We start from the raw sequence: 115,343 nt of genomic DNA, 5'->3' as shown, positions 1-115,343 counted from the left end.
AACAGTTAGTAATTTACGTTCGATGTAAGGTGTTAAGTCATCTACATATTTAATATGGTCTAACTCTTCGCCGTACCATGCGTCTTTTTCCACAACCCATTCAAAGAAAGGTTCAACCATCACGTCTAAGATGTTGTCATTCTTTTGAAGAGGAACGATACGATCGACTGCAGAGTTAGCGAAATGAATGTTGTCGCCTAATGGACCAGTGATATCTAAAATAGCTTCTTTTAGAGTATCCGTTGCCATAATCGCATTTTCACAAGCAACGATATTAACATGATTCTCTTTCTCTTTTAGATAAGGTGCAAATGATTTCGCAATAATTGGCAGGATGTTCACGCCTACTGCAGTAGTAATGATATCTGCTTCAAGAATCGCTTGTTTTAATTCTTCTGAATGTTGTCCACTGTTAATAGCACTGACGCCAGTAACGCGACTAGTTGTTTTTTCTTCATTAGCAAGAATAACGTTATACGCACCTTCGTTATCTAAAGCATCAATAATTTCCGCGTTTACATCTGCAAATGTGACATCGACATTGTTATCTGACAGAATATAGCCGATAAATCCACGGCCGATATTCCCAGCTCCGAAATGTACTGCTTTCATTATGCATCTGCCTCCTCGAAGACTTGTTTAATTTCTTCTGCGGATTTTGCGTTAACGATGCGGTCAACATTTTCTTCTTCACTGAAAGTAATCGCGATTTTAGATAATAAGTCTAAATGTTCGCCGTCTTTACCAGCAATACCTACTACGACTTTAACTGTTTCGCCGTTCCAATCAACGCCTTCAGGAATTTGAAGTAATGTTAAACCTGATGCTAAGACTTCACCTTTAGCTTCGTCTGTACCATGAGGAATTGCTAAACCGTTACCCATGAATGTTGAAACTACGTTCTCACGTTCTTTCATTGCTTGGATATAAGCTTCGTTTACTGAACCGCTGTCTACTAATGCGCGACCAGCTTTCTCGATTGCTTCGTCTTGGCTACCTACAGATACGTTTAAAAAGATATTGTCATTACTAAATAATTCAGTCATTTGATACACTCCTAAGTTAATTGATTTTGAATTCGTTTTATAAAGCTATCTCTCAATATGTGTTTAATTGCGTCGGGATTCTGCATAAAGTCATCAATTTGCTCGAGGTGATGACCCAGTTCTGCTGATAATTCCCCGACTAGTTGCGCCATTTCATCGTTATTTGGGATAAATAGGCTAATCATATATTTAATTTTGAAAAGGTCATTTTGAGTACTTTGCATGCCCAATTCTTGATTTAATATCGTAATTAAGATCAACGGGCGTTGAATCAAATCGTCTCTCATATGGGGAATAGCCACAGGGTAAGGGTGTAAGACCCAACCAGGATTCTGATTCAACTTGTCTTGCAACAGCTCAGCGAATGACGTCTGACTACCCGGCGCAATTACGCCGTTCTCCTCAAGATAGTCAGCTAAATATTTGTTCCAATTAGTTACGTCTTTATATTCAATTTGCATGGAATTCAATAATTCTAAGCCTTGTTCCATGCTATTAATGATGTTATCAGGGTTGTGAATGGTTGAATGTTTCACATCACTAGTATCTTGTCGCGTCGCACGATGCTCTTTCGTTTTTAAAAATGAGGCCACATATGTGACATCTGATTCTGGTAATAACGGGTTGACGGTAATGAATGGCGTTGTAATATCCAACTTGACGGTTGAGATAATGCCATCGTAGTCGTCTAAGTCCAACATTTTCAAATCACTCACAGATGCCTGTGTAATCTTCTCAATTTCACTAAACGATTGTTGCAAACGTGTGGCTAACAAGCGACTGGTTCCAATACCACTACTACACACAACTAAAACATGTAGCAGTTGGCTCGACTGACTTTTCAAAGAGCCACCAAAGTGCAAGACAATAAAGGCAATTTCATTATCCGGGAAGGCTAACTCCGGCCATGTCTGGTCGATTGCTTTATGCACGATGTCGAAGAGTCGCGGATATTTGTACTTAATCATTTCGGTAAGTGGATTATACGTCTCGATATTAGCTTCTAAACGATTAATCGCCGGATTGATATGCAAGGACAATCCTTGAAATAGCGTCGCATAATCTTCAAACTTTTGGCCTGATAAACGTTCCACGCGATTCACAAAAGCTTGAATCTTGCGGTCGTCGAACTCATTATTTTCAAACACTTGCGAGGTCGTTCGTCTGTTAGCGCCACGTAAATGAATGGTGATGAATGTCACTTCAGCTTGATTAAAGTCGATATCGTATAAACCTTCTAGCCGTTTCGCAATTTCTGTAGCGATTCGGTGTTCAAATGTATCTTTTACCGAGTCGTAAATCTCTTCATTAATCGACACGTATTCGCCGTTTTGAATGCGGGCGATACTTAGCACGATATGCACGGTTAACGTGAGATAGCTTGATTCGGTTAAGGTGTAGGGTAGTTCGCCCAAATAATCCATTAAGATACGTTCAATATTAAAGATACTGTCCAAGTCGACGAGCGCTTGTTGCGATTGGTTAAGTGATTGATAGACGAAGTGGTTCTCGATAACCGAGTAGACACTCGTACTATTTAAGTTATTGACCATCAGCTGACTTAGAAATTCACGTTTCTTCGATTCCGGGCCATCGAGATAGACGCCTTCGCCACGTTTGCGGTAAAGGGTTAATTGATAGCTTGCGAGATCGTGTTCTAAGTCGTCGAGTAGTTTGGTCAATGTTTGCACCGACACGCCAATTTCTTGCGATAAACTATATTGTTTCACTGCATGCTTCGATTGAATCAAGGCGTATAAGATAATGGCTTTCTGTTCTTCTACCGATAAATCAACCGTTTCATGTTGGGCCATTTCTTTTTTTAATTCTTGAAAATGAACATCCTCACCGGATAGCTTAATGCCTTTCTTATTTGCACGTTCGAGCGTGATATTAAATCCTTTAAGATAGGTTTCAATGTCCTTTAATTCACGATGAATAGTACGAGAGGATACGCCAAGTTGTTGAGCAATTTCGTAAATCGTGACATATTGACCGTAATATTTGATTAACAGTTCAATGATTTCTTTTTCACGTGTACTCATCAACATTGTCGTACCCTCCTAGCAAACTATAGTTCTATTTTTAGTGATAGTTTGTGATGGGAGAGAAGGGGAAACCTAAGTTACTTCAAAGGTTTCGTCGCCTTACTCTCTTACTCTTTATCTTGATCTTTTTTTAAGTTGTTTAATAATTCTTCATAACGTGGAGAATTTAAGAAGTTATCCACTGAGATATGAATAGCGTTTGGAACTTGCTTGATTGCACGGTCAGTTAATGTTTTTTGTGTAATAACAAGTTGTGCATCGTTTGGTAATTGGTTGATTGCAGTATTTGTAACGTTAACGTCTGAAATACCTGCTTTTTTGAATTTATTACGTAACATACTTGCACCCATTGCACTTGAACCCATACCCGCATCACATGCGAAAATAACATGGTCAACGTTGCTATAGTCGTGAGCGTCAACGTCTTCAGTGTTGTAGTCATCAAGTAAGTCTTCTGCATTTTCTTCAGATGATGCGTCTTTATCATCTTTATTAGCTGTATCGTCAGTTGCTTCTTTTGCTGCGCCAGTGCCTGTAGTAGCACCAGTTAATTTAGATGAGACGCTAGATTTTTTACCTTTGTTAGATTCCATTTTAGCTGTTGCAGCTTCTAAATCTTGTTTAGGTTCTTTAGTGAATTTCATGATTAATGCGGCAACTGCGAATGAAACGATTGTTGCTAAGATAACACCTAATAACATGTGTAAGAATTCGCCTCTAGGTGCGTTTAAGCAATACACGATGAATGAACCAGGTGAAGCTGGGCTCTTGAATCCAAAGCCTGTTGCTTGGTAAGTAGCAACGCCAGTCATACCACCTAAAATAACTGCTAAGAATAATAACGGACGCATTAATACATATGGGAAGTAGATTTCGTGAATACCACCTAAGAAGTGGATGATACCTGCACCATATGAAGTTGCTTTGGCTGTGCCTTTTCCGAAAATCATGTAAGCCAATAAGATACCTAAACCTGGACCAGGGTTAGATTCGATTGTGAATAAGATTGATTGACCAACTTGTGCTGCTTGGTCTGTACCAAGTGGTGTGAACACACCATGGTTGATTGCGTTGTTTAAGAACACGATTTTAGCTGGTTCTACGATGATACTTACTAATGGTAATAAGTGAAGGTGAACTAAGAATTCAACTGCCACTGATAAGATATGCATAATGAATTGCATGATTGGCGCCAAGATTTTGAAGCCAAGGATTGTCATAATAAATGCTAGAATACCTGCTGAGAAGTTGTTGAATAACATTTCAAAGCCTTGTGGTGTTCTAGGTTGTAGGAATTGGTCGATTTTCTTCATTAACCAACCTACTAAAGGACCCATAATCATTGCGCCAAGTAACATTGGTGTATCTGGTAATGCAACGATAACCCCCATAGTTGCTGTCGCGGCAACGATACCACCACGTAGGTCGTGGATTAAGCGGCCACCACTGAATGCGATAAGTAATGGAATTAAGTATGTGATCATTGGTCTTGCTAATTGAGAAAGTTCTTTATTAGGGAACCAACCATTATCTATGAAAATCGCAGCGATAAAGCCCCATGCGATGAACGCACCGATGTTTGGCATGATCATACTACTAAGGAATGAACCAAACGCTTGGACTTTACGGCCGAGACCTTTTTTCTCTTGTGTTTCTGTCTGAGCCATAACTACACCTCTTTTTTTATTATTATTGTGTGTCTTTATTGTAAGGGGGAGAGAAAGCGTCTACAACATAAAGAAAATGCGACTTTGTCACAATAAATGTGACAAGAGTATGTATAACTAGAAGTATTCTAAATTAATGTCTGTGTTGGTTATTTTTATTGAAAATGAGGATGGCGTAGGGAGCAAGAGGAGTGTAAAAATGGTGACGATGAAGGTGGTTATTGGATGGCAAGAGAAGGATGGCGTGGATGACAAGTGGTAGGTAGGGACTCACTTTCGTTGAGACGCGTTCCTGTGGGAAAGGCTCGTGCCTGTAGTCACTCGGCACTTTCTATTCCACTAGGAGTCGCTCAACTGCGTTCGTTGTGACGTGGGAGGTTATTCGAGTAATTCTCTATATTATTGTTGTGGTGTTTGAGTGATGCTATTTTTAGCAAAGTGGTAGGTAGGGACTCACTTTCGTTGAGACGCGTTCCTGTGGGAAAGGCTCGTGCCTGTGGTCACTCGGCACTTTCTATTCCACTAGGAGTCGCTCAACTACATTCGTTGTGGCGTGAGGTCATTATTTAAGAAATGAACGATTATTTAAAGGATAAATAGGTTAAATAATAAATAAGTAAATATTTAAGGAGTGAGGTATATGTCAGAGACACAAGATACAGGTTGTATTAAGTGTGGACATACTGAAGTTGAAGAAGGTACGTTATCAGCTACAGGTTCAGGAATCTCAAAATTATTAGATTTACAGCACAATAACTTTAAAACCATAACATGTAAAAATTGTGGTTATACTGAGTTCTATAAAGAAAGTGCAAATAGAAAAAGAGACTTCATCGATTTATTCTTTGGAGGATAAAAGATAAATACTTTTAAACAGTGGGGTAAGAGCCACTGTTTTTTTGTGTTTTCTTTAATTTAAGATCATATTTTGTAAAGAGGATAGTAACCAGTTGGAAATGTTATAGGTTAGGCTTCGGGTTGTGTGGCTGTATAGTGCAGGGTGTCTAAAATCAGGGAAATTCAGCTTAAAATAAACAAGAATTCTAATTTTGTAGGACTTACATGTATCCAATTGTTGTAACTATTGGTACGATAATCTTAATACTTTATTTCCATGGAAATACAATTGGGAGGTGTGGTTATGGATTCTAATACTGAATTTAAAAAAGGAGTCTTGTTTGCGTTAGGTGCGCATTTATTATGGGGAGTTCTTCCTATTTATTGGAAATTAATAGGGGGAATAAGTGCGTTTGAAATTCTTGCCTATCGTATCGTGTTATCAATGATTTTTATGGTGCTCATGATTTTCATTTTGAAGAAAACGAACACATTTAAGCGAGACATAACAAATTTAGTTTCACATCCGATACAACTTATCGTGATTATCATTGCGGGGTACGTTATTACGATAAACTGGGGAACATTCATATGGGCAGTGTCAAATGGACATGTGCTACAGGCAAGTTTAGGTTATTACATTAACCCATTAGTAAGTATTCTATTGGCGTTCATTTTCCTAAAAGAGAGATTTAATAAGTTTGAAACGTTGGCTATTATCTTTGCGATGGTGGGCGTAGTCTACATGACCATTCGTGTCGGCGAGTTTCCGTTTATTTCACTAATGCTAGCATTTTCATTTGGTATTTATGGTTTGCTTAAAAAATTAGTGCGAGTTGAAGCGATGAGTAGTATCGCAATAGAATGTATCGTTACTGCACCGACGGGTCTTATTTACATGGCTTACTTATGGCAAACGAGTCAAAGTTCAGTAGGTATAAATATGGATAGTTTCTGGCTTCTATTTTCAGGGATGATTACGGCAGTGCCACTGATCTTATTCTCAGCAGGTGCTAAACGTATCCCACTATCATTAACTGGCTTTATTCAATACGTCAGCCCAACGCTAATATTTATCCTAGGCATCTTCGCCTTTAAAGAACCATTCGATATTCATCAATTGATTACGTTTATATTCATTTGGGTTGGTATCGCGTTATATAGTATTTCTCAATACGTGAAAATGAAACGTAACGCTAGACCTCAATAATGTGAATTTAATACATCGTAAAGGAATTTCTATATAACGTAGGAATTCCTTTTTTAATTCAATTCTATGTAAAAAAATTCAATTTTTACCACAAGCTTTCAACTTAATATTACTTATTAGATTTATTATCAAAGATTAATTATAGATACAATTTTGAAACTACAAATACATAAATTAAATAAAAAATGTGCACAATTTGTTGTAGAAATAAAAATTTAATTAAAATATAATTATATAGTGTTTTTTAAAATAGAAGCTTTATAGGAGACGGTATATGGAATTTTTGGGATTTTTAATAATTATAGGGTTAAGTGCATTTTTTTATAAGAAAATTAAATTGTCTTTGGCACAATCAATAGGTTTAGCAATTGGAAGTATTATATTATTAAATATTTTATTTTATACTATTCTATTTCTCGGTTTTAAAGTATCAATAATTTTGGTTTTCATCGTTGTAGCTATACTTTTGTTTTTACAGAGAAAAAATATCTCTGATTGGAAAAAAGGGGATATAGTAGTAGATAATACTATTGAATTTAGTAGTGAGATTGAAAGTATGGCTATAGAGAGCGATATGATTGGTGAAAATATTCCTATAAACAGAGCAGAATATTTTAACATGGGGACTGAACAAAATATATCTGAAGATGTTTATCCTATTATATATAATGCGAAACCAGCAAAAAATGAAATGAAGTTTATGGAGTATGGATATTTAATAACTACAAACGAAATTGTATTAAATAGACAAATAAAAAATAAAAATAAAGAAGATAAGAAAGAAAAATACACAAATGAAAAAGTTAGCATTCCATTTCAAAATTTATATAAGCAATATAGATTTGGAAAAACATCTTATCTATTATATTACGAACGTCCTAATATGATAGTTAGAAATTTACCAGAGTCGTTAGCAAATAAAATAAATTTTGTTATTGAATCAGGGTGGTCTAAAATTGTAAATGAAGCGTTAAAAAATAAAGCATTTACAGAAACTGAAGTTGAAGAAAATAAACAAACTAAAGAATTAGAGAAAATATTTGAGAATATTAAAGATAACTTAGATATTAATAATATTTCAAATTCAATGAGTAATGCTCAGTTTGCAAATGTTAGTTTGCAAATGAATGAAGACTTGAATAGGTCTCAAATTAACGCTAGATTTAGTGAGAGAACTGATAAAACAACTGGTGAACGAGTAAAAGCCAAAGGTTATGGTGTGGCTGGAGAACATGCGGGAACGGCGTTTGATAAATTAAAAATGAAAAATGCTGAAGGTTTCGGTCATAAGAATAAAAAAAATGGTCCAGATAGAGCTGTAAACGGTAAATTCATTCAAACAAAATATTGTAAAAATGCTAAAGCTAGTGTGAATTCAGCGTTCCACACTGTAGATAAACATCAAACTGCTAAATACATATACAAGAAAAAAATGATGATTTTAGAGGTTCCAAAAGATCAATATTCGGAAGCAATAAAAGAAATGAAGAGAAAAATAGAAGGTGGGGCTGTCCCCCATGAAAATAATCCTAACAATGCACATAAATATATAAAAAAAGGTGCTTTAACTTACAATCAAGCACAAATTGCTCAAACAAGTATATTTGATAGTAAAAAACATTCAGTTTATATAGACTCACAAGGAAATAAAAAAACTGTAACGTTAGCACAAAAGATTAAATACTCTGCAGGTATTGATTTTATACACGGGGCAAGTACGGCAATTCCTGGATCGATAGTCTCAGGTGTATGGATGTATTGGACATGTAGAACCTCTGGCTTAGACTCTAAGGAATCTTTTAAAAAAGCTAGTATTTCATTCATAAAGCCTATTGCTTATAGCGGTTTTACTTTTATGATTGCTTCTCAATTTGCTGGTAGTCAGGCAGGAAAAAAATTAGGACAAGCGTTAATTAATACAAAAGTGGTTAATAAGTTTGCTAAAAATTCTTCTAAAAACGCTACAAAAATGGTGACCGGAGGAACTTTGATAGCTATAAATGTTGCTGTGACGTTTGGGCCAGATGTTTATAATATATTAAAAGGAAGAATTTCTTATAAACAGCTTGTAAAAAATACAGTAGCCACAAGCGCTGGATCTTTAGGTGGATTAGCTGGGGGAGCAGCTTTGGGAACCTCATTTTTACCAGGGATTGGTACAGTTATTGGGGCAACTATTGGAGGAGCTATTTCAACAATGGCAGTAAAAAAAATTATGGATAACTTTGTTGAAGATGATGCTGTTCAAATGATTAGAATTGCAAAAGAAGAGTTTATTGAGGTTGTAATAATGAGTAGTGTGAGTAAAGAAGAATTTGAGTATATAATTAATAAAACATTTTTAAATAAAGACTTCAATAAAATTTTAAAATTAATGTATGCTGCAAACTCACATAGAGACTTTATTAAAGAACTATATAATAATTTATTAATTGAGGTATATGAGCAAAGAAAAGGGCCTGATGATGCTGAAATTATTGCGTTTGTAGAAAGTGTTTATGATAAAAATCAAGGAATAGTTTAGTAATAAAAATAATTTCTTAATTAAAAAAAGTAATAGAATAACTATTAAGGCTCTCTTATGTAATATACTTACAAATTTTGTATTACAAAAGAGGGTCTTTTAAATTTAATATAAAGTATAGATTTATGAAAGTTAGGAATAGTTAATAGATGTGAACTACGTATTTATAATCAGTTAGACTTATTTAGAAATATTCGTGTTTAGTAGCTTTTAAATTTAAGTTAACTTATTTTGCATATTTATCTAAAAAATAAATCATATGACAATAAAATAAAGGATGATATAAAATCTTATTATTACTCTTTTTTGGTAATTATAATACTTAAAATGGTGATTGTAAGAGACGATTATAGTAAATTGTTATCAATCCTAATTAGGAGATAAAGTCAATAAAAAACGCTCGAAATACTAAAATAAAATTTTTAGATTATTTTAAGCCTGGAATAGCGCGACTTTGAAAGTTTTTACGAACTTTTGTCACTAAATAGTGGCTTTTAATTATTGTAAGATTTAAGTACAATTAAAGTAATTCATAGCCAGAGTAATCATTTCTTACTTATGTAGGAGGTGATTATTACTGTTTATTTGCATATTTAATATAAACTTTGAAGTTTTTATTACTTTAAATGTATTTTTATCTTTAGCAATGACTATATTTTTTGGAAAACTCAATAAAAAATAACCCTTTATTATTGGCAGTAATAAAAGGGTTAAATAAACTAGTAAGAAAAATAGAGATTTCATACTCTATATTCTAGCTATGGTGTATGATTCCAACTTGTAATTTACAAGTTGGTTTTTTTATTTATAATGCTAATTTAATACTAGGTTAAGTTTCAATGTCTGTCAAACTCAAAAAGTAATATTTAACTTATAAAATTATTTTATTCAATATAATATTAACATAATCATCACATATCAATCGTGTCTACTAAATAACAAACGGTTTGTAAAATAATCTTTTGGGTTGATAGTTTGTTGAATTTTTCCGGTTTCTTTTAGCCACAATTGTAGGTCGTTGTAGAAATCGTCGCTTATTGATAAATCATTTGTGAAGCATTTTGTTGTGGCTTCGATGGTATCTTTATTTAATTGGTTATTTATATCTGTTTGTGTGTATTGGGCATAGATGTTAATTGCGTCTTCAAGGTTTGTATTGATGTACTGAATTGCTTTTTGAATGACTTTGATAAATCGTTTGATTTTAGTACTTTCTGTATCTAATTTATTAGGCGTAGTAATAAAAATTAATTGGCAAAAGTCTGGTACGTTGTAATCTTTTAAAGCGAAATAATCTACGTTAAGGCCTTTACTTCTTGCTTCTAATATTTCAAAATTTTCAAAGATAAGTGTAGCAGCATCGGCTTTATCATTTAGTAAAGCGTCGGTGTGATAAAAGCTATTGTTAACTGGCGTAATATCACCGTCTTTATACTCTACGCCATCAGCTTCAATCATCGTTTTGGCGATAGCAATGCCACCTAAACCAGGTGCACCAGGATATTGGAGACGTTTGCCAACTAAATCTTTAGGTGTTGTAATGCCTTTATCTTTGTTGTACATTACGCCACCATTCGTATGTAAGTATCTAGCGAATCCTACTACATTTTGGTTGCTTGCTTTATCTTCTACTAAATGGATAGGTTCAGTAATGGCGATATCCATTGAACCATTTTCAATTTCTTCTAATGCATCAAAATGTTTTTCAGGTTCTATCATTTCAATCTCTAAGTCGTGTTCTTTAAACCAACCTTTTTCAATACCTAAAATTAATGGTAAATGATCAGGATTTAAAAACCATTCTAAACCGACTACTAATTTTTCCATAAAAAAATTCCTCCAATAAACAGTTTTCCGTAAAAAAGTGAATGTTGAAAGAAATGCATAAATATATTTTCACTTTCCTACGTTGGTACTAACCAACAGGTTCAAGGGTTGAAAGGTTTACTTTCTCTCAGCAATTAATATTGCCCCCCTAGTGACTTGTTTTACCTATTTATAACATAGCATAGATGAAACTGATATAGAAATTAAAGTTAAAAAGTATTAAAACAATAGCAATAACATTATTGGAAATAGAATGGCTAGATTAAAGAGATTTATAAAGAAACTGACTAAGAGCGTATTATTTTTGGCTGGAAAATAAATGATAAGTGAGCAGACTAATAGAATAAAACTAGCAATGAGAAAGTACACGCAAATGTCGAGACCAACTTGAGATAGGTTATGTAAGTTATAAAGTACGAGCGTTATTGCTATTAAATAGTTGAGCAAATTTAGTCCATATATTAGTAGCTTCATGATTCATCACCACTCCAATAATTAGTTATCGAACTCTCTTTTATCTTATCATGTATGTTTGTTGTAAATTTATTTGAAAAGTTAATAATTGAGACAAGCGATTGTACTATTTTCCCAAATAAAAAATACACTTATAGCATTGGGAGGACTATAAGTGTATTGGCCATAAAGCCTTTTTTGGGAATATACAAATGTTTGGGTTTTAATAAAATGTATGACAGGGTTACATTTTATTGTATGGAATGTTGGTGATTGATAAATGTACTCTAAATTTAAGGAAGTCTAAGTCTAGTACAAACTAATTTGAAAAAGAAAAGAGTATATATTCTCCGGCACATTATAAATAATGCCAAGTTATCCCAAATAGATACTTAATTTATGTATCTAGCTTGTTTTACCCGTTTGTTTTGTTTTAAAACTGTTTTTAACAATAAAATGTATAAATTTAATATCTTTTTGAAAATTATGTAGAAATGAACCTTTATTTCAAAATAATATAAATTAGTCCAAGAATCATGGTAATGCTAGCTGAAGCGTTATTAAGCATATGTACAAGAATACTATCTTTCAAGCTACCACGACGTTGATAGGCCATATACATGCCCATGCCCATTAACATATACATCAAGAAGCCGATAATATTTACTGAAGCATGATTAATAGAGAAGATGGCCGATGATAGAATGAATGGCAACACGAATGCGCCTCTTTTAAAGATAGTTTCTTTGAAAATGCCTCGGAAAGTGTGTTCTTCTAAATATGGTCCGACAAAAGTAATCGCTATAAAGAAAACGATTAAGGCGATAATAATTGATGGGGTTAGATGATCAATGCGTTCTAAATTCTTCATTAATGCTTTATCATTGGCAGACTGTGATTGACCGTATACAACTCCCATTAGTAGAGATAAACCAATTGCCATTACACGCAATAAGAAAAACCAAAGGATATCAATCCCAACATCTCGAGGTTGTAATTTCAAATGTATATTTTCATATGTATGACGACGATAATATGTTCTCACTGCCCAAATCACAAACATTGAGACGATAATGAAAACGACAGATAGACCAATGGTTAGACCTAAGCTATCTTTAGCCACTGTGAGTCCTAAAATTGATAGTGCTAATATTGCTGGAATTTGAACAAAAATCATAAAGAATATAAAAATTAAAACGTTAAGAAATCGATTGCCTTTCGGTTTAACTAACTTTTGATGATTAGGTTCTAGTGGTTCTTGATTCTGAGTTGCCTGAGTACTTGAAGTACGCGTTGAATCCATAGTTTGTTCCAAAGTGTTAACCTACTTTCTATATATTTAATGATGTTACCAATCGTACATGGTATATTTTCATCATACCATATATAGAATGAATCTCTAACACGTCTTAAAATGGTGTTTTATAGATTGGAATAGATAAATAAAGTGTGATGAGAGATAAGTAAGTTATCGCACTAAAGTTAATAATGATGTATAATTACACCGCAAATTGCAACATAATACCACACCAAACCCCTCGTTACCGCTATAACGAGGGGGGGTATAGGTGCCTGGTTAATGTCGTCGTTTTTGAACTATGCTTTTAAGCCAGAATGAAAACATAGTTACTAAGCATCCACTTAGAGTTGTTGCAAGTAAATAAATAAAGAATTGAATGTAATACCAATCTCCCTTCTACGTCAAGTAGACGTCTGAAGGTCAGACGACGCACTTATTATACCACCGTCTGATTCATTTGAATTAAAGACGATAAAGTATAGAAAAGTGCGTCGTTATATGTAATAAAGTTACGCATTTGATGAAACAGAGGCATAGGTTTTATAAAAATAGAATAACTGTATCGTTTTTACTTTCCGCTTAACAGTAATCTTTAAATTCAGAAGGTTATTGCTCTCATTTTATAATAAAAAAATTTCCCATTTAATTTTAATTTCTATTCAAACTATATTCTTTGAGAAAAGAAAATAATTAGAAAGCGTTTGCTTTTGTTTCTATAATTTCTATTTTTGTGTAATAATATAATTGTAGAAATACACCATATCACCTTTATTGTAGCACTATTGATTAAATAAAATTGCAAATATAGTGTAAGTGTAATTTTTTTGTCATTTTAACAATAATAATATAAGAATAAATTTTATATTCATTGTTTTAAAATTTGCAATCGCTTACAATAAACGTAAAATTAATCACAAAGGAGTTATGAGGGATGAAAAATTTAAGAAATAGAAGTTTTTTAACACTTTTAGACTTTTCACAACAGGAAGTTGAATTTTTACTTAACTTATCTGAGGACTTGAAACGAGCGAAATATGCGGGGATCGAACAACAGAAACTTAAAGGTAAAAACATTGCCTTAATTTTCGAAAAAGATTCTACGCGTACACGTTGTGCCTTTGAAACTGCAGCCTATGATCAAGGCGCACATGTCACATATCTTGGACCAACTGGTAGCCAAATGGGCAAAAAAGAATCTGCCAAAGATACTGGTCGTGTATTAGGTGGTATGTATGACGGTATTGAATATCGTGGCTACTCACAACGTGTAGTAGAAGAACTAGCTAAATATTCAGGTGTGCCTGTATGGAATGGCTTAACTGATGAAGATCATCCTACTCAAGTACTTGCTGACTTTTTAACAGCAAAAGAAGTATTGAAAAAACCATATCATGAGATTAATTTCACTTATGTTGGCGATGGACGTAATAATGTAGCCAATGCATTAATGCAGGGTGCAGCTATAATGGGAATGACGTTCCATCTTGTATGTCCTAAAGAGTTAAATCCTAAAGCCAATTTATTGCAACGTTGTAAAGAAACTGCAGCCCAACACGGTGGCGAAATATTAGTAACTGACAACATTGATGAAGGTGTAAAAGGTTCAGACGTTATCTATACGGACGTTTGGGTATCAATGGGTGAGCCTGACGAAGTTTGGGAAGAGCGTATTAAATTGTTAGAACCTTACCGTGTAACGAAAGAAATGATGGAAAAAACTGGCAACCCACACGCAATCTTTGAACATTGTTTGCCTGCATTCCATGACACTGAAACTACAATCGGTAAACAAATTCAAGAGAAATATGGTTTAACTGAAATGGAAGTTACTGATGAAGTGTTTGAAAGTGATCGCTCTGTTGTCTTCCAAGAAGCTGAAAATAGAGCACATACAATTAAAGCTGTGATGGTTGCAACTTTAGGAGAATAAATAAGGAGGACCTGCCTATGTCTAAAAAAATAGTAGTGGCTTTAGGTGGTAATGCCTTAGGACAATCACCTGAAGAGCAATTAGAGTTAGTTAAAGGAACAGCGAAATCACTCGTCAGCTTAATTGATAAGGGCTACGAAATTGTCATTAGTCATGGGAACGGGCCACAAGTCGGTAGTATTAATTTAGGATTAAATTATGCTGCTGAACATGAACAAGGTCCGCCATTCCCATTCCCAGAATGCGGTGCTATGAGCCAAGCATATATTGGCTATCAATTACAAGAAAGTTTATTAAATGAATTGCATTCTTTAGGTATTGATAAGCAAGTTGTGACGCTTGTCACACAAGTTGAAGTGGCAGGAGATGATCAAGCGTTCAACAACCCAACGAAACCAATTGGCTTATTCTACACAAAAGAACAAGCAGATAAAACAATTCAGGAAAAAGGGTACCAATTTGTGGAAGATTCTGGACGTGGTTATCGTCGCGTCGTGCCTTCTCCCCAACCAATAAGTATCGTTGAATTGGAAAGTATCGAAACACTTATCAAACATGGAACACTCGTTATTGCAGCAGGTGGGGGAGGCATCCCGGTTGTTAAAGAACAAGGCAACTACAAAGGCGTAGACGCCGTTATCGATAAAGATAAAACAAGTGCCTTATTAGCAGCTCATTTACAATCAGACCAGTTGATTATCTTAACAGCAGTGGATTATGTCTATATTAATTATGGAAAAGATAATCAAAAAGGTCTAGGCGAAGTGTCAGTGGCTGATATGAAACAATATATTGCTGATAATCAATTTGCGAAAGGCAGTATGCTTCCTAAAGTTGAAGCTGCGTTACAATTCATCGAGAAACATCCTGAAGGTAGTGTGCTTATCACATCATTAGCAGATTTGGGAGATGCGTTAGATGGTAAGATTGGTACATTAATTAAAAAATAAGTATTAGATAATTTAACTTTTGACACAATGATAATACCCCACTATATATTTAATAAATAAGTAAAACCTGAGCTTAACGTATGTGATTTACATAGTTAAACTCAGGTTTTTAAAATTAAAGGGAATAATTTGAGCGTAAATTTTACCGTTATAAGTCTTCTACTTATTTGATATAGTGTGACGGTTAGTCTTTGATGCGTGTTTTATATTTTAGATATGTGACAATACTCCAGTAAATCACTAAACCTATGAGTAATATTAGCCACACAACATCAAATTCTCCCTCTGTAAACTTTTTATAAAGGTTATAAATTAGTAATACAATAAAGAAATATACTGATGTCCATTTACTAGCGATATTAAACTGATTTTGTTCCATTTCATCTTGTTTTTTCCACATATTTACCACCCTTTATTTGTGTTAAGGATTAAAGAGGTCATCAACTGTAGTGTCAAACTGTTTAGCAAGTTTAAATGCGAGTAATAATGTTGGGTCGTATTTATTATTTTCAATCGCATTTATCGTTTGTCGTGAGACGTTAACATTTTTACTTAGTGTATCTTGAGACATTCCCATTTGCTTTCGGTATTCTCTTATTTTATTTTTCATTCGCATCAGTCCTAGGAGGTGAATTTCTTTTTAACTATAAAATAATTAGATATTAATAGTAAAGCAACGATTAAAAGATATATTAATTCTGGAAAATGGTTGAACGGATAAACGACATGTTTACCTTGATATAACGCAAAAGCTTTTAAAATCATGCCTATCAAGAAATAATAAATTAGTCCAACAAAGGTTTTAGCAAATATTTCTAAAAACATAGCACGTTGGCGTTCATCATAGCCGGTGTTATCTTTCGTCTTCTGATCATATGTTTCAACAGGGAGAAACTTAGTAGTGAAAATATACCAAAGTGATACAAAAATTAACGTTGCTAAAATTAATAACAAGTAAAACAATCCGGTCACCTCAAAATGTCAAAAGTATTTTACATTTATACCCTAACATTTCGAGATAAAATGTCAAATGAGTTTTACATTTTAAAATAAAAAAACCTCTCACTACGGCAATAGCGTGTGAATTGGTGTGTATATGCTAGGAATTTTGTTGATTTAAATATAACATCATAATAAAGTACGTGTATTTGAATATACACGGAATAAAATATTGAATAATCTCATCTTTTTTTAAAAACGAGCTCAAAATTAAGGTTATTAGAAAGTAAAGTTGTCTTACATTAAAGAAATTAAAAGGGGGGAGATAGATGAAACAAGTATATTTTCATCATGTAGAGCATAGTAAGGTGCAAAAGTAATCTAAATTGACTTTATGGGCAACACTTTTAATTACGTTGTTTTTTACAATTGTAGAGTTTGCAGGAGGATTATTATCAAATTCCTTAGCTTTATTATCTGATTCATTTCACATGTTAAGTGACGTACTTGCATTAGGCTTATCTATGTTAGCCATTTACTTTGCGAGTCGTAAGCCAACAGCACGATTCACTTATGGCTATTTGCGTTTTGAAGTGTTGCAGCTTTCTTGAATGGTTTAGCTTTATCAGTGATTTCTATTGGTATTTTTTATGAAGCTGTCATGCGTATCGTTTATCCTAAACAAGTTGAAAGTGGTTTAATGCTTGTTGTCGCTACGATTGGTTTAGTCGTAAATATCATACTAACTATTATTCTAATGCGCTCTTTAAAGAATGAACAAAACATAAATGTTCAAAGTGCTTTATGGCATTTTATTGGAGATTTATTAAATTCAGTTGGCGTGATTTTAGCAGTCTTATTAATACATTTCACAGGTATTCAGTTGTTCGATCCTATATTGAGTATGCTAATTTCAATCATTATCTTTAGAGGCGGCTATAAAATTGTGCGTAATGCTTGGATGATATTAATGGAGTCTGTGCCAGAAGATTTAGATACTGATGATGTTATAAAGACAATTAAGACTGTTCCTGGAGTTATAGATGTTCACGAATTTCACTTATGGGGCATTACCACAGATCAATACTCTCTAAGTGCACATATTGTCTTAGATAGTAGAAGTAGTAAAGAGGCGTTTGTTCATATCAACGCCATAGAAGCATTATTAAAAGAAAAGTATGGATTAGCACATACGACACTACAAATAGAACATTTGGATATTAATCATCTTGATGAACCTTATTTTGATAAGATTAAGCATAAGCAGGATTAATGATTTAGAATTATATTACATGAACTGCAGGTTAATTAGCTAGTGCTTATTACTAAAAATCCCCTCACTATTGCGAGTAGTGAGGGGATCGGTACATATATGCATATAACCTTCGTTAAGTGTATTATAACACTTTAATGGATAGGATACAAAATTATATTAAACTTTTTTTCGATTGATAACACTATTATTAAATTATTGTATTAACATAGTGTTACTTATCGGAAACCCTATACAACTAAGACATATAGGATAGTATAATATAAAAGTCGCCTATATCTCTCAGGCGTCAATTTCGACGTAGAGAGGGGGTGCATATCAAATGTTAGACTTTTTTGTTAACGTTATAACCACAATAATAAGTGGTTGCATTATTGCGTTATTTACGCATTGGCTACGTAATCGCAATAATAAATAGGTGATATAGCCAAACCTAAAAAATCCCCTTACTACAGCCATAGTAAGGGGATTTGGTGCATATATGCTAGACTTTTTTGTTAAATGTATTATAACATCATAGTATAGAGAAATGCAAAAGGAACATTGTAATAATATTTGTGATAAAAAATATATACTTGAAGGTGGAAAATGAAAGATAGCACATACATGAAATTAATTAATATCATTTTTTTAAGTGTGACTTTTATTAGTTATTTATATTTAATAGTAATATTTAACTTAACTAATTTCTTAAATGAAGAAAAAGTAAATACATTAATACCTATCATTATTACGTTCTTTTTAGGAGTAGGATTAAAATCCTTATATACATTTTTTACCTTTTCCCTAGTTAAATATAAAAAAGAATATGAAGACTCTCATGACTTTATAAAGAGTATTATTGACTTTGCAACAGCTTGTATATTTTTAAATTATATAGGAAATATTGTAGAAAATCATTATTTACGACCTATCATATATATAGTAAGTATAGGAGTAATATTAGGAATTATGTTAAGTCAATTTCAAGGATGCAAAGCTTTAAAAAGAAAAATAAATAAGTGAACTAAAATTGTTTAATTTAGGCTCCCCTATTCATGCTAAAGTAGCTTATATATGTTGGGTTTAGCAAGGCAATTCAAAATTTGAAAATATTTAAAATCAATTTTGTAAATCTATTGAAAATAGACCAATATTTTAAGTAGCACTTAAAGACCTTACACGAACTACTTTCTTTTATAGAAGCATCATATATTAGGCATAACCAAAAAATCCCCTCACTACTCGTAATAGTGAGGGGATTGGTGCATATAATGCACGAAGCTCTTGTCATATAGATTATAACTCTAAATAGTAGAGAAATGCAAAATAACATTTTAAATATAATTTTACGCCAAAGACTGGCACATCAATATGCCAAATCTCTTTTCTTTAAGTTTCTCTTACCACTACCTAAATTTCTATCGTCGCTTCTAAATAAAACTACATTGTTAACTTAAAATAAGGTCGACAAGTTCTTCGGCGGTAATATTGCCAAAGTAGAAGTTTAGGTTAATGCTGTTTAATCGTGCGAATAAATCTGCTTTAACCATACGTGTGCCGACTAAGTGTGCTTCGACATCACTTATGTTACCTTGGCCGAAGAAATCGCCAAAAATACTACAAGCGGCAATACGGTTATGTTCAATAGATAATGAAATATCTATCGTGCCACTATTAAAACGTTCATTACGGTTGTATTCATAACGTGGTGAACGTCCATAGTTCCATTCCCAATTATCATACTTTTCAGCGACTAATTGATCGATGCCAGCCCAATCTTCGTCGGTTAATTCATAGCGTTTAGCTTCTTTAATGTCATCGATTCCCATAATTTGAGTAATGATTAAATCTTTGAATTCATCGATAGTAATGTTCTGATATTTAGGGTCTAATGAATCTCTAATTTGACCGACACGGGCGCGTACGGATTTTATTCCTTTAGATTCAATTTTCTTACGGTTTGGTTTTAACACGTTAACCATCGCTTCATAATCGACATCGAGGAGTAGGGAATACCCGCCATAAATTCGATTATTTAATAATGTCATCGCTGCACCTGATATTTTTTTATCATTTAAAGCTAAGTCATTACGACCACTTTGAATCACTTCAGTGGCACCTAGATTATGCAATGCTTGAATAGCTGGACGATAGAAACGTTGAAAGTCACCATAAATAGAAGTATCTTGTTCTAAAATACAACATACATTTACGGCACCATCATCTACGTATACTGCGCCACCACCTGTATCACGACGCACGACTTTAATGTTATTGTTGTCTACATAATCTTGGTTGATTTCTACGGCAGTATTTTGAAAACGACCAATCTCTACTTTAGGTTGGCAGTAGTAAGGTAACAAAATATCTTCGCCTAAAAAGATATTGTTATTAATATAGACTTGCATTGCTAAGTTTACGGCACCATCATCGATATATTTTCCATTACGAATAGGTTCTATTAAATACATGATTCTGCTCTCCTAGATTGCTAATATTTTATGAACTTTTTTAATTAAGAATGAAATATCTTTATCTAAATGAATTGTTCCATCTTGGATCGCTTTTGGAACGTGGTAAGCTTTTTTATTTAAAGTTACAAATACGGCGTTAGGATTCTCACGCGTCATGCGATGGAAGGGGTGCTTAATGAATTGAGGCGTTGTATAGCCCACGCCAATTTCTAAATAAGCTACCTTATCGTTTTTATGCTCTTCGAGAAATTCATTATAACTATCTAATTGCTCATGAAATTCTTCATCCTCAACCATGCCCACTTCAGCTTTACGCTTATTGATTTCCATTGGGGCATCACATTTAGGACAACGTGGAATCAGCTCATATGGAACTTTCATATTTTCTTGTTTAGCGACCATTTCACGAATCGCATCTTCATCTCGATAGGTTTGTGCATGACAATGTTGGCTACATTGCCAAAGAATGTATTTACCTTGCATATGAAGGACTCTACTTTCATCAAAACATGCAAATTCAATACCATTATCTGCGTTAGTAGTAATGATAAAATAGTCATACATATATTTAAGCAAATCCCTAAGTCTAAGGTAAGAAGGACCCACGGGTTGCTCTAAAAAATTGAGTTTTACGAAACGACTTTGGAAAGCCCAATATTCTTGCCAGCTCTCAAAAGAATGCAAACTCGCTTGTAACATATCCAAGAAATTATATTTTTCAATAAAATCCGGAAAATTTTTCGTGAAACGGTCACCGACATAGGTATAACCGTCTGATGCTGACATACCAGCACCTATCCCAATAACCAAAGCATCGGATTCGGCAAAGACTTGAGCCAACACGTCGGCTTGAGAGGTTTTTTTATCGCGTGCTAGAGTAAGGGCAGTCCATTGTTCATTTGTCATATTGGTCGAAAGCCTCCTTGTAAAGTGTCCAATCTTTATCGCTAAACACGTTAAAGATAACGTTAATAGATGAGTCTGTTTCTCGTAAATACGTCATTGTAGTGTCAATCGCAATACGGCATGCTTCTTCTTGAGGGAAACCAAAGACGCCTGTTGAAATAGAACAGAAGGCGAGATGACGTAAGCCGTGTTCATCGGCTAGCTCTAAACAGCTACGATAACAACGCGCTAATAAATCTTTATTCATTTGGGACACGGGACGCTTACGAATTTGAGGCCCAACCGTATGCAATACATAGTTCGAAGGTAAGTTATAAGCCGAGGTGATTTTCGCTTTGCCAACACCTTCTTTACGACCTTGTTCTTCAATAATTTTTGCGCAATCTAAACGCAATTGCACGCCTGCTTTAGTATGAATAATGTTATCAATACAATCATGGTTCGCTTGCATGCAGCCTAAGAAACGACTGTTCGCTGCGTTCACAATACCATCTACTTCAATCGTCGTAATATCGCCTTGTCATAAATAAAGTTGCGTTCCTAAGATAGGGTTCAAATCATTTAAACGAGTTAAATCTTGTTGGTTATTAAGCGTAGATAAATATGCATCTTGAACATCGATATATTCAGCACTAACAGGTTCCGGTGGACGTACATTCGCTAGCCCACGATAACATTCCCATTGTGCTTCGGCAGTGTCAGGGAAGTCTAAAGGCTTATCTCCATAACGTTCTTCCCACATAGATTGAATGAGATAAGCAAGACGTTCTTGTTGAGTGTCTAACATTTAGTCTTCATCCGATTCCGGTAAAGCGTTATAAGCATCTTCATCTACATCTTCTAATTTCACTAACCAGTTTTCTTCTGCTTTTTCAGAATTTAAAATTGCAGGTTCATCTTCTGCTTTCGTATTACGTTCAACAATTTTACCAGCAAGTGGTGATTGCACATCTAAGACAGTTTTAGAGGCTTCAATACTCACAATTTCATCGTTCATACTGACTTCATCTGGTCCCATAAATTCTACATAACCCACTGTACCGATATCATCTTGTAATTCTGGTGTCATGCGATAAATATATTGGTTGCCTACTTTTTCAACAAATAAATAATTAGCTAATTTAGCCATTTCATAACTTCCTTTCTATATCTATAAATACGCGTGTGCTAGTAATTCAATAGTACGACAGCGTTGTTCAATGCCCGGTAATAACGGTACGACCAAGACCTCATCGGCTTCAAACGCTTCAATCATCGCATCCAACTGAGGCTTCACTTGTTCCAATGTACCCGCTAAGATACGTGCACGGTGTTGCGCGATGACACGTTCGTCACGCTCACTCAGTTTGTAACGTTGCGCAGTTTCAATAGATGGGAAACGCTCGAATTCCGCAAACTGACGCTTACCTAATAACCAAACGTCCAATGCATGTAATAGCTGTTGCGCCTCATCCTCATCATCCGTCACAATCACAAACGTCGTTAACATGACCTTAGGCGCCATGTTTAATGCTGTTTTTTGAAAATGATCGCGATACGTCGCAAGGCTGTTCTTGGCAGCATCTATTTTATCCTAACTAGGTAGTAAAAATGTACCTAACGTGTAGCCCATTCCTTGCATCGCAGCAAGCTTAGCAGAACGCTGACTTGTACTTAAGAGCCACATTTCCGGATGGCGAGAAAGTTGCGGTTGCGCAATCACCTTGCCAACACGTTGTTCCTCAGGTGGACTTGTTAAATAATGACGCAAGTCTTCAATACTTTGCGCGTAATCGAGATACGCACTTTTATCTTCATCCATAGCACGCTTAACCACAGTAGTTCCAGGATTATTCCCAATGCCTAAATCTACACGGCCAGGATGTAAAGCTTCTAACATTTTAAATTGTTCCGCTACTTTAAAGGGACTGTAATGTGGCAACATCACACCACCAGAACCTAGTTTGATAGATTCTGTATGGTTAAGTAAATGCAACATGAGTAGTTCAGGACTACTACCTGCAAAGGCAGGGACGTCATGATGTTCCGTTAACCAAAAGCGATGATAACCTAGTTGATCTGCCAACTTCGCCAGTCGCGTCGTATCTTGTAACGCTTGTTCTGCATCTTTGCCTTCATCAATTAAGGCGTAATCTAAAATACTTAACTTCATGTCGCGTTCATCTCCAAAACGTACTGTTTCCCTTTTATAATACCCACTACTATTTTAACGTGTTTAACAGAAATTTGTTAACTTTTGATTTCTATCACACACTTTTCCCGGGCAATAAAATACGAGCGAGCATACATCGTTCACAAACAAGTCGATTGAGTATTATGAGAACGCATGGTAATTTGAATTTAAGAGATAAAATACGAAAGAGGATGTCATCACATGTCAAACTACGCACCATTACTTCAACCTATCACGTTACCCAATGGTATAAAGCTATCAAATCGTTTTGTCTTATCGCCAATGACTACCAATTCATCGACCAAAGAAGGGCACATTACTGATGAAGATTTACGCTATGCGCAACGACGTGCAGATTCTGCGCCCTTACAAGTTACTGGCGCAGCGTATATAGAACCCTATGGCCAGTTATTCGAATATGGTTTTAATATTTCTGATGATGATTGTATTCCAGGTTTGAGAAAAGTGGCACAAGCCATGAAACACAATGGCAATAAAGTAATTATTCAACTCGCCCATGCGGGACGCTTTTCAACTACAGCAATTATGAACTATGGCAAAGTTTATGGGCCAAGCCCGATGACGTTACATTCACCGATTCAACATGAAGTAGAGGAAATGTCAGTCGCTAAGATTCATGAAGTTATTACGCAATATGCAGAGGCGACTTCACGTGCTATTCAAGCTGGATTTGATGGTGTTGAGATTTCGGTGGCACAACGTTTACTCATTCAAACTTTCTTTTCAACATTCTCAAACCAACGTCATGATGCGTATGGCGTAGATACATTGGAGAATAGGGCACGCTTTGGTTTAGAGGTAATGGCTGCAGTACAGAAAGTAATTGATGCGGAAGCGCCTGACGATTTCATTTTCGGATATAGAGCGACACCTGAGGAAACAAGAGGCAGTGATTTAGGATATACGGTTGATGAATTTAATCAACATTTAGATTGGGTGATGGACGTAGCCACTATCGATTATGTAGCAATTGCCAGTTGGGGCCGTAATATTTATCAGAATAAGACGCGTACGCCGGGCGAGTATTATGGACGTCGCGTTAATCAAGTGGTTTACGAGTATTTAGATGGACGTGTGCCGTTGATTGCGAGTGGAGGCATTAATTCGCCAGACACTGCGTTAGATGCTTTGGAAAATGCGGACATGGTAGGCATGTCATCTCCATTTGTCACGGAACCTGATTTCGTACACAAACTTGCAGAAGGCCGAGAACAAGACATCGATTTGCATATTCAACCTGAGGATTTAGATGAACTGGCAATTCCACATGCAGCCTTTAAAGATATTGTTCAAATGATGGATTATGGCCAAGGTCTTGAAAAGAAAACACGCGATGAATTACGTAAACTAGAACAAAACTATGATCATAAATAAGTAAACGAACGTGTTTGGGGTTTGAGCGAAACCGAACGATGCGCAAAAAAAGATATTATATTCTAGCCAACCTTGCCGGGGCGGGACGACGAAATCTTTGAAATTGCATTAGATTTCTGTCCCGGTCCCTAGATTTCTGTCACCGCTCCCTTTTTATTATATTATTTTTAATGTAAACTTATAAATATAAAAAGTTTACATTATGTAGTTTATCGAAGGCATTGGGCAATTTTAAAAGATAAGGAGTAAGAGACAGCATGACATTAAACTTAGCACAACGTATCTTAAATCAAGAGACGTTAACTAAAACAGAAGCGTTAGAATTATTCGAGAATCCAAACATCGACACATTCGACTTATTACATGAAGCTTATATTGTAAGAAAGCATTATTACGGCAAGAAAGTAAAATTAAATATGATTTTAAATGCGAAAAGTGGCATCTGTTCGGAAGACTGTGGGTATTGTGGTCAGTCCGTAAAAATGAAACAAAAACAGAGATACGCCTTAGTAGAACCAGAAAAGATTAAAGCTGGCGCTCAAGTCGCTTCGGATAATCATATTGGAACGTATTGTATCGTAATGAGCGGGCGCGGTCCTACAAATAAAGAAGTGAATCATATTTGTGATACTGTACAAGATATTAAAGAGCTACATCCTCAACTTAAAATATGTGCGTGCTTAGGATTAGTGGATGATGAGCAAGCAGATAAACTGAAAGAAGCGGGTGTTGATCGCTACAACCATAACTTAAACACTAGTGAACGTTATCATGAAGAAGTGGTGACGACGCATACATATCAGAATCGTGTAGATACAATTGAAATTATGAAAGAACATCATATTTCGCCATGTTCAGGCGTGATTTGTGGGATGGGGGAAACGCATGAAGATATTATAGACATGGCATTCGCCTTAAAAGCGATTGATGCCGATAGTATTCCAATCAACTTCTTGCACCCGATTAAAGGTACAAAATTTGGAGGCTTAGATTTACTATCACCGATGAAGTGTTTGCGAATTATCGCCATGTTTAGATTGATTAATCCAACAAAAGAAATTCGTATTGCTGGAGGACGCGAAGTGAATTTACGCTCATTACAACCGTTAGCACTACAAGCAGCTAACTCTATTTTTGTAGGAGATTATTTGATTACCGGAGGCCAACCAAACGAACTTGATTATCAAATGTTAGAAGATTTAGGCTTCGAAATTGATGGGTAAAGCATAGTGAATCATTTTTTTAAAGTGAGGTGTTAGAGGTGCTTCAAGACAAAGAAAGCACAAGATTGTTATATCAAGCAATTAGTGAATTGGCAGAAGAAATGGGTCAAAACCAAATTGATACGAAGTCTGTAAGTTTGTTGTTTTTAGATATGGACTTAGAACATGAAGTATTTGAAAGAGTATTTGGCGAATTTGTAAAATATTTGGCACATAGAAATGAAGAAGATATTGAATATAAAGACTTAATCGCATTAATCGACCAATCATTACCAGAAGATCGCGAACTAGCACCCATTATAAAGAATCGTATTATTATAGGATTTGCTAATAATTATCTACCTACACTTAAACCTCTTGCTAGTGATATTAAAATGGAAATGAGTACGAGCATCCAAGCGGATTTAGATATATAAGCAAAAATAAAGTCCTTAAACACTTGTCTGTTACAAGAATTTAAGGACTTTTGATATTATACCAACATGGAAACTGATTATAATTTACTGTTGATTTGATCGGCTTTGCGATTAGCCGCAGCTGCATCACGACTGGCGCTCGCTGCATAATCTCTAGCTGCAGCTGAATTATCTGATGCTTTTTTAGCCCAAACTGCTGATATTGCTGAATTGGTTGCAGCAATACTTGAGGCATATCTTGCAGCTCTGGCATCGACACTTGCTTGTGACACAGTAGATAGAATTTGTTGTTGTTTATTTTCTAAACGTGCTTGGTGTGCTTCTGTTTCATATAAGTTGATAGCTTCTTTTAACGTATCCGCACGCTGATTATAGAGATATTCAAACATTGATTGAAGTGCATGAAGATGAGCATATTTCTCTGGAATGCGATTATTAGCCCCAGAAGCATTCAATGTTTGGTTAACTTCATTGATTTCTTTTTTACCACCATTTATTGAAGAAACCATATCTTTACCCTCTGACGTTTCGCAAACTTCGTTTTGTGCTTTCTTATAGCTATCTGAGTGTAATAAATTTTGAGTTTTATTTTTGACTCTTTTATTTTGGAAGAACCATACTCCGAAAAGTATTAATCCAATAAAGAATAAAAGACCAGAATGAAAGATAGGAAAAGCTAAGAAAATAAGCGCTAAACTTGGTAAGAGAAAGTACAACATATTTTTTCGTTTAATATTTTTTAAAGTTAACTTTTGTATTTCATTTTGTTTATGATTAATTAATTGATTAAAAGCGAGAATTCGACTTTTTCCTTTAATCAATAGGGCGAGATCGGACATGAGTTGTTCTTTAGTATTATCCATAATTATAATTCTCCTTATTCTACATTTAAATCTGAAAACTTAATTTGTGTAACATCTTTATCTTTAGTAGGTAACTGAATTAATTTTTGGTCTTTATTGTCTAACTTAATTGTTGTAGAAATATAAGCGTCATTATCACTCTCTGATGATTCACTTTGTTTTAAAGAAGAAGGATTAAAAGTAAATTGACCAAGATAGTCTACATCCTGTTTCGGACTTTGCGATTGGCCGATATTGACATCGGTATAGAATAATGCACTGTCTTTACCATTTTCTAAAGTATCAAATACATTAGAGATATCCTTTTTAATTTCTTTTTCATCACTATCTTTTGTAGTAACAAACGTCATTAATGGATCACCGCTATTAGTAGTTACTTCGATATATGACTTAACATCTTTATAAGGTGTTTCGTAATATTTTATATCTTTCTTGTCTAAAGTCTTCTTAATTTCATCGGCATCTAATTTATAAAGTAATTCTGGCGATAGCTCTGGATCTTCATCAAACATTATCATTTTCATTTGACCATTTTTAGTCAAATAGAGACCTGATGTTTCAAGCCCTTCATCATCATTACTTGTAGATACATAAAGCATGTGTTCTTTTTTATCATTAATAATGTCTTTGATTGAGATTTCTTTTTTCTTCTCAATACTTTTACTACAGCCGGTCAATGCAACGATTAATAGCCCGATAATAATAAAGGAAAGAAGATATTTTATTTTTCGCATCTGTTTCGCTCCTCTGAAAATGATGATTAATATGTGAACAAGGGAAGTTAAGACACCGTTTATCAACTTTTCAAAGTCAAACTATTGATGTCTTGCTCCCTCTAATTCACATACAATTGTTAAACTTCGTGTCGTAGATAAATCATTTGTAATTTAATAAGCTCAGTCGTGAATTGATTGAGTAAGGTAGTAGGTGAGATAAGACGTAAAGACTTTCGATATCTGAAACATAATTCGATTGCTTCAGTTGAGGTTAATTCCAACTTGACCGTTAGTGACTTCGATGAACGATGAATCACTTTCATGTCATAACTATCTTTGAGTTTTTGATAGAGTTGAGGCTTTATTTCATATGTAACATGGATAATTTGTTCTTGTTCTCCTGAACGTTTATAGGCACTTTTAATGAAATAACTATTTTTGCCTTGGTTGAAACAAACCTCTTCTTCAATATCAGAACGTAAATTCATTTCATATAAAAAGTATCTGATATTATCGATGTCTCGTTGAATCGTTCTAGGGTTGACATCAAATTTCTTTGCTAACTGAGACTTATTCACCGTTTGTTTCGTTACTAATTTAGAATAAATATATAAAACTCTATATGCTTGTTCCATTGGCAGGTCTTCCCTTCACAAAACCTAGTTTTATTATAAGAAATGACCTTAGACATATAAGGTCATTTCAATAAAAAAATAAAATTAATAAATAACACGTAATATTTAATAGAAAGGTATATATTCAATTTATAAAAATATTGGTAAGTTAGTTAATACATACCCTAAATATTTCCTCTTACATACGATTGCAATACGTACCACTCTGCTAAGTCGCTAGCGTTCGTAGCTACGTAATTTAACTCGTGACGTGTGGCATCATTACTATTTAACTTTTGGAAAATTCTCTGAAAATAAGACATAAGTTTTGTTTCTTCATTATGATGAGCTTGACCGAATTCAATACGTTCATAAATTCTAATGACACATTGTGGCGTAGTTTGATAGCGTTTAAGTTCATTAGTTACTTGTTCATATAACATGTGTTTCACCCCCATTTCTTCATGATTGAAACTAGAGTCGCCTCGGAGGCGACTCCTTTTCTCACAAAGAGAATGGAATTTTGAACATCAGAACAAAGCATAAAAAGAATGCAAAAATGCCGCCATTACCGATTCGAGGTAATGGCGGCACAAACTCTCGGGGTCACATGATAAGCGACCCCGAGAGCCGTTTACATATAAAACAAAACATAAAACAAAGATAATTCAGCATCACATGTTAGACATCATACGTCACTCACCCTAGAAAAGTTGATAAATAAAGAAAAATGTTAAAGAAAGAGAATTAGCTTAGAAGTGTTTTAATGAGAAATGACATATAAATAACGTAGTATTGTTGGCGAGACTCTTGAGGGAGCAGGACTAGGCTAAGACCTTGGCTTAGCCAGGCCCCCTAAGAACGCGAGCCAAACAAAGTGTAGTAATGATAAAAAAATAGCCTTGAAGGTGATTTCTATTGAAATCATCTTCAAGACTATAACTGTATGATTAGTAATGCATACTTACATTAAACCAATAACTTTCATCCATAATGAACCGATACCAAGCCAGATAATGAAATAAACCACACCTAGCACTAAGTTCATAAGCCACCAACGTTTTTGACTTACATAACCTGCCGCATACAGAATAGGCGCTGGACCACTACTGTAATGTGTAGTGGAAGCCATTAAGTTACCGAAGAAACCAAGCATCAACGCACTAAATAATGGTGGCGCACCAGCAGCCACAGCTACGCCAAGTAACGCCGCATACATGGCACTTACGTGAGCAGTTGAGCTCGCGAATAAATAGTGTGAATAGAAGTAGAAAATAACTAGAATAACAAGCACAATTGACCAACTTAAGCCACCTAAACTATGCGCAATTGTACTACTTAACCATGGAATAAAGCCTAATTTATTCAATTGATCGGCCATCATAACGAGTACTGAGAACCATACTAATGTATTCCAAGCACCTGTTTCATTAAGGATATCTTTCCAATTTAACACGCCAGTAATAAGTAATAATGATAAAGCGATAAAGGCAGTTAATGTAGCTTCAATGCCAATAAAGCTACCGGCTATCCAGAGTAAAAGGGCGATAATAAAGATACCAATCATGAACTTTTCAGCCTTAGAAATAGTTCCCATTTCTGAAAGTTCATTCTCAGCCCATCGCTTAGCGTCAGGCGTTTCTTTAATAGTAGGTGGATACATTTTATAAATGATAAATGGCACCACGATAAGTGAAATCAAGCCAGGAACGAGTGCAGCTAAGAACCAATTCATCCATGTTAGATGAACGTTAGCTGTTTTTTCGGCTAAATTTTGAGCGAGAGGGTTACCTGCCATCGCTGTTAAGAACATCGCCGCAGTAATTAAATTACCTTGGAATTCTGTAAATATTAAAAATGCCCCCATCTTACGTTCAGTACCTTGTTTAGGGTCTGAATCGAAAGATTTTGATAATGATTGAATGATTGGGAACATAATACCACCTGCACGTGCGGTATTACTTGGAGTAGCAGGCGCTAGGATTAAATCTACTCCGACTAATGAGTAGGCTAGGCCGAGCGTCTTTTTCCCGAAAAGTTTCACGAACTGCAAGGCGATACGACGGCCAAGTCCTGTCTTTACGAAACCTCTAGAAATAAAGAATGCCATCGCAATAAGCCAGATACTAGGGTTGCCAAAACCTTGAACCGCTGTTTTAGTGTCTACTACACCAACAAGCACGGTTAATGTGAAACCAAGAATTGAAACGGCACCAATCGTCATAGGTTGCGTGATACAAGCTATAATTGTACCGACGAAAATCGCAAACATCATCCAAGCTTGTATGTTTAATGCTTCAGGTCTAAACGGTGCGAGTAAAGCAATAAGAATACCTACAACAAGTGGAAGTATAAATTTCTTATATTTTACTGAGTTCTCCATAGCTGAACCTTCTTTCTAAGATAATGAACATTTCATACAATAGAATAGACTTAATTTTAAACAATGTACAGAGGATGTAGGGAATTAATTGAGAATATTTCTCATTAATTTTAAGTATAGTTAATATAAAAAAGCAGGGCAGAAATCTCGATTCATTCCAAAGATTTCTTAGCCCCGCTTCGATAGTATTTAAGATACGCTAGATTGTATTTAATAATTTTAATTATTCAAATCACTGTCTTTAATATCAGTAATAAACATATGACCTGGTGAATGTGTAATCATCAATTTAGGTTTAGCATCAAGTGCTACGGATTGAGGTGTAACTCCACAACCCCAAAAGACAGGTATTTCTCCAGGTTTGATAGTGACTGCTTCACCATAATCTGGCGCATTAATATTTTCGATTCCAAGAGTTTCAGGTGAGCCGATATGAATCGGTGTGCCATGAACATTTTTAAAATGCGAGGTAATTTCTGTGGCTTTAATCGCTTGAGCCATCGTCATAAGACGCATACTCACAGTAATATTTCCTTTAAACTCGCCACTCGCTTCAGCAGGTATATTGGTTCTATACATTGGAACATTATGGCCTTCTTCAATATGACGAACCGGAATACCAGCTTCAAGTAGGGCATGTTCAAAGGTGAAACTACATCCAATAAGGAAAGACACCATATCATCAGTATAAAGGTGTGTAATATCATTTACTTCTTCGACAAGTTCCCCATGCTTGTAAATACGATATTTCGACACATCGGTACGTATGTCAGCATCTTTCCCATAATATGGAAAAGACGGTGAACCTATCTCAGACACATCTAATAATGGACAGGTCTTTGGGTTTCTAAAACAAAATTTTAAAAAATCATAAGCATATGAAGAAGGTAAGATGACGACATTAGCTTGAATATAGCCATCTGCCATACCACTCGTATGACCAGTAAGTGTCCCTTCGCGAATTAATTGACGTAATGCTTGCGGCGTTTGATGCTTAACCTCCATAGACATCCCCCTTATCCCCTTAATAACTATCAAGTTCTTATTACTATTATATTTTAAAATTACACCATTAACAATCTAGATATAAAAATATAAGAAATTGTGAATTACTTTCGATAGTTCTTAAATAAACGGAAAAATAGGGACTGACAACTAAATACGATTAAAGGTAATAAACAATAAAGACTTACAATCATCCAATTATCGTCTACTTTGTAAATAATGAAATATAAAATGAATAAGAATAGTGTCGCTAACAAACCGAATAAAGGTAACAGTTCATAGTATTTTTGAATGTTATTCTTGTTCTTTCTCATTATCTTCTTCCTTTTTATTTGAAGATTCTTTTTCACGTTGTTCTAAAGGAATGGAATAATCTTTATCATCATTAATATAAGACATTTGGAAATGTTTCGTATGTTCTCGACGTAAGGCCCGCATAATTGAAATGGTCATTAATAATAAAATAATTGAGAATGGTAAACCTGTGACGACTGAAGCTGTTTGTAAACTTGTTAAACCGCCTGCAATCGTCATCGCTACAGAAATAGCACCAATTAATAGTCCCCAGATAACTTTGTGTTTCACTTTCGGATTCTCACTACCGCCAGTCGCCATGCCTGCAACGATATGGGTCGTAGAATCGGCGCTTGTAACGATAAGTAAGAAGATTAAGACCACTGCTAATATACTTGTAATATCTGCTAGTGGGAATTTAGACAATAATTCAAAGAGTGCGACGGTATAATCTTTATCGACCAATTGAGCGATATTATCGCCACCCATCGCAACTTTTACCGCCATGCCACCGAAACCAGCAATCCAAACAAAGGAAATAAGTGGCGGTACGACTAAGACACAAATAATAAATTCACGAATTGTCCGTCCTCGAGAGACACGAGCTACGAAACCGCCAATAAATGGTGACCATGAAATAACCCAAGCCCAATAAAAGACGGTCCATTGTTGAAGCCATGCATTCTTACCGGTATAAGGATCAATACGTAAACTATATTCTATAAAGTGACGTAAATAGTCCCCAATAGCTAATGTATAAGATTCGAAAATAAATTTTAAATCGCCGAAAATCAACATAAATACAAGTAATAAGCCGCCTAGCATAATGTTGATATTGCTCAACCATTTAACACCTTTATTTAGACCAGTAATCGCCGAACCTAAGAATAAGCACACCATTAAGACGGTAATTGCGATCTTAGTGAAATTATTATTAGGTACGTGAAAGACATGATTTAAACCACCACTAATTTGCATAATACCTAAACCGATTGATGTAGCAATCCCCATTACTGTCGCAATAATTGCTAGAATATCGATAATATTACGGAATGGACGTTTGTATGCCTCGCCAAAGACAGGTTCCATGGCTGTAGAAATTAAACCATCACGCTTTTTACGAAATTGGAAGTAAGCAACGATAAGGCCAGCCATCGCAAAGATAGACCATTGTGAAATTCCCCAATGGAAGAACGTGTAACCCATGGCAACACGTGCAGATTCTGGTGATTGGTCAGGAACTTTTCCCGGAAAAGGGGAATGAACATAGTGGGTAAGTGGCTCAGCTACGCCCCAAAAGACAATTCCTACACCTAAACCGGCAGAAAATAACATACCGAGCCATGACATAAATGAAAATTCTGGTTTCTCGTCATCACTGCCGAGTTTAAAACGGCCATAACGAGAAATAGCTAAAGAAATTAAAAAGATATCTAAAACAAAAATAATAAGTAAGAATAACCACCCGAAAGAGTTAGAAATAAAATCATATACACTTTGTGCGTGGATGCCGAACGCTTTAGGAAAGAGACCAGCAATTGCAGTAATGATAATAATGATTGTTACAGAAATAATATAAACTAAATTGTTATGTTTCTTGCGCTTGTCATTCATTCTTCAATTGATTCTCCCTTTATATGTCGTTTGTTACGAGTATACCTATAATTTTGAAAATTTACAAAATGCCATTTTTTATAAATTTGAAACTATATATAAAATTCATTATGAAAACTTTTTCCAAAATTAGAATTACGATAAATTGAAGAATGTGAAATGCTATAATTGATTACATTAGAAGAATTATTTAGAAAAGAAGGTCAAACATGTCAAAGTATGTCATTACTAACGGGAAGATTTATACAGAAACACACGTCATTGAACAAGGATATCTTGTAGTAGAAGATGGCAAAATTAGTGAGATCCAAGAAGGTCAATATACTGGTGAATTAGAACAGATTGATACTAAGGGCCAAAATGTCTTACCAGGCTTTATTGATATTCATATCCATGGAGGCTACGGTGAAGATGCCATGGATGCATCATTTGAAGGTTTGAAACACTTATCTGAACAATTGTTATCAGAAGGTACGACTACATTTTTAGCCACAACCATGACACAGTCGGATGCCAACATCGAAAAAGCGTTGAAAAACATCGTTGATTATCAAGCACAACAACAAAGAGGCGAAGCTGCTGAAATTGGAGGTATTCATTTAGAAGGACCATTTATTTCAGAACATAAAGTTGGCGCGCAAAATCCAGAATTTGTGCAACGTCCCTCAGTAGATAAAATTCAACACTTCCAAGAAATCGCGCAAAATCAAATTAAAATCATCACATTTGCGCCCGAAGTTGATGGTGCACATGAGACATTAAATGCGTTACATGACGATATTATCTTTTCAATGGGGCATACCATAGCTACATTTGATGAAGCGAACGAAGCGGTTGAACGTGGGGCCAAACATATTACGCATTTATATAACGCTGCGACTCCATTTACACATCGTGATCCAGGTGTCTTCGGTGCAGCTTGGACGAATGAAGGATTGAACACAGAAATTATCGGTGATGGTATTCACTCACATCCAGCTTCTGTACAAATTGCCTATAAACAAAAAGGCAATGAACATATGTATTTAATTACAGACGCTATGCGTGCGAAAGGCATGCAAGATGGCGAATATGATTTAGGCGGGCAAAACGTGATTGTACGTGGCCAAGAAGCTCGTTTAGCAAGTGGTGCGCTAGCAGGAAGTATTTTAAAAATGAATGACGGCTTATATAATTTAATGAACTTTACTCATGACACGTTAGACAATCTATGGCGTGTAACAAGTTTAAACCAAGCTATTGCTTTAAATATCGATGCACATAAAGGTGGCTTAGCCGTAGGGAAAGATGCGGATATCGTCATTGTTGATGATACGATTAAGGTTAATACTACGATTAAAGCAGGCACAGTTCATAATTATTAAGACTACCCGCAGTGTGAAAATTTTTATTTTTGAAAGCAGACTATCGTCTTACGATATAACTTCTCAATCAACTTATTTTTCATAAAAATATATACAAATTGTATACACTTTTATTCTGATAGGTTTGAAATAATGCATAGAGGTGTATATAACTATTGAATATATAAACATGACAATATATAGAGAAAGAGGTGTGAGAAGATGCAACATGACTTGAGGTTTCCAAGCGCTAAAAAGTTTTTCTCATCATTAGCATGGCTAGCAATTATTGCTTTACTAGCAGTGGTAGTAGTTAATCTAATTGCGAATAGTAATTTAAAAGACTTTTCTAATATTGGTGTTAACTTTAATCAAAACGATATTATCTTCTTAAGCACATTTGCGATTATTGCAGTGGTAAGTTTAATTATTGCGCAAATTCTAAAATTATTTAAACATTCATAAAAAAGTGAGGCTAAGCCATTTCTATAGTGATGGTTTAGCCTCATTTGTATATTTATAGATGGTTATAAATTGTATCGTCAACGATTACTTCTACATTTGGGTGGTTGTGTAGGATTGAAGCGGGCAGATTTTCTGACACTTCTTCATTTAATAGTCGCTTAATCGCATCACGTTTACGTTCGCCAAATGCTAGTAAAATAATACGTTTAGCACGCATAATAGAGTTTAACCCCATAGATACAGCTTGTTTTGGTACGTCTTCGATATTGTCGAAATTGACGCTATTGGCTTTAATAGTGGATTCAGTTAAATCGACCACGCGTGTTTCACTATCGAACGATGTTCCAGGCTCGTTAAAACCGATATGGCCATTTTCCCCAATACCTAATAATTGAAGGTCTGGTTGGCCGATGCGTTTTAAATGGTCTTCATAACGTTGTGCTTCTGCTTCTAAATCATCCACATGGCCTTGAGGAATATGAATATTTGAAGTTTGCCAGCTCTCATTGTGATCAAATAAGCGTTGATGCATATATGTGTAATAACTTTGTGAATGCTCTGGTTCTAAGCCAACATATTCATCTAAATTGAATGTTTGAACCTGGCTTAAATCGGTATTGTTTGCGTTCAGTAATTCAGAAAGTCGGGGATAAACTTCTGTCATAGTGTTACCAGTAGCTAATCCTAAAATTGTCTTAGGTTGCGCTTGAATCAATTTTAAACATTCGATAGCGACATAATCACTCGCTAGCGATTTATCTTTCAAGTTGATTAGTTTCATAGCTTTAACGCCTCCATCATCATATTACATCATTCAGATTGAATAGCTTTAATAAAACGTTCAGTAATTTGTTTAGGACGCGTGATAGCTCCTCCCACAACGGTACAATGAACGCCAAGATTACTGATTTGCTTGAACATTTCAGGTGTGATGACATTTCCTTCTACAATCACTTTCGCATTCACTTTCTGTAAAATTTCTTTTTAAAAATTCAAAGTCATTCTCATAAAGAATGTGGCCCTTTGTATATGAAGTATACCCACGTAATGTTGTGCCAATGTAATCAAAGTTTAAATTATCAGCTTCTTTCAAGAGTTTCGTCAACAATACTTCGTATTGTCATAATACTTTACGTTCAATAATAGAAGGGGTTAGGAGTGTGTTTCCTAACCTCTTCATTTTTGTGTGAGGTGACTGTGCTAAGATAATGAATGAATACTATTTCAATTAAGTCGGGAGAATGACAATGAAACTTTTGAAAATTATAGGTATGTTGATGTTAGCTATCGTCATTATGGGACTAGCTAACGGAATTGCTTCGCTATTTGATGCGCTTATTCCATTTCTAGGAATAGGAGTTATAGTAATGGCCATCGTTTATATCGCTTTAGCCTTCGTGATCGTCCGCTTTTTTATTAAAAAAATATTGAAAGAGAATTTAATATCTTATCGTATTACACCCCCAAGAATTCAAACAAAATTCATCTTACTAGGCTTAGGGTTATCTGTCTTTGTGTATGCTATTTATTTAATTTTTGTACCTGGAGACTTTAAACTGCATCACTTTAATTCTATTCATGATACCTTACACATACTTTTTTGGCCGATTTTCGTACAAGCAATGGCTGGAGCGTTTGTGGAAGAACTCGTATGTAGAGGATTTTTAATGGGATATATCGAGAAGAAGACAAATATTAAAGTAGCTATCTTATCTACGGCAATATTCTTTGCGGTGATTCACTTGTTTAACGGTGGCTTAAATATAAGTAGCTTTTTCTTATTACTTATTAGCGGTTCATTAGTAGGGATTATGTTTGGTCTAGCAACCTACAAAGCAAATACAATATGGGCTAGCATCACGTTACATTTCTTTTGGAATATTTTCCAGGTTTTACATATTACTGAAAAGCAAAGCCATTACAATATTTGGGAATATGTGGTTCGTAACCATAATATGGCTATTACAGGTGGACAATTCGGTTATGAAGTCTCGTTGGTATCGATTATAGGTTATTTAATTGTGATATTTATTTTGCTAAAACAACCTAAAGTTACGACTACAAAGCGAGTTTTTAAATAACTAGAAAGTTCGATATACTCAAAGTGCAAGCTCTTAAAAAGATAAAAGGAGATTTGATATGAAAAAGCTAATTGTTTTATTATCAACATTTGCATTATCTGTAGCACTTGTAGGTTGTTCATCGTCAGAAAGTGAAAATAACACGAAAGATAACGCTTCTGACAGTAAGGATACTCAACAGAGTTCAAAACATAACACAAAAGTACCGAAACACATTTTCGACAAAACAACAACAAACCAAACGATTCCAGAAAGTACTATCAAAGAAGATATTAAGACATATTTAGATACTGATAGGAAGTTGAACGATGCGCAAGAACCTTATGAAGATAAACTTTATTCAGAGGAGAAACTTTCTAAAAAGCAACAACAAAAATATGATCATATTATGGATTTAAAGGATCAAAATAATGAAAATTTCGCGCAATACATAGAAAATAATAAGATGCCAGATAAAAAGTATGCGACGTATACTAAAAAAATAAGTAACTATACGATTGCAGCTACCAATACTGACAAAAGAGGCTTAGATGCTTCTAAGAAAGCACAAGAATCGGGCGATTTATCAGAGTTGAAAGATATTAACAAGGATAAAGATGTGGTGAATGGCCGTGAACAAGAAAAAATTGAAACGTTCTTAAAAGATAAAAATATTAAAACCATTGCTTACGATAAATAATACCTTAAATAAAAGTGGCTATTTCTATTTGAAATTAGATAGAAATACCACTTTTATATTGCACTAGTTTTTTAAGAAACCTTTAAGGTTGGATTGGACAAAAGTTTGTTAAGTTATTAATAGGAGGTGCGTTCATTTTAGCTATCCTATTATTAAACATTTTTAACTTAACTAAATAATAAAACAAAATAACTTACTAGCATAATGACGCCTGTCACACCGTTATGAATCATGTGAACCATCATGCTATCTCGTACATTACCACGACGATGATAAGCAAGGTAGAAAACCATACCCATAAGAGTGTACATAATAATTGCAACCCAGTTGGATAGACCGTGTTGAGATGCAAAAATTAATGAAGACAGAATAAACGGCAACCAGAAGCGGGAACGTTTAAATAAAGTTTCTTTAAAGATGCCACGATAAATAAGTTCTTCTAAATAAGGGGCAACGAAAATTATAACGATGACGAAGACAATAAATGGGAAAATTTGGCCTAATTGGTCAGGTGTTGGTTTATTCGCATTCATGTCGCCGAGTAGCAATTTATCATTTTGCGTTTGCATAGAACCTGTCGCAAACAACATTAAATAGCTCATCCCGATAACGATTAAACGGAGTAATACGGCCCAACCAATATTAGTCATAATATCTTTGCCTTTGAATTTTGAAGGATGCTCGTATGTATGACGTTTGTAATAGCTTCTTACAAACCATGTGATAACTGCTGTTAATATGAGAAAGATGAGAGTAGTAATCGTACCGGTTAATAGGTCCATGTAGAGAGAAAAGCTATAAATAAAGAGTATGGTAACTAAAGGTATTTGTGCGAGGAGTAGCCAACCGATAAAGATAAGTGCTCTGACAAATTTATTACCTTTTGGATAGCGCTCTTCATTATGTAAGTCATCTTCCTTAGCTTGGTGTTCATTGGAAGAAACGGGTGTAGCGGCGTGTGTATTCATATTTTCATGTTCTTTCATGTTAAACCCACCTTTATTTAATATTGTGAAACTTGAAAACGAATACTTCTCCTTAAATGTAACATATATTTTACATGTACTACAATGTTAGTTAAGGATTAAGTTATGAGTTATTTGAATTTTGAACAAATCTATTTATTACGCTATATCACAAAGGAGGAATATCATGTCGGAAAAGATTTCCGAAACACAAAATCATCAACAAGAATTTCAAATTTCACATAAATCTTATTGGAAGTTATTATTCCAATCTATATTTATGATTATTATTATGTTTATCGCCGAATCTTTTGATCTATTTTTAGCTGCAAAACCTCAGTATTACTGGATAGCTATTTTAGCTGTAATCATCGCTTTCTTATTATTATACGCTTTTAAGTTGAAATTATTTAATTTTAGTATGCTTACTAAAAAACAATGGCTCTTTATTCTTATTGCGTTTGTTTTACTTAATCTCATAGATTACGCTTATACTTCATTTATGCCTAACCCAGATAATCAAAAAGACTTAGAACAATCTTATGAGCATATACCACTTTATCTACAAATAATCTCTATAGGCATCATAGGTCCAATTATAGAAGAAGTGATATTTAGAGGATTATTAATTAAAGGAGTATTTAGAGGTGCACCTATCATCGGTGGTATCGTATCAGTAATTTTATTCGCAGGCAGTCATGGAGCATCTAACCTGGGCGAATGGTTGATTTATGGACTCCCGGGCGCAGTATTTGTAGTCGCATATTTAAAAACAAAACGACTCGAAGTTCCCATTATTATTCATATTTTAGGGAACATTTTAGCTACATTTCAATTTTATTTTGGATAATATAACAAAGCTCGAAGATTGTATTCTAGAACATCTTCGAGCTTTCGTTATAGTTTAAATTAATGTGATTGGCCAATAGTTAGCTTTTTACCCGGTAGGCTGTGTAATAAATAAGGATCATGCGTAATGATAATTAATTGAAGATCTTTCAATTCTCGTAACATTTGAATAATCATTTCTTCATTAATCACATCTAAGTTTGTTGTAGCTTCATCCAAAATAAGAATATCTGGATTGACTAGTAACGCTTTGGCAATCCATAAGCGCTGAAATTGACCACCACTTAACGTACTTACCTTTTTATTTAACAATTCTCTATCTAATTTACATTGCGACAACACATCATTTAATCTGGTCTCATGCTTATTAGAAGAAATGTTAAAGTTCTTTAATGGTTGTTGTAGGGTCCATTTTACCGTTTTTCGAGGGTCTAACGTCATCGCATTGTATTGAGGGACATATTGAATATGTTTCATCCATTCATAACGTGATACCTTGCCAAGTGTTAAATCATTGTAGCTCACAATTCCTTGGTAATCATCATCTAACCCTGCCATGATTTGAGCTAGGGTAGACTTACCGCTCCCACTTACACCACTAATAATTAAATTTTCATCCTTATTTACTTCTAAATTAAAGTTTTTAAAAATCTCTTTTTCTGAAAATGATTTATTCAACTGTTTAATCTGTAACATAACGATTTCTCCTATTCGCCAGTTCAATCAATTGTTGAGTGTAGGGATGCTGAGGAGACTCTAAAATCTCTTTAGCGTCTCCGCTTTCAATAATTTGTCCATTCTGCATGACGCTAATGTGTGTAGCGTAATCCATCGCTAAACTTAAGTCATGTGTAATAAAAAGAATGGTCATGTTATGTTCACGCACAACATGGTTTAAGAGCCACATTAAACCATTACGGTTCTCATAGTCTAATGCGCTAGTAGGTTCGTCAGCTATAAGAAACTTCGCTTCACGGACAATAGACATTACCAACGCAATCCGCTGCGCCATACCTCCACTCAATTGAAAAGGATAATAATGTAGTAATTCTTGCGGTTGTTCTAAGCCGAGATGTGTAAATTGACGTTTCACAAATTCATGTTGTTCTTTACGTGACAATGTTGAATTTAATGAATCAAATAGTGCGTCAAAGTGTTTATGAATTTTAACATTTTGGAAGAAATTACTATTGGTATCTTGAAACATGGCATCGGTATTATCTATGTCTATTTCGACTTGGCCGTCGTAGCGCAATTGAGGTTGACGCATGCCAAGTGCCGTACGTGTTAATAATGATTTACCGCTTCCACTTTCTCCTACTAAACAATGAAAGCTTCCTTCTAACACTTCTAAATTCACGTTATTTAATAATGCTGTTTCGCCGTCGTAGACTGAGACATTTTCAAAATGCAGTAACGACGTTAACGAATGTAGCGACGGTTGAGTAGTTGACATATGAGTGCGAAACCTCCTAACAACACACCTGGGAAGAAGAATAACCATGGTGCAGAATAGAAATAACTTTTGCCATCAAATAAAATGGCGCCTAGCTCAGGTAGTGGTGGCTTAACGCCTAATCCGATAAAGGCTAAGCCGGAAATACTAAGCATCAGTTTACCGAAATCCGCAGTAATCAGCGCCATTACGTTGCTTAATAGGTGCGGGATGATATGATAAATCGTTGTTTGTAATTTTGAAAAGCCACTCAATGATGCATATTTAACGAAAGGTTGTGTTTTAGCGTCACGTGCTAAATTTCTAAAGTAACGTAAATAGCGACCAAGCCATCCGATAATTAAAGCGAAACATAAGCCAAGCACAGAATTATTCATAAATCCTAAAATTACCAACGCAATAATAATTGCAGGTAAAGCGATTAACATATCGGCTAAGGCCATCATCACGGAATCAAGCCATTTACCGACAAGCGCCGATAGTAATCCGAGAATAAGTCCTAATACGACGGTGCCGACTAAAATTAAAGTCGTTAAGCCGAGTGTAACGATACTACCTACAAATAGACGTGTTAAAAAGTCACGTCCTAAGTGATCAGTACCTAGTAAATGTGTCAGACTAGGAGGTAAGAGTGCTTCAGATTGATGAATAGTGTTCGCTTTGTCGTATAACAAATAGGCGAGCAGCGCTAAAATGATGATGATAATAGGCCATATCCAATGTTTAATCTTCATAGGTCACACGGCCTCCTAACTTTTTAGACATTCTAAGACGTGGGTCACTCTTTTCAAGTAATAAGTCGCCGAAGAAATTCAGTACCATAATCATTAAAATAATAATCATAAGGATACCTTGAATTAATGGATAATCACGTAGATTGATACCGTTAATTAATAATTTTCCTAAACCGGAAATACTGAAGATGACTTCAAGGATAATGATACGGCTAAATAAATGAATGAAATTATTAATGGTAATTGTTAATAGTGGCGCTAGAATTTCTTTTACTTGAACGTAGATGCGATCTTTTAGTTTGAAATGGCGTAGTTGTGCTAATTGATATGGTTGGCTATGAAGTGTATTTTCAAAAAGATGACTGCTTAATAGAACCATGTGACTGCCTTCTACTAACACTAAAATGGTGATAGGGAGAACGAAGTATTGCCAACTGTTACTACCTACAAATGGGAAGAGATGCCATTTGACGCCAAAGTAGTAAATAAAGATAATCGCTAACCAATATTCAGGTAATGATGTAATTATTTGAGATATACGCGTGGTAATGATTGCCCACTTTTTACGTGGATGGTTCCCGCAAAGGTAACCAATAATATACCCGAGTGGGAATAAAATAATGGCTGAACCTAGAATAAGCTTAAGCGTTGGAACAATAGCTTGCGTAATACGGTCCGTAACAGGCTCACCATTACTAAAGCTTGTACCTAAGTCGCCGGTAAAGGCATGGCCGAGCCATTGCACATAACGAATAGGCATTGCCTGGCTAAGGCCTAATTTATCTTGCGCCATTTTGATGCGTTCAGGCGTAATTTGTGCGACACCATGTTCTTGTAAATACTGAATGGCTGGGTTACCGGTAGTATTTTCCAACAGAACAAATAGAATAAATGAAATGACAATTAAATAAATAATTAACTTTATGAAATGTTTTACGATACTAATCATGATCGGATACCTTCAATTTATCAAAGTTTATCGGTGCGTCAGTTTGTCCTGAAAATTGGAATTGCTTAATCTTCGGACTCGTCACAAACGTTTCATCCGGATAGGAGATAGGGACGACTAAGTATTGGCTATCAATATAATTGGATAGTCTATCGAACGCTTGTTGACGCTGATTCATATTTATAATAGATGAGAATTCTTTAATCATGCCGGTTAATTTCGCATCATCCGCAAAGGCGCCGGGTTGTTGATCGGCTTGTTTGAAGCGCGCATTGAGGAAGTTATACGGCATTAAAGCATTGGTATAGGTACGATAGTAAATAAGGTCAAAGTCCTTGCGTACCGTTAACGTTTCATAGTACGTTTGGGCGTCTAATACATTAACATCTAACTTAATGCCTACATTTTTCAATGCTTGTTGCACAATTACGGCTTTCGTCTTCCATTCTGGGAACTCATCTGTCTGAAGTGCTAGTTTTAATGAGAGTACTTTGCCATCCTTTTCAAAATAACCATTCGAATTCTTCTCATAACCTAACTCTTTAATCAATTTCTCTGATTCATTAGGTGCATAGTGATGGTCGTGTTGATTGTTAGCGTTCACATATTGCACGCCACTTTGGAATAAACCTTTCAACTTCTTATTTGATGAGAGATCTTTTGTATCGATTGCTTTACTGATAGCTTCACGCATTTTTTTATCTTGCAAGACTTTGTGTTGAGGATTAAAGCCCATAAACTGTGTTTCGGTACTTGGATATTTATGTATTTTTAAATTTTCACTACGTTGCGATTCTTTGACTTGTTGTGGCGTCATTTGACCTAACGCACCACCTGTAATGTCGATAGAATTACTTTCTATAGCAAGATGACGTGAATCACTATCTTCTATTGATTGGAAGGTTACATTGTAATCCAATGGGTGACCGTTACGATAATATGTATTGGGTTTAAATGTGACTGTTTCATTCGTTGAATCTGCCACTTTAAAAGGTCCTGTGCCAATTGCTTTCTCGAACTTACCTGTTGTTTTTTCATCTTTAACCGCATGTGGACTCATTATACGAAGCGGTCTAATTTGTGTTAATTCGGGTAAGACTTGGTTGGACGGTTCTTTTAATTTAATCTCGACCGTGTATTTGTCCTTCACTGTAACGGATTGTAACTTGTCCAACGTCTCCATGGGGTCTGTCGTATCTGTAGCCTTCGCTCTTTCTATTGAAAATTTGACCGCCGACGCGTCAAATTGAGAACCATCATTAAATTTCACATTATGTTTCAGATGGAATATGTAATCTTTACCATCACTTGAAGCCTTCCATGATGTGGCGAGGCCAGGCTCAATCTTGCCATTCTTACCATACTTCACAAGAGATTGATAGACTGCGCTATACACTGGCATAGGGGCATCGAAACCTTGAGCATCAAGCTGCTTAGGGTTAAATTCTCGAGGTAATGATACTTTAACTTCTTTATCATTATCATGTTGATGTGGAGCACAACCGCTTAAAATCAGCGTAGCGCACATGGTAAGGGCAGATAACATGCGCTTATTCAATGTTTTACCTTCTTTCAATTGTATTAATGTATATATATTTAGAATTTAATTTATATTCAAAATATATAAATCTATCAAAGACATTATTATATGATACACCTTTTTCAAAGATTATTAAAATTTGGCGAAGTAGATTTTTTTCACTTTAAGGGCGAGGCTATCTCATTTAATATAATCACACCCTAGTTATTAGAAGTAGCTTATTAATATAGAAGTAAAATTTAACTTCTAGTGTGTTTGACCTAGTGCAACTTTAATATCATCTTCATATGAAATAGCTTTGATAGCCGCAGTAAGTCCTTTAGTCATCATTTCAATAGACATAGAAGGTGTCTCTGGTTTAGTAGTCACTTGTTCTGGAATAAATGGCACATGAATAAAGCCAAATAGTAAGTTAGGGTAAGATTGTTCAGCTAAATATCCTAATTGATAGAGGATATGGTTACAAACAAATGTACCCGCTGTATTGGAGAGACTTGCCGGGACACCAGCTTGTTTAATGGCTTCAGTCATCTTTTTAACAGGCATATTTGAAAAGTAAGCGGACGCACCGTTTGGTTGAATAGGGATATCGATTGGTTGTTGTCCTTTATTATCAGGAATACGGGCATCATCGATATTAATACCGACACGTTCTGGTGTTAACGCACTACGCCCACCAGCTTGTCCAACCGCTAACACGGCATCATAATTTCCTTGAGCTAACATCGTATGAATTGCTTCTATTGAATCATGAAATACAGTAGGAATCTCTAACTTCGTAATGTCGTGCTCACCAATTGTATCGTTCAATCGTTTTACTGCCTCTAACGCCGGATTAATAACTTCCCCACCAAATGGCTCAAACGCCGTAACTAATATCTTCATAAATTACATCCTCCTTTAATTTTGTAGTACAAAGAATACCAAGTGCTATTGTTTACTCTCATATTATCAAGTTCTTACCTAGCTATATAGTCAGTTTTTTGTATTTTATAATATTAGTAATAAATTAGATATGAATTTTTTCGGATTTAAATATGAAACACATTGCATATCTAGCTATTCAAGAAATCGCTTACAATAAATTTAGGAGGATTAATATACATTGCTAAGTAACAGACAGGTAAAAATTTTGAATCTCTTAATCACTAATCAAGATTATATAACTATTACAGATATTGCGAGTGAATTTGGGACGTCACATAGAACTATTCAATATGATCTTGAATATATTGAAAGTATACAAGACGACTTTAAATTTAAACTTCTAAGAAATAAAGCTTTAGGTGTAAAAATTAAGACTGATAATAAGTTTTTGGCAAAAGAACTGGAGAAACATAATTCTCAATATCTTCATTTAAGCAAAGAAGAACGGATTTTAAGTTTAACTTTGAGATTATTTGATTCAAATATACCAGTATCCTCAAAAACTTTATCTGAATACGTAAATGTTTCAAGACGTACAATTATGAGCGATTTAAAAGAAATTCAAAAATGGTTAAATGACAACTCATTACAACTAAGTTATCTACAAAATAAAGGGTTTTTAATTATTGGAGATGAAGAGAAATATCGCAAAGCATACGCTAATAGAATTCAAACGTATTTTAAAAACTTCACGTCTTTAAAGGAAATTAATTTATTTTCTAACCAAGAGTTAACTATTGTTAGAAACACCGTAATCAATACATTAAACAATGAAAATTATCAACTTGTGCAGATAGCTATTGATGCGCTTATCTATCATATCTTAATTGCAATTAGACGTTTGAAAGAGAATTATTCTTTTGAAATTCCTAAAGAGCAACAAGATAAATTATCTCAAACATATCAATTTCAAATTGCTTCAAATATCATAAAAAGTCTTGAAGACAGTTTTGAGTTTAAGTTTCCTTTGTCAGAAACAATTTTTATTACTTTACATCTTTTAGGTGCTAAGACCACTGATACAAATGAAATTATAGATAGTAATAATAAATTAGAAAAATTACTTACAATATTAATTTATAAAGTAGGGGCAGAGTTAGGCATAGATTTGCAAAATGATAATAGACTTTATAATGGTTTATTAATCCATCTAAAACCGGCTATACATAGACTTAAATTCAATATGGAACAAAAGAATCCATTAAAAAATGAAGTGTATGAAAGATATGGCCAAATCGCTAAAATCATTGAGAATAATTTAGCTTGTATTGAAAAAGAATTTAATGTGCTATTTAATACTGACGAAATAGCATTTTTAACTATTCATTTTGCTTCAAGTGTAGAGAAAAGTTCGATCACCTTGAAACAACGTATAAAAGTCATCTTACTTTGTGGCTCGGGAGTAGGGACATCTCAATTACTAAAAACAAAATTAAATAATGTTTATCCAGAATTTGAAATTGTGGATGCATATTCTGTTTATCAAATTAATGAGGAGCAACTCATAAGTAATGGCATTGATTACATTATTTCTACAGTGCCTGTAAATATTAAGACTACCCCAGTGGTTCAAGTAGATCCGTTTTTAGATGAAACATCTAGATATAAATTAAATGAAATTATTAATAATGCCAGAGAACAACGTTTTAAAAAAAGTTATGAACATCTTTATAACTTAAAAGAGTTATTACCTCTGCATAGAATTAACAATATTAAACAGCAACTTAGTAGAGATGAAAGTATCGCTCTTGCTATACAGCCATTGATTAAAGATGAAATAGTGCAAACACAGTATATTGATGAAATTAAAGAACAGTTGGAAAAATTCGGTCCATATATGGTAATTAGCCCGCACATTGCATTAATTCACGCTTCTTCTAAATATGTAAAAGGCGGTGCTGGTTTTGCGATTACTTATTTTGAAAATGGGATTGAGTTTAATCATGAGAGTAATGACCCGGTTTATCTAGTGATTGCATTAGCAACTGTAAATCCTCAGTATCATTTAAAAGGATTAGCACAATTAAGCAATTTATTATTAGAAACAGAAAAAAGAGAAACTTTTTTAAAAGGTGATATGAATGAAATAAAAAATCTTATAACTAATACATATTAAGAGGAGAGGTAAAAGTGTCTCTAGAAATTTTAACTAAAGATAGAATAATTCTAGAAAGTGAGGTTGAAAGTTGGGAACAAGCTATACAAAAAGCTTCTCAACCGTTGTTAGAACAAAATATCATTAAAAATGATTACATAGATTCGATGATTAAAAGCGTAGAGGATTTAGGGCCTTATATTGTTATAGCTCCTGAAATAGCTATTGCTCATGCTCGACCTGATAATAATGTTAACGAAGTAGGATTGAGCCTATTAAAGTTAAGTAAACATATAAATTTCTCGGAGAATGGGCATTACGCTTCTCTCATATTTGTACTAAGCGCAATAGATAATAGCTCTCATTTAAAGGTATTACAAAGTTTAGCACAATTATTAGGAGATCAAAAAAATGTAAAACAATTAATGGAGTCAAAAGATAAAGACGAAATAATAAATATAATTAAGGAGAATGATTAATATGAAAATTTTAGTAGTATGCGGACATGGATTAGGTAGTAGTTTTATGGTTGAAATGAATGCTCAAGAAGCTTTAAAAAATTTAAACGCTCCTTCTGATGTAGAAGTTGAACATAGCGACATTATGACAGCAAGTCCAGAAATGGCAGATTTATTTATCTGTGGTAGAGATTTAGAAGAAAACGCTGAACGTCTTGGCGATGTTTTAGTATTAGATAACATTTTAGACAAAAACGAGTTAGAACAAAAATTGGAACAAGAATTAAAAAAACTTAATATCATTTAAACAGAGGGAGGCGTAACTTATGCGTTCAGTATTAGATTTCATCGTAGATATTTTAAGCCAGCCAGCAATATTAGTTGCGTTAATAGCATTAATTGGATTACTTGTGCAGAAAAAACCTGCCACAGTTGTTACTACAGGAACAATAAAAACTATGTTAGGGTTTCTTATTTTAAGTGCAGGAGCTGGAGTGGTTTCTAATTCATTAGAACCATTCGGGAAAATATTCCAACATGCATTTGGAGTGCAAGGCGTGGTGCCTAATAATGAAGCAATTATTTCTTTAGCACTTAAAGATTATGGGACAACAGCTGCCTTAATCATGGTATTTGGCATGATTGTAAATATTTTAATTGCCCGTTTTACAAACCTTAAGTATATTTTCTTAACAGGACATCATACGTTTTATATGGCAGCATTTTTAGCAATATTATTAACAGTTGGTCATATTAAAGAGTACTTAACTATCACAATTGGTGCGATTATTTTAGGATTATTAATGGCAATTTTCCCTGCTTTAGCCCAACCAACAATGCGAAAAATTACTGGCAATGACCAAGTTGCTCTAGGACACTTTGGGACAGTTAGTTACTGGGCTGCAGGACAAGTCGGTAGATTATTTGAAGGTAAATCAAAATCAACTGAAGATATTAAATTCCCTAAAGGATTAAGTTTTTTAAGAGAAAGTACGATTAGTATTTCAATCACAATGGCTTTATTATATCTTGTAGCATGTCTATTCGCTGGAGTAGGATATGTAGATGACAAAATTAGTAACGGACAAAATTTCATTGTATTTTCTGTAATTCAAGGTGTAACTTTTGCAGCAGGTGTATTTATCATTTTAACTGGGGTGCGTCTCATCTTAGCTGAAATTGTTCCAGCATTTAAAGGTATCTCTGAAAAATTAGTTCCTAATTCTAAACCAGCATTAGATTGTCCTATTGTTTTCCCATATGCCCAAAATGCTGTTTTAATAGGGTTCTTTGTAAGCTTTATTACAGGCGTCATTGGTATGTTAATTTTATTCTTCTTCGGAGGCATAGTTATCTTGCCTGGAGTAGTTGCTCACTTCTTCTTAGGAGCAGCGTCTGCGGTATTTGGAAATGCACGTGGAGGAATTAAAGGAGCAGTAGCCGGTGCGGCATTAAATGGTATTTTAATTACTTTCTTACCATTATTATTTATACCTTTCTTAGGAGATCTTGGTTTAGCAACTACTACATTCTCTGATACCGATTTCTTAGCTGTCGGTATAGTATTAGGTTATATTGTTAAATTCTCAGGTATTATAGGAGCTATAATATTTACAGCAATCATTGCTATTGTAGCTATATTATTCAAAGGTAAAACTAAAACACAAACAAATGAATAATTATTAGCACTAAACTATATGCTCATATTTTAATATAAGATGCATTATATATACGGAGTATTGTTGGCGGAGACTCCTGAGGAAGCAATGCCAGCCGAAGACCGGGGCCCCAACAAAGAAAGTTGGGGTAGGCTGAGACGGCATCCTCGGAACGCGAAGCCAAGCAATACGAAGTAACTATATAAAAGAGAGACTGAGTCATTAATAAAAAATGGCTCAGTCTTTAATTTGATAGTAGTTGACTGAGATAAAGATGGGTTAAACCGTACTTCTTTCATCTTTAAACAACCTTACAGGAGTGGGACTACGAAATCTTAGAACTTACATTAGATTTCTGTATCCACTCCTTTTTCTTCCTCGAAACCTAGAATGGTATAGTACTTCTCTTTATCGCGTGATATAATAATCTAAGTTAATTGAGAATTATTCTCAATAATAAATATTATATTTCTTGATAAGGGAGTGTAGGTGTGATGACACATCGGAATAGATTTGACTGGAGTTTAGTCATTGCAACAAGTTTTGCAGTGTTAACATATTGGTTGTTCGCACAATCATTTATTAATATAGGCTTAAGTGTCCAAAAGACATTTGGCGCCACAGATTCAACATTGAATCTCTCCATTAGCTTAGTTTCATTTGTTACAGGTATCTTCATGGTTGGCGCAGGAGATATTGCTGATAAAGTAGGTAACCTCAAGATGACCATTATCGGACTAGCACTAAGTATTATTGGTTGTCTAAGCTTAATTGTTGTACCAGCTACACCATTCCTAGTAATTGGTCGTATCTTCCAAGGCTTCTCAGCAGCAATTTTATTACCATCCACTATTGGTCTCGTATCTGATAAATTCGAAGGCCAAAATTTACGTAAAGCCTATAGTTTTATGATGATAGCTACAGTAGGCGGAATCGGTTTTTCTTCATATGTCGGCGGTATTATTTCTAGTCTTTGGAGTTGGCAATTCATCTTTGCATGCTCCATTATTTTATCCGTGATTGCTATTCTTATCCTAAGCCGTAAGAAAGAAACGCCTCGCGCAGAACGTGATCATCAACCGTTCGATTATATTGGGATGCTCATCTTCGGTATCTTCATCGCTTGCGTTATGCTACTCATGACCCAAGGATTCACATACGGATGGACAAGTAACTTCTCATTAACAGTAGCAGGTCTCGGCCTCATCGCATTAACGATTTTTTATCTTTTTGAAAAAGGCAGAACCACACCATTTATCGATTTTTCAATAGTAAAAAATCGAGCATTTCTAGGTTCAACTTTGAATAACTTTGTAGTCAATACAGGTGTCGGTACAACTGTCGTCTTCAATGGTTATGCGCAAAAACAATTTGGCATGAGTGAAGCACAAACAGGCCTGGTCACTGTGCCGTACGTCTTCATGGCTATTGCTATGGTACGTTTAGGTGAAAAAGCAATCCAACGTTACGGTGGGAAAAGTATGTTAATTGCTGGTCCATTATTCCCGGCAATTGGGATTATTTTAATCAGTTTAACGTTCTTAACCCCAAGTTGGTATGTGGGTCTAGTTACATTTGCATTTGTAATATGTGCGATTGGTAATGGGTTAGTAGCGACACCTGGTTTAACGATTGCGGTGTTTAACATGCCAGAAGAAAAAGTAAGCTTTGCGACTGGTTTATACAAAATGGGGGCTACACTTGGTGGAGCGTTCGGTATTGCCTTGAACACCACAATCTTTACGGTATGCCAACAAATTTATCCAGTAGAAATAGCGGCTATGATTTCATTCTTTGCCGGAGCCGTCATTATGATACTCGGCGTTACATCCGCCTTTATCCTAATACCAAAAAACGTAAAAGCTTAAAAATTGGTATAAAGTAGATGTAAAATATAAATTTTTAGAGCCTAGCACTTTTAGAATATAAAATGTGCTAGGCTCTACTTGAATCAAAGTAAGATGTATTGTTGGCGAGACGTACTCCCTAGATTTCTGTTCTGCTCCTAAACAATAACTCACATATTAATCATATAATTCATATTTTTTTAATTTTTTCTCTATGTTTGGTTTCGGTTGATCATCTTGTCTCATTTTTTTATGTCCTTCAACATGTGATGGTCTAGAAACCCAATTCTGGAAGTGTTTTTTATCTTCCCATTTTGAGACGATAGAATATTCTACCTTTGATTTAGATTCGCTTTTCCAAACTTCTACGCTTATTAGGCCTTCATAACCTTCAAAATCTGTTTTTGCGTTATCAGCTTTATTTTTTAATATTTCTTTACCTGCTTCCTCGTCAGTTGAGAAAGTAGCTTGTGAGATAAACATATCAACATCCCCTTAAATTTTAAATTAGTTACATAATAGACTCCCTAAAGTCTATTGTACATGTTCTGTAGCAATACCTTGTGGAATTGGCTCGAATATTACTAAATCGTCGCTATTTAATAAGTCGTCTGTTAACTGTAATTGGGCGATACGATTAGAATTATAATAGCTCACATAAACTGTTTGGTCAGTAAGATTGAATACTGTTTGATACAACGTGTAATGGAACTCATTGTCAGAAGGACGAACGGCACCTTTAGGAATGCTGACGCTATCAAGAATTCTGAAGGCGTCTAGTACAGCATCGTCGCCATCGTCGGGCAACATGTTATTAATAAGATATGCCGCTCTGACAAAGCGTTCGCCAGAGGTGTAACCTCCAGGAAGGCCAAACGTACCGCCTTCATTGCCTAGAGACTTAAGTTCAATACCATTCAGTGTCTTACTTTGCGGCTTATAAGGTGTAACATTAACATAATTTTTTAAATTCTCGTAATGCCAGTTTAAGTCGGGGTTATTGGTAAGTACACCGACTAGATTGTCATGTACGACGATACGTCCTTCGACAAATGTAATTTCTGCAGTGCGACCCGTTTTGTCGGATACGTGGAAATGAAGCGGTGGTGCTTCGTTAATATCGTTTAACGTATGACCAACCACATTGACTTGTGGTGTGTTATCGATAAGTTCATCGATAGTTTTATTGTAGCCAAGCGCCCATGTAAGCACTTCGGTTTGTGAAATATTGATATAACCTTCGCGAATTTCTGTCGCATAAGAAGCATAATCACGATCATATTGATTGGAAATGGCGAGTCCATGTTCATTGACGCCATCGCCAAAGATGAATCCTTCCATATCAGAACCGGCGCCTGTGAAACCGTATTTAGTCGTGCCTTTATAATCTACACGGGATTCCCAGTAGAAGTTGCGTGGTTGCACGGCGAGATGGCCGGTAAGCGGATAGTCATAATCCATTGTACGACCTAAGATGATGTCGCCATTTTTTGCTTGAAAAGTAAAGCCCGTACACATATTAAACAACTCCGTTCATTTATAGTTGAGAACTATTATCAATTATAAAGTTTGTATCTGGATATTTCAATGTATATTGATTGTGAATAATAAAAAGAGAGGGCAGAAATTCAGTGGAATTTCTGTCCTCTTTTTGAATTATGCGTGTGCGTGTTCAGGCACTTCTTTGAAGTTTTCTAGACGGCGATTCCATTCTTCATCGCTAATATTATGTTTAGCGACATAACGGTTACGCTCATGTTTAGCGCAATCGTATGAACAAGCGCCAAGATATTTTTCTTCATTTTCTTCTGATACTAAGATTTGTTTGTTACATTCTGGGTTTGAACAGTTAATATAACGTTCGCATGGTGTGCCGTCGAAATGTTCTTTGCCGACAACAGTTTTTTCGACTTGGTTAACGTCAACGCTAATACGTTCATCGAAGACGTACATTTTGCCGTCCCAATATTCGCCTTTAGTTTCTGGGTCTTTACCGTAAGTTGCGATACCGCCATGTAATTGACCTACGTTTTCGAAACCTTCTTTAACTAACCAACCAGAGAATTTTTCACAACGGATACCACCTGTACAGTACGTTACGATATTTTTACCTTCTAATTGCTCTTTATTTTCACGAATCCAGTCTGGTAAATCTCTGAAACGAGTAATATCTGGACGAATCGCGCCACGGAAGTGACCTAGATCGAACTCATAGTCATTACGTGCATCGACAATAACTGTATTATCGTCTTCTAAAGCTTTTTTAAATTCACTAGGTGAATAATATTTACCTGTTGTTTCGCGTGGATCGATATCATCTTCAAGACCTAAAGCAACGATTTCATTTCTTGGGCGAACGTGCATTTTTTTGAAAGCGTGACCTTCAGCTTCATCAATCTTGAAAGTCATATCTGCGAAACGCTCATCTGCATGCATATGTTCGATATATTTATCTGTATCTTCTTTAGTACCTGATAATGTACCATTGATACCTTCAGTAGAAACTAAGATTCTACCTTTTAAGTTGTTTGCTTTACAGAATTCTAAGTGCTCAGATGCGAATGTTTCAGGGTCATCAATTGTAGTATATTTATAATATAATAATACTCTATAATCCATTTTCTGATTCTCCTCTAAAAATTTTAATTTATCATAAGGGCAAGCCGTGTAATGTGTATAAATATTAAATCATTACTTTTTTACAAAATTCAACATTATATAATTTTACCAAAATTACAGTAACTTTCAATATTTTGATTTACAAATATTGCCATAGAGCAATATAAATATACGTTATTCTTCTTGAAAACGATTACATATAGTAAGATAAGATTTAAGTACAGCTTTAGAATATAATGGTTTACGATAATACTTTTCAAAAAGAGAGGGAGCGTTAATAATGACGAATCATTCATTACCTAAATTAACTTACACTGGCGCATCTAAAAGTGCAGTACCAATTATCTCTGAAAGTGAGTTACAAACAGTGACGGCGGAACCTTGGCTAAAAGTTTCGGATGAAGGTCTTCAATTGGAAGGTTTAATCTTTGATAGAGAGCATAATCTGTTTTTATGTGAAGTGTTTGGAGGCAAAATTTTGAAAGTAGACCTACCATCTAAAGAGGTAACTACGGCTTTTCAATCTACTAAGCAAAATCCGGCTGCAGTGAAAATACATAAAGATGGGCGTTTATTTACATGTTATTTAGGCGACTTTGAGTCAACTGGTGGTATTTTTGCGACTGATGAACACGGTGAACACTTCGAAGAAATTATTTCAGAACTAAATACAGACTATTGTATAGATGATATGGTCTTTGATAGTAAGGGCGGGTTCTATTTTACTGATTTTAGAGGTTATTCTACTCAACCTAAAGGCGGAGTGTATTATGTTTCACCTGACTTTAAGACAGTAACACCTGTCATTCAAAATATTTCAGTAGCGAATGGTGTAGCATTAAGCACTGATGAATCAGTGTTATGGGTTACTGAAACTACAACAAATCGTCTTCACCGTATTCAATTAGAAGATGATGGTGTGACGATTGCGCCATTTGGAGCGACGATTCCGTATTACTTTACCGGTCATGAAGGTCCAGACTCATGTTGTATCGATAGCGACGATAATCTATACGTTGCTATGTACGGACAAGGCCGTGTATTAGTATTTAATAAACGTGGTTATCCAATTGGTCGGATTTTAATGCCAGGTAGAGACGAAGGTAAAATGTTACGTTCAACACACCCTCAATTTATCCCTGGTACAAACCAATTACTTATTTGTACAAATGACATTGAGAACGACTCAGAAGGTGGTTCAATGATTTATACTGTAGAAGGATTTGCGAAAGGCCACGAAAGTTATCAATTTAAATAAGTGAAAGCATGAAAATAATGATATAAGGTAAAAAATAAGCACCATAGTATAAAAATATCTTTTGAAGTTATTTTGTACTATGGTGCTACTTTTTGTTATTATCATTGCTCCTGTCATATCAGGATGTATTATTACGGCTTTTAAGTATTGGCTAGAGAACCGTAATAAGTAACCAGCGCCAGCATCTAGCTCACCTAATAAACCCCTTACTGTCCCAACAGTAAGGGGTTTGGTGTTGTGTTGGAGCTACTTTATGAGAATATTATATCATTATGAGTTACTTATTACAATATTTATTGGAGTATCTCACTTTTCAATATATCGGTAATTCTCTTATACAATATTCACATATCTTGTGAAACTTACGTTAATATCCAGTATACTAAAAATGAATAAGTATAAATTAATAACGATAAGAAAGGTGTATAAAATGAAAGACAGTTGGACGAAACATAAACAAGATAGTCTTGTGGCATCGTTTTATGATGCACAATCACCTGAGTTTCAGGCACAAGGTTTTGAAACTGAATTAGCATTTGGTACAGCAGGGATACGCGGGCAGTTTGGCTTAGGTCCAGGTCGTTTAAATCGCTATACAGTCCAACGCCTAGCACTAGGTATTGCCAATTATTTACAAGACAAAGAGACGCACCCTTCAATTGTCATTCATTATGATATTCGTCATCTCTCTTCAGAATTTGCCGAAATCATCACTCGAATTTTAGCGTCTAATGATATTAAGGTCTATTTGGCAGATACATATCAAACGACTCCACAACTGTCACATGCGGTAAGATACTTACAAACTTCTGCCGGCATAATGATTACGGCAAGTCATAATCCTAAAGATTATAATGGGATTAAAGTTTATGGTCCAGACGGGGCGCAATTAGATGAACAGGCCTCGCTTGAAGTAGCTGACTATATTGAACAATTGGGTGACCCACTTGCCCTAACTATTGAATTAGATGAAAGACGTATTCAAAAGAATCGTCACATTGTAGCTGATAACGTGTATCAAGATTACATATCTCATGTAACGCGACTGGTAGGTGCTATTCCACAATCAGAGTTAAAGGTAGTATATACCAGTTTACATGGCACAGGAGTGCCGATTATTCCTGATGTGCTACAGCATCTTCATTTTCAAAACTTTAAGTTAGTTGAAGCGCAATGTAAGGTGGACCCTAACTTTAGTTCAGTGAAAAGCGCAAATCCTGAAGAACGTGACGCCTTTGACTTAGCCATTCAACAAGCACAAGAGACTATAGCTGATCTCATTATTGCGACAGATCCAGATGTCGACCGCATGGGCTTTGTAGAAAGAGATAGTGAGGGTAACACGTATTACTTCGGTGGCAGTGAAATTGGTGCGTTACTTATCAAATATCTTCTTGAATATACTGACATTCCTAATGACGCCGTCGTTGTACAATCCATAGTAAGTGGTGAATTAGGTAAACGCTTGGCACTGAAACATGGCGTAAGTGTGCGGGAAGTCTTAATTGGCTTTAAACATATCGCTAAAGCTATTCGTGAATTTGAGACAAATGAATCGTTACTCTTTGCCTACGAAGAAAGTTATGGATACTTGGCAGATGATTTCGTGCGCGATAAAGATGCCGTTCAAATCGTACCACTCATTATTAAATATGCTTCTATTTTGAAAAATGAAGGTAAAACACTTCTCGAGGCTTTAAATGAAATCTATGACGAGGTAGGAGAGTATCGGGATAAACCGACTTCTAAAGTATTTGAAGGTCAAGCAGGTCAGCAACATATTGCTGATATTATGACGAAAGTACGTCAAAACGTGCCGGATACTATTGCAGGGCTTGAGGTCGTGGCAGTAGAAGACTATCAGATACAACAAACGTTAAATAAGCAAACTCAAACTGTCGAGACAATCACGTTACCACAAGCCGATGTCATCCGAATTATATTTAATGAAGGATTTATTGCACTCAGACCATCAGGGACAGAACCTAAAATTAAATTCTATATTTCCTTATGCGTAGATAACTTCGATCAAGTCACACAAGATATTTACGGTTATATATTTAATGAAGAAGAATAAATAAAAACAAAGCACTTTATAAGCAGGCGCAAAGCCTAAACTTATAAAGTGCTTTTCTATATCAATTAGTATTTACGTAAGAAATCTAATTGACGGTCATATAACTGTTTAGCAATATAGGCTTGTACAGTATGAAGAATCTCTTCAATTTCCTGGGTCATATTTGATAACACACGTACCGCAAAGCCATGGGTTGGCAATTGAGTAATGCCGATACGACAATCATAAGTCTTCGTATAATCCTTAATTTCATCATAGACTGTATCGATTAACTTTTGCGTCACGTCAGGATGGATACAGTAAGCAGAACCTAAGTGTGTATAGTTCTCCATATAACCAATTGACGTTATCTCCGTTTCACTTGGGTGCATACGGAGATTATCATATGCCACTAATTCCTCATCTACATATATTTCATTAATTAAATGCATATAGTCATATGTGAAATTTTCATCTTTCATCGAATATCCAGGCGTTAAGATATCTGTATAAAACATTGATGCGCTAGCGTCCAAGTTAAATACATTGTGTTGGAAGAATTTTGCATTCTCATACGCGATAATTGGATCGCCCACATACTCCATATAACCATCTTTAGCGATATTAAAGGTTTGATATTGTTCTACATGGTCATTTAATGTCTTGTAAATCTTTGTAGCACCTTGTGAAGTTAAGGTGACTGAAGCTGCTTCTTCTACGTTAATATTCATATTATAACGGTCGCCGTCTAAATAACCGCCGCCCACGTTTACGATATAGAACGTTGGAATCGTCGAATTATTTAAATAGACTGGACGGATAACTTTTAGGGCCTTTTCAAAGAAGATATCACGCGCAACTGAACGCTTACCATTATTGAAAACGGTGAGATTAAGTTGACCAGTCCAAGGTGGTGTAGTACCTTGAGTCGTTTCTTTAGCCATTAAGACAATCCTTTAAGTAATACATCACGTTCTATCCATTCGATAACGTTATCTAAACCATCATCAGTTTTAAGGTTAGTGAATGTGAATGGACGGTCGCCACGGAATGTCTTCGTATCTTCAGCCATTTGGTCTAATGAGGCACCAACAAATTCTGCTAAGTCTGTTTTATTAATCACAAAGTAATCAGATTTAATCATACCTTGTCCACCTTTACGTGGAATCTTTTCACCTTGTGCTACGTCGATAATATAAATTGAGAAATCAACGAGTTCAGGACTGAATGTTGCAGCTAAATTGTCGCCACCTGATTCGATAAAGATAAGTTCGATATCGTCATTGCGTTCTAATAACTCATCAATCGCCGCAAAGTTCATTGATGCGTCTTCACGGATGGCTGTATGAGGGCAACCACCAGTTTCCACACCGATAATTCTATCCTCATCTAATACACCTGTATTAACTAAGATTTTTTGGTCTTCTTTCGTATAAATATCGTTTGTAATAACTCCGATACTTAAATCTTTAGACAGACGGCGCACTAATTTTTCAACTAATTGCGTTTTACCTGCACCAACAGGACCGCCTACACCAATTTTGATTGGATTTGCCATAATATACCTCCTATGAAATAAAGATTCTCACATTAACATTCTCATGTTCCATCTGGTTAAGCTCTAATACTGGAGCCGTCATACCAAAGTCTTCCTCTTTTAATGTGAAAATGTGTTGACGTGTACGTTCAATGTACGGAATCATTTCCGTCACGACTTGTTGACCAGTAGTTTGGCCGAGTGGAATTGCACGTACCGCGTTTTGCGTTAAGCTCGAAACATTTTGATAGAGATAATAATCAATAATCGTTTCTATATCAACGCCTAAATAATGGCCTAACATGGTAAAACAAATGGCTGGATGTAACTTAGCACGCTTGTTAGTCATTTGCGTATGATACCAAGTAATCCATTTGCTATCATAAAGTTCTATTGCGAGTTTTGCCATGCGAGTACCCATTTGTTTCGTACCTACACGTGTTTCGCGTGGTAAATTCTGCACGAAGATTAAGCGATCAAGGTGCAATACCTTGTCTGCATCGTCGTTATTTAAAGCTTCGTATACTAAACGCATGACTAGACCATCAGAATACGTTAATTGTTCATTGAGAAACAGTTGAAGCCATTCTTTAAAAGATGTCGCATCATGCACGGCATCGTGTTGAATGTAGGTTTCAAGTCCGAACGAGTGACTGAACGCGCCAGTTGGGAATTGCGAATCACAGAACTGAAATAGTCTTAAATGTGAATGCTCAATCATGTGAATGTCCGATATGTCTAAAGGCTTTATTGACTTTACGATCTTCATGACTATAAGGAATACCTAATGTTTTAAGCAGGTCTTCTACTAAATAGTCATATTGGACTAACATTTCAGTTTCTGTAAATTGCGCTGGTAAATGACGGTTACCTAATTGGTGCGCAATATCTCCCATTTCTTGTAATGTACGTGGCTTAATAACGAGTAAATCCTCAGAGTTTACATCTACCACAATCATATTAGTGTCATCTTGATATAAAATATCGCCATATTGTAAGTCGATAGGTTGTTTTAAACGAATGCCTATTTCGTTGCCGTGGTCCGTTGTGACACGTTGAATACGTTTAACTAAATCTGAATTCTCTAGGTAAACTTTTTCGACGTGTTTATTTTTCTCTTCGGCAGATAGGTTGGCGATATTGCCTTGAACTTCTTCTATAATCATTGAAAGACCTCCTAGAATAAGAAGTATCTTTGTGTTAATGGTAGTTCAGTAGCAGCTTCACTTGTTACTTTCTTACCATCTACAAATACTTCGTATGTTTGTGGATCTACATCTAACTTAGGTGTAGCGTCATTGTTCTTCATATCTTTTTTAGATAGGTTACGGATATTTTGAACAGGACGAACCATACGTTGTAAGTTAAGTTGATTGTAAATTCCATTTTCATAAGCTGTTTTAGATACAAATGTAATCGCAGTATGTTGTTTATTAGTACCATATTGGCCGTACATTTTACGATACTTTTGAGGTTCAGATGTAGGGATAGAACCATTCGCATCACCGTTAACAGCTGAGTTGATTAAACCGCCTTTAACGATCATTTCAGGTTTAACGCCAAAGAAGATTGGATCCCAAATAACTAAATCGGCTAATTTACCGCCTTCAATTGAACCTACGTAGTCTGAGATACCATGTGTAATCGCAGGGTTAATTGTATATTTTGCGATATAACGTTTAATACGATTATTATCGTTGTACTCGCTATCGCCTTCTAATGCGCCACGTTGTTCTTTCATGCGGTGAGCAACTTGCCAAGTACGTGTGATGACTTCACCTACACGTCCCATCGCTTGTGAGTCAGAACTTACCATACTGAAGACACCCATATCTTGTAAGACGTCTTCGGCAGCGATTGTTTCTTTTCTAATACGTGAATCTGCGAAAGCAATATCTTCAGGGATAGATGCGTTTAAGTGGTGGGTAATCATAACCATATCTAAATGTTCATCTACTGTGTTATGTGTGTAAGGTAATGTTGGGTTAGTAGAAGATGGAAGGATATTTGGATAAGATGCTGATTTAATTAAGTCAGGAGCGTGTCCACCGCCAGCACCTTCTGTGTGGTACATGTGTAAGACACGATCTTTAACTGCGGCCATAGTATCTTCCATAAAGCCAGCTTCGTTTAATGTATCGGCGTGTAGGGCGATTTGAACATCGAATTCATCTGCAACGTCTAAAGCATGACTTAATGCAGAAGGTGTAGCACCCCAGTCTTCGTGAACTTTTAAGCCAATAACACCGGCATGGATTTGTTCGATTAAAGCAGTGTGGTTAACAGCTTGCCCTTTACCAGTGAAACCAACGTTAACAGGTAATGCTTCAGCTGCTTCTAACATACGATGGATATGCCATGGACCAGGCGTTACCGTTGTAGCTTTAGCACCTTCAGAAGCTCCAGTACCGCCACCAATGTGTGTAGTAATACCACTTTCGAGTGCTACTTCAGCTTGTTCAGGATTGATAAAGTGAACATGTGTATCAATACCACCAGCAGTAACGATTTTACCTTCAGCTGCGATAATATCTGTTGTGGCACCAATAACAATATCGACATTATCCATAATATCAGGGTTACCTGCTTTACCAATAGCGAAGATATAACCATTTTTAATACCGATATCAGCTTTAACGATTTTATCGTAATCGATAATAAGTGCGTTAGTAAGGACTAAATCTGCGACTTTACGATCATCACGCGTAACGTTAGGATTTTGCGCCATACCGTCACGGATAGATTTACCGCCACCAAATGTAGCTTCATCACCATAATTGGCATAGTCTTTTTCAACTTGCGCAAATAAGTTTGTATCACCAAGTCGTACTGAATCGCCTTCAGTTGGGCCGTATAGACTCGTATATTGCGATTGCGTCATTTTAAAACTCATTCGTCGTCTTCTCCTTTTTTATTATAATTTTCTTCACCTTCATCGTTAAACACACCAGCATATTCATCTTTTTCATCAGTAGGACGATATACTCTATTTTCATCAATCGTGTTATTAACCATGCCTCTGAAACCATAAATTTTACGATTACCAGCATATTCAACAAGTTGTACTTTCTTTTCATCGCCAGGTTCAAATCTGACTGCAGCACCTGCTGGAATATCTAAATGTTTACCGTATGCTTTTTCACGTTCAAAATGTAACGCTTTATTAGATTCAAAGAAGTGGAAGTGAGATCCGACTTGAATAGGGCGGTCACCAGTATTTTTAACAGTAATTACAGTTTCTGGACGACCTTGATTAATTTCAATTTCAGTATTTTTTACTTTAATTTCTCCAGGAATCATCATTTAATCCTCCTTACACGATTGGATGATGGACAGTGATGAGTTTAGTACCATCAGGGAATGTTGCTTCGATTTCAAGTTCTGTAATCATACTTGCAACACCATCCATAACATCGTCTTCATTTAAAATAGTCTTACCATAGCTCATTAATTCTACGACGGTTTTGCCGTCACGCGCACCTTCTAATAATTCATCGCTGATTAAAGCAAGTGCTTCAGGATGATTTAGTTTCAATCCGCGTGCTTTACGACGTCGTGCAACTTCTGCAGCTACAACTATCATTAACTTATCTTGTTCGCGCTGAGTAAAATGCAAAATTATTCCTTCTTTCCTTTTAAAATGACTGTCCAATTTTTATGTTAGAACTGTTGAAAAGTTTTCACAAGTAATATAGTCTTTCAAATAATTTCAATTTAAAATTAAAATGGATTTATACAATATTTAATTATGTAAAATTATTTTATAAGGCTTATTAATAATGATATCCTTTAAAGGATAAGGATTATATATAAAGGAGTAAGGTGAGTTTGTGAAGTATATAGACATATTTTTGAAAAATGTAGCACAAGTAGTATTAATTAATAATAAATGGACAGGGCTATTTATTTTAATTGGGCTATTTATTGCAGACTGGAAAATTGGTTTAGCGGCAATGTTTGGGAGCTTATTAGCATTATTACTTGCGCCCTATTTTAATTATAGTAGTGAAGAAATTCGTGATGGCTTAGCCGGTTACAATTCGGTACTAACAGCCATTGGACTAGCGTTGTTCTTACAATCTTCGACGTTATCATGGATTGTATTAATTATCGGTGTAACCTTAACGTTACCTGTAGGCGCTGCTGTGCGAGAATTTTTAAAACCCTTTGGCATACCTATGTTAACATTTCCATTTGTGTTGATGACATGGCTCGTTTTAGCAATGACTACACAATTTTCAAAATTACCGGTAACGATTCATATCTTACCGCAAGAGGTTCAACCGCCTGACATTAGTCATAATCACATCAGTTGGTTAAGTGGAATTACGACAAACTTTAGTGAAATTTTCCTTGTAACTTCGGTTATCGGAAGTTTATTAATTATCATCGGTATCTTTATTGGATCGGTTAAAGGTGGTATATTTGCCGTTATCTCAAGTATCTTAGCCGTAATATTTATCGTCTCATTAGGTGGCGATTACCCATCTATTACTAACGGCTTATATGGTTATAACTCTATTCTTACAGGAATTGCGTTAGGTGCTACATTTAAGACGAAATTAAATACATATATTGCCGTCATCACCGGTTTATTATTAACGGTAGTTATGCACGGGGCTATAGCAACTATGCTTGCGCCTGTAGGATTGCCCATCTTCACCGCTCCATTTATCTTCGCAACGTGGTTAGTTATGTTTGCCGGTAGAATAAATGGTCCAGACAAAGCTGAATAATTGTAACAATATGAGCGAAACGTCGAAATCTGTGTGTATAAACTGGATTTCAGTTTCGCTCTTTTTATTTTATTGTCACTCTAGCGTCAACTTGGGTATGATGAACATAAGAGATTAGACAATTATAAAGAGGTGTGACATATGGAGAAACACATTTATATTATTGGTAGTATGTCGATGGATTTAGTAGTAGCGACTGATACTGTTCCTGGAAAAGGGGAAACCGTACTCGGTAAGTCGTTTTTTACTGCTCCAGGAGGTAAAGGTGCCAACCAAGCCGTAGCAGCTGCGCGTTTAGGAGAACATGTACATATGGTAGGTCGCATTGGAAATGATGATTTTGGGGAAGACATTTTCCAAAATTTAAAAAATAATGGTGTTAACGCAGATTATGTAAAACCGACTGAAGGGAAATCGGGCACGGCGCATATTACTTTGAACGATAATGATAACAGTATTATTGTAGTGCCTTCAGCGAATAATAAAGTAACGCCAGACTATGTGCAACATGCATTAGAATCAACTAAGGCGGGAGATATTGTCTTATTGCAACAAGAGATTCCGGCCGACACAGTCGAAGCGGCTGTGAAATATTGTTATGAGCATGATCTGATTTCTATCTTGAATCCGGCGCCTTACAGAGAAATTTCAGACGAGGTGATTGAACAAGCAACGTATATCACGCCGAATGAAACTGAAAGTGAAAACATGTTTGAAGGTGACGTGGATCAAGCATTGGAACGCTATCCTGATAAGTTAATTGTAACGTTAGGAGAACTCGGTGCCGTGTATCATGACGGAACGCAACAAGTTGAAATCAAGGGCTTTAAACGTGAAGTGAAAGACACGACGGGGGCAGGAGACACATTTAACGGTGCACTCGCAGTCGGCTTGCAACGAGGCTATGAATTGCCCAAAGCACTTACCTTTGCCAATCTAGCTGCAAGTCATTCAGTGACAGGCATGGGCGCACAAGGTGGCATGCCTACATTAGAAGATTTACAAGATGATATAGAAGTTTAGAACGTCTTGTTTGAAAATAAAAACATAATTAAGGCTAGGACACTTGTTATAAATGTCCTAGCCTTAATGATTACGATGAGCGAGAATTATTTATCTGCTACATCTAATAATTTTTTCTTTAAATCTTTACGTTCATAGTCAAGAGAATAAGGGTCGTTTAACCAATAGATACCTTCATCAACTTTGAATGTATGACCGTTTTTAACAGCGTCTGTGTTTTTCCAAACGTCTTTATTTTCAAATGATAAGTCAGCGCCTTTAGCTACTGGAGTTACAACATAATCGCCAGTCATTTCTGGGATTTGTTCTTCAGAAATATCAGCTAAATCTTCTTTCTTAGTAGCTTTTTCGACTTTATTTGGCATTGTTAGTCCAAATGAATCGTAAAGAACTTCACTACCGTGACCATATGTTTTACCTAAGACATAGATTTTTTTGTCGAAGTCTTTGATGATAGATACTGTGGCATCTTTACCAATTGCATCTTTGATTTCTTTACCATCGTCTTTTGTTTTATCTTCCCATTGATCAACCCATTCTTGGGCTTTATCTTTCTTGCCAATGATTTTACCTAATTCTAAATGTTGTTCTTTGTAGTCATGTTTCATGTAATCAAATGCAACAGTTGGTGCGATTTTTTTCAATTTTTTAAGGTTTTTATCTGTGTTATATGTAATGATTAAGTCTGGTTTTTCTTTAGTTATAGCTTCTACATTTTCAGGGTCAATTTTCTTAACGTCTTTAAATTTATCTTTTAATACTGAGCTATCATCCACGTTTTTAGCAACGGCTTGAATGTTGGCATCAAGTTCTTTTAATCCACCTGCGTAAGTTGTACCTAGTACTACGATACGTTTAGGGTTTTTAGGGATTTTAACTTTATCTCCTGAATCAGTAGTATATGATTTAGTATCTTTTTTTGAATCTTTTGAAGAACTATCATCGCTGTTGTTGCCACATGCAGCTAATGCAATTACAAAGACTAGTAAAGCCACGAGTAATCTTTTCAACTTTTTCCATCTCCTTTTATATGTATAATGCAAGTATATAGGAAATTTATATTTAATAAAAGGTGAATTTTATGGAATTTGATATACATGACAAATTAGCAATTGTACTTATTTTGGCTTTTTTACTTATTGGGACGATTAATATGTCTGAGGGTCTTGAATTATTTTTAAAAGTTTTAATTTTTATTGTGATTATGATTAATCTTGTTATTAAGCTAGTAAAGAATAGAAAAAGAAAGTTGTAGTGTGTAGGGGCAAGGAAGGTCACTTGTGTTGTGACGCTTTCCTGCGCGAACTTGACGAGCCACGGTCTCGTGCTTCGTTCTTTTGCGCCAGGAGTCGCCCAACACCGTTCAACCTTTCTCGCTTAATAAATAACTCAGGGTAGAGAGTGGTGTTTAAGGCAAGGGGGTTCACTTGTGTTGTGACGCTTTCTTGCGCGAACTCGACGAGCCACGGTCTCGTACTTCGTTCTTTTGCGCTAGGAGTCGCCCAACACCGTTCAATCAAACTATATCAATAAAATCACCCCCGTATGATGGTTGTCATGTGGGGGTGAATGTATGTTTAATCACTTGTGATATAACGTTTTAAGTGTTTGGCGGTAACTGAATTATCAATGTCGAAGATCTCTTTAGGTTGACCAGAATATAATAATTGGCCACCTTTATCTCCGGCAAATGGGCCGATATCGATAAACCAATCGGCTTGTGTCATCATCGTTAAATTATGTTCAATTAAGATAACAGTGTTACCTTCGTCGATAAGATGATTAAAACAATCGATAAGAATTGGTAGGTCATCTTCGTGTAAACCAGTTGTTGGTTCATCAAAGATAAAGGTTTTATCGCTCACATCTTGTGTTAAGTAACGGCTTAATTTGACACGTTGAATCTCCCCGCCAGAGAGGGTGTCGAGAGATTGTCCTAACGTCATATAGTTAAGTCCTGTATCAGCCAACGCCTGAAGCGGGCGTGTGATAGTTGGACTATCTTCAAATTTTTCTATCGCTTCATCTACTGTTAAAGCAAGAATGTCAGCTATTGAATAACCATCTACTGTAGCTTCGAGTACTTCAGGACGATATCTTGTTCCTCCACACATTTCGCACACTTGTGAAAAGTCTGGCATAAACGCAAGCTCCGTTTTCAACACGCCTTTACCATGACATTCTGGGCAAGCACCTTCAGAGTTATAACTAAACATACTTTTCTTAAGGCCGGTGTGTTTACTAAAGAAACTACGCACATCATCGAAAATGTCTAAATAAGTCAGTAAGTTAGAACGGTTAGAAGCATGTACAGGTTTCTGATCAATAAAAATAGCCTCATTATCACGTTCGAATCCAGCTTTTATTAATGAACTTTTACCAGAACCAGCTACGCCAGTAACTACTGTCATCGCATGTTTTGGTAGCTTAGTTGACACATTTTTAAGGTTATTACGGCTAATATTCTCTAATTTAATCATTTCTGTAGCTTCACGTGGTTGTGCTTTAAGTTGATGTTGACGTTTTAAAGCATGACCTGTACTTGTCTCAGAATTAAGTAGCTCGTCATAAGTGCCGGTAAATGTAATGTTACCTCCGTGTTTTCCGGCTAAAGGTCCTAAGTCGATGATATAGTCTGCCGTGTCTATGACGTCAGGGTCATGTTCAACTACTAATACGGTATTACCTTTGTCTTTTAAGGACTGGATAATATTATTAATACGTTGAATGTCTTCCGGATGTAAGCCGACACTCGGTTCATCGATAATATAGACTAAATCGCTTAATGGACTGTTTAAGTGGCGAATTAACTTAATACGTTGTGATTCACCGCCAGATAATGAAGTAGTTTCCCTTGCGAGCGTTAAATAGTTTAATCCTATATAACTGAGCGATTTCAATTGTTGTTGAAGCGGTTCTATAATCACTCGTGCCTTATTTGATTCTATTTTCTCTAAAAATGCTAACGCATCATCGATTTGTAAATTCGTGAATTCTGCAATATTTAAGCTATTGATTTTACAACTTAATACTTTGTCATTTAAACGTTGACCATGACAACTAGGACAATCATGCTTAGAAACTACACGATCAATATCTTCTTTAAAGCGTTTCTTTTCAAAATTATCATTAAGTAAAAATGAACGACGGAATCTATGAATTAAGCCCTCGAATTTCGCAGTTCTTGGCCAGTTAGAAGGTGGGTTCTTCAATTTAGTAGGTTCAGTATAAAGCAGTGTATCCATCTCTTCTTTGGTATAATCTTTTAACTTTTTATCATTATCAAAAAGTCCTGAATATAAGTAGCGTTTACCACGCCAACTGTCAGGTCTAAAAGAAGGGAACTTAATCGCATCTTCATTTAGTGACTTGTTATAATCGAGTAACTCATTTAAATCGATATCTTCCACGTAGCCTAAACCAGAACATGTTTCACACATGCCTTTCGGATTATTAAATGAAAATATATCCGAATAACCGACAAACGGCTCGCCAATTCGAGACCATAGTAAACGTACTGAGGCATAAATATCAGAAATTGTACCTACCGTTGAACGTGAATTACCACCTAGACGTTTCTGGTTAATTACCATGGCGACTGGTAAGTGTTTGATTTGGTCTACGTCAGGTTTCTCATATTGAGTGAGTTGATGTTGGACGTAACTTGAATAGGTTTCATTTAACAAACGTTCTGATTCTGCAGCAACGGTGTTAAATACTAAAGAAGACTTCCCCGAGCCTGACCGCCCTGTAAAAACGGTTAATTGATGTTTTGGAATCGTTACATTTATATTTTTTAAATTATTTTGTTTTGCGCCGATAATCTCTATGTTAGACATGTCCTTCACCTCTTAATAACTGTATTACCCTGAGAGGCTTAGTTTTATCCATGTTGCTATGGAGGTGCTTACTTTTCTAATGGTTTGATTTTAACATCAAGGTTGAAATAGTCTTTTAGAATTTTACGATAGTTGTTAGATGTAACCTTGCTTTTTTCTTTATTGCTTGGTTTGCTTAATGTTAAATGATTAAATGACATCGTAGCGCGACCATAAGTTTGTGGCTTTGTCACAATCAATTGTTGTACAAAGATAGATTCTGGATTTGAAGAATTATATTCAATCATATCCGAAAAATCACTAACTTGTTTAGGCGCATTATAGGCTTGATAGCGTGTAACCCACTCGTCGTTTTCTAACTTTTGTACTTTATAAGTTGCTTCATTTTCAGAAATAGCGCGGAATTCACCTGTAATGTCAGTGACTGGCTGGGTTGGATCTAGGTTAGTAATAGGTAGGGCTTGTAATGGTAAATCTCCAAAGCCTACATCAGCTACGTAATTGACGCCTTCAATTGGGACGACAAGTGACATGTGAGAACCATCTGGACTAAAAGTACCTCCTGGTTGATGCACTGTAGCTGACATGCGATAAACAGTGAATCCTTTTGCATCAAGGTAAGTGCCAAAGAAATGATTCATTTCATAGCAAAAACCACCACGATGCTGGTTAATAATCTTATCGTACAAATCATCGATATCTACAGAGATAGGTACGCCATTTTGGACATTTATATTTTCAAAAGGCACCGTTAACATGTACTGTTTAATGTAATAATTGAGCGCCTCAAGGGTAGGTTCGTTATATTGAGAGGCATCGATATCTAAATAGTGTTCGATTGCTTGAATATTCATGTAATCACAACTCCTTTGTCATGTGTTTTTAGTAGTATATTACCCTGAATAACAAAATAAAAGACCTAGAAGAAACGTGTATTGTTTTTATAGGTCTTTATAGAAATTCTTATAATTCTTGTTTATTAAATATTGAAAGTGACGTGAAGTATGAAATTATAAAAATGATTAATCCAAGAATGGCATATCCAATAACCGCGAATAAAACAATTGGGTTTGTAGCCATTTTTTCAAATGAACCGGATTGGACTAGTATAGGCATTACTGCGAAAAACCATACTGCAAAGAATAAAACGATAGCAATGATTGAAGTAGTAATCATAATAACATTTGAATTTTCAGGCCCAAATTTAAATGTAAAAGGAAAGATTAAAGCATAAGTGGTAGCCATTCCAATTCCAATGCATGCTGATAATAGTGTCATCATAAGATTTTGAGTTGTGGCTAAACAAACAACTACCCCGATGATTAAACCAGTTAAAATAAGTAATCCATAAAAAGCGAAATAAGCTTTAACGTATGTACTTCTGTGAGTAGGTAAAGTCGAAATATAGTACATCCACTTAGAATCTTTCTCTCGTTTGATATTATCTGTTACAGGTGAAATCAACATAATCATTGGCATGAAACATGACATCATTGGACTAACAAAACCAAAAAGAATACTCATAACTATCCCAACAATTAAATACGTGATAAGCGATTTTTTTGAAGCATAAAAGCTACTTAGTAATAAGCCTTTCATTATTTCTCACCTCTCATAAGTAGTTTTGTTGCATCATCAATATTGTCGAGTGGACGCGCGTCTGGTGTTTGAGTACGGTCATTCACAAGAATTTGGCGTTGTCCATTACGTACTCTTGATGCGACTATCATTTCATTAGAAAGGTTAGTTGTATCATTTTCAGGGATTTCAAGGATACCATAATGATTGAGAAGCGAATGTTTATCTTCTTCAAGCACAATTTCTCCGTCTCGCATAAATATTAATTTATTAGCTAATTGTTCAATATCTTCAGAAATATGAGATGAAATTAAGATGCCGTTACCTTCAGAAATATAATCTTCTAAATTCTCGATAACTTCTTCACGACCAGAAACATCCATTCCTGCAGTTGCTTCATCTAGAATTAATAATCTACTCTCGTGTGATAGGGCGATGGCAAGTGCTGCTTTCATACGCATGCCTCGTGAGAACGTTGTAATCTGATTATCAATAGGGAGTTCGAAATCTTTAATAAGACTGAAGAATTTGTCACTATTCCAAGTTTTATAAATGTTCATAAACACTTTATCCATATCTTTAATTGTTAATTTATTAGGGACACGTAAATCATCAAAGACGACTCCGATGTATTCTTTATAGTCATGGTCCTTATCAGACACCAATTGATCAAAAAATGATATGTCGCCAGAATCTTTAAAACGGTTACCGACTAAAGTATTAATTAATGATGATTTACCCGAACCGTTCTTACCGATTAAACCGATTACTTCGCCAGGGTGTAGTGTAAAAGAGATGTCATGCAATTGAAACTGAGATTTCTCGTAAGACTTGTTAAGATGTAGTACTTGCAATAGATGTTTCATAGTAATCCTCTCTTTCTTTTTTTGAAAATAATAAAATATAATATTGTTACTTTTATCATAGTATATTTTTATTAATAATTAACTATGATTTGTAAAATTTACGTACTTTTAATAAATATCCAAAACTATTATAAATAAATGAAATCGTTAAGAATAAAATGCCTAACGTTTGATTTGAACCGGTGCCCATTGCATAAATGCCAAGAAACATAATTCCAGCCATTAATAACACTAGGTTTATTTGATAATTTTTATACATGCCAAGTAAGGCGATATGACGTTCACCATCATCGAGTAAGTTTAAAGTTTTCTCAGTATAATTTTTTTCTCCTATTTTAGGGTAGCGTGTATCAAAACGACGATTAAAGAATCCATCCATAATCGAAGGGACACATGTTAATAGAATTGGAATCATAGCGTACAGAATATCACTATCGGAACCTTTACCTAAGACAATTAATAGCATACATAAAAAACTAATTGTCATTTGTAGATAAATAATTATTTTTGCTTGATTGTACTTTAAGTTGGCTTTCTTTTCATACGTGTCTGCATCATCGTCTTCAATTGATTGAAGGGAATGGCGTTTAAATTTAAGCGCATCATTTTGAACTTTCCATAAATAAATTGTCAATCCAATGATTAAAAGAGAAGCAATTATAAAAATAATCATGTTTTGGGTATGAGAGAAACTAGCGTTCGCTATAAATGAACCTATGCTATCCATCCCTCCACCTATAACGCCTCCAATAAGTCCTCCGATAACAAGTGATAGTAAGTATCTGCGTACCTTCATAGATCTTCCTCCTCGAATATAAATACATTTTCAACGTGTTCATTAAATATTCGTGCAATTTTGACTGCAGTTAAAATAGATGGCATGAAATCGTTACGTTCAATTAAAGAAACAGTTTGACGTGAAATGCCAGCTTTTTTTGCGAGTTGTGTTTGGTTATAACCATCACGTGCACGTAATTCTTTTAAGCGATTTCGCAAGTTGATCAACTCCTTACCTAAAACGATATACTATCTTAATCATTTTGACAACTATATTAGTCAAAATGACATAAATTAATTGCATTTACTATTATAAAAGGAGCCTCCGGGTTGTCTGAAGTTAGACATCCGAGAGGCTTATTAAAGCGATGATGACAGGATTTAAAACAGTAGTACAGAGATTAGTATTTAAACGATTACTTCAAAATCAATGACTTGAGGAATAGTGAATACGTCGTGTTTAGTCATAAAATTTATTAAAATTTGTGCGCCTTCTTCTTGAATATCTTTAATTACAGGTGCATTCGCAAACATTTTATAATTGCCACCACCTACAGCGCGATAATTGTTCACACAAATAGTGTAGAATTCTTCTGGATTTAGAGGCTTTTGACCCACTTTAATATTATTAACACGTTGACCGATGGGTTGTCCTACTTGAATGGTATACGTCATACCACCATAAATATCATAGTTGTAATGTTGTGGTTTAGGATATAAATAATTTTCGTTCACAGTTATATGATTATTGTTATCTAAAGCAAAATAACTTGCTGATTGTTCTAATGCTTCTTTAATTTGAAACCCTGAAAGTTTTAATACTTGGAATGTATTAGGGAAAGGGCAGTTATTTATAATCTCACGCATAGTCACTTGTTGATTAAATCCTGTTGCTGAATCGAATAATGCGGTACTAGCTATATCTGCACCACTTTTCTCTAATAAAATGTAGTTCAGTAAATTGAGAAAAGGGTGTGGCTGTCTACGAGCTTCAAATTTATCGTTAATTAACATTGGTTCAGACAGTGTAGTGATATTAGTATCTAGCCAATCTTCTAAATGAGTTAGTAACGAAGCGTCTTGCTCTAAAAGAGTAAGTTCTATATCTGAAGTTACTGGTAAGAGTTTGGCTTCTTTTTCAATTATTTGGCGATGATGATTAAGGGTTAATGTGACTTGGCCAACTTGAGTAGCGCGTGTACCTGGTTGGATAACGGCAACATCATGTTTAATCATCGCGATTTCACGATGTTGATGACCTGTGATAAGGACATCTATATCTTTATGGAATTGATTTAAAATAGCAGAGGCTTCATTTTCACCTGTTAAATCTTCGGTAGGTTCATTGTTTTCAAGATCTCTTTCAAAGCCACCATGATATGAGATGACCACGATATCAGATTGTTTACGTACTTCAGGTAATAAGCGTTTAAGTGTATCGACAGCGCTTGTGAATGTTAAGTCTTTAATATGCGCCGGATTTTCCCAGTTTGGGATATATTGTGTCGTTACACCAATTACGCCGATAGTTAGCCCACCTTTTTCAAAATAATAAACCCCGTCACCAGTAAAAGGCAGATTCTGATTATCTAAAATATTGGCACATAACACTGGATGGTTGAGACGATTTAATGTGTCTTTAAGATAAGAAAATCCATAATTAAATTCATGGTTACCGATAGTACCAAAATCAAAATTAAGGCGATTATAAATGTCAGTTAGCGACTTACTAGAACCCAATTCAGAGATTAAGTAATTACACAATGGGGCGCCTTGTAAGAAATCGCCATTATCAATTTTCAGACTATAATCATCATGTGAACGTTCTTCTTCAATTAACTGGTTTGCCTTGAGTAACCCCATAGGTAACGCTTGGTTACGTTGCGAAAAATCCGTTGGAAATATGTAGCCATGCACATCGCTAACAATATAAAAAGAGAGTTGTGTCATAATCATCATCCTTTCGAAAATAAGCTAATAAATAGGGGGTAAAGATATTTTAATTATCGATTATAGAGACAATTTAATTATAAACTATTGAGTAGTGACAGTGACTAACACTTTATTTTTAATCATCTATCTTTGTAGTATTACCTCAAATATATAAATTGTGATTTAGAAAAATTATAGTGTAAATACAAAAGTATAATAGATGAATAAAGCAATATTTAACTATTTTTTACAATACCTCAACACTTTAAATATTTTTTATATAATATTAACTATTATTAAATACCATTGGAATTAATGTTGTGCTAATCTTAAATTATCGGATTATTTAATAGATTCGAGATTTTTTACATAATGAACGGGGGCTTTAAGCAATGAAAAAATTAACATATCTTTTAATTATGGCGTTATCCATTATTATTTTTGCGGCAGCTTGTGGAAATAATAGTTCTTTGGATAGTAAAGAGGATAGCTCTAATAGTGGTTCGGATAAAGATGGATACACACCTAAGAAGTTAACAGTACAATTTGTGCCTTCTCAAAACGCAGACAAATTAGAAGCAAAAGCAAAACCACTTGAAAAATTATTATCCAAGAAATTAAATATTCCAGTTAAAGTATCTGTATCAACAAACTATAATACTATCGTTGAAGCAATGAAATCTAAGAAAGTAGACGTCGGTTTCTTGCCACCAACAGCTTACACATTAGCACACGATCAAAAAGCAGCTGATTTATTGTTACAAGCTCAACGTTATGGAGTTAAAGATGATGGTTCTAGCTCAGATAAATTAGTAAAAGATTATAAATCAGAGATTCTAGTGAAAAAGGATTCAGGAATTGACAGTTTGAAAGATTTAAAAAATAAAAAGATTGCATTACAAGATGTAACGTCAACAGCAGGTTACACTTTCCCAATTGCCACACTTAAAAAAGAGGCGGGTATCGATGCGACTAAAGATATGAAAATTGTAAATGTAAAAGGGCATGACCAAGCGATTATTTCATTATTAAATGGGGATGTTGATGCAGCAGCAGTCTTCCAAGATGCACGTAATATTGTGAAAAAAGATCAACCAAATGTATTTAAAGATACTAAAATCCTTAAACTAACAGAACCTATCCCTAATGATACGATTTCAGTTCGTCCAGATATGAATAAAGATTTCCAAGACAAATTGAAAAAAGCATTTAAAGATATTTCTAAAACGAAAGAAGGACATAAAATTATTAGCGAAGTATATTCTCACGAAGGATATACAGATGCTAAAGATTCAGATTTCGATATTGTAAGAAAATATGAAAAAGAAGTCCAAGATATGAAATAAAGTCATTTTCTTACTATCTAAATGAACCGACATGAATTAAACAAGTAATCTAGAAAGAGGCTAGGACATATAAATAGAGTAAAATAATGGGATATTAATCTTATTTTATACACTATTAGAGTCCCGACCTCTTTCTCTTTATAAAAGAAGGGTGTTAAAAATGAGTCAAATTGAGTTTAAGGAAGTCAATAAGGTTTATCCTAATGGACATGTAGGATTAAAAAATATTAACTTAAATATTGAAAAGGGCGACTTCGCAGTTATAGTAGGGTTATCGGGTGCAGGTAAGTCTACACTTTTAAGAGCGGTGAATCGATTACATGATGTTACCTCTGGTGAAATATTTATAGAAGGTAAATCGATTACAAAAGCCTCAAATAAAGAATTATTATTAATGCGTCGAAACATTGGTATGATTTTTCAACATTTTAACCTAGTCAAACGTTCTTCAGTTTTACGTAATGTTTTAAGTGGTCGTGTAGGTTATCACCCAACTTGGAAAATGGTGTTAGGTTTATTTCCAAAAGAAGATAAATTAAAAGCGATGAATGCGTTGGATAGGGTGAATATTTTAGACAAATGTAATCAACGTTCAGATGAGTTGTCAGGAGGACAACAACAACGTATTTCTATCGCACGTGCTTTAGCTCAAGAAGCGTCAATCATTTTAGCAGATGAGCCTGTTGCTTCGCTTGACCCTTTAACGACTAAACAAGTTATGGATGATTTAAAACGAATTAATGAAGAATTAGGTATCACAATCTTAATTAACCTGCACTTTGTGGATTTAGCACTTGAGTATGGTACTCGGATCATTGGACTACGCGCAGGCGAGGTAGTCTATGATGGCCCGGCACATGAAGCAACAGAAGACGTATTTAATGAGATATATGGACGCGAGCTTAAAGCTGATGAAAAGCTAGGGGTGGAGTAAAATGAGTACAACCACTACTAATAAATACGACCAATATTTAAATAAAAAAATGTCACTAAAGACAAGTTTCTCTGTTCTTATTGTTGCTATATTAGTAATCTGGAGTTTTTTATATACTGGTTTTAGTTTTGGCGATTTATTGATTGGACTTCCCCAAATTGGAAAATTTTTCGCTCAAATGGTACCACCTGATTGGTCTTATATACATACAGTTTTGAAACCAATGCTAGATACAATTCGAATGGCTATTGTAGGGACATTTCTAGGTGCAATTGTTTCTATTCCTATATCGTTAATTTGCGCAAATAATATTATTAAAACAAGGTGGATTACTATACCAGCAAGGTTTATTTTAAATATAGTACGTACTATCCCGGATTTATTATTAGCGTCAGTTTTTGTAGCGATATTTGGAATTGGCCAAATTCCCGGAGTCTTAGCCTTGTTTATTTTAACGATAAGCGTTATAGCTAAATTGTTTTATGAATCATTAGAAACTATTGATGAAGGACCTATGGAAGCTATGACTGCTGTAGGAGCGAATAAAATAAAATGGATTATGTTTGGGGTAGTGCCACAAACAATTTCAATATTTCTATCGTATGTTCTATTCGCTTTCGAAATTAATATTCGTGCCTCAGCTGTTTTAGGACTAGTGGGAGCTGGTGGTATTGGTTTATTTTACGATTCAACGCTAGGTTTATTTCAGTATCCTAAAACGGCGATGATTATTCTGTTCACACTAGTAATTGTGGTCATCATTGACTATGTCAGTTCGAAAGTGAGGGAACATCTCGTATGATACAAGAAGAGAAACATTTGGAGGAGAAGTATCTTTTAAAAACTAAAAAGCAAAAGCAACAAGTAATAAAAAATTGGATTATTGTATTAATTGTATTAGCAATTATTGCTTGGGGATTCACTGGAATGCCAGCTTTAGAATTAAAGTCTAAATCTATTGAAATCTTAAGATCAATTTTCTATGGTTTATTTCACCCTGATTGGAAATATGTATATATCCCTGCTGGTGAAGATTTGTTACGAGGTTTACTCGAAACATTTGCTATTGCGGTGATTGGTACGTTTATTGCAGCGATAATGTGTATTCCATTTGCATTTTTAGGTGCTCATAACCTTGTTAAATTTCGTCCAGTAAGTGGTATCACTAAGTTTTTACTAAGTGTAATTCGTGTATTCCCTGAAATAGTAATGGCGCTTATCTTCATCAAAGCAGTGGGACCAGGTTCGTTTTCAGGGGTATTAGCTTTAGGAATACATTCAATCGGTATGCTAGGTAAACTGTTTGTTGAGGACATCGAAAGTTTAGATTTCACATCAATAGAATCGTTAAAGGCTAGTGGAGCGAACAAAACCAAAACATTAGTGTTTGCAGTTATTCCGCAAATTCTGCCTTCATTTTTATCTCTCGTTTTATATCGCTTTGAATTAAACTTACGTTCGGCTTCTATACTAGGTTTAATTGGCGCTGGGGGGATAGGTACTCCGTTAATCTTTGCATTACAAACACGTTCTTGGGACCGCGTTGGAGTTATTCTAATTGGTTTAGTGATAATGGTCGCCGTCGTAGATTTGATTTCAGGAGCTATCCGCAAACGTATAATTTAATCCTTTAAATAATATATTCTAAGAAAATAAATTATGTATAACCCCAAAAGTTAGATGATTAATGTCTACTTTTGGGGTTTACTTTTTAACTTTTGCTCTCATATTTCTCCAATTTTCCTCCCGTTATTTCAGAAATTACCAGATACAACTAAATTAGATAAAATTAATATAGAATTTGTTAATTATTAAATACTATTTATGTCGATATTATGATACTCTTATATTGTCAAGTGATTTGACACCATAGAAGACTTTTCATATTGAACGGGGGCATTATGTAATGAAAAAAATCACTTATCTTTTAGTAATGGCTATGGCAATCCTTATTTTTGCGACAGCTTGTGGAAATAATAGTTCTTTAAGCAACAAAGATAATAGTTCTGACAGTGGTTCAGGCAAAGATGGCTATACGCCTAAAGAATTAAAAGTTCAATTCGTACCATCTCAAAACGCTGGCACGTTAGAAGCGAAAGCTAAGCCACTTGAAAAAATATTATCTAAAGAGTTAAATATTCCAGTTAAAGTATCAGTATCAACAAACTACAATACTATTGTAGAAGCAATGAAATCTAAACAAGTAGATGTTGGTTTCTTACCTCCAACAGCTTATACGTTAGCGCATGATCAAAAAGTTGCGGATTTATTATTAATGGCTCAACGTTATGGGGTTAATTTCGATGGGTCTGAATCTAAAGAGCTTGTGAAAAACTATAAATCAGAAATTATAGTTAAGAAAAATTCAGGTATCAATAGCTTGAAAGATTTAAAAAATAAAAAAATTGCATTACAAGAAGTAACTTCTACATCAGGTTATACTTTCCCAGCTGCAACACTTAAAGAAAAAGCAGGTCTCGACGTGACTAAAGACATGAAAGTGATCAATGTAAAAGGTCATGACCAAGCGGTAATTTCATTATTAAATGGTGACGTTGATGCAGCTGCAGTTTATCAAGATGCACGTAGTTTAGTGAAAAAAGACCAACCTAATGTATTTAAAGATACTAAAATTATTAAAATAACTGAACCAATTCCTAATGATACAATTTCAGTACGTTCAGATATGAATAAAGATTTCCAAGAGAAATTAAAACAAGCATTTAAAAATTTAGCTAAAACAAAAGAAGGTCATGACATTATTAGTGAAATATATGGTCATGAAAGTTATGTAGAAGCGCAAGATTCTGATTTTGATATTGTTAGAAAATATGAAAAACAAGTTCAAGATATGAAGTAATGTGACTTGTTTATTACTTAAATAAAAGCTAATTCAAGCACAATTAAATAAGCGATATAGAAAGAGGCTAGGGCATATAAATAGTAAGAGTTTAGGTCATTAACCACATAAGTTTGAAACCGATGAACGGTACTTTAAAGTAAGGTTTTGTCCTATCTCTACTTAATGTCCCGACCTCTTTCTTTTTATAAAAGAAGGGTGTTAAAAATGAGTCAAATTGAATTTAAAGAGGTCAATAAGATTTATTCTAACGGGCACGTGGGGTTAAAAAATATAAACTTAAATATCGAAAAGGGGGACTTCGCAGTCATTGTAGGGTTATCTGGCGCAGGTAAATCTACATTGTTAAGAGCTGTGAATCGTTTGCATGACGTGACATCAGGTGACATTACTATCGAAGGTAAATCAATTACTAAAGCGTCAGGTAAAGAATTATTACTTATGCGACGCAATATCGGTATGATTTCTCAACAATTTAATTTAGTGAAACGCTCTTCAGTTCTACGCAATGTTTTAAGTGGTCGCGTCGGCTATCACCCCACTTGGAAAATGGTGTTAGGACTATTTCCAAAAGAAGATAAAATCAAAGCAATGCATGCATTAGATCGAGTAAATATCCTAGATAAATGTAATCAACGTTCAGATGAATTATCAGGCGGACAACAACAACGTATTTCTATTGCGCGCGCTTTAGCCCAAGAGCCTTCGATTATTCTTGCCGATGAGCCAGTAGCATCATTAGATCCTTTAACAACGAAACAAGTTATGGACGATTTGAAAAGAATTAACGAAGAGTTAGGGATTACAATTTTAATCAACTTACACTTTGTCGATTTAGCACTAGAGTATGGGACTCGAATCATAGGTTTACGTGATGGCGAGTTAGTTTATGATGGACCTGCAAGCGAAGCAACAGAAGAAATATTTAATGACATTTACGGCCGTGCGCTTAAAGAAGATGAAAAGCTAGGGGTGGACTAATATGACAACACCTACAACAAATAAATATGATCAATATTTAAATAAGAAATTATCTCTTAAAACAAGTTTCTCTATTCTAATAGTGATGGTTCTAGTGGTATGGAGTTTTTTATACACTGGTTTTAGCTTTAGCGACTTATTGGTGGGGCTTCCTCAAATCGGTAATTTCTTTGTACAAATGGTACCACCTGACTGGTCTTACATACACGCCATTATGCAACCAATGTTAGATACCATTCGCATGGCTATTGTAGGAACATTTCTAGGGGCGATTGCGTCTATTCCTATATCTTTAATTTGTGCGAGTAATATCATCAAAACGAAATGGATAACGATTCCTGCACGTTTTATTTTAAATATCTTACGAACAATTCCTGATTTATTGTTAGCCTCAGTTTTCGTAGCCGTTTTCGGTATTGGTCAAGTGCCTGGGGTGTTAGCGTTATTTATTTTATCAATATGTATCATAGCTAAATTATTTTATGAATCACTAGAAACAATTGATCCAGGACCTATGGAAGCTATGACTGCCGTAGGAGCTAATAAAGTAAAGTGGATTATGTTTGGCGTTATCCCACAAACTGTTTCAATATTCTTATCTTACGTATTATTCTCTTTCGAAATTAATATTCGTGCTTCTGCAGTATTAGGACTCGTAGGAGCAGGTGGTATTGGTCTGTTTTATGATTCAACACTAGGTTTATTCCTATATGCTAAAACAGCGATGATTATTTTATTCACACTTGTCATTGTGGTCATTATTGACTACGTGAGTTCGAAAGTGAGGGAACAATTGGTATGACACAAGATAAGTATGATTTAGAACAAAAATATCTTTTAAAAACGAAAAGTAATAAGCGAAAGCTCATTAAGAACTGGGCTATTGCATTTGTGGTTATCATTATTATCGCTTGGGGATTTGCAGGCATACCTTTATTACATTTAAAATCTCAATCTATCGACATATTAAAGTCTATTTTCTATGGGCTATTTCATCCAGATTTTGGTTATGTATATATTCCAGAAGGAGAGGACTTATTACGTGGGTTGTTAGAAACATTTGCTATTGCAGTCATCGGTACATTTATTGCAGCAATTATCTGCATTCCATTCGCATTCTTAGGGGCACGTAATTTAGTTAAAGTACGTCCAGTAAGTGGAACAACAAAATTTTTGCTAAGTGTTATTCGAGTTTTTCCAGAAATAATCATGGCACTTATCTTTATTAAAGCAGTAGGTCCAGGGTCATTCTCTGGGGTATTAGCCTTAGGTATTCACTCAGTGGGTATGCTAGGTAAATTATTTGTAGAGGAAATTGAAAGTCTAGACTTCACTGCAGTAGAATCATTAAAAGCAAGTGGTGCCAATAAGATCAAAACTTTGGTATTTGCGGTTATTCCTCAAATACTGCCATCATTTTTATCGCTTATTTTATATCGCTTTGAATTAAATCTTCGTTCAGCTTCGATTTTAGGTCTGATTGGCGCTGGGGGAATCGGTACACCATTAATCTTTGCACTACAAACACGTTCTTGGGACCGTGTCGGTATTATTTTAATTGGCTTAGTTATTATGGTGGCTATCGTAGATTTAATTTCAGGTGCACTTCGTAAACGCATTGTTTAATATTTTTAGACGAGAGGTAGGGCTCCATTAATCAGCTTTTAGAGTATAAGCTATTGATGCCTTACCTCTCGTTTATATTATAATCCTACTTTACTCTTCATCTAATTTACTTACATCTACTTTGGTAACATTGCCATTTTCATCTAATAGTGGTGTGATTCCGCCACCTGTACTTATCCAAGTTGATAAGTATTGAATACCTGTCTTTTTATCCGTTAAAATATAGCATCTTGTAGAACCATTTCCTCCAACTTTTTCAACTAAAAATCTGTTGTATTCTTTTTCTTTATTGCCAAACATAAGAACCCTCCTTATTAGATATTTATCATCAAACCCTTGAAAGTAAACTTATTAGCGTATATATTTTCCGGGAAATTATGGCTAGTAATAAAACGAATCCGAAGATACTACTATTTAGCAAATAGTTAAATTGCGTAACAATATTAATTTTATTATGAAAATATATTGCATTTAAGTTTTTTGGATATAGAATTATATGTGTGAATGATATCTTTTTCGATTTACAAATAAAACTAGGAGGCCAATATGAAAAGGTTATTTTTTATATGTATTATGTTTTTATTTTTATTAGTGGGTTGTTCTCTCGGGGAGAATAATCAAGATTCCGATGAAAATTCAGAGAAAAATAGTAAAGCCAAAGCGACAGATAAGATGAAGTCTTTTAAAATGGGACAAGTTGTTGAAGCAGATGGTGTTGATATTAAAGTTGTAAAAGCAGAATTCATTAATAGTTACGATGAATTTAATGCACCAGAAAATGGTAAAGCGTTAAGAGTCTATATGAAATTTAAAAATAATAATGATGATCAAGTATTAGTAGATAATACTGATTTTGGAATGAAAGTGAATAATGAGAACTATGAAGAGTGGTATGGCAGTGATGATATGCATGAAGGATTTAGTCATCAATTGAATCAAAATAATACAGCTTCAGGTTACATAACTTATGACGTTCCAGATAGTGATAACTATACTTTAGAATTAGATGCGATACCAAATTTTAATAAAGTAAGAGCAAAATGGGTTATTAATAAATCTGACATTAGCAATTCAGATGACAATAATAATACTTCAGGGAATAGCTCAGCTAGCGAGGAGAATACATCAACAAACGACTCTGACGATTCAACAACAGACGACAACTCAACAGATACTGAAGAAGATGAAGGTATAACATACCCAGCTTCTATGTATAATGACTTGGTTGATGAATATAATTCTCTTACTGATGGTGAAAAGATGAATCATGTGTCAAAAGATGTGTTAGAAATCGAATATGACCAATTAGAAGCACGTGTAGAAGCATTGTATGAAAAAGAAGAAGAAAAGTACGAAAAACAAGCTGCTAAAGAAGAAGCGGAAGCCGAACAAGAAGAAGCAGAATATGAGAGACAACAGGCAAAAGAAGATGCAGAGTTTGAAAAAGAACAAGCTGAGGAAGAAGCAGAGTACGAAAGACAACAAGCCGAAGAAGAAGCAGAAGCTGAACAAGAAGAAAAAGCTGCAGAAGAAGCCGAAAGTGCAGAATCATCTTCAGATGAAGAAGACACTAATTCAGAAGATAACGCTGCATAAAAATAATACATCACTTTATTTCTTTTATGTATAATTTAGAGAAAAGGAGTGATATCGATGGAAACAGTTTATATTGCAGGGGGATGCTTATGGGGTGCTCAAGCATTTATTAAGACATTGCCTGGCATAATTTCAACTGAAGCAGGGCGTGCGAATGGAACTACAAGTCAACTAGATGGCGACTATGATGGTTATGCAGAATGTGTAAAAACTGTATTTGACCCACAACGTATCACTATTACCGACCTAATGAATTATCTTTTCGAAATAATAGACCCTTATAGTGTGAATAAACAAGGTGTCGACGAAGGTCCTAAATATCGCACAGGCATTTATAGTGAAGACGATAAGCATCTCCAAGAAGCAAAGGACTTTATTAACAATCGAGAAGATAAAGAACGCATTGCGGTCGAGGTCTTACCATTAAACAATTATGTTAAAAGTGCCGAAGAACATCAAGACAGATTAGATAAATCGCCAGAAGACATCAGTTATTGCCATATTCGTCCGGATATACTAACTAAATATGTATAAAATAAAATTATAATTTATGTTATGGAAAGCATGCATAATCAGAGTAATTAAGGCAATACTATAGAATAGGTAAAACGTACGGTATCACACGACAAAAGCTAATGAAATACATAGAAAGAAGCGATAAATATGACTATTCTATTAACAGGCGCGACTGGCAACCTAGGCTCTCATATTACTGAACACGCCATAAAAGAAGGGCTACCCGATTTTCATATAGGGATACGTAACCCTGATAAAGTTCCGGCACATTGGAAGGATTATGTCGAGGTTCGTGAATTAGATTATTTTAACGAAGAAAGTATGGTACACGCATTTAACGGAATCGACACAGTAGTGTTTATCCCAAGTATCATACACCCATCATTTAAACGACTTCCAGAAGTTGAAAATTTAGTAAGTGTAGCACAAAAAGCTAACGTTTCGCATATTATGTTTATTGGGTATTACGCCGATCAACACAATAATCCGTTCCATATGAGTCCTTACTTTGGTTATGCAGAACGATTGTTAGCCTCAAGTCAGCTCACGTATGTACGAATGGCAATGTATATGGACCCACTTAAACCATATTTATCAGAACTTGCAGAGATGCAGAAGTTGATTTATCCAGTAGGTGATGGGCGCATTAATTATATTTCAAGAAATGATATTGCAAGAGTAATTGTTGCGTTATTACAACAGCCTGAAAAGTTTGGCCAAAGATATCTGTTGTCTGGCTATAGTTATTCTATGACAGAGTTAGCAGCTATTTTATCTGAAGCAACAGGTACAGAAATTCAATATAGTCCCGTTTCTTTGGGAAAATTCTCAGAAATGTATGATGAACCAAAAGGATTTGGTTCATTATTAGCATCAATGTACGAGGCAGGGGCAAGAGGTTTACTTGATCAACATTCAGATGATTTTGAACAACTTGTTCATGACAAGCCACAAACTTTTCCAGAATTCTTAAAAAATCAATAATAAGGTATGAAAAAGAGGTTGGAACATTTTAATAAATGCCCAACCTCTTCTCTCTTTTTAAATTAATTATTTATTGTCACAATCAAAAGTATCAGCGAAACTTAACGCAGCTAAGCCTAATAAGTCTAACGCATGTTGTGCGCCTTCTTTACCATGACCAGCTTCGAAGTGTTTGTAAGCAGCAACGCCTAAAACACCGAAAGTAGCGATTGAACCTAAACGTGATAAGTTTTTGTTTAAGAAACTCACTGCATAGAAAGCAGCGGCAGCAGCTTCTAATGATCCAGCTAATTTAACTGAGTTTTCTGGTAAACCAAATACATTTGTGAAAGTTTCTTTCATTTCTTGGTCACCTTTAAGTTTTGGTTTTGAAGCAGTGTATAATTCTTTAGCAAGTTTTAAGTTTGCAGCATAACGTAAAATCATAATTTAAAAATCTCCTTTTTATTTGTTTTCAAAATATTTATCAACAATAGGTTTAACGCGTTCGCCAAATAGACGAATTGACTTCATTACATAGTCATGAGGCATAGAGCCTACAGGTGTATGAATCATGAAGCGGTTAAGGCCTAATGTTTCTACCGTCTCAATGATCTTTTGGGCAACCGTTTCAGGACTGCCAAGGTAGATTGCACCATTATTTCCTATTTCTCTCTCGAACATATTTTCATCAAATTCAGGCCAACCACGTTCGCGACCTAAAATGTCATGATGTGCTTTTAAAGAAGGGAAGTACTCTTTCTTAGCTTGTTCATCTGTTTCAGCTACGTAACCCCAAGAATGTACAGAGACTGGCAACTCATCAGGATTATGGCCATATGATTCTGCCACAGATTTATAAATTTCAATATTACGTGTAAACCGTCTAGGATTACCGCCAATAATCGCATACGTAATTGGTAATCCAAAGGCACCAGCTCTTAATGAAGATTCAGGTGTGCCACCAGTTGCAATTGAAATAGGTAATTTACCATGTTCTACACGTGGATAAATTCCAGTCGCTTCGAAACTTGGTCTCAATTTACCATCCCAACTGACTACTTCATGTTCATTAATGCGTAAGAGTAATTGTAACTTTTCATTAAATAAATCTTCGTAGTCATCTAAATTATAACCGAATAATGGAAAAGATTCGATGAATGACCCTCGACCAATCATTATTTCAGCACGTCCATTAGATACCGCATCTAATGTTGAGAAACGTTGATAGACACGCACAGGATCATCAGACGACAAGACTGTTACCGCTGAAGATAACTTAATATTGGTAGTACGGCCAGCCGCCGCAGCTAATACAGTTACAGGGTCTGAAACTGCGTAATTCTCTCGATGATGCTCACCTAATCCATAAATGTCTAATCCTAATTGGTCAGCCAATTCAATTTCTTCAACAATATCGCGAATTCTTTGAGCATTGGATACTGCTTCTTGTTTTCCATCGGGCATATAGATATTTCCGTTGTCCGCAAATGAAGTCAATACTAATTCTATTTTCAACACGCCACCTCCTATTGGTATAAATTTTATACTTGAATTGTATGCCTATTTTGAAGGTTAGTCAATAGAAATGTTTCGAATTAGAGATATTTATTTTTGAAAAGGCTCAACCCCGTTATTTCGCATAAAGTGAAACCTTCATAAAGGGCGTTATCTTAAGCAATTTGGAAGTATGAATATTAAGAGTTAACGCAAATATATGAACTTTAAAAGTATTTTGTAAATTTTAAACAGTCTTTAGAAAAGTAAAATATCATGGCATAATATAAATGTTGTGAAAAACTTTATGAAAGGGTAATAACAATGTCTATTCAAAAACCAATGAATTATAATAAAATAACAACGATATTCTTTATCGCTGGAATTATTGTTATGAGTAGTTTATATACAGCCATTCCATTAACTGCAGAATTCGCCAAAGACTTCAAGATTCCACCATCTGTTGCTACGCTAAACGGCGTTGCCTTCTCGATTACCTACTCAGTAAGTTGTTTATTCTACGGCACTATATCCGAAAAATTCGGTCGTATTCGTACGATACTATTTGGCATTAGCGGACTAATTATTATTTGTTTAGTAATAGGGTTTATTCATTCGTTTACGCTACTAGTCATTCTACGTGCAATTCAAGGTGTCTTTGCAGCAGCCTTTTCACCAATATCAATCACTTATGTGACGGAAACATATTCACCAGTAAAACGTATGACGGCAATCAGCTTTATCAGTACGAGTTTCATGTTATCGGGGATTATCGGTCAGAATTTAAGTGAAATTATTGTTAGTTTCTCAAATTGGCACGTGGTCTACTTTACGCTTACTATTCTTTATATCTTGCTAGCATTCGTTATTTATAAAAACATCCCTGAAAGTCCTATTAAAAATCCACAAATTAAACTATTACGTTTCTTTAATAACTTCAGTGATTTTAGAACGAATAAAGCAGTATTGCTTTGTTACGGGGTATCATTAACATTACTTACAATGTTTATTAGTATGTATACCGTATTTAATAATTATGTCACTTCAGATGTTATTGGAGGCAATGAGACGACTGCAATTAATGCTAAATTATTTGGCATTATCGGTATGTTGCTATCATTTATTGCAGGTCGAATTAGTGATCGTATCGGAGTAAAAAATATTATTTTAGGTGCATTAATTGTAAGTACAGTTTCTCTTACTTTAATGTCTATAACGACGAATATTATTTTACTTATTGTATGGAGTGTAACGTTTGTAGGTGGGATTGCCTTTGCTATACCTTCGACAATTTCTAAAGTAGGTCTTACTGTAAATGGCAATCAAGGCTTCTTCTTATCTGTAAATACATTTATTCTATTTTTAGGTACGGCTATTGCGCCGATTTTAAGTATTGAGTTAAATCGTATTAAAAGTTTTACAGTACAATTTAATGTCATTGCAGTAATCGGCATTATTGCTATTGTCATTGCTTTATTCTTACCACGTAGAAAGAATGAAATAAGATAAAGGTAGGAATAAAAATTTGAAAGTAATTACTTGAAGATGTTTATCAATACTTCGTATTGAATGTCTCGCTTTCCGAGGAGGGGAGCGAGACAGAAATCTAATGGAATTTCTAAGATTTCGTCGTCTCGCCCCGGCAAGGTTGACTAGAAATGAAGAAAGTGAGGCTCGAACGTCTCTTCATTTCAGACAACTACTGCCAAGTCGAGCCTCTGTCTCGACACTCATCCTATTTCCTCAGGAGTCTCGACATTAATACTCCGTAAATAAATATAATCTTATATAGATAACTAGTTAAAAAATAAAAGTAGATAGAGAGGGGAGAATCACTGTATTTTTTGTCCTATAAATATGAAGAGTTTAATTAGGGTAAAGGATTAATGAGGTGATATTAATGGATCAGAAGATGATAATCGCTAATATCATAAACATTATATTATTGGTCTTGTTAATCATTTATAATATGACTAATTTATCCACATGGGTTTTAGCTATTATCGCTATTTTGATGGTAATTAATAGTGGCTATATGGTTTATAAGTCTATTCCACCTAAAGAAAATAAACGATAACGTATAATTTAAAAAGCATTCTCACTAATGGTTGGTGAGAATGCTTTTAGTTATTAGGGGAGGTTAATGATGATTCTAAAATATCATTTAATGTTTCGAAAACTTCTTCTACGCTATAGTTGTAATCATTTTCCACCCAGCGTCTTAACACTTCTATAACGCCACTACTGTAAAAATCGACAATAATTTCAGGATGCTTACTGTTTTGAATTTTTATAGCTAGCGGATCATTCTGTTTTCTAGTATCATTCAAAATCATTTCACGACTGACGTTTGTTAAAGTACGAAATACATCGATTTGTCGAGAAGATACTAATAAGTGTTTGAATATCTTTTTATTTTGTCCTATGTAATAAATAAGTTCCTGAAACGATTCAGGCGTAGTAATACCCTCGGAGTCATCTTCAGTGATAGTAATTTTTTGAGTGATAAAGTTGGTTAAAGAGTAAAGCAAATCGTACTTATCCTGGAAATAGCGATAAAATGTACTTCGATTAATTTCTGCTACTTCACATATTTTTTGAACAGTAATTTCGTCAAAATGATAGTCGTATAATAACTTAAATACTGTTTCATGAATATGCTTAATCATACGTTTTTGATTCGCTGTCGGCATAATCTGATTCTCCTATACAATTTTATATTAGATCGCCTGACTTAATAAGAGTAATTTATCACATTAATTCGTACATTTCCAAAAATAAACATTACTCTATCATATTTGCTTATAATTCCAATTGAATTAAATCTTTGTAGGTTAAAAAATTTTTATAAAAAAATTGAGAGTTTAAAAAGTAATTTGTCGTTGAGGCACGTTTATATATGTGAAAGGAAATTAAAATAGGTTGAAAACTATACTAAAGGAGAGTGTTGAAAATAATTAAGACAGAATGTAAAAAAGAGGCCAAGACATTAATGATTAAATGTCTTAACCTCTTATCATGCTATTTTATCAAGCATGCCCCTTAAAAAATTTCTCCCGATTGTTTGATATCAAAACTTATTTAGTATTGATATCTTCTAGCCATTCATCCACTTTGTTGTCATTATTATCTACATAATCTTTCGCAACTTGTTCTGGATTTTCGTTGTCGACAAAGATTTTCTTAGCTAATTTCTCTTCGTCTTTCTTACTCCAATCATCAGCAATACGAGTAGCAATAGTATATGCAGCTGGATGTTGTTCTTTGAAGTCACTGTTAAATACTAAATCAATATGTTGATCGTTATTACCATAAATATTATCTGGGTCTTTCAACATTTTAGCGTCTAACTCTTTAGTAAACCAACTTGGTTCCATAGCAGTAAAGACGATAGGTTGTTGTTGTTTATAAGCTTTTTGGATTTTTTTGAACTGATCTTGGTCAGAACTTTCTTTTAAGCTATATTTATCTAAATTATCGCTATCAAGTTCATCTTTTGTTGATTTCATAACGCCATTTCTAGCGTCTGTCCCTTGAATTGTCCAATCTACAGATTCACCAAAGTCTTTATTTTTTAAATCGCTAATTGAATCAATATCTTGTTCATATTTTGGTACAGCTAAACCAACTCTAACTTTATCTACTAAATGTTTATCATCATAAACTTTTAAGTTACTTTTGAATTGGTTGTAGTAACTTTTGTCAGTAGTAGGGAAGATACCTGATGCATGGAATGAATCTTTACTTTCTGAAACTGAAGCATATAATGGGCCACTAGCAGTTACAGGTGTTGTTGTTACATCATATCCAGCATCTTTTAATACTTCCGCAATTACTAAAGAGCGTGGTGTAGAGTTGTCAGTTGCGATATATGGAATTTCGATTTCTTTACTACCAAGTGACGTCTTACTATCGTCAGATGAGCCACTACCGCTACCACTATTACCACATGCACTTAGCACAATGGCTAAGGCAAGTGTGGCTAGTAGTCCTAGAAACTTCGAACTACGTCGTTTAAACATAACGTATTTCCTCCTTTTTAGAATTAATCTCTGCGTTCGTCATCGTGACGATTTGTATTAGACTGTTGGTTATATCTATCGTAAATACCTTTATTGTTTTCACGAGCGTATAACATTAATGCTTTAAATAATACATCTTGATCAGTATCATTATCTGTTAAATCTTTATATAAATCTGTTGTTTTATCGAAACTAGAATTGTAATTATCTTCGTGTTGATGGTTTCTATCGTCTTGGCGATCGTAACCTTCATGACGACGATCCTCTTGATAATAACGTTCATGGTTATCATGTTGGTTATTATAGTGGTTATAGTCATTAGGATAATAACTATTGCCGTTTTGAGTATACAATGTTTCATAATCGACATCATCGCGTGGCGTCATTGGTTGTCCATAAGATGGGCGACCATGATATTGTTCGTTGTTATAAGGACGACGTGCTGAATCATTATAACGGTAATTATCATCGCGACGTTGTTGATATTGTGCATCTCTGTCGCGTTGACTAGCTTCGCGACGGTCGTAGTCACGACGGTCGTCGTAGCGTCTGTTTGGTTGAGCTTGGTCGCTATCTAAGCGTACGGAACGGTTGTAATCTTCATTGTTGTAATGTTCAAGACGTTGATTGTTGTCACGATGGTTATCGTGAGGGTATGTGCCTGCTGCATATCCTGCATTGTAGTAGTTGTTGTCTGGGTGTTGGTTTTGTCTATTGTCATAGTATCTGTCGCTACGTCTGTCATCTTGATAGCTAGCGTTGTGTTGCTCTGGGCTAGTGAATTCTCTGTAACGTGCATCTTCATGACCTTTTCTAGAAGCAGAAGAATCGTGATTATCTTCTTCTAGGGCTTTACCTTCAACGTCAACGTTTGGTAATACTGCGCCTAACCATTTAGGTAGGTACCATGATGCTTTACCGAATAGTTTAGTTAGGGCTGGGATTAATGTCATACGTACAACGAATGCGTCGAATAGTACGCCGAATCCGAGTGCGATACCCATTGATTTAATTGCGCTGTCATCTTGGAAGACGAAGGCAATGAATACGCTGAACATGATAAGTGCTGCTGCGACGATGACTGGGCCACTTTCTTTGATACCAACTCTAATTGAGTGGTCGTTGTCGCCTGTTTTACTGTATTCTTCGTGTACACGAGTCATTAAGAATAGTTCGTAGTCAATCGCAAGTCCGAACAGTAATCCGATAGTAATTACTGGTAGGAAGGCGAGTAATGGGCCTGTGTTACTGATACCGAATAGGCCACTTAAGAAACCGTGTTGCATGACAAGTGTTGTGAATCCTAATGTTGCCATTAATGATAGGATAAATCCGAGTACGGCTTTTAATGGTACTAAGATTGAACGGAAGACTACCATTAATAATATAAATGCTAATACAACGATTACGCCAGCGAATACTGGGATTGCATTGTTAAGTTTTTCTGACATATCAATGTTGATTACACTTTGACCAGAAATTTCTGAGTCGAAATTATATTTTTCTTGAGCTTGGCTGTGGTAATCACGTAAGTCATATACTAAGTTTTCAGTTGATTGAGCGTTTGGTCCTTTGTCAGGAATAATTGTAAATAATGCGTAGTTGTTATTATCGTTTAGACGTGCTTTTGACACTGTGTCAACGTTGTCTAAATCTTCTAAGTCACTGCGCATATTACTTAAGTCACGATTGATGTCGTCTTTACTACCGCCATCTTTCGTGTTAACTAACATTACAATTTGTCCATTATAACCTTCGCCAAAGTTATCTGAGATTAGGTTATATGCTTTATGTGCTGATGAATCGACTGGTTTCAAGCTATCATCAGGGATACCAAGGCGCATACTACTTACCGGAATAGCTGCTAGGATTAAGATAAGCAAGCTGACGATAACTGCGATAATTGGTTTACCAACAATGAATTTTGCCCAAGGATGATCTTTAGGATCTTTACTTTTTGTTGGTTTGTCTTTAATTTTAATACTTTTATGGAAGATGCTAATCAATGCAGGTAATAAAGTTAATGCTGCTAATACAGCGAATAATACACTGATTGCTGAGGCAAATCCCATAACTGCTAAGAAGTCGATACCTACTAATGATAATCCGCAAACGCCAATCATTACGGTAAGGCCAGCAAAGATAACGGCACTACCAGCAGTTCCTACAGCTGTCGCAATTGCTTCAATTGTATCGACGCCTTTTTTCTTAAGTTCTTTATATCTAAACAGAATAAAGAGGGAGTAATCGATACCTACGGCTAATCCAATCATCACGGCTAATGTTAATGTGAAGTTTGGAATATCAAAGATATAAGTTAGTAAGGCGATGATACCCACACTTGAGCCTAGGCCGATGAGGGCACTTATAATTGGCATACCTGCCGCAATAAGTGAACCGAATGTAATAAGTAAGATAACGAATGCTACTACAATACCGACGATTTCTGAAACGCCACCAGGTTCAGCATTCATTGCACCACCTTGTGTTTTTTCAATCTGTACGTTGTGGTTATCTTTTACATCTTTTAATTCTTTATCAATTATTTTTTCAGATGAGTCTTTCAAGCCTGTTTGAGGGACGACATAGCTAATGTTTGCGATGGCTGTATCGCCTTCATCATTTACTTGTCCACTATCATAAGGACTTGAGATGTTTTGGATGTAATCATCTTTTTGTTTGATGTTATCTAATGCATCTTCAATATCTTTCTTAGTATCGTCTTTTGTGAGTCCATCTTCTCTATTGGAGTGGAAGACGATTTTCATCGAGGCTTTTTCACTATCCTGATGGAATTCTTTACTGATTTTGTCGTTCGTGTCTAATGATTTAAGACCATTCATTGTAATGTCACTATCAAACTTAGGTGCACTAATCATTAACGGGGTAATAATCACACCTAGAATGACAAGCCATCCAATGACACTAAGCCATTTGTTCTTAGCTATAAATTTTCCTAATTTGTATAATAGCTTTGCCAAGACATTTCCTCCTATTTATTAAATTTTGAACGCCTAACATATGGATGTAGTGTTGATGAGATGTGAGCAGATAATATATAAATCCAACTACGAAAAGATAAGCGTATTTTAATGTTACATTTGCTAATGTAACAAGTTATACCCTTGTTTGGTACCATTAAAAGTTTTATGACGTTGGAAAATGCAACACTTTAAGGGTTTTGTTGGATTTAAAAAGAAGATTTGAGAAGAATTTACAAAAAAACAGGTAAGTTACTAAAGACTTTACCTGAAAATAAATATGTATGTGGTTAGTTGACGAAATAACCTATAAGTAATATAGCACCGACTAAGACGAGAATCACGCCGGGAATATAGATCTTTTCTCTGAGGTCAATATCATCATGTTGATAGGCAACGAATCTACTAGTACCAATCAAAATCAAGCCAATCAATAATAAAATGATTGCTAGAACGAGCATCAACATAGCCTCCTTAATCAATAGTTGCATAATTGTTAAATTATTTCGTATGTATGAGCTTTCATACCTATTATATTATCTACCTAACTATTTTTATAGAGTTATATTAATATATTGTAAAATTGTTATATTTTTATCGATGATTTATTAATTAACTTTATAGAATATTAATATTTTATAAAGTTAATTTAAAAATTAAACTTACAGGATGTTTATAAGGAAGATTTAGAAAGAGTTTTATGATAATAAAAGGGATATTGCGGTAGTTTGACGAAATTGAAAAGCGAGGAGATTGAGAAATGAATAACTTGTATCCGTGACTCAATTTCGTCGCTATATGAAATGAAATTAATAATACGTATGTGTATCAATCAGGGTGATAAAGCCATCAATGATAGGTGTTAGATGTCTGTCGTTACGATATAATAATGATATATGACCGGCTGATGGCGCATGAGGTAGCGCCTTAGCAATAATATTTGGATGATGATATAACACGCTAGCACTAACTAAAGTTAAATAATTTGAATCTTTAATCGTAGTTAAAATACTACTAATACTATTTGATTCCATGTGAACATCTAAATTAACAAAGTTATTTTTTCGCCATTCATCTATACTTTCTCGAGTAGAGCCACTATTATGTATGATAAAGCGATAGTCTTGTAGATCATCTAAAGAGATTTTGTCTTGTTGGGCTAAGGGATGACGTTTGTCCATTGCGAGTACTAAAGGATTTTCTTGTAACCTTTTAGTCTGAATTTCATCTTCATTAAATCCTTTTTCAGAAATAATAGCGATATCTATCTTTCTGTTTTTAACTTTTTCAATAATTATAGGCGCAGTCTCAACGGTTAAGTCAATATCGATATTTGGATGTTCATGCATGTAGTTTTTAAAGGCTGAGGGTAGGATGCTATAAATCGGCGCATGAGAAGCACCGATTCTTAGAGTGCCACGTTTGGATTGTTTAAACTCTTCCATCATATCTGTCGTTTCTTCCATAAGGTTTAAAACCTTGTTGGTGTTATGATATAACAGTTCCCCGGCTTCTGTGAGGTTAAAATGTTTGCCTTTTTTAAAATATAAGGACAATCCAAATTCTTTGTTTAAGTTTTTAAGATGAAACGTTACAGTTGGTTGCGTAATGCCAAGTTTATCGGCAACTGCGTTTTCGTTTTGTATTTCTACAAAGTGTTTAAAAATAAGCATTTGCTTTGTATTCATAAATTGATTCCCCAAAAATTAAATTTGTCTATACTATCCTTATCATAAATAGAAAAGGTTGAGGAGACGTTAATATTTTGTTTAGAGTTAGTTAATGAGTGTTTTTTTACATAAGAGGTAAGTGATAACTAAAAGTTAGGAGAGAGTGAAATGAAGGACAGGCTACTAGTGGTTTCTGATATTCATGGTTATCGGAAAGCGCTTATTACGCTTTTGAAAAAGGCGAAATATAATGCTAGAAAAGATCAACTGATATTAGTAGGAGATTACGTGAATAATGGGCCTGATTCATTTGGAACGTTAAAACTGGTAAAGAGATTAAAACGTAAAGGCGCACTAGCTTTAGCAGGTAACCATGAGATGCGTTGGTTAGAAAGTAAAGATAAGAAGGTTAAACATTGGCATACATTTTTAAGAGAATTATCTACTGTAGAAGTTATAGGCGATTATATTTTTGCGCATGCTGGGATAGATACGAGTAAACCTTTAAGTAAACAAATTAAAGAATATACTACTGGTCATTATAACCATGAATTGAATACTAATGTGCCTAAAAATAAGCTTTTAATACATGGACATGTACCAAACTATCGACTTGGTTTAAAAAATGATGAATTATATAGGAAGAAAAACATCTTAGACATCGACACAGGCGCAGGGCATGACAAATATTTATCACTTATAGACTTAACAAATCAATATCAATATTCGGTAAATGTAACAGATATTAAAAAAGTAAATTGTAAGCGTCTAAAACTATAAGTATTAGTATGTTCTCAAGTGGCGTATAGGTTCTTAATTTTCAAAGATAAAGCGTATAAGTTTTACAATAAATGTTATATAATGTAAGCGAATATTAATCAAAAAGGGTGACATGATTGAAAGATAATACGCGAATGTCTAAATTAAACTTATACGTCAAAGCGTCATGTTCAGCGGTATTATTAAGTGGATCACTAGTAGGTTATGGATTTACAAAAGATGCTTTTGCGCAAACGAAAGAAAACAATACCGATGTTTCAGAACATGTAACATCTGTTCAACGTGAATTAGATAAAGCGATGGCTAAGGCAAAAGCAGAAATTAACCGACTATATAATTTAAACGCTACTGAACTGCGCAGTTATCAAGAGGATATTGAAGATGCACAAAGTCAGGATGAAATTAAGCACATCGTTACAGATGCTAAGGAAGAAAACCGTTTATCTGCTCAAGAAACAACAAATCATAGCGTCGAACATTCATCTAACAATAAGAATACAGACTTGAATAATGACCAAGCAACTTCTACCAAATTAGATGAAATGATAAAAGATTTGAATGCTTTTTCTGAAAAGGTTGATACCCGTCAACGAAATAACGCCACAACATCTGAAGAAGATTCGAATGCTACGGCTGAGATTTCAAAAGAACAATCAACTACTGAGGCTAGTGAAGGTTCTCGCTTGAATAAGGATGACGCAACTTCTGTGTTAGACGAATTAGAGAATCTAAAAGACGAAGTTGACCAGGATAAGCAAAGCACAGCTACATCTACCATTGAAGAGAAAGCAAGTTCTGAACCAAAAACTTCTATTAAAGATAAAGTAGAAGAAGCGGATAGCCACCATTCTACTGAAAGTGTGTTGAATAGCTTGGACAAAGCTAATAAATCAACTCAATCTCAACAAAAAGAGACAAGTGCTATTCAACATAAAGACCCTCTTCAAGATAAATTGACAGCACCTGAAAAAATCGACCAAGCGATTACTGAAATTGAAGACAAATCTAATGAAGCAACGCAACGTTATACTGACCGTAAACTTGAACAACTAAGACACTTGCGTCAACACGTGAATGAGAACCAAGACTTATCTTCAACACAGAAACATCATATTGAAGAAGATATCACGACTGTTCGCAATAACGTAAAAAGCAATCGCGAGGCTATGCTTGATCGCTTAAATCACACTTCAAATAAGCAAGCCGCTGTGGCAGATATAGTTGGGGACATTTTCAGTAAAAATGAAGCGCAACACATCTTAAAAGACATGAATACTAAAGGCATGTCTGATAAACAAATCACTGATCAACTGATGCAACGGTTAGACGGATTGACAACTACCACAGGTGACGACATCTTAACATCAATGTTTGACCAGACATCGGATAAAGAAAAGCTCTTAAAAACATTATTGTCTACGAGATTAGGTAACGGCGAAGCAACTGGCATAGCGCAACGTTTAGCTAATGAAAATTTATCAAATTCTGAGTTGGTCAATCGCTTAAAAGATGAATATAAAATGCATGCCTCAATGACGACAGATGATATTTTAAAAGATGTATTAGAACATTCATCTAATCCTAAACATACGATAGAAACTTTATTAGCAACCAAATTAAATCAAGCCAAAGCACATGCGCTTGCTGATATTATTATGCAAGCACAAACTGGAAAAGCAGACATGTTAGCGTTAGTGAAAAACACATTAAATGGTAAAGCGAATGATTTACTAGGTCTTCAACAACGCTTAGGCCAAGCTAAAAATAACTTAGATTATATCTTAGCGCCAATCACACAACGCCCGTCATTGATGGACCGTATCTCAGGTAACTCACACCAATCAACCACTTTACCTCAAGGTTCAGATTTATTAAGCAATCTTACTGGAGGTAGTCTACTAGGCGGTCTAAATTCAGGTGATAGTTTATTAGATAACATTCCAGATATTCCTGATCCTGTACAAGGGCTGTCACTTGGAAATTTAGATAGTGATGGTGGTTTGTTGAATGGACTATTTGATGACGATGGTAATCTTTCATTACCAGCTACAGGTGAACTAGTTAAGAAATCAGCGTTACCTATTGCGACAATTCTAGTATTGATTGGCGGCACATTTATTTGGATAGGACATCGCAAACGCCGTCATCATTCAAATAATTAAATAATACAATTAAGAAGTAGATAATTGTCGAGTATGCATCACTCGATTATCTACTTTTTTCTTATTGAAAAGGGCGCTTATAATTAGGTAACCGATTACATAAAAAACACAAAATAAGAAGTGAAATTTCTCTCAATGATTCTTAAATTTATGTGAAAAGTTTATAATTTCCTTCAGAATATTTATACTTTATTTTGTATTGATATTGAATGTAAACCACATTAGACATACACTAGTAATGATAAATAAAATAGTAGCAAATGTTAGCTATAAACAACTACCCAGAATTTATGCATTTTAAATGCGTGATATATTTTCAAAAATAGAAAAAGGAGATGAAATATATGGCATATTCTGAAGAAATTTCTAACACAGCTGTGACAGGTCGTAAAAAACGATTCAATTTTAAAATGCCTGGTGCATTTACAATTTTATTCATTTTGACCATCGTTGCTGTCATTGCTACATGGTTAATTCCTGCCGGAACGTATTCAAAGTTATCGTATGATTCAGGGGCGCAAGAATTTAAAATTGTGGATGCGCATCAACATTCAAAAACTGTACCTGGGACGCAAGAACAATTAGATAAACTAGGTGTTAAAATCGATGTCGACCAATTTAAGTCAGGTGCGATTAATAAACCTATTTCTATCCCAGATACATATGAGCGTTTAGAACAAAACCCAGCTGGGCCTGATCAAATTACATCAAGTATGGTGAACGGTACGATTGAAGCGGTCGATGTCATGGTCTTCATTTTAGTACTCGGAGGTTTGATTGGTGTAGTACAAACGAGTGGTTCATTTGAATCTGGACTACTAGCACTAACTAAAAAGACAAAAGGTCATGAATTTTTACTAGTCTTTCTAGTATCAGTCTTAATGGTGTTAGGGGGTACGCTTTGCGGTATTGAAGAAGAAGCCGTCGCATTCTATCCCGTGCTGGTGCCTATCTTCATTGCGATGGGCTATGATTCAATTATTTGTGTAGGTTCTATCTTCCTTGCAAGTTCGGTCGGTAGTACATTTTCAACAGTCAATCCTTTCTCAGTAGTTATTGCTTCTAATGCAGCAGGGACAACGTTTGTTGATGGATTGTATTGGAGAATTGCCGGGTTAGTCATCGCAACTATCTTCACTGTTGGATACCTATATTGGTATGCTAAACGTATTAAAAAAGATCCCAATGCATCTTATACAATTGAAGATAAAGATAAATTTGAAAATCAATGGTCTGTTATTAATAATAATGGCGAAGAAAGTCCATTTACCTTACAGAAAAAGATTATTCTACTTCTATTCGTCTTACCATTTCCAATTATGGTGTGGGGTGTTATGACTCAAGGCTGGTGGTTCCCAGTCATGGCTTCAATGTTCTTAGCCTTCACAATCGTCATTATGTTGATTGTCGCACTAGGTAAGAATGGTATTGGTGAAAAAGCAGTAGTAGATGCCTTCGTGAATGGAGCTTCAAGCCTAGTAGGGGTATCACTTATCATTGGTTTAGCGCGTGGAATTAATATGATTATGAATGATGGACTTATTTCAGATACCATCTTGAACTTCTCATCATCACTCGTACAAGGTGTAAGTGGTCCAATCTTTATTATTATCTTATTAATTATCTTCTTCTTCCTAGGCTTTATTATTCCGTCATCATCAGGTTTGGCCGTACTATCAATGCCAATCTTTGCGCCACTTGCTGATACGGTAGGTATTCCAAGATTCGTTATTGTAACGGCTTACCAATTCGGTCAATATGCGATGCTATTCTTAGCTCCAACTGGCTTAATTATGGCGACGTTACAAATGTTGGATATGAAATATTCACATTGGTTGAAATTCGTATGGCCTATCGTCGTCTTCGTGCTCGTCTTTGGTGGCGGTATGTTAATCACGCAAGTTTTAATTTATTCATAATGAGGAGCGGTGACAGATTTTATTGTCCCGGCCTCGGCAATACTAATTAAAGTTGAAAATGAGTTTTAGTACCTATGTATCTCAATTAATTACATCTATAAGAAAAGACTGCAACATTTTTCGTAAATGTTGCAGTCTTATTTTCATGTATATTATTTAGGTTCAATATAATGTAATTCTTGAGCTATATCTGAATCAATTGAGCGGTAAGACACGATGCCTAGACCTTTGACGTTGGATTCAGAGATGATGATTGAACCGTCATCATTTACCTTTTCAACAAAAGCAACATGACCGTACATTTCATGGGCACCGGCTTGTCCTGCTTCGAAGACTACAGCGGTATGTGCTTTCGGTGTTTGAGTCACGTTATAACCATCATCTTCAGCGCGATTATCCCAGTTATGCGCATCGCCCCAACCACGACCGACATGTTTGCCAAACTGTTGTGTACGTTCATAAACATACCACGTGCATTGACCTTGTGGATATGGTGATGAACTATCCGTGATACTAAATGGCTTAAAGTCGCCACCTGACACGTCTGTACCATTCGAAGTCGCCTTAGCATAACGGTTTAAATTAGGCATTTTTTTCTTATCAAATGCAGTTAAATCATAGTGCTTAATCAATTGATTTAACTTTGTCGCATAGCGAGGGTCTGTCGCGTACGTACGACTCAACTGACGTGTAGCCGCTTGATAGGTTGCAGCTTCACTCTTCCAAGTCGGCTTGTAAATCGTTGGATTACCATCGATACCATGTTTAATCAACTCGGCGTAATCTTCTAATGATGCTTTAAGGTTAGGATATTTTCGAAAATGAGCACTAATACTGAACATAGAATGATCCTGATCGGCTTCAAGTGTATTGAAATTCACAGCTTGTCCTTTATAACTACCTTTAATACCAAATAAATTATAATTTGGTGCTTGAGCTAATGCACTATTGCCAGAACTCGATTCTAAAATAGCTTGAGCTATCATAACAGAAGCATAAATGTCTTTCTTCTGTCCTAAATCATGTGCATCTTTAGCAATTGATTTAATGAACTCGCGTGTATCTTTATTCTCAACAACCGCGATATCATCGTCGCTTACGCTATTACCATCAAGGCGTGGTAAGGTTTGGAACAGGCTTGTTGAACGCGTGTTACTTTGTTTAATGTCTTGTTCAAAGGATTGTGCTGGTTCACTTTTATGTTCAAGTTCTTTTTTAGTTGGCAATTGAGGATTTGTCGTTGATGACGCTTGATTGTCCATATCCTTAGCTTTATGCTCTTTCTCTTTAGCTTGAGTTGATGACCCATTGTCTTGCGCCTTTTCATAATCTTGATGTGTTTCAGTCGCATCTTCACTATATTTATCAAGAATTGAGTCTATGGCTGCATCTGACAAACTATCACTTTTAGCATGAGAACTTGAGTTAGTATCGCTATCTTCTGTCGAGGCTTCATTGCTTTCAGAAGAAGAACGTTTATGTGATGCCTGACTGTCAGTATCTGTATTATCGGCGTCTTTATCCTCAGTAGTCTCGGATGCTAAATCATCAATAGCATCTAAGGCTTCGCTTACACTCGCATCATCGCTACTAGTATTTGGGTTTGACGCTTTATTTTCTTGTTTAGAAACAGTTGAGTCTTCAGTTGAAGCTGGTTCGCTGCTTGGTTTCTCAGCTGTGTCGTCTTTGTTGATTGTACTATTTTGAGTAGAACGTTCATCATTGTTATTGGTGTTGGATGCTTCATTTTCAGAAGAAGTGGCTGGTTGTTCATAATCTGAAATATCACTATCGAAATTGAATAAAGATGCGATTAAATTAGTAAGACTGAAACCATCTTCATACTGATTAGGATCTAAAAATTTAGATACCGGTTCCCCGTTGAAATCGCTAATATCGAAGACAGGGGATAAAGGAGTATGATACGTGTTCTGTTGATGTGACGTCTCTTTCTCGTCTTTAGCCGGCGCTTTATGTTCCTTAGATGAGCGTGGCGTGTACTTCTTAGTGGATGTTGCCTCGTCATCTTGAGTTTCAGCGCTTTGGGTATCTTCTTTAGATTTTTCATTTGAATGAGCATCACTATGTTCGTGATTGTCAGTAGATTTCACTGTCTCATCTGTCTTAGCCTCAGATGTTTCACGATTCTGTTTAGTAGGCGCGTCAGATGTTGTTTCTTCGTTTGAGTTCTCTTTTGCTTGCGCGATATTTATTGAAAATGGTGGCAACACCAGGGTAGTTGTTAAAAAATAAAGCATTAATTTGTGCTTGGACATTGATAATGTAATCCTCCTAACCAATGTAATGTGGTGGTATGCGAACAGTTAATAATTTGGTATAATGCTTATTGTAATTTATATAGTTGATACATATCAACTAATGGTTATTTTACTTAATAAAAATATTATACTAACTCTACAAAGTAAAAAACAATGCCAAAAACATTTTTAATATAAAATCTTAATATTTCCTTTTTAGGAGTGTGGAAATGAAAAATGCACTAAAATTATTTAAAACGGACTTAAAACGCGTCGCCAAAACGCCTGCCGTCTGGATTATTCTCGCAGGGTTAGCTATTTTGCCGTCATTCTACGCATGGTTCAACTTATGGGCGATGTGGGATCCTTATAGTAATACAGGACATATTAAAGTCGCAGTAGTAAACGAAGACCAAGGGGATAAAGTTCGAGGTAGAAAGATTAACGTCGGGAACACCCTAGAAGATAATTTGAAAAAGAATGATAAATTTGATTGGCAATTCGTTAGCCGTGAAAAGGCAGACCACGAAATTAAAATGGGAAAATACTATGCCGGTATATACATACCTAAATCATTTTCGCACCACATTACCGGTACACTACGTAAGAAACCACAACAAGCCGACATTGAATATAAAGTAAATCAAAAAATCAATGCCGTCGCACCAAAAATGACAGATACGGGTTCAACGGTTATCGTCGACGAGGCGAATAAACAATTCAATGAAACCGTCACTAAAACGTTACTTCAAGAAGCCAATAAAGTAGGGCTACAAATAGAAGATGAAGTGCCAACGATTAATAAAATTAAAAACGCTGTCTATGCCGCGCATAATTCATTGCCGAAGATTAATAAAATAGCCGATCGCATCGTCTATCTTAATGAGCATCAAGACCAGTTAGATGAATACGCGAATAAATTCCGCGCGCTTGGTAACTATAAAGGCGATATTTTAGACGCCCAACAGAAACTCAATGACGTCAACGCGGCGATACCATCATTAAATGAAAAAGCTAAGCTTATTCTTGCTTTAGATGCTTATATGCCTAAGGTTGAAAAGTTACTTGATGTAGCTTCAAACGATATCCCGGCACAGTTTCCTAAGCTAAACAGAGGCGTAGATATTGCTAGCGAAGGCTTAGATTTAGCGGATACGCGCTTGAACGATGCACAGGGTTATCTTACACAGGCCCAACAACGTGTTGGAGACTATCAAGAAGCCGCTAACCGGGCGCAAGAAGTCAACGGCCAAGCCAATAATGTGTTACGCCAACAAAGTACTGCAAGCATGCCTAAGTATGTTGTGACGCCGTTAAGCACAGATAGTAGTAATGACGCCGTTAATGATAAACAAATTGTGTCTGACAATGATGTTAAATCGATGAATAGTGCCTTTGCGGAAGCACTCTTAGCGCTATCTAGCAACGCCGATACTCAGGCTAAAGCGACTCAATCCGATATCAAAGCCTTGAAGAATAGTACATACGGCGTGCTTGGTTCTAATCGACCAACCGAGTTTAATGAGACGTTGCGTAATATTACTTCCCGTCTTGAAAATAATGCGAAATACAACCAGCAACTCGTAGACATTTTAAAAGAATTAGAAAACAAAGAACATGTAGATTTATCATCCCAAATCAAAGAAATTGAACACGCTAATCAACGTATTAATGAGACATTACGTTCTACTAACCAACTTACTCAAGCACTAGGAAATGGTAGTTCGGGTAAATCTGAAGCGGTCAATGTATTACGTACGTTACCAGATTTAAATAGTGGCTTAAGCGACTATCGTGAGTTCATCAAAAAAGATCTAAACAACCGATTACTAGTCGTATCAAACGAGATTACTCAACAATTGAATCAAGGTCAAAACACCTTATCACGTGTTCAATCTAAACTCGACACTATTAATCAAGTCATTCAAGTAGGGCAAGATATTGTTTCTACAGGTCAAAACCGTGTCGCTACGATACAAAGTGAATTGCCAGCTTTAGAACAAACGTATATTGAAGCAATGCAAACGGCACAACAATACTTCCCAACAGTGAAACAAGATGTAGCGAAAGCAGCTGACTTTGTGCGTAATGACTTACCAGGGTTAGAACAACAATTAGCCAACGCAACTGCGACGGTAAACGCTAATTTACCAACGCTATTTAGTAAATATGATAACGCAGTAGATTTGTTAGATGAGAATCAACCACGTGCGAAAGAAGCGTTAACAAACTTGGCTAACTTTTCAGAGAACCGCCTACCAGGTATTGAAAAAGATTTAGACAAGGCTAATAAAATTTTCAAAAAATTAGATGACGATGATACAGTGGATAAACTGATTGACACACTAAGAAACGATTTGAAAAAACAAGCCGACGTCATCGCAAATCCAATTCATAAAAAACAAACCAATGTATTCCCAGTAAAAGATTACGGTTCAGGAATGACACCATTCTATACATCACTATCTATCTGGGTAGGTGCATTATTATTAGTCAGCCTGTTATCAGTCGACAACAAACACAAACATCTTGAAGACGAATTAACGAGACGTCAGATTTATTTAGGTAAGGGCGCATTCTTCGTCATGATGGGTATCATACAAACCCTCATCGTGACGACAGGAGACTTGTTCATCTTGAAAGCGCAAGTCGAATCTCCATTATTATTTGTATTGGTAGCGCTATTTGGAGCGATTATCTTCAATACTATTGTCTATACATCGGTATCACTCCTAGGTAATCCAGGGAAAGCTATCGCAATCATCCTATTAGTATTGCAAATTGCAGGCGGCGGTGGAACATTCCCAGTAGTAACAGCACCTAAGTTCTTCCAAACAATCTCGCCGTTCTTACCGTTCACCTACGTTATTGATTCCTTACGAGAAACAGTAGGAGGCATCGTACCAGAAATTTTAATCACAAAATTGATTATCCTGGCATTATTCGGACTAGGATTCTTTATAGTCGGTGTCTTAATTAAACCGATTCTAGATCCACTCATGCGTAAAATTTCTAAACGCATAGATGAAAGTAACGTCACAGAATAAGCACTTAAGTTAAGATTTTTGGAAAATGTAGCAAGTATCAAAACACAAATATAAGGCTAGGACACTCATCATATAGTTGTCCTAGCCTTATTTGTATTAATTGTCTTTATTATTTGAGTTACCTGACTTACCAGCATTTTGAGTTGAACTACTTTTATTTGTTGAGGTACTGCTTTGAGTTGAGTTCTTTGGTTGTGTACGTTGTTGCGTTGACGCTGGTTGTTGTGTACTTGGTTGTTGAGTTGTCGTAGCTTCTTTAGTACGTTTTTCTGAAGTTGCACTTTCTGAACTATTTTGTCTTGAATGACTAGCTTTATTTCCTTCTGTAGTTGATTGTTTAGTTTTAGTTTCTTGAGTTTGAGTTGTTACATTATTATGTTGTTGCGTTGAATAGTTTTGTTGAGTATTTACTGAGTTATTATATGTAGGCTCTGACTGCGCATTTTCACCGTTATCGGTATCATCGTTCTCTTCTTGTGTTCCTTCGGTAGACTTTTCCTTTTTATCTTTTTTATCATGTTTTTCTGTTTTATTATCATCGCTAACATTTGAACTTTTAGTGCTAGTTACCGCAAAGAATATTGAAAAACCTAAAGCTACCACAAGTAGTAAAATGACTATACCTGCTAATACTTTTTTCAAGATGTGGTCCCCCGTCCTTAATTCATTTCTTTCTCCTATTATAATAAAACTTCATAAAATAGATAGTATTTCCACAATTTTATAATATTAAATTTTGTTTACTAAAATATATGATAAATACATCTTAAGTACAGTGAATGTTTATAGGCAATGTGAGATAATATAAGTGAAGTACAAATCTAATATAGAAAGAAGGACTAACATGAATAAAGTAGTAAAAACTATTGCTTCAACAACTTTAGCATTTGGAACACTTTTAGGAGCTAGTACAGCTGTATTACCTTTCCAAGATACAGCGCACGCTGCAACACAAACAAAAGGATATCACTATTCTTACAATGGCTACGTTGATAAAGACGCAAAATTCTTAACAGATAAAAACTTTATCAAAGCTGTGAAACATGACAATGTGACATTTAGTGGAGTTAAACTTGCACCAACAAAAAGTGAAAAAGTTAAAGAAAAACACAACCAAAAATTTACTGGTCTAACTAAAGATGGTAAGAAAGCGCATAAAGTACAGTTTATCGTAAAAGGTGATTTAACATACAACCAACTTAAAAAAGCTTACGGCAAAGATTTGAAAAAAGTTAAAGGTAGCCGTGACGCTAAAGGAAGCGGTATTTATGTGTATAAACCTGTTAAAGACGGCCTAGCTACTTCATTTGTAATGAATGACAATCACGTTGTAGAAGTAGATATAAGCTATGAAGGCTTCACAACTAGTAAATAATTGAACAATAGAGAAACACATTTACAAAGTTAGTCTGATATATCCCTTATAGTTAATACTTTGACGAGTAAAACTATAGGGGATATTTTTATATGTATCGTTATCGCGATGTAATAATTATTTAGAAGGTACTACATTTAATGCTTTTTATGCTACGTAATATTACAAATGTTCTCTTTTAATAATTGATATGTTTGATCATTGTCATCGCAAAAGGTAAAGGAATTACTTAATTGATCAAACTTTAAAATATTGCCAGTATAATTTTGAATGTGACCATCTTCCCAATAATCTAAAGAACAGAGTTCATCCGTTTGAAGCTTTTGTTGAACAATATAATCTAAATGGCTTAAAGCATCTTCAGATAATGAAGGTTTTTTTATTTCATTTTGACTTTGAATAATTTTATTCAAAATTTCAAATTGTTCAGGTATGGTAGCGAACGGACTCCATTTAACATTTCTTCGACCTTCTGGAATATTAGGATTTAAATATTCTCTTGGTATTTTTCTATAATCGGTTTCATATTTATACTCGTCCGGAGCACCTGGATTAATTATCATTGTATACACCTCAACCTTATAGAGAACATACGTTCGTATAAAGTTATTATAGTTTATTTTCTCCTATATGTAAAAGGCAAAATAATATTTATTATTTTTGGTTCTTTGACTTCAACTGAGCTGAGCTATACTTTCTTCAATTACGTAATGTAAGGATCCTAATAATCATTTACCTTCTATAGAAAAGCTCCTTTAACAATTTGAAGTACTCTTTAATTCACTTACGATGCCATTTATCGCACTTTATCGCATGGACAAAGTAGGTAAAGGCATCCTAGTATGACAAGAACACTGCAACGGTAATGTCCCGGGAAATATGAAATTAATGTTTAATCGTCAGCTAAATCGTGACTTCGATTACAATATGGTCATCTTTGCGTATCATGAAGTGGCCCACAATAGACTATTTACGGCGCCTGAGAATATTGCTTTGGAAAATGAGTACTCAAACTTAACATTGATGCTACAAAAAATGGCTAAGAAGAAAACAACATATAAAACGAGATTACAGTTACAGAAAGATTATGCCAATGAAGTTAAACCAACGGCATTTATTAATACGTTGAATAAAGCAAGAAAATAATATAGTAGTTTGAATGAGAAAATAGATAGGGCCATAAGTCTAACAAAGGGGAAGTAAACTTATGGCCCATTGTCATTACATAATATAACTTTTTGTGAAGGAGTTAATGGGGATGTTACTCCTACGAATAGTATACCATAGTTGTATATAAATATTATTTAACGATTTGTGAAATTTAATTTCGCGTAATTTAGTATGTGATACAATTGAAATTAATTTAGTGTTAATTTTCCGGATAATAAAAATTGTATAAGTATAAGGAATAGAGTATTATATTTATAGTTAAAGAGAAAGAAGGCGAATATTTTGAGAAAATCAACAAAAGCGGTGGTAACCACAACTTTAGCGTTGGGCACATTATTCGGCATTGGAACAACAGGTGTATTAGAACAACCAGCTACGGCACACGCTGCAACTCACACAACATCTGCATATTACAATTACAAAGGTTATGCAGGTCAAGACGTATCATTTGTATTAGACAAAAACTTTAAAAATGCGGTTAAAGCTGAAAGTGTTACATTTAACGGTATTAAATTAAAAGATACTGATTCTAATAAGAATGTTAAAAAATATGATCAATATTTCAGAAACGTTGCTAAGAACGGTAAAACAGCATCGCTATTAGATATGAAAGTGACAGGTCACTTATCATTAGCGCAATTGAATAAAGTTTATGGTAAGGACTTACAAAAAATTGACAATGGTAAAAAGAATACAACTGGAATATACTATTACCAACCTAATCAAAATGGTATGACAGTTTGGTTTGATGTTGAAAAAGGTAAAGTAGACCGCGTGGTAATGGGTTATAGTACAGTTAAAAAAGCAATGAAATAATTAGACTATATATAAAAACTGAGACATTGATGTGAAAATGTCTCAGTTTTTAATTTTACATTAATTTTTTAGAAGTAGTTTTGTTGTAAATCCAACGTACTAATAGGGCTACAACGATGAAGAGACCGATGTAACCGACGATAGGAAAGACGAAGTTAATTAAATCGGCAAATCCTACAAAGCTTAATGCGAAAGCTAAAGCTAATGATGCGATTAATAGAATGAAGTAACGCGTCGTACGGAATTCTGAAAAACGTGTAAGGAATGGATAAATCATACCTACACAACTATTAAAGATAACGCCTACCATTACAGCTGACATTAAAATACCAAGCCATGGATGAATATCATTAGCTAATAACAGCGTTGGAATATCCACAGAATTCGCATTTTTAATATTAGCTAAGAGTCCAGCAATCATAATTAATAATAAAATACTAAACACGAGACCACCGTAAAAGGCGCCACGTCGTGCTATTTTATGATTGCTTGAATCTCCACCAATAATTGTTAAGAAACTAAAGCTATTACCTATAATAATGCCACCGTATAAAATCGCATCCCACCACCAAGCATGAGGTGACTGTGTTTTAGATGGATGAATATGTTGTGAAACTTCATCAAATGGAATAGTAGGATTGATAATGTTATAACCTGCAATAATAAAGACTGCGATAACTAGGAAAGGTGTGACGATGCCTAAGAAATCAATAAGACGATTGAAATTAAGTAATAAGACTACAAACAATAAGAGCACAATCGCCAATGAACCTACCCATACAGGTAAATTGAAACCTTGTTTAAGCGCAGAACCTCCGCCGGCAATCATTACGACCGTTAAACCAAATAAGAAAAAGACGATTAAGTAGTCAATAATCGTGCCGAAGACCTTTCCAAATAATTTATGTAGCGAAATATCATACGTATCCGCATCTAAACGATATCCTACCTTTGAAATTTGACGTGTCCCAAACGTCACAATGACCCCGGTAATAATAGCTGCCACATAGGCATAATTACCATGGTTTACAAAGAATTGTAATAATTCCTGACCAGTCGTGAAACCAGCCCCAACAATAAAACTTAGATAAGCTAACATCAGCTTAATTGTCGTTTTATTATCCTTACTCATAAATATATTCCCTCCTCAATGTTTACAATATATAGGTTAACATAACATCAGAAATAACAAACCTTTGCCCCAATTTTAGTTTTTGTTTTTTGAAAAGGACAAAGTTGAATATGTAGAATTCATGAAATCGCAATACAACTCACTATGAAAAATGATAGGTTAGAGATATAGTATAAACAATTCATAGCCTCAGAGAGATATATAGAGTAGAGGAGTTAAGAGTATGAAGAAAAGTAAACGTTTAGATCTTATCTCAATGCTTGTAAAACAAAACCGTTTTTACAAAAAAGAAGATATCGCAGATTATATTGATATGCATTTTGGAATCCGCTATAGTGTCACGACGATTGGGCGAGATCTAAAGGAATTAAGAATATTTAAAATGCCCGTAGCAGGCCATCAAGCATATTATAAAAAGTTAGATAATACACATCAAATGGATGCCAAAACTAAATTAGAACATTATTATCAAGAAGAAATTCAAGATATTGTGATAAAAAATAGCTATTTAATTATTAAAACCTCTCCTGGATTTGCTCAATGTATTAATTTCTTTATCGATCAAATGGATATAGACGAAGTCCTTGGAACAGTGGGAGGTAATGATACATTATTGGTCCTCACTTCCTCTGAAGAGATGGCGAAGTATGTACATTATAAATTGTTTGGTTATAAATATACGTAAAATTGTATATTTAGATTGATTGTTATGGTGACGTAGCCATAATTAGTAAGATGTATAAAATACGCACAATAGGGTATCTCTAGTAATATCATTTTCAAAATAAAAAAGAAAAATTGAGAATGATTATAAATGCAGAATGATGTATAAAAGAACTTTATTAGTTAAAAGACGACATCATAATGTATGAAATATACATAATAACTTAAGAATAACTAATAAAAACGTATATTCACTCAGAATAATGCATTGAATAACCAAATAGTATGAAGAAGCACACATTTATAATGTGAAATTAATCGCACACTTAAAATTGAAAGCGTTTTATACTCTAGTTGTAAAGAAATAAAGGAGGAAATGAATATGACTCAAGGACCAATCCAAGTAAACAGTGAAATCGGTAAACTCAAAACAGTATTACTTAAACGACCTGGTAAAGAATTAGAGAACTTAGTACCAGATCACTTAAGCGGGTTATTATTTGACGATATTCCTTATTTAAAAGTAGCACAAGAAGAACACGATAAATTCGCACAAGCGCTTCAAGATGAAGGTGTTGAAGTTGTATATCTTGAAAAGCTTGCTGCAGAAGCTATTGCTGACAAAGCAGTACGTGAACAATTTATCGATGATATTCTTGCAGAATCCAAAAAAACAGTGCTAGGTCATGAAGAAGAAATCAAAAAATTCTTCTCAAACTTATCAGATCAAGAACTTATCGATAAAGTGATGGCTGGTGTACGTAAAGAAGAAATTAAATTAGAAACTACACACTTAGTTGAATATATGAATGATCGCTATCCATTCTATTTAGACCCAATGCCTAACCTTTACTTCACACGTGACCCACAAGCATCTGTCGGTAGAGGCATGACAATTAACCGTATGTATTGGAGAGCACGTCGTAGAGAATCTCTATTTATCACATACATCTTAAAACATCATCCTCGCTTCAAAGATGCCGATGTGCCTGTGTGGTTAGACCGCGATTCAAGCTTCAACATTGAAGGTGGAGACGAATTAGTACTTTCTAAAGAAACGTTAGCAATTGGTATTTCTGAACGTACATCAGCACAAGCTATCGAACGTTTAGCTCGTAACATTTTCAATGATGAAACAACAACATTCAAAAGAGTAGTGGCGATTGAAATTCCAAATAGTCGTACATTTATGCATCTAGATACCGTATTTACAATGATTGATTACGACAAATTCACTGTACACTCAGTGATCTTTAAAGAAGAAAATAACATGAACATCTTCACAATCGAGTACGATGAAGCGAAAGATGATATTAAAATCACACATTCAAGTAAATTACGTGAAACACTTGCGGAAGTATTAGGCGTAGATAAAATCGACTTTATCCCAACTGGTAACGGCGATGTTATCGACGGTGCACGTGAACAATGGAATGACGGTTCAAATACATTATGTATTCGCCCAGGAGTTGTTGTGACTTACGACCGTAACTACGTATCTAACCAATTACTACGTGATAAAGGTATTAAAGTTATTGAAATTACAGGTAGTGAGCTTGTTCGTGGACGTGGGGGCCCAAGATGTATGAGCCAACCACTATTCAGAGAAGACATTTAGTATTTAGATAATTTAGGACTAGTTTGAAAAGGTAAGGACCAAGGATTAATACTACATTACAACTGCATATTTATTACTAAGACACAAGGAGTGGACTTGAAGCGACAATTAAATATGTAGAGCTTCAAGTCCTTTTTTTAAAAAGTAAACTAACAAGACCTTTCTTATAAGGGGAAATGACATATGAATAATGAAACAGACACAAACAAATTAGGTAAAATGTCTCTCATTGGTTTAGTTATCGGATCTATGATTGGTGGCGGTGCGTTCAACATCATTTCCGACATGGGTGGACCAGCAGGTGGTCTAGCAATTACAATTGGTTGGATTATCACAGCCATTGGTATGATTTCACTCGCATTCGTCTTCCAAAATTTAACAAACGAACGTCCGGATCTTGAAGGCGGTATTTATAGTTATGCGCAAGCAGGATTTGGTGATTTTATTGGTTTCTCAAGTGCTTGGGGCTATTGGTTTGCAGCCTTTCTTGGGAACGTAGCTTATGCGACATTATTAATGTCAGCAGTCGGGAATTTCTTCCCAATCTTTAAAGGTGGAAATACCTTACCAAGTATTATCGTGGCTTCTATCTTATTATGGGGCGTGCACTTCTTAATTCTTAGAGGTGTTGAAACAGCAGCCTTTATCAACAGTATCGTAACAGTAGCCAAATTGATTCCAATCTTTTTAGTTATTATCTGTATGATTGTTGTCTTCAACTTCGATACATTTAAATCTGGCTTCTTTGGTATGACAAGTGAAGGCATGGGCGTGTTTAGCTGGGGCGATACGATGTCTCAAGTTAAAAGTACAATGCTTGTAACCGTATGGGTCTTCACTGGTATTGAAGGCGCAGTCGTCTTCTCAGGTCGTGCGAAAACGAAAAAAGACGTTGGAACAGCGACAGTTATCGGTTTAGTGTCAGTACTAATCATTTATTTCTTAATGACTGTATTAGCGCAAGGGGTAATTCAACAAGCGAATATTTCTAAACTTGCAAGCCCATCAATGGCCCAAGTATTAGAACATATCGTTGGCCACTGGGGTTCTGTCCTTGTTAATATTGGATTAATTATCTCTGTATTAGGCGCGTGGCTTGGTTGGACATTGCTTGCCGGCGAATTACCATTCATCGTAGCGAAAGATGGTTTATTCCCTAAATGGTTTGCGAAGGAAAATAAAAACAAAGCACCGGTCAATGCACTGTTAATCACAAACATCTTAGTACAGTTATTCCTAGTGAGTATGTTGTTCACAGATAGTGCCTATCAATTCGCATTCTCACTCGCATCAAGTGCCATCTTAATTCCGTATATGTTCAGCGCATTCTATCAATTGAAATATACGATTGAACATAGAGGACACGCTACAGTTAAGCAATGGACAATTGGTATTATTGCTTCTATCTATGCCATTTGGCTTGTCTATGCAGCAGGTATAGATTACTTATTATTAACGATGTTGCTTTATATCCCAGGACTCTTCGTCTATAGTTTCGTACAACACAACAATAAGCGACGTCTATCAAAAGTCGATTATCTACTCTTTGCATTAATTATTGTACTTGCCATCATAGGCATTATACGTTTAGCTATGGGTAGCGTTTCAGTATTCTAGTAGATGATGAAATCTTGAAGTTTTAGGAGCGTATCACTATGACTGAAAAGAAATTTTCCAACCAAAATAAAGAAACAGAATTAGATTATGGCTTCAAACGATTGGCATCTTACATGAATATTCCAACGGGCGTTATACATGCATATAAAGATGAATGTTTCGTACGTCACTATAATAGAGGCCAAGTGCTGTATTATTCATCAGATCAGCCTGCATACGTGTATCTATTATTAGAAGACAATGTTTTGCGTGAAACATTTGATGAAGATGGCAACGTCTATCGCATATTAAATAAAGAAGAAGTGCTCTTTCCCTTAACCCATCTATTTCATAAAGACGCATTAAATGAAATGTGTACAGCGATGACGGATTGCTATATTATCGGCATGCCTAAAGACTTATTGGAGTATTTATGTAAGAATCATGATGATATATTTATTACACTTTTTGAAAAGTTAAACGACACACTAAGACTACAAATGAAATATAATATGGCGTTAACGACAAAGTTAGCGAAAGAACGTATAGAGAAAGTATTATATTATCTATGCTATGCGATAGGGTATGACAATGAGGAATTTTACGAAATCAAGCAAGTTATGACGATTCAATTATTAAGTGATTTGTCAGGTATTTCACGTGAAACGACAGGTCATATTGTAAATCAGTTGAAAGAAGATAAAGTGTTACTTAAAAATGGTAAAAGCTGGATGATAAGGAAATAAAAATACTAGAAGTCATATAGAAGCAGAGCATTGATAAATAAATGTCTAGCAAACTACTTAAGGCGTTAGTACAATCACTAGCGTCTTGTTTTGATTAAATAAATAAGAAATAAAGTGTAATTAATAAACCAAAGACGAAGCGTCTAGGAGAGTTAAAGGCGAGCCCAATCTATATCATCGATGTCAGTATACCCACTGTTATCATTTAATCTTTCTCTAATTTTGTTCATTGTACCTGTAGATTCGAGATACAAAGTTTCTTGGATGCTATTCCATTGTTTTTTTCCAATTATAACGGCATCTCTTTGATTGTTAGAACTACTAATAATGATTGGCTCTTCTTTGTCATTGACTTGTTTAAGTAAATCGTAGAATTCATCTTTAGCTACAGTTGAAGATTTTATATTCATAGAAGATTGCTCCTTTCAAAATATGTGCTTATATTATAAACTGTGATAATCAGAACGTCTACATTTAAATTAACATTTTACACAAATATTTATTTAGTAACTAAGTCGCTCGAAAAAGTGTAAAATAGTTATATTATAGATTTTGTTTGGAAAGGATGAAACTTATCATGGCATTTATGACAGTAAACTATTTATCACCAACGTTAGGAATGAACCAATCGTTTACAGCGATTATTCCAGAGGATGAGAGTTTCTTTAAACAATCACAATCTCCACAACCTTTAAAAACATTATTACTTCTACATGGACTCTCGAGTGACGCGACATCTT

109 protein-coding genes, 4 pseudogenes and 1 riboswitch (2 of these 114 running past the window's edge) are annotated in these 115,343 nt (G+C 35.0%); of the genes and pseudogenes, 51 read left to right on the top strand and 62 right to left on the bottom strand.

The annotated features are described in order from the left end of the window. The 4 genes from FH144_RS01395 to FH144_RS01380 form a co-directional block, all read right to left on the bottom strand. Positions 1-612: the 5' portion of a mannitol-1-phosphate 5-dehydrogenase gene (locus FH144_RS01395; protein ID WP_242313364.1), read on the bottom strand. Its footprint begins 492 nt before the window's first position; only the first 612 of its 1,104 coding nucleotides appear in the window; its start codon is at positions 610-612; its stop codon lies beyond the left edge, outside the window. Beyond that, a complete protein-coding gene (locus tag FH144_RS01390; protein ID WP_103166426.1) occupies positions 612-1,046 on the bottom strand; it encodes a PTS mannitol transporter subunit IIA in 435 nt (144 codons plus the stop codon). Before FH144_RS01390 ends, FH144_RS01395 begins: the two co-directional genes overlap by 1 nt. Positions 1,047-1,057: 11 nt before the next feature. Then, entirely contained in the window at positions 1,058-3,097 is a 2,040-nt protein-coding gene (locus tag FH144_RS01385) for a BglG family transcription antiterminator (RefSeq protein WP_242313363.1), read from the bottom strand. 104 nt (positions 3,098-3,201) lie between these two features. After that, on the bottom strand, positions 3,202-4,761 hold the full coding sequence (locus tag FH144_RS01380) for a PTS mannitol transporter subunit IIBC (protein WP_242313362.1): 1,560 nt from the start codon (positions 4,759-4,761) through the stop codon (positions 3,202-3,204). A 640-nt stretch (positions 4,762-5,401) separates the two neighbouring features. On the opposite strand from FH144_RS01380, the gene FH144_RS01375 reads away from it, so the two are divergent. From FH144_RS01375 to FH144_RS01365, 3 genes are all read left to right on the top strand, one after another. Next, on the top strand, positions 5,402-5,617 hold the full coding sequence (locus tag FH144_RS01375) for a zinc ribbon domain-containing protein (protein ID WP_242313361.1): 216 nt from the start codon (positions 5,402-5,404) through the stop codon (positions 5,615-5,617). 285 nt (positions 5,618-5,902) lie between these two features. After that, positions 5,903-6,808 (top strand): EamA family transporter RarD, encoded by a 906-nt coding sequence (rarD, locus tag FH144_RS01370; protein ID WP_242313360.1) that lies wholly within the window; start codon positions 5,903-5,905, stop codon positions 6,806-6,808. A 274-nt stretch (positions 6,809-7,082) separates the two neighbouring features. Beyond that, positions 7,083-9,332: a hypothetical protein gene (locus FH144_RS01365; protein ID WP_242313359.1), complete on the top strand. Its 2,250-nt coding sequence runs from the start codon at positions 7,083-7,085 to the stop codon at positions 9,330-9,332. A gap of 918 nt (positions 9,333-10,250) precedes the next feature. Here FH144_RS01365 and FH144_RS01360 read toward each other — a convergent pair. The 3 genes from FH144_RS01360 to FH144_RS01350 all read right to left on the bottom strand — a co-directional run bounded on the left by FH144_RS01360 (position 10,251) and on the right by FH144_RS01350 (position 13,278). Next, entirely contained in the window at positions 10,251-11,159 is a 909-nt protein-coding gene (locus tag FH144_RS01360; RefSeq protein WP_242313358.1) for an ABC transporter substrate-binding protein, read from the bottom strand. Between the two features lie 57 nt (positions 11,160-11,216). Then, positions 11,217-11,319: riboswitch (TPP riboswitch) on the bottom strand. A 795-nt stretch (positions 11,320-12,114) separates the two neighbouring features. Further along, entirely contained in the window at positions 12,115-12,927 is an 813-nt protein-coding gene (locus FH144_RS01355) for a CPBP family intramembrane glutamic endopeptidase (protein WP_242313357.1), read from the bottom strand. Between the two features lie 261 nt (positions 12,928-13,188). After that, the gene (locus FH144_RS01350) at positions 13,189-13,278 is read right to left on the bottom strand and encodes a type I toxin-antitoxin system Fst family toxin (RefSeq protein WP_242313438.1); all 90 of its coding nucleotides are present in this window, start codon (positions 13,276-13,278) and stop codon (positions 13,189-13,191) included. Between the two features lie 565 nt (positions 13,279-13,843). Here FH144_RS01350 and argF point away from each other — a divergent pair. After that, complete coding sequence (gene argF / locus FH144_RS01345; protein ID WP_242313356.1) at positions 13,844-14,842, top strand: ornithine carbamoyltransferase; 999 nt, start codon at positions 13,844-13,846, stop codon at positions 14,840-14,842. Between the two features lie 17 nt (positions 14,843-14,859). Then, positions 14,860-15,792 (top strand): carbamate kinase, encoded by a 933-nt coding sequence (gene arcC / locus FH144_RS01340; RefSeq protein ID WP_242313355.1) that lies wholly within the window; start codon positions 14,860-14,862, stop codon positions 15,790-15,792. 184 nt (positions 15,793-15,976) lie between these two features. Here the strand turns inward: arcC and FH144_RS01335 are convergent, their stop codons facing one another. From FH144_RS01335 to FH144_RS01325, 3 genes are read right to left on the bottom strand one after another with little or no spacing between them, the layout of a single operon-like run. Then, positions 15,977-16,192, bottom strand: coding sequence for a hypothetical protein (locus FH144_RS01335; RefSeq protein WP_107507379.1), 216 nt, complete (start codon positions 16,190-16,192; stop codon positions 15,977-15,979). A gap of 21 nt (positions 16,193-16,213) precedes the next feature. Further along, positions 16,214-16,402 carry a helix-turn-helix transcriptional regulator gene (locus FH144_RS01330; protein ID WP_107507380.1) on the bottom strand — a complete coding sequence of 63 codons (189 nt, stop codon included), beginning with the start codon at positions 16,400-16,402 and terminating at the stop codon, positions 16,214-16,216. Between the two features lie 11 nt (positions 16,403-16,413). Continuing rightward, positions 16,414-16,746: a hypothetical protein gene (locus tag FH144_RS01325; protein WP_242313354.1), complete on the bottom strand. Its 333-nt coding sequence runs from the start codon at positions 16,744-16,746 to the stop codon at positions 16,414-16,416. 371 nt (positions 16,747-17,117) lie between these two features. Here FH144_RS01325 and FH144_RS01320 point away from each other — a divergent pair. The 3 genes and pseudogenes from FH144_RS01320 to FH144_RS01310 all read left to right on the top strand — a co-directional run bounded on the left by FH144_RS01320 (position 17,118) and on the right by FH144_RS01310 (position 19,009). Then, a pseudogene (locus FH144_RS01320) lies at positions 17,118-18,004 on the top strand (cation diffusion facilitator family transporter). Positions 18,005-18,326: 322 nt separating this feature from the next. Next, positions 18,327-18,422, top strand: coding sequence for a type I toxin-antitoxin system Fst family toxin (locus FH144_RS01315; RefSeq protein WP_242313353.1), 96 nt, complete (start codon positions 18,327-18,329; stop codon positions 18,420-18,422). A gap of 170 nt (positions 18,423-18,592) precedes the next feature. Then, entirely contained in the window at positions 18,593-19,009 is a 417-nt protein-coding gene (locus FH144_RS01310) for a hypothetical protein (protein ID WP_242313352.1), read from the top strand. A gap of 425 nt (positions 19,010-19,434) precedes the next feature. Here FH144_RS01310 and lplA read toward each other — a convergent pair whose 3' ends face one another. From lplA to FH144_RS01285, 5 genes and pseudogenes are all read right to left on the bottom strand, one after another. Next, positions 19,435-20,457, bottom strand: a complete 1,023-nt coding sequence (lplA, locus tag FH144_RS01305) for a lipoate--protein ligase (protein ID WP_242313351.1) — start codon at positions 20,455-20,457, stop codon at positions 19,435-19,437. Between the two features lie 12 nt (positions 20,458-20,469). Continuing rightward, positions 20,470-21,366: an SIR2 family NAD-dependent protein deacylase gene (locus tag FH144_RS01300; RefSeq protein ID WP_242313350.1), complete on the bottom strand. Its 897-nt coding sequence runs from the start codon at positions 21,364-21,366 to the stop codon at positions 20,470-20,472. Then, a pseudogene (locus tag FH144_RS01295) lies at positions 21,356-22,153 on the bottom strand (protein-ADP-ribose hydrolase). The gene FH144_RS01300 and the pseudogene FH144_RS01295 overlap by 11 nt, the downstream one beginning before the upstream one ends. Beyond that, entirely contained in the window at positions 22,154-22,495 is a 342-nt protein-coding gene (locus tag FH144_RS01290; protein WP_242313349.1) for a glycine cleavage system H family protein, read from the bottom strand. Between the two features lie 21 nt (positions 22,496-22,516). Further along, positions 22,517-23,518, bottom strand: a pseudogene (locus FH144_RS01285) (LLM class flavin-dependent oxidoreductase). A gap of 222 nt (positions 23,519-23,740) precedes the next feature. Between FH144_RS01285 and FH144_RS01280 the strand changes: the two are divergent. The 3 genes from FH144_RS01280 (at position 23,741) to FH144_RS01270 (ending at position 26,573) form a co-directional block, all read left to right on the top strand. Continuing rightward, positions 23,741-24,934, top strand: a complete 1,194-nt coding sequence (locus FH144_RS01280; RefSeq protein ID WP_242313348.1) for an NADH-dependent flavin oxidoreductase — start codon at positions 23,741-23,743, stop codon at positions 24,932-24,934. Between the two features lie 257 nt (positions 24,935-25,191). Next, positions 25,192-26,157 carry a biotin synthase BioB gene (gene bioB, locus FH144_RS01275; RefSeq protein ID WP_242313347.1) on the top strand — a complete coding sequence of 322 codons (966 nt, stop codon included), beginning with the start codon at positions 25,192-25,194 and terminating at the stop codon, positions 26,155-26,157. A gap of 38 nt (positions 26,158-26,195) precedes the next feature. Next, complete coding sequence (locus FH144_RS01270; protein WP_198611722.1) at positions 26,196-26,573, top strand: hypothetical protein; 378 nt, start codon at positions 26,196-26,198, stop codon at positions 26,571-26,573. Between the two features lie 77 nt (positions 26,574-26,650). On the opposite strand, the gene FH144_RS01265 is transcribed toward FH144_RS01270, so the two are convergent. The 7 genes from FH144_RS01265 to FH144_RS01235 all read right to left on the bottom strand — a co-directional run bounded on the left by FH144_RS01265 (position 26,651) and on the right by FH144_RS01235 (position 34,062). Beyond that, positions 26,651-27,436, bottom strand: a complete 786-nt coding sequence (locus FH144_RS01265) for a hypothetical protein (RefSeq protein ID WP_107507230.1) — start codon at positions 27,434-27,436, stop codon at positions 26,651-26,653. A gap of 14 nt (positions 27,437-27,450) precedes the next feature. Beyond that, positions 27,451-28,170, bottom strand: a complete 720-nt coding sequence (locus FH144_RS01260; protein ID WP_242313346.1) for a hypothetical protein — start codon at positions 28,168-28,170, stop codon at positions 27,451-27,453. A 119-nt stretch (positions 28,171-28,289) separates the two neighbouring features. Continuing rightward, entirely contained in the window at positions 28,290-28,787 is a 498-nt protein-coding gene (locus FH144_RS01255) for an HTH domain-containing protein (RefSeq protein WP_107507232.1), read from the bottom strand. 164 nt (positions 28,788-28,951) lie between these two features. Further along, entirely contained in the window at positions 28,952-29,209 is a 258-nt protein-coding gene (locus FH144_RS01250; RefSeq protein ID WP_242313345.1) for a hypothetical protein, read from the bottom strand. A gap of 521 nt (positions 29,210-29,730) precedes the next feature. Then, positions 29,731-31,149 (bottom strand): anion permease, encoded by a 1,419-nt coding sequence (locus FH144_RS01245; RefSeq protein ID WP_242313344.1) that lies wholly within the window; start codon positions 31,147-31,149, stop codon positions 29,731-29,733. Positions 31,150-31,368: 219 nt separating this feature from the next. Continuing rightward, positions 31,369-32,154 carry a putative hydro-lyase gene (locus FH144_RS01240; RefSeq protein WP_242313343.1) on the bottom strand — a complete coding sequence of 262 codons (786 nt, stop codon included), beginning with the start codon at positions 32,152-32,154 and terminating at the stop codon, positions 31,369-31,371. Between the two features lie 294 nt (positions 32,155-32,448). Further along, the gene (locus tag FH144_RS01235; protein ID WP_242313342.1) at positions 32,449-34,062 is read right to left on the bottom strand and encodes a BCCT family transporter; all 1,614 of its coding nucleotides are present in this window, start codon (positions 34,060-34,062) and stop codon (positions 32,449-32,451) included. 209 nt (positions 34,063-34,271) lie between these two features. Between FH144_RS01235 and nagA the strand changes: the two genes are divergently transcribed. Further along, positions 34,272-35,426: an N-acetylglucosamine-6-phosphate deacetylase gene (nagA, locus tag FH144_RS01230; protein WP_242313341.1), complete on the top strand. Its 1,155-nt coding sequence runs from the start codon at positions 34,272-34,274 to the stop codon at positions 35,424-35,426. A gap of 201 nt (positions 35,427-35,627) precedes the next feature. Next, on the top strand, positions 35,628-35,870 hold the full coding sequence (locus FH144_RS01225; RefSeq protein ID WP_198611730.1) for a hypothetical protein: 243 nt from the start codon (positions 35,628-35,630) through the stop codon (positions 35,868-35,870). 52 nt (positions 35,871-35,922) lie between these two features. Here FH144_RS01225 and nagB read toward each other — a convergent pair whose 3' ends face one another. Together nagB and FH144_RS01215 are read right to left on the bottom strand one after the other, a co-directional pair. Further along, positions 35,923-36,651 carry a glucosamine-6-phosphate deaminase gene (gene nagB, locus FH144_RS01220; RefSeq protein ID WP_242313340.1) on the bottom strand — a complete coding sequence of 243 codons (729 nt, stop codon included), beginning with the start codon at positions 36,649-36,651 and terminating at the stop codon, positions 35,923-35,925. Positions 36,652-36,680: 29 nt separating this feature from the next. Continuing rightward, positions 36,681-36,954 (bottom strand): annotated as a pseudogene (locus FH144_RS01215) (beta/alpha barrel domain-containing protein); the annotation flags it as partial. Between the two features lie 163 nt (positions 36,955-37,117). Here FH144_RS01215 and FH144_RS01210 point away from each other — a divergent pair. Beyond that, positions 37,118-37,951, top strand: a complete 834-nt coding sequence (locus FH144_RS01210; protein ID WP_242313339.1) for a CPBP family intramembrane glutamic endopeptidase — start codon at positions 37,118-37,120, stop codon at positions 37,949-37,951. 58 nt (positions 37,952-38,009) lie between these two features. Further along, positions 38,010-38,630 (top strand): NDxxF motif lipoprotein, encoded by a 621-nt coding sequence (locus FH144_RS01205; protein WP_242313338.1) that lies wholly within the window; start codon positions 38,010-38,012, stop codon positions 38,628-38,630. A 167-nt stretch (positions 38,631-38,797) separates the two neighbouring features. On the opposite strand, the gene FH144_RS01200 is transcribed toward FH144_RS01205, so the two are convergent. After that, a complete protein-coding gene (locus tag FH144_RS01200) occupies positions 38,798-39,616 on the bottom strand; it encodes a CPBP family intramembrane glutamic endopeptidase (protein WP_242313337.1) in 819 nt (272 codons plus the stop codon). 166 nt (positions 39,617-39,782) lie between these two features. On the opposite strand from FH144_RS01200, the gene FH144_RS01195 reads away from it, so the two are divergent. After that, positions 39,783-40,445 carry a CPBP family intramembrane glutamic endopeptidase gene (locus tag FH144_RS01195; protein ID WP_242313336.1) on the top strand — a complete coding sequence of 221 codons (663 nt, stop codon included), beginning with the start codon at positions 39,783-39,785 and terminating at the stop codon, positions 40,443-40,445. A gap of 59 nt (positions 40,446-40,504) precedes the next feature. Here the strand turns inward: FH144_RS01195 and FH144_RS01190 are convergent, their stop codons facing one another. The 6 genes from FH144_RS01190 to pcp all read right to left on the bottom strand — a co-directional run bounded on the left by FH144_RS01190 (position 40,505) and on the right by pcp (position 46,008). Next, positions 40,505-41,140, bottom strand: coding sequence for an ABC transporter ATP-binding protein (locus FH144_RS01190; RefSeq protein WP_242313335.1), 636 nt, complete (start codon positions 41,138-41,140; stop codon positions 40,505-40,507). Further along, positions 41,127-41,900 (bottom strand): ATP-binding cassette domain-containing protein, encoded by a 774-nt coding sequence (locus FH144_RS01185; RefSeq protein WP_242313334.1) that lies wholly within the window; start codon positions 41,898-41,900, stop codon positions 41,127-41,129. The genes FH144_RS01190 and FH144_RS01185 overlap by 14 nt, the downstream gene beginning before the upstream one ends. Then, positions 41,867-42,634, bottom strand: coding sequence for an ABC transporter permease (locus FH144_RS01180; RefSeq protein ID WP_242313333.1), 768 nt, complete (start codon positions 42,632-42,634; stop codon positions 41,867-41,869). Before FH144_RS01180 ends, FH144_RS01185 begins: the two co-directional genes overlap by 34 nt. Then, on the bottom strand, positions 42,624-43,583 hold the full coding sequence (locus tag FH144_RS01175; RefSeq protein WP_242313332.1) for an ABC transporter permease: 960 nt from the start codon (positions 43,581-43,583) through the stop codon (positions 42,624-42,626). The genes FH144_RS01180 and FH144_RS01175 overlap by 11 nt, the downstream gene beginning before the upstream one ends. Further along, positions 43,576-45,141 carry an ABC transporter substrate-binding protein gene (locus tag FH144_RS01170; RefSeq protein ID WP_242313331.1) on the bottom strand — a complete coding sequence of 522 codons (1,566 nt, stop codon included), beginning with the start codon at positions 45,139-45,141 and terminating at the stop codon, positions 43,576-43,578. Before FH144_RS01170 ends, FH144_RS01175 begins: the two co-directional genes overlap by 8 nt. 228 nt (positions 45,142-45,369) lie before the next feature. Beyond that, complete coding sequence (gene pcp, locus FH144_RS01165; RefSeq protein WP_242313330.1) at positions 45,370-46,008, bottom strand: pyroglutamyl-peptidase I; 639 nt, start codon at positions 46,006-46,008, stop codon at positions 45,370-45,372. Between the two features lie 220 nt (positions 46,009-46,228). Here pcp and FH144_RS01160 point away from each other — a divergent pair, with 220 nt between their 5' ends. The 5 genes from FH144_RS01160 to FH144_RS01140 all read left to right on the top strand — a co-directional run bounded on the left by FH144_RS01160 (position 46,229) and on the right by FH144_RS01140 (position 52,129). Next, complete coding sequence (locus tag FH144_RS01160; protein WP_242313329.1) at positions 46,229-48,166, top strand: BglG family transcription antiterminator; 1,938 nt, start codon at positions 46,229-46,231, stop codon at positions 48,164-48,166. Positions 48,167-48,180: 14 nt separating this feature from the next. Further along, positions 48,181-48,624, top strand: a complete 444-nt coding sequence (locus tag FH144_RS01155; RefSeq protein ID WP_242313328.1) for a PTS sugar transporter subunit IIA — start codon at positions 48,181-48,183, stop codon at positions 48,622-48,624. 1 nt (position 48,625) lies between these two features. After that, positions 48,626-48,910, top strand: a complete 285-nt coding sequence (locus FH144_RS01150) for a PTS sugar transporter subunit IIB (RefSeq protein WP_242313327.1) — start codon at positions 48,626-48,628, stop codon at positions 48,908-48,910. Positions 48,911-48,929: 19 nt separating this feature from the next. Further along, a complete protein-coding gene (locus tag FH144_RS01145) occupies positions 48,930-50,282 on the top strand; it encodes a PTS ascorbate transporter subunit IIC (protein WP_242313326.1) in 1,353 nt (450 codons plus the stop codon). A 473-nt stretch (positions 50,283-50,755) separates the two neighbouring features. After that, a complete protein-coding gene (locus FH144_RS01140) occupies positions 50,756-52,129 on the top strand; it encodes an MFS transporter (protein WP_242313325.1) in 1,374 nt (457 codons plus the stop codon). Positions 52,130-52,285: 156 nt separating this feature from the next. Here FH144_RS01140 and FH144_RS01135 read toward each other — a convergent pair whose 3' ends face one another. From FH144_RS01135 to trhO, 3 genes are all read right to left on the bottom strand, one after another. Then, positions 52,286-52,591, bottom strand: a complete 306-nt coding sequence (locus FH144_RS01135) for an antibiotic biosynthesis monooxygenase family protein (RefSeq protein WP_242313324.1) — start codon at positions 52,589-52,591, stop codon at positions 52,286-52,288. Positions 52,592-52,642: 51 nt separating this feature from the next. Further along, a complete protein-coding gene (locus FH144_RS01130; RefSeq protein WP_242313323.1) occupies positions 52,643-53,626 on the bottom strand; it encodes a choloylglycine hydrolase family protein in 984 nt (327 codons plus the stop codon). 138 nt (positions 53,627-53,764) lie between these two features. Next, positions 53,765-54,727 (bottom strand): oxygen-dependent tRNA uridine(34) hydroxylase TrhO, encoded by a 963-nt coding sequence (gene trhO / locus FH144_RS01125; RefSeq protein ID WP_242313322.1) that lies wholly within the window; start codon positions 54,725-54,727, stop codon positions 53,765-53,767. A gap of 280 nt (positions 54,728-55,007) precedes the next feature. Between trhO and FH144_RS01120 the strand changes: the two genes are divergently transcribed. The 3 genes from FH144_RS01120 to FH144_RS01110 all read left to right on the top strand — a co-directional run bounded on the left by FH144_RS01120 (position 55,008) and on the right by FH144_RS01110 (position 58,062). Further along, positions 55,008-55,985: an SMP-30/gluconolactonase/LRE family protein gene (locus FH144_RS01120; RefSeq protein ID WP_242313321.1), complete on the top strand. Its 978-nt coding sequence runs from the start codon at positions 55,008-55,010 to the stop codon at positions 55,983-55,985. A gap of 79 nt (positions 55,986-56,064) precedes the next feature. Then, entirely contained in the window at positions 56,065-56,157 is a 93-nt protein-coding gene (locus FH144_RS01115; protein ID WP_242313320.1) for a type I toxin-antitoxin system Fst family toxin, read from the top strand. A gap of 258 nt (positions 56,158-56,415) precedes the next feature. Then, entirely contained in the window at positions 56,416-58,062 is a 1,647-nt protein-coding gene (locus tag FH144_RS01110) for a phospho-sugar mutase (RefSeq protein WP_242313319.1), read from the top strand. A gap of 65 nt (positions 58,063-58,127) precedes the next feature. Here the strand turns inward: FH144_RS01110 and FH144_RS01105 are convergent, their stop codons facing one another. Genes FH144_RS01105 through FH144_RS01075 form a run of 7 tightly spaced genes read right to left on the bottom strand, consistent with a single transcriptional unit; the run spans position 58,128 to position 63,194 of the window. Continuing rightward, on the bottom strand, positions 58,128-58,985 hold the full coding sequence (locus tag FH144_RS01105; RefSeq protein ID WP_242313318.1) for an urease accessory protein UreD: 858 nt from the start codon (positions 58,983-58,985) through the stop codon (positions 58,128-58,130). After that, the gene (gene ureG, locus FH144_RS01100; protein ID WP_103165549.1) at positions 58,985-59,599 is read right to left on the bottom strand and encodes an urease accessory protein UreG; all 615 of its coding nucleotides are present in this window, start codon (positions 59,597-59,599) and stop codon (positions 58,985-58,987) included. Before ureG ends, FH144_RS01105 begins: the two co-directional genes overlap by 1 nt. A 10-nt stretch (positions 59,600-59,609) precedes the next feature. Beyond that, entirely contained in the window at positions 59,610-60,299 is a 690-nt protein-coding gene (locus tag FH144_RS01095) for an urease accessory protein UreF (RefSeq protein ID WP_242313317.1), read from the bottom strand. Continuing rightward, positions 60,292-60,744 (bottom strand): urease accessory protein UreE, encoded by a 453-nt coding sequence (gene ureE / locus FH144_RS01090; protein ID WP_107507269.1) that lies wholly within the window; start codon positions 60,742-60,744, stop codon positions 60,292-60,294. The genes FH144_RS01095 and ureE overlap by 8 nt, the downstream gene beginning before the upstream one ends. Positions 60,745-60,755: 11 nt before the next feature. After that, entirely contained in the window at positions 60,756-62,471 is a 1,716-nt protein-coding gene (ureC, locus tag FH144_RS01085; protein ID WP_107507270.1) for an urease subunit alpha, read from the bottom strand. Next, positions 62,468-62,878, bottom strand: a complete 411-nt coding sequence (locus tag FH144_RS01080; protein ID WP_242313437.1) for an urease subunit beta — start codon at positions 62,876-62,878, stop codon at positions 62,468-62,470. The genes ureC and FH144_RS01080 overlap by 4 nt, the downstream gene beginning before the upstream one ends. 13 nt (positions 62,879-62,891) lie before the next feature. Next, complete coding sequence (locus FH144_RS01075) at positions 62,892-63,194, bottom strand: urease subunit gamma (RefSeq protein ID WP_242313316.1); 303 nt, start codon at positions 63,192-63,194, stop codon at positions 62,892-62,894. A 214-nt stretch (positions 63,195-63,408) separates the two neighbouring features. On the opposite strand from FH144_RS01075, the gene yut reads away from it, so the two are divergent. Both yut and rbsK read left to right on the top strand, forming a co-directional pair. Beyond that, on the top strand, positions 63,409-64,314 hold the full coding sequence (gene yut / locus FH144_RS01070; protein WP_242313315.1) for an urea transporter: 906 nt from the start codon (positions 63,409-63,411) through the stop codon (positions 64,312-64,314). Between the two features lie 141 nt (positions 64,315-64,455). Next, positions 64,456-65,337, top strand: a complete 882-nt coding sequence (rbsK, locus tag FH144_RS01065) for a ribokinase (protein WP_242313314.1) — start codon at positions 64,456-64,458, stop codon at positions 65,335-65,337. A gap of 86 nt (positions 65,338-65,423) precedes the next feature. Here the strand turns inward: rbsK and FH144_RS01060 are convergent, their stop codons facing one another. The 8 genes from FH144_RS01060 to FH144_RS01025 form a co-directional block, all read right to left on the bottom strand. Beyond that, entirely contained in the window at positions 65,424-66,347 is a 924-nt protein-coding gene (locus FH144_RS01060) for an ABC transporter substrate-binding protein (RefSeq protein WP_242313313.1), read from the bottom strand. Positions 66,348-66,914: 567 nt separating this feature from the next. Then, positions 66,915-69,176 (bottom strand): ATP-binding cassette domain-containing protein, encoded by a 2,262-nt coding sequence (locus tag FH144_RS01055; protein ID WP_242313312.1) that lies wholly within the window; start codon positions 69,174-69,176, stop codon positions 66,915-66,917. Positions 69,177-69,244: 68 nt separating this feature from the next. Further along, positions 69,245-70,030, bottom strand: a complete 786-nt coding sequence (locus FH144_RS01050; protein WP_242313311.1) for an arylamine N-acetyltransferase family protein — start codon at positions 70,028-70,030, stop codon at positions 69,245-69,247. Positions 70,031-70,139: 109 nt separating this feature from the next. Further along, the gene (locus FH144_RS01045; RefSeq protein ID WP_242313310.1) at positions 70,140-70,775 is read right to left on the bottom strand and encodes an ABC-2 transporter permease; all 636 of its coding nucleotides are present in this window, start codon (positions 70,773-70,775) and stop codon (positions 70,140-70,142) included. Beyond that, entirely contained in the window at positions 70,775-71,620 is an 846-nt protein-coding gene (locus FH144_RS01040; RefSeq protein ID WP_242313309.1) for an ABC transporter ATP-binding protein, read from the bottom strand. Before FH144_RS01040 ends, FH144_RS01045 begins: the two co-directional genes overlap by 1 nt. Before the next feature lie 82 nt (positions 71,621-71,702). Beyond that, positions 71,703-72,416 carry a DUF3169 family protein gene (locus FH144_RS01035; RefSeq protein ID WP_242313308.1) on the bottom strand — a complete coding sequence of 238 codons (714 nt, stop codon included), beginning with the start codon at positions 72,414-72,416 and terminating at the stop codon, positions 71,703-71,705. Beyond that, complete coding sequence (locus FH144_RS01030) at positions 72,413-72,616, bottom strand: helix-turn-helix transcriptional regulator (protein WP_103165535.1); 204 nt, start codon at positions 72,614-72,616, stop codon at positions 72,413-72,415. Before FH144_RS01030 ends, FH144_RS01035 begins: the two co-directional genes overlap by 4 nt. A 189-nt stretch (positions 72,617-72,805) precedes the next feature. Further along, positions 72,806-74,347: a bifunctional metallophosphatase/5'-nucleotidase gene (locus FH144_RS01025; RefSeq protein ID WP_242313307.1), complete on the bottom strand. Its 1,542-nt coding sequence runs from the start codon at positions 74,345-74,347 to the stop codon at positions 72,806-72,808. A 374-nt stretch (positions 74,348-74,721) separates the two neighbouring features. Between FH144_RS01025 and FH144_RS01020 the strand changes: the two genes are divergently transcribed. The 8 genes from FH144_RS01020 (at position 74,722) to phnE (FH144_RS00985) (ending at position 82,076) form a co-directional block, all read left to right on the top strand. Continuing rightward, positions 74,722-75,675 carry a phosphate/phosphite/phosphonate ABC transporter substrate-binding protein gene (locus FH144_RS01020; protein ID WP_242313306.1) on the top strand — a complete coding sequence of 318 codons (954 nt, stop codon included), beginning with the start codon at positions 74,722-74,724 and terminating at the stop codon, positions 75,673-75,675. A gap of 160 nt (positions 75,676-75,835) precedes the next feature. Next, positions 75,836-76,609 (top strand): phosphonate ABC transporter ATP-binding protein, encoded by a 774-nt coding sequence (gene phnC / locus FH144_RS01015; protein ID WP_242313305.1) that lies wholly within the window; start codon positions 75,836-75,838, stop codon positions 76,607-76,609. A gap of 1 nt (position 76,610) precedes the next feature. Then, positions 76,611-77,411 carry a phosphonate ABC transporter, permease protein PhnE gene (gene phnE, locus FH144_RS01010; RefSeq protein WP_242313304.1) on the top strand — a complete coding sequence of 267 codons (801 nt, stop codon included), beginning with the start codon at positions 76,611-76,613 and terminating at the stop codon, positions 77,409-77,411. After that, positions 77,408-78,235, top strand: a complete 828-nt coding sequence (gene phnE / locus FH144_RS01005; RefSeq protein WP_242313303.1) for a phosphonate ABC transporter, permease protein PhnE — start codon at positions 77,408-77,410, stop codon at positions 78,233-78,235. Before phnE (FH144_RS01010) ends, phnE (FH144_RS01005) begins: the two co-directional genes overlap by 4 nt. A 280-nt stretch (positions 78,236-78,515) precedes the next feature. Further along, entirely contained in the window at positions 78,516-79,469 is a 954-nt protein-coding gene (locus tag FH144_RS01000; protein WP_198611776.1) for a phosphate/phosphite/phosphonate ABC transporter substrate-binding protein, read from the top strand. 207 nt (positions 79,470-79,676) lie between these two features. Continuing rightward, positions 79,677-80,450 (top strand): phosphonate ABC transporter ATP-binding protein, encoded by a 774-nt coding sequence (gene phnC / locus FH144_RS00995; protein WP_242313302.1) that lies wholly within the window; start codon positions 79,677-79,679, stop codon positions 80,448-80,450. A gap of 1 nt (position 80,451) precedes the next feature. Next, positions 80,452-81,252, top strand: coding sequence for a phosphonate ABC transporter, permease protein PhnE (phnE, locus tag FH144_RS00990; RefSeq protein WP_242313301.1), 801 nt, complete (start codon positions 80,452-80,454; stop codon positions 81,250-81,252). Continuing rightward, complete coding sequence (gene phnE, locus FH144_RS00985; protein WP_242313300.1) at positions 81,249-82,076, top strand: phosphonate ABC transporter, permease protein PhnE; 828 nt, start codon at positions 81,249-81,251, stop codon at positions 82,074-82,076. The genes phnE (FH144_RS00990) and phnE (FH144_RS00985) overlap by 4 nt, the downstream gene beginning before the upstream one ends. 90 nt (positions 82,077-82,166) lie before the next feature. On the opposite strand, the gene FH144_RS00980 is transcribed toward phnE (FH144_RS00985), so the two are convergent. Then, positions 82,167-82,376, bottom strand: a complete 210-nt coding sequence (locus tag FH144_RS00980; RefSeq protein ID WP_198611780.1) for a DUF6440 family protein — start codon at positions 82,374-82,376, stop codon at positions 82,167-82,169. 246 nt (positions 82,377-82,622) lie between these two features. Between FH144_RS00980 and FH144_RS00975 the strand changes: the two genes are divergently transcribed. The 3 genes from FH144_RS00975 to FH144_RS00965 all read left to right on the top strand — a co-directional run bounded on the left by FH144_RS00975 (position 82,623) and on the right by FH144_RS00965 (position 85,172). Further along, positions 82,623-83,672 (top strand): DUF4352 domain-containing protein, encoded by a 1,050-nt coding sequence (locus FH144_RS00975; RefSeq protein WP_198611781.1) that lies wholly within the window; start codon positions 82,623-82,625, stop codon positions 83,670-83,672. Between the two features lie 57 nt (positions 83,673-83,729). After that, positions 83,730-84,206, top strand: a complete 477-nt coding sequence (locus tag FH144_RS00970) for a peptide-methionine (S)-S-oxide reductase (RefSeq protein ID WP_107507287.1) — start codon at positions 83,730-83,732, stop codon at positions 84,204-84,206. A 129-nt stretch (positions 84,207-84,335) separates the two neighbouring features. Beyond that, the gene (locus tag FH144_RS00965) at positions 84,336-85,172 is read left to right on the top strand and encodes an SDR family oxidoreductase (RefSeq protein WP_242313299.1); all 837 of its coding nucleotides are present in this window, start codon (positions 84,336-84,338) and stop codon (positions 85,170-85,172) included. A gap of 66 nt (positions 85,173-85,238) precedes the next feature. Here the strand turns inward: FH144_RS00965 and FH144_RS00960 are convergent, their stop codons facing one another. Further along, positions 85,239-85,598 carry a DoxX family protein gene (locus tag FH144_RS00960; RefSeq protein ID WP_198611783.1) on the bottom strand — a complete coding sequence of 120 codons (360 nt, stop codon included), beginning with the start codon at positions 85,596-85,598 and terminating at the stop codon, positions 85,239-85,241. A gap of 18 nt (positions 85,599-85,616) precedes the next feature. Continuing rightward, positions 85,617-86,669, bottom strand: a complete 1,053-nt coding sequence (locus FH144_RS00955; RefSeq protein ID WP_242313298.1) for an LLM class flavin-dependent oxidoreductase — start codon at positions 86,667-86,669, stop codon at positions 85,617-85,619. Between the two features lie 309 nt (positions 86,670-86,978). On the opposite strand from FH144_RS00955, the gene FH144_RS00950 reads away from it, so the two are divergent. Both FH144_RS00950 and FH144_RS00945 read left to right on the top strand, forming a co-directional pair. Then, complete coding sequence (locus tag FH144_RS00950) at positions 86,979-88,157, top strand: MFS transporter (protein WP_242313436.1); 1,179 nt, start codon at positions 86,979-86,981, stop codon at positions 88,155-88,157. A 391-nt stretch (positions 88,158-88,548) separates the two neighbouring features. Then, positions 88,549-88,725 carry a hypothetical protein gene (locus FH144_RS00945; protein ID WP_242313297.1) on the top strand — a complete coding sequence of 59 codons (177 nt, stop codon included), beginning with the start codon at positions 88,549-88,551 and terminating at the stop codon, positions 88,723-88,725. Between the two features lie 46 nt (positions 88,726-88,771). On the opposite strand, the gene FH144_RS00940 is transcribed toward FH144_RS00945, so the two are convergent. From FH144_RS00940 to FH144_RS00920, 5 genes are all read right to left on the bottom strand, one after another. Next, positions 88,772-89,341: a TetR/AcrR family transcriptional regulator gene (locus FH144_RS00940; protein WP_242313296.1), complete on the bottom strand. Its 570-nt coding sequence runs from the start codon at positions 89,339-89,341 to the stop codon at positions 88,772-88,774. 384 nt (positions 89,342-89,725) lie between these two features. Beyond that, the gene (locus FH144_RS00935) at positions 89,726-90,670 is read right to left on the bottom strand and encodes a glycine betaine ABC transporter substrate-binding protein (protein WP_242313295.1); all 945 of its coding nucleotides are present in this window, start codon (positions 90,668-90,670) and stop codon (positions 89,726-89,728) included. 23 nt (positions 90,671-90,693) lie between these two features. After that, the gene (locus FH144_RS00930; protein WP_242313294.1) at positions 90,694-93,651 is read right to left on the bottom strand and encodes an MMPL family transporter; all 2,958 of its coding nucleotides are present in this window, start codon (positions 93,649-93,651) and stop codon (positions 90,694-90,696) included. A gap of 290 nt (positions 93,652-93,941) precedes the next feature. Then, a complete protein-coding gene (locus FH144_RS00925) occupies positions 93,942-94,112 on the bottom strand; it encodes a hypothetical protein (RefSeq protein ID WP_198611789.1) in 171 nt (56 codons plus the stop codon). Between the two features lie 348 nt (positions 94,113-94,460). Beyond that, positions 94,461-95,339, bottom strand: coding sequence for a LysR family transcriptional regulator (locus tag FH144_RS00920; protein ID WP_242313293.1), 879 nt, complete (start codon positions 95,337-95,339; stop codon positions 94,461-94,463). Positions 95,340-95,489: 150 nt separating this feature from the next. On the opposite strand from FH144_RS00920, the gene FH144_RS00915 reads away from it, so the two are divergent. The 3 genes from FH144_RS00915 to FH144_RS00905 all read left to right on the top strand — a co-directional run bounded on the left by FH144_RS00915 (position 95,490) and on the right by FH144_RS00905 (position 100,182). Continuing rightward, complete coding sequence (locus tag FH144_RS00915; RefSeq protein WP_242313292.1) at positions 95,490-96,101, top strand: metallophosphoesterase; 612 nt, start codon at positions 95,490-95,492, stop codon at positions 96,099-96,101. Positions 96,102-96,235: 134 nt separating this feature from the next. Next, complete coding sequence (locus FH144_RS00910; protein ID WP_242313291.1) at positions 96,236-98,263, top strand: PspC-like choline-binding domain-containing protein; 2,028 nt, start codon at positions 96,236-96,238, stop codon at positions 98,261-98,263. A 344-nt stretch (positions 98,264-98,607) separates the two neighbouring features. Then, positions 98,608-100,182: a YfcC family protein gene (locus FH144_RS00905; protein ID WP_242313290.1), complete on the top strand. Its 1,575-nt coding sequence runs from the start codon at positions 98,608-98,610 to the stop codon at positions 100,180-100,182. Positions 100,183-100,334: 152 nt separating this feature from the next. Here the strand turns inward: FH144_RS00905 and FH144_RS00900 are convergent, their stop codons facing one another. Beyond that, positions 100,335-102,458, bottom strand: coding sequence for an amidase domain-containing protein (locus FH144_RS00900; RefSeq protein ID WP_242313289.1), 2,124 nt, complete (start codon positions 102,456-102,458; stop codon positions 100,335-100,337). Positions 102,459-102,670: 212 nt separating this feature from the next. Between FH144_RS00900 and FH144_RS00895 the strand changes: the two genes are divergently transcribed. After that, the gene (locus FH144_RS00895; RefSeq protein ID WP_242313288.1) at positions 102,671-105,487 is read left to right on the top strand and encodes a YhgE/Pip domain-containing protein; all 2,817 of its coding nucleotides are present in this window, start codon (positions 102,671-102,673) and stop codon (positions 105,485-105,487) included. Between the two features lie 96 nt (positions 105,488-105,583). On the opposite strand, the gene FH144_RS00890 is transcribed toward FH144_RS00895, so the two are convergent. After that, the gene (locus FH144_RS00890; protein ID WP_242313287.1) at positions 105,584-106,129 is read right to left on the bottom strand and encodes a hypothetical protein; all 546 of its coding nucleotides are present in this window, start codon (positions 106,127-106,129) and stop codon (positions 105,584-105,586) included. Between the two features lie 202 nt (positions 106,130-106,331). On the opposite strand from FH144_RS00890, the gene isaB (FH144_RS00885) reads away from it, so the two are divergent. Further along, the gene (isaB, locus tag FH144_RS00885; protein WP_107507300.1) at positions 106,332-106,862 is read left to right on the top strand and encodes an immunodominant staphylococcal antigen IsaB family protein; all 531 of its coding nucleotides are present in this window, start codon (positions 106,332-106,334) and stop codon (positions 106,860-106,862) included. A 152-nt stretch (positions 106,863-107,014) separates the two neighbouring features. Here the strand turns inward: isaB (FH144_RS00885) and FH144_RS00880 are convergent, their stop codons facing one another. Then, a complete protein-coding gene (locus FH144_RS00880; RefSeq protein WP_242313286.1) occupies positions 107,015-107,425 on the bottom strand; it encodes a YolD-like family protein in 411 nt (136 codons plus the stop codon). Between the two features lie 316 nt (positions 107,426-107,741). On the opposite strand from FH144_RS00880, the gene FH144_RS00875 reads away from it, so the two are divergent. Together FH144_RS00875 and isaB (FH144_RS00870) are read left to right on the top strand one after the other, a co-directional pair. Then, positions 107,742-108,008, top strand: coding sequence for a hypothetical protein (locus FH144_RS00875; protein ID WP_242313285.1), 267 nt, complete (start codon positions 107,742-107,744; stop codon positions 108,006-108,008). Between the two features lie 306 nt (positions 108,009-108,314). Then, entirely contained in the window at positions 108,315-108,848 is a 534-nt protein-coding gene (gene isaB, locus FH144_RS00870) for an immunodominant staphylococcal antigen IsaB family protein (RefSeq protein ID WP_107506976.1), read from the top strand. A gap of 55 nt (positions 108,849-108,903) precedes the next feature. Here the strand turns inward: isaB (FH144_RS00870) and FH144_RS00865 are convergent, their stop codons facing one another. Next, positions 108,904-109,980, bottom strand: a complete 1,077-nt coding sequence (locus FH144_RS00865) for a YkvI family membrane protein (RefSeq protein WP_242313280.1) — start codon at positions 109,978-109,980, stop codon at positions 108,904-108,906. A 223-nt stretch (positions 109,981-110,203) separates the two neighbouring features. Between FH144_RS00865 and FH144_RS00860 the strand changes: the two genes are divergently transcribed. The 4 genes from FH144_RS00860 to FH144_RS00845 all read left to right on the top strand — a co-directional run bounded on the left by FH144_RS00860 (position 110,204) and on the right by FH144_RS00845 (position 114,603). Then, entirely contained in the window at positions 110,204-110,665 is a 462-nt protein-coding gene (locus FH144_RS00860) for an arginine repressor (RefSeq protein WP_107506978.1), read from the top strand. A gap of 360 nt (positions 110,666-111,025) precedes the next feature. Beyond that, positions 111,026-112,261 (top strand): arginine deiminase, encoded by a 1,236-nt coding sequence (arcA, locus tag FH144_RS00855; protein WP_242313268.1) that lies wholly within the window; start codon positions 111,026-111,028, stop codon positions 112,259-112,261. Between the two features lie 183 nt (positions 112,262-112,444). Continuing rightward, positions 112,445-113,878 (top strand): arginine-ornithine antiporter, encoded by a 1,434-nt coding sequence (gene arcD / locus FH144_RS00850; protein ID WP_107506980.1) that lies wholly within the window; start codon positions 112,445-112,447, stop codon positions 113,876-113,878. Between the two features lie 38 nt (positions 113,879-113,916). Further along, a complete protein-coding gene (locus FH144_RS00845) occupies positions 113,917-114,603 on the top strand; it encodes a Crp/Fnr family transcriptional regulator (protein WP_242313266.1) in 687 nt (228 codons plus the stop codon). Positions 114,604-114,755: 152 nt separating this feature from the next. Here the strand turns inward: FH144_RS00845 and FH144_RS00840 are convergent, their stop codons facing one another. After that, positions 114,756-115,013, bottom strand: coding sequence for a type II toxin-antitoxin system Phd/YefM family antitoxin (locus FH144_RS00840; protein WP_198611803.1), 258 nt, complete (start codon positions 115,011-115,013; stop codon positions 114,756-114,758). Between the two features lie 167 nt (positions 115,014-115,180). On the opposite strand from FH144_RS00840, the gene FH144_RS00835 reads away from it, so the two are divergent. After that, positions 115,181-115,343, top strand: partial view of an alpha/beta hydrolase gene (locus tag FH144_RS00835; protein WP_242313264.1) — the beginning only. The gene runs 599 nt beyond the window's last position; the window shows 163 of its 762 coding nt (coding positions 1-163); it begins with the start codon at positions 115,181-115,183; its stop codon lies off the right edge, out of view.

The sequence above is a fragment of the Staphylococcus sp. acrmy genome (assembly GCF_022690565.1).
Taxonomy (GTDB): Bacteria; Bacillota; Bacilli; order Staphylococcales; family Staphylococcaceae; genus Staphylococcus; species Staphylococcus caledonicus.
Note: the sequence above shows the minus strand (reverse complement) of the source record. Positions and strands in the feature narration are given on the sequence as shown.

Bases quoted from the DNA above. Each gene is read 5' to 3' on its own strand.
- FH144_RS01390 (WP_103166426.1), bottom strand. From the start codon at position 1,046: ATGACTGAATTATTTAGTAATGACAATATCTTTTTAAACGTATCTGTA.
- FH144_RS01385 (WP_242313363.1), bottom strand. From the start codon at position 3,097: ATGTTGATGAGTACACGTGAAAAAGAAATCATTGAACTGTTAATCAAA.
- FH144_RS01380 (WP_242313362.1), bottom strand. From the start codon at position 4,761: ATGGCTCAGACAGAAACACAAGAGAAAAAAGGTCTCGGCCGTAAAGTC.
- FH144_RS01375 (WP_242313361.1), top strand. From the start codon at position 5,402: ATGTCAGAGACACAAGATACAGGTTGTATTAAGTGTGGACATACTGAA.
- rarD (WP_242313360.1), top strand. From the start codon at position 5,903: ATGGATTCTAATACTGAATTTAAAAAAGGAGTCTTGTTTGCGTTAGGT.
- FH144_RS01365 (WP_242313359.1), top strand. From the start codon at position 7,083: ATGGAATTTTTGGGATTTTTAATAATTATAGGGTTAAGTGCATTTTTT.
- FH144_RS01360 (WP_242313358.1), bottom strand. From the start codon at position 11,159: ATGGAAAAATTAGTAGTCGGTTTAGAATGGTTTTTAAATCCTGATCAT.
- argF (WP_242313356.1), top strand. From the start codon at position 13,844: ATGAAAAATTTAAGAAATAGAAGTTTTTTAACACTTTTAGACTTTTCA.
- arcC (WP_242313355.1), top strand. From the start codon at position 14,860: ATGTCTAAAAAAATAGTAGTGGCTTTAGGTGGTAATGCCTTAGGACAA.
- FH144_RS01335 (WP_107507379.1), bottom strand. From the start codon at position 16,192: ATGTGGAAAAAACAAGATGAAATGGAACAAAATCAGTTTAATATCGCT.
- FH144_RS01330 (WP_107507380.1), bottom strand. From the start codon at position 16,402: ATGAAAAATAAAATAAGAGAATACCGAAAGCAAATGGGAATGTCTCAA.
- FH144_RS01315 (WP_242313353.1), top strand. From the start codon at position 18,327: ATGTTAGACTTTTTTGTTAACGTTATAACCACAATAATAAGTGGTTGC.
- FH144_RS01310 (WP_242313352.1), top strand. From the start codon at position 18,593: ATGAAAGATAGCACATACATGAAATTAATTAATATCATTTTTTTAAGT.
- lplA (WP_242313351.1), bottom strand. From the start codon at position 20,457: ATGTATTTAATAGAACCTATTCGTAATGGAAAATATATCGATGATGGT.
- FH144_RS01300 (WP_242313350.1), bottom strand. From the start codon at position 21,366: ATGACAAATGAACAATGGACTGCCCTTACTCTAGCACGCGATAAAAAA.
- FH144_RS01290 (WP_242313349.1), bottom strand. From the start codon at position 22,495: ATGGCTAAATTAGCTAATTATTTATTTGTTGAAAAAGTAGGCAACCAA.
- FH144_RS01280 (WP_242313348.1), top strand. From the start codon at position 23,741: ATGTCAAACTACGCACCATTACTTCAACCTATCACGTTACCCAATGGT.
- bioB (WP_242313347.1), top strand. From the start codon at position 25,192: ATGACATTAAACTTAGCACAACGTATCTTAAATCAAGAGACGTTAACT.
- FH144_RS01265 (WP_107507230.1), bottom strand. From the start codon at position 27,436: ATGGATAATACTAAAGAACAACTCATGTCCGATCTCGCCCTATTGATT.
- FH144_RS01260 (WP_242313346.1), bottom strand. From the start codon at position 28,170: ATGCGAAAAATAAAATATCTTCTTTCCTTTATTATTATCGGGCTATTA.
- FH144_RS01255 (WP_107507232.1), bottom strand. From the start codon at position 28,787: ATGGAACAAGCATATAGAGTTTTATATATTTATTCTAAATTAGTAACG.
- FH144_RS01250 (WP_242313345.1), bottom strand. From the start codon at position 29,209: ATGTTATATGAACAAGTAACTAATGAACTTAAACGCTATCAAACTACG.
- FH144_RS01245 (WP_242313344.1), bottom strand. From the start codon at position 31,149: ATGGAGAACTCAGTAAAATATAAGAAATTTATACTTCCACTTGTTGTA.
- FH144_RS01240 (WP_242313343.1), bottom strand. From the start codon at position 32,154: ATGGAGGTTAAGCATCAAACGCCGCAAGCATTACGTCAATTAATTCGC.
- FH144_RS01235 (WP_242313342.1), bottom strand. From the start codon at position 34,062: ATGAATGACAAGCGCAAGAAACATAACAATTTAGTTTATATTATTTCT.
- nagA (WP_242313341.1), top strand. From the start codon at position 34,272: ATGTCAAAGTATGTCATTACTAACGGGAAGATTTATACAGAAACACAC.
- FH144_RS01225 (WP_198611730.1), top strand. From the start codon at position 35,628: ATGCAACATGACTTGAGGTTTCCAAGCGCTAAAAAGTTTTTCTCATCA.
- nagB (WP_242313340.1), bottom strand. From the start codon at position 36,651: ATGAAACTAATCAACTTGAAAGATAAATCGCTAGCGAGTGATTATGTC.
- FH144_RS01210 (WP_242313339.1), top strand. From the start codon at position 37,118: ATGAAACTTTTGAAAATTATAGGTATGTTGATGTTAGCTATCGTCATT.
- FH144_RS01205 (WP_242313338.1), top strand. From the start codon at position 38,010: ATGAAAAAGCTAATTGTTTTATTATCAACATTTGCATTATCTGTAGCA.
- FH144_RS01200 (WP_242313337.1), bottom strand. From the start codon at position 39,616: ATGAAAGAACATGAAAATATGAATACACACGCCGCTACACCCGTTTCT.
- FH144_RS01195 (WP_242313336.1), top strand. From the start codon at position 39,783: ATGTCGGAAAAGATTTCCGAAACACAAAATCATCAACAAGAATTTCAA.
- FH144_RS01190 (WP_242313335.1), bottom strand. From the start codon at position 41,140: ATGTTACAGATTAAACAGTTGAATAAATCATTTTCAGAAAAAGAGATT.
- FH144_RS01185 (WP_242313334.1), bottom strand. From the start codon at position 41,900: ATGTCAACTACTCAACCGTCGCTACATTCGTTAACGTCGTTACTGCAT.
- FH144_RS01180 (WP_242313333.1), bottom strand. From the start codon at position 42,634: ATGAAGATTAAACATTGGATATGGCCTATTATCATCATCATTTTAGCG.
- FH144_RS01175 (WP_242313332.1), bottom strand. From the start codon at position 43,583: ATGATTAGTATCGTAAAACATTTCATAAAGTTAATTATTTATTTAATT.
- pcp (WP_242313330.1), bottom strand. From the start codon at position 46,008: ATGAAGATATTAGTTACGGCGTTTGAGCCATTTGGTGGGGAAGTTATT.
- FH144_RS01150 (WP_242313327.1), top strand. From the start codon at position 48,626: ATGAAAATTTTAGTAGTATGCGGACATGGATTAGGTAGTAGTTTTATG.
- FH144_RS01145 (WP_242313326.1), top strand. From the start codon at position 48,930: ATGCGTTCAGTATTAGATTTCATCGTAGATATTTTAAGCCAGCCAGCA.
- FH144_RS01140 (WP_242313325.1), top strand. From the start codon at position 50,756: ATGACACATCGGAATAGATTTGACTGGAGTTTAGTCATTGCAACAAGT.
- FH144_RS01135 (WP_242313324.1), bottom strand. From the start codon at position 52,591: ATGTTTATCTCACAAGCTACTTTCTCAACTGACGAGGAAGCAGGTAAA.
- FH144_RS01130 (WP_242313323.1), bottom strand. From the start codon at position 53,626: ATGTGTACGGGCTTTACTTTTCAAGCAAAAAATGGCGACATCATCTTA.
- trhO (WP_242313322.1), bottom strand. From the start codon at position 54,727: ATGGATTATAGAGTATTATTATATTATAAATATACTACAATTGATGAC.
- FH144_RS01120 (WP_242313321.1), top strand. From the start codon at position 55,008: ATGACGAATCATTCATTACCTAAATTAACTTACACTGGCGCATCTAAA.
- FH144_RS01115 (WP_242313320.1), top strand. From the start codon at position 56,065: ATGGTGCTACTTTTTGTTATTATCATTGCTCCTGTCATATCAGGATGT.
- FH144_RS01110 (WP_242313319.1), top strand. From the start codon at position 56,416: ATGAAAGACAGTTGGACGAAACATAAACAAGATAGTCTTGTGGCATCG.
- FH144_RS01105 (WP_242313318.1), bottom strand. From the start codon at position 58,985: ATGGCTAAAGAAACGACTCAAGGTACTACACCACCTTGGACTGGTCAA.
- ureG (WP_103165549.1), bottom strand. From the start codon at position 59,599: ATGGCAAATCCAATCAAAATTGGTGTAGGCGGTCCTGTTGGTGCAGGT.
- FH144_RS01095 (WP_242313317.1), bottom strand. From the start codon at position 60,299: ATGATTGAGCATTCACATTTAAGACTATTTCAGTTCTGTGATTCGCAA.
- ureE (WP_107507269.1), bottom strand. From the start codon at position 60,744: ATGATTATAGAAGAAGTTCAAGGCAATATCGCCAACCTATCTGCCGAA.
- ureC (WP_107507270.1), bottom strand. From the start codon at position 62,471: ATGAGTTTTAAAATGACGCAATCGCAATATACGAGTCTATACGGCCCA.
- FH144_RS01080 (WP_242313437.1), bottom strand. From the start codon at position 62,878: ATGATTCCTGGAGAAATTAAAGTAAAAAATACTGAAATTGAAATTAAT.
- rbsK (WP_242313314.1), top strand. From the start codon at position 64,456: ATGGAGAAACACATTTATATTATTGGTAGTATGTCGATGGATTTAGTA.
- FH144_RS01055 (WP_242313312.1), bottom strand. From the start codon at position 69,176: ATGTCTAACATAGAGATTATCGGCGCAAAACAAAATAATTTAAAAAAT.
- FH144_RS01050 (WP_242313311.1), bottom strand. From the start codon at position 70,030: ATGAATATTCAAGCAATCGAACACTATTTAGATATCGATGCCTCTCAA.
- FH144_RS01045 (WP_242313310.1), bottom strand. From the start codon at position 70,775: ATGAAAGGCTTATTACTAAGTAGCTTTTATGCTTCAAAAAAATCGCTT.
- FH144_RS01040 (WP_242313309.1), bottom strand. From the start codon at position 71,620: ATGAAACATCTATTGCAAGTACTACATCTTAACAAGTCTTACGAGAAA.
- FH144_RS01035 (WP_242313308.1), bottom strand. From the start codon at position 72,416: ATGAAGGTACGCAGATACTTACTATCACTTGTTATCGGAGGACTTATT.
- FH144_RS01025 (WP_242313307.1), bottom strand. From the start codon at position 74,347: ATGACACAACTCTCTTTTTATATTGTTAGCGATGTGCATGGCTACATA.
- FH144_RS01020 (WP_242313306.1), top strand. From the start codon at position 74,722: ATGAAAAAATTAACATATCTTTTAATTATGGCGTTATCCATTATTATT.
- phnC (WP_242313305.1), top strand. From the start codon at position 75,836: ATGAGTCAAATTGAGTTTAAGGAAGTCAATAAGGTTTATCCTAATGGA.
- phnE (WP_242313304.1), top strand. From the start codon at position 76,611: ATGAGTACAACCACTACTAATAAATACGACCAATATTTAAATAAAAAA.
- phnE (WP_242313303.1), top strand. From the start codon at position 77,408: ATGATACAAGAAGAGAAACATTTGGAGGAGAAGTATCTTTTAAAAACT.
- FH144_RS01000 (WP_198611776.1), top strand. From the start codon at position 78,516: ATGAAAAAAATCACTTATCTTTTAGTAATGGCTATGGCAATCCTTATT.
- phnC (WP_242313302.1), top strand. From the start codon at position 79,677: ATGAGTCAAATTGAATTTAAAGAGGTCAATAAGATTTATTCTAACGGG.
- phnE (WP_242313301.1), top strand. From the start codon at position 80,452: ATGACAACACCTACAACAAATAAATATGATCAATATTTAAATAAGAAA.
- phnE (WP_242313300.1), top strand. From the start codon at position 81,249: ATGACACAAGATAAGTATGATTTAGAACAAAAATATCTTTTAAAAACG.
- FH144_RS00980 (WP_198611780.1), bottom strand. From the start codon at position 82,376: ATGTTTGGCAATAAAGAAAAAGAATACAACAGATTTTTAGTTGAAAAA.
- FH144_RS00975 (WP_198611781.1), top strand. From the start codon at position 82,623: ATGAAAAGGTTATTTTTTATATGTATTATGTTTTTATTTTTATTAGTG.
- FH144_RS00970 (WP_107507287.1), top strand. From the start codon at position 83,730: ATGGAAACAGTTTATATTGCAGGGGGATGCTTATGGGGTGCTCAAGCA.
- FH144_RS00965 (WP_242313299.1), top strand. From the start codon at position 84,336: ATGACTATTCTATTAACAGGCGCGACTGGCAACCTAGGCTCTCATATT.
- FH144_RS00960 (WP_198611783.1), bottom strand. From the start codon at position 85,598: ATGATTTTACGTTATGCTGCAAACTTAAAACTTGCTAAAGAATTATAC.
- FH144_RS00945 (WP_242313297.1), top strand. From the start codon at position 88,549: ATGGATCAGAAGATGATAATCGCTAATATCATAAACATTATATTATTG.
- FH144_RS00940 (WP_242313296.1), bottom strand. From the start codon at position 89,341: ATGCCGACAGCGAATCAAAAACGTATGATTAAGCATATTCATGAAACA.
- FH144_RS00935 (WP_242313295.1), bottom strand. From the start codon at position 90,670: ATGTTTAAACGACGTAGTTCGAAGTTTCTAGGACTACTAGCCACACTT.
- FH144_RS00925 (WP_198611789.1), bottom strand. From the start codon at position 94,112: ATGCTCGTTCTAGCAATCATTTTATTATTGATTGGCTTGATTTTGATT.
- FH144_RS00920 (WP_242313293.1), bottom strand. From the start codon at position 95,339: ATGAATACAAAGCAAATGCTTATTTTTAAACACTTTGTAGAAATACAA.
- FH144_RS00915 (WP_242313292.1), top strand. From the start codon at position 95,490: ATGAAGGACAGGCTACTAGTGGTTTCTGATATTCATGGTTATCGGAAA.
- FH144_RS00910 (WP_242313291.1), top strand. From the start codon at position 96,236: ATGTCTAAATTAAACTTATACGTCAAAGCGTCATGTTCAGCGGTATTA.
- FH144_RS00905 (WP_242313290.1), top strand. From the start codon at position 98,608: ATGGCATATTCTGAAGAAATTTCTAACACAGCTGTGACAGGTCGTAAA.
- FH144_RS00900 (WP_242313289.1), bottom strand. From the start codon at position 102,458: ATGTCCAAGCACAAATTAATGCTTTATTTTTTAACAACTACCCTGGTG.
- FH144_RS00895 (WP_242313288.1), top strand. From the start codon at position 102,671: ATGAAAAATGCACTAAAATTATTTAAAACGGACTTAAAACGCGTCGCC.
- isaB (WP_107507300.1), top strand. From the start codon at position 106,332: ATGAATAAAGTAGTAAAAACTATTGCTTCAACAACTTTAGCATTTGGA.
- FH144_RS00880 (WP_242313286.1), bottom strand. From the start codon at position 107,425: ATGATAATTAATCCAGGTGCTCCGGACGAGTATAAATATGAAACCGAT.
- FH144_RS00875 (WP_242313285.1), top strand. From the start codon at position 107,742: ATGAAATTAATGTTTAATCGTCAGCTAAATCGTGACTTCGATTACAAT.
- FH144_RS00865 (WP_242313280.1), bottom strand. From the start codon at position 109,980: ATGAGTAAGGATAATAAAACGACAATTAAGCTGATGTTAGCTTATCTA.
- FH144_RS00860 (WP_107506978.1), top strand. From the start codon at position 110,204: ATGAAGAAAAGTAAACGTTTAGATCTTATCTCAATGCTTGTAAAACAA.
- arcA (WP_242313268.1), top strand. From the start codon at position 111,026: ATGACTCAAGGACCAATCCAAGTAAACAGTGAAATCGGTAAACTCAAA.
- arcD (WP_107506980.1), top strand. From the start codon at position 112,445: ATGAATAATGAAACAGACACAAACAAATTAGGTAAAATGTCTCTCATT.
- FH144_RS00845 (WP_242313266.1), top strand. From the start codon at position 113,917: ATGACTGAAAAGAAATTTTCCAACCAAAATAAAGAAACAGAATTAGAT.
- FH144_RS00840 (WP_198611803.1), bottom strand. From the start codon at position 115,013: ATGAATATAAAATCTTCAACTGTAGCTAAAGATGAATTCTACGATTTA.